This is a genomic window from Streptomyces sp. NPDC004284, from assembly GCF_042874035.1.
Taxonomy (GTDB): Bacteria; Actinomycetota; Actinomycetes; order Streptomycetales; family Streptomycetaceae; genus Streptomyces.
The window spans coordinates 1-115343 of record NZ_JBIAMJ010000013.1 but is presented as its reverse complement, the minus strand read 5'-3'; the positions used below and the strand labels follow the sequence as shown (position 1 = coordinate 115343).

Sequence of the window (115343 nt, the reverse complement as noted above, 5' to 3'; positions counted from 1 at the left end):
GTCCATCAGGGTCTCCCTTCACCGTTCTCCGCCGACCCACCGGGAGGGGGGCGTGATACGGCTTCGGTCTGAGGCGCTTCACCAAGCGGGATCGTGGGTGACAGGGTTGATGGGCAGGACCTCGTCAGCTGCTTCCTGCGATGAGGTCGAGGCCCGCTGGAAGTCTCGGATCGCCTGTCCGAGCAGTGACTCGCGGAAATCGTCGCTTTCCACGAGCCGAGCGATCAAGCCGTCGGGAGCATTGCGTGCAGCTTCCACGAGACGATCGGTGGCAGGCTCATGCGGTGCCATCTGGACCTCCGGTTCTACGGAAGAGGAGCGGCGAGTCGGCGGGCGCAATGCCTGCTGGGTAACGCGGACAGAGCACGGGTGTACCTGGCTCGTGTGCTGCCGTCCTGCGGCTAGCCCTGCTGTCTGCGCGATGCACTAGACCAGGCTGTGTTGCCTGGATGACGGCCTCGGAGGGCGCCATTACGTGCAAGCCTCGCCAGAACGGACACGAGACCATCGGACCCGCGGCTCCAGGACTGCTCCTGAACTGCACTTACACCGGTCATGATCGCGCTCACTGCCGTGGAGCGCCTGATTCTGGAGACCATTGGAGTGACAGATCGCGCTGACGGCAGGTGCATTCCGGGATCTGCCTAAGGGCTTGCAGGGAATCAAGGTGTGGCTCCCCTGCAAGCCCTTAGCGCTGGTCGCAGCCAGCCAGGGCGGGTCAGAAGTCGGGACAGAGGTGCATGTGGGATGCGTCGAGGATCTTCGCGGCGGTGGCGAGACCGTGGCCCTCCGGGTGGGTCGGGCTGGTCCACCGCTTGTTGGTCATGTCGATCTGCTTGGCCGTGTCGCCGGGGTAGCGCTTGTAGGTGGAGCAGGTGTCCTTACCCCGGCTGATGGCCTTGTCCTCCTTGCCGTGGACGATGTCGGGGTCGATCGTGTCGAGGAAGGCGAGGAACGCGCCGCGGCCTTCGGGAGAAGGCTCGGGCGGGATGCCGTTGGCGGCGCGGATGCTCTCTCTGGCCTCGGGGCTCAGGGGGGGTCTCGGCGGCGCCGGGCCTGCTCTCGGGCTTGCCCGCGGGCCGGTCGGGCTTGGGGGTGGTGCCGCAGGCGGTCAGTGCGAGCGCGAGGGTGGCGGCGGCGACGAGGCCGGTGGTCGTCGTTCGCATCGGGTCAGCAGCTCTCTTCGAACTTCACGGCGGTAAGGGTGACGGGCCGGCCGTCGAGCTCGGTGCCGGCGGCGGGTTCCTGGGTGCAGACCTGCCAGTTGGATTCGACGATGACCATACGGTCCCGGGGCGAGGCATCGGTGACGGTGAGACTGGTGGAACTGTCGAGCGATTCCCGGGCGACCTTGACGGATTTCCCGGTGAAGTCGGGCATGGTGGTGCTGACCTGGGGGTCGGCGCTGCCCTGGTCATCGTTCGGGCAGTCCTCTTCGAGCTTGACCGCCGCGAAGTCGATCTTGACATCGGTAGGGTGCTTGCCTGCGGCCGGGATCTGGCCACAGACCTTCCAGTTCCTGTCGAGGGCCTGCATGCGGCCACGGCCGAGGGCGTCGTGGGAGTGCAGGTCGTAGAAGCCGGCGGCCTGTGCCTGGTCCTGCGCGGACTGGAGGCCCTTGCCCGTCATGTCGGGCAAGGTTCCCGCCTCGGCATCGACCTCGGGGGCCTTGGTCGTGGCGGTCGCGGTCGGTTCGGTGGACCGGGCCGGGCGCGGTGTGTCCGAGCCGGTCTTGCTGCCCCCTTCGCAGGCGGTAAGGCTGAGGACGAGAGTGGCGCCCGCGATGAGGGTGGTGGTCTTGATGCGCATCGGGTCAGGCTGCCGGATTGTATACAACCTGCGTGGGGGCTTGATCAGGTTGTGATGATCCAACTGTCGCCCGGCACCGGGGAGAAACGATCAGGCACGGAGCGGCAGTCTCGGCGGGCGACGCGGGGACGCCACGTCTTTCACCGGGGCCTGACTACCGGGATCGCCGACACAGCAGTGACGGCCAGACCCCATCCGGGCCACCTCCGTTGCAGGACCCGGTGACGGTGCCGCCGAAGGAGCCGACGCGAGGGTTCGGGTCAGGCGAGTTCCTCGACCTGGGCGAAGCAACTGGTACACGGCGCACCGTGTCCGGTCCGTTCGCCGAGAGGGAGGTCGGTCCCCCCACAGGGCCTCGTTGTCGTTGTGGGGCGGCCGGCTGCGTTTTCTCGGCGTCGGCGTGGACCTCTGCCCTGAATGAGTTTCCCCTCCAGTAAACCGTGATCTCGATCATGTCGCTTTGCCTGTGAGCGTGGTGTGGTTCGGGCCGGGCGCGTACAACTCGCAACTCCGCAAGGAGGATTGAAGAAGTGAGCCGTTTTCATCCTGAATAGCCGCAGGTCAGCAGCGTGCGGACGGCTTGGACGATGGTGCCGATGCGGCGGGTGGAGCATCTGGCCCGCCGGAGGATTCGCCAGGACTTCAGCTGTGCGAAGGTCCGTTCGCCAGGCGCCCTCAGCCGGGCGTGGTCCCGGTTGAACTGCTCGTAGTGCTCGGGCTGTTCGCGGTGGTGGTGGTACGGGGTGCGGAAGGTGGCGCCGGCGCCCTGGTAGGCGCGGTCCGCGAGCACGAGGATCTGCCGGGTGAGGCATGCCTGGACGATGCCGTGGGCGCGGGCGGCGGTCAGGTCGTGGGTCCGGCCCGGTGTCGCCCGGGAGAACCAGAGCGGTGTGCCGTCGGGGTGTGTGATGACCTGCACGTTCACGCCATGCTGCCTGTGCTTTTGGGAGTAGTACGGTTCATCGGCGGCGATGCGGTCGGTGGGGATCAGGGTGCCGTCGACGATGACGAAGTCGCCCTCGCCCAGGCCGGTCAGGGCCTCATGAAGGCCCGGTGCCCAGGCCGCAAGGATGTCGAGAGCCTCGTCGACGTAGCGCCCGGCCGTGGCTGTCGAGATACCGAAGCCGGCCGCCAGGGCGGGCAGCGGCTCGTTCTTGCGCAGGTGCACCGGCGCGAGCAGGGCCTGCTGGAAGCAGCCCGGCTTCCGCCACCGCGAACGGCGTTCACACCTTCGTGCGTAGATGAGCCAGGAAACATGCTCGACCAGCTCATGCGGGACGTCGACCATGGCACGATACGGGGCCAAGCGAGGCTCCTCGGACAATGCGTGGTGCGTAGAGAACACCACCGCGACGACCAGGAGCCTCGTCTCGTTGCGCACCCCTGCTGACCTGCCATTTCACCCCGCAGAGACAGGATAGGAACGACTCAGGCACACGAAGCTCCTGGCGACTGCAGACGATCTTGGTTCAGAACCCGTCTGCCAGGAGCCTTACCGTTCCATAGATCCGTCCCACACGGGGGCCAGAACCGTCAGACCAGAAAAACCCAGTACAAGGGAGCGCGGGAATGGGCAGCATGCCGAGTATCGCGCGGGCGGAGATCCACCGACACGACTGGGCGGCAATCCGGTGCGGTTGCGACCTGCCCGCCTCCCACCTGCTCGACGGGCTGCTGGAGGACGTGCTGACCTGCGCCCCGGCCGCACTGCATGCCATGGACGGGCACGCGTTTGAGGGCTCGTTCCTGAGAGACCCGGCGCCGGCCGTGGCCTCGGTGACGCTGGGCATGCTCACCGACGGCTTGACACCGAGGCAGGCCGAGCACGTGCTGTGGCTGATGCTGCAACTGGCTGCCGGAGAGGGCGGGGACGAGAGCCCTGACTCCTCCAGCCTGTATGCCCGCACCTTCCGGGTGCTGCGGGGCGGGCTCACCCTGATCCACCGGGAGTTCCTCAACAATCCAGGGGGCCGACAGGAGGCTCGTGACCTGTTGGACATCCTGGAGGCCGAGCGGGGAAAGCCCGCCTTCTACGAGGAACTCCTCCGATCGGCCTGCCAACCGGAGGGTGGCGAGACAAAGAGCCTGCGGCGATGAGCGGACAAGACGCCTGACAGGGCTACGCAGGCCCGCTCTGAACAGATCGATCGCCGACGGGGGGACGAGCACGTGAGCCCCCGGCACCCGACGGGCCTTGGTCGTGGACCCGTCTACCAGGAGCTTCGTCGTTCCCCTCGCTCGCGATGTCCCGCCCACCCCGTCTCGCCACCAGGTTGGAAAAGGCTCAAGCACGTTCGCCGCAGGCGGCGTCCTACTCATCGCCGACAATATCGACGCTGCAAAGGAAGCCTGCATGCCGTCAGCCGCCGCCTGGGGAGCGGTCACCGCAACCGGCACCCGAACCGTACGGCGCCGCTGAGGCGGGCCACACAGAGCGCAGAGCGAGGGGCACAACCGGAACAGGCTGCGCCTCCTCGCAGCCCGAGCAGAGCCCCGGGCGTGTCCGACGGATCACACCGCTGGATCCTGGCGCGAGGCACCCACTCGGTCGCGCTTCGTCGCGGGTGAGCGGGTTGACGTCTTGCCGACCATGCGGCAGTCCCCGATGTGGGCGCTGCGCGGGGCGCGGCGCACCCGCGGGTACGGCAAGGACCCACCCCGGGCCCGGTCGCCGCCCCGGGCACAGGCCCGCCTCGCGGGTCCCGGCCACTGAAATGGCATGAGGCCAGGATTCCCAGGAACCGGGCCGCATGCGTACACCTACGCCTCAAGCCGTCTGTCCACTCGTCGTCCGGGGACCGGCCTGAGGAGGGCTGTTCACGACCAGCCCTGATCAGTGCGGACAGAGGCCGCCCGTAGATCGCTTCCCGTTTGCCGTGTGATCGTTTCCCAGTACCGGGTGAATGCTGTCGACCGCCTGTCCTACTGTGATCATCGTGCTTGGGAATCCGTGGTTCGAGATAGACGACCCTGACGATGAGTTCGGCTTCGATGCTGCCGAGCTCGCCTTCGCGACAGCTCTCCGCGAGCAGGCCGACTCGTGGAATGTCCCTTATGCCCATAACTGGGTGGGTCGTCCCGAGGACGATTCATCACTCCTGGCCTTCGTGGGGCTGAGCGATAAGCACCGCAGGGTGTCGCTGATCGATATCGGTGTGCACCTGGTTGGTTCCAGCGTCCGCGGCGACCGCCTCCACAATCAGCTCTACTTCCTCCCGGACCAGCCGACGAGCCTGGCGATGGAGGCGGTCGGGTCACCGCAGGAACTGGCTGAACGCACCGCGACATGGTTCGAGACCCTCTTGCGGAAGCCGATTGTCCGCCACGAGTGGGAACACAGCGGCCAGGTCTACGCGACCCGCTACCTGTTCGCGGACACCGAGGAGGGGCTGGTCCAGAGCTATAACCAGACGCTGGCTCCGTCGGGGCAGGCAAAGGACCTGATCGATGCCGGCCACGTACACGGTCGGGGTTGGATCCAGACCAGCGGGCTCGGCCGGCCCGACCGTATCGTCAGCATCAGAGGTGAAGCGACTGCCTAAGACCGACCGGCAAATGGTGGGTGGGGCAGCCCAGGCGGGCCCGAACGCAAGGCAGGCACGAGCCTGAGGGATCATGGAGTTCTTGACGCTCCGTGATCACCCGGAGGGCTCGTGTCTGCGGTCCCAGCATGCCTTTCGGAACCCCTGTGGGACCGCTTCGCCGCTCTGCTGCCGTGCGGAAGGGATACACCGAGAGCCATCCGCCGGGTTGCCACCGGCGACGGATTCCAGACCGGACCGTCCTCGAGCACATCGCGCTCGCGCTGGTCCACGGCTCCGGCTACGCGTCGTGGACTTCCCCCTCTGCCTCGCCGCCACTCTCGTCAGGCTCCGCATGCTCATCCGACGCTCGACGAGCCGCTACCGCTGGGGCGGCCGCCCCACCACCCGACGCCTCAAGTGATCCATCTGCCGGTCGGTCTCAGCCCCAGTCCTGCAGCTGCTGGAGCAGGTCGGCATCGCCCTCGATCCGCAGCGAGCCGGCCGGGATGCGCATGTACATGAGCAGGGCCATCTCGCTCGCCGTGCCGTAGATGGCGGCGGTGGGCTTGCTCTCGGCGGCCTCCGCCGAGGTGAGGCGGGTGAAGCGGGAACCGGCGGCGTCCACCGTCTGGCGCCAGGAGCCGGCCTCGGCCGCGTGGTAGTCCATGGTGGCGGGCTCGCCCGGCCACGGGACCGTGACGGTGCAGACGGTGGCGAGGAACTCCTCGACGGCGTCGACCGCCTCGGTCGTCGGCAGCTCCTGCGGGGTACCGGAGGCCAGGTGGGCGTCGTAGGTGTGGATCAGTGACTCCGGGACGCGGCGGCGGGCCACGGCCGCCACCGTGTGCGGCGAGGCCAGCGGCTCCCACCAGGCCCAGCAGCCCCGGTCCGGGCCGGCCTCGCGCAGAGCGGTGAGCAGTTGCTCCGTCGAGTCGGCCAGCCAGGTCATGAGGGCCTTGCGCTCCCTGGGCGCCGCCAGCCCGTCCTTGCTCGGCCGCTCGTCGCCCGGCGCGGTGTTCAACACGATGTAGGCCCAGAAGCGGTCCCCCTCACTGAGGTGGTTCGCCAGGTCGTACAGCGTCCAGCCCGGGCAGGACGGGACGTCTGCGTCGAGGCTGGGGGCCGCGGCGACGGCGGCGCGGAACGCGGCGGACCGCTCGTCAATCATCCGCAGCAGGGTGGGGAAGGAGAGATGCTCAGGCACGCAGACCTTGTACCACCCGGACCGGGACTCTCGCACTCGATTAAGACCGACCGGCACGCCTACTGCCGGGAGCTCCAACTGCTCGTTTCAGAATGATCGAGCCGTGGGTCTCGCGCTGGGCGATCTAGGTCGACAAGGTGTCCGGGGTGCGTACTGATCTTGTTCCGGATGACCTGTGGGAGCGGGTGGCCCCGCTGCTTCCGCCTGTGCCCGAGCGGCGCCACCGCTTTCCGGGTCGGCTGCGTGCTCCCGACCGGGCGGCCCTCGCTGGTGTGATGTACGTGCTGCGGACTGGCGTCGCCTGGCGCGACGTCCCCGCCGAGATAGTCGGTTGCTCCGGAGTGACGGCCTGGCGCCGACTGCGGGACTGGACTGAGGCCGGAGTCTGGTCACGTCTGCACGCCGCCTCGCTGACCGAGCTGCGCCGGGCCGACCTCTTGGATCTCGACGACTGCGCCGTGGACGGCTCGCATGTCCGGGCCCTGAAAGGGGGACCACGTCGGCCCTTCGCACGTCGATCGCGCCCGGCCCGGCTCGAAGCACCATCTGATCGTCGATCGGCACGGCACCCCGCTCGCCGTCACGCTCACTGGCGGGAATCGGCACGAGGTCACCCGGTTGTTGCCGTTGCTGGATGCGGTCCCGCCGATCCGGGGACTTCGGGGCGCCCCCGCCGCAGACCGCGGCACTTGTACACCGACCGGGGCTACGACTTCGACAAGTACCGCCGTCTGCTGCGGCAGCGCGGCATCAAGCAGTTGATCGCCCGACGCGGTGTCGCCCACGGCTCCGGCTTGGGCAAGGTGCGCTGGGCGGTCGAGCGCGCCTTCGCCTGGCTGCACCAGTTCAAGCGGCTCCGCACCCGCTACGAGCGGCGCGCCGACCTCCATCAGGGCCTGCTCGAACTGGCCTGCGGGCTCATATGCCTTCGCCGGCTGCGGCCCTCGCTCTGAACCGGACGGTGGGGCCGCCGCAGGGTGTCACCTGCGGCGGCCCCACCGGGTCGGCTGCGGGAAGTGGCCGCCGTGCGGCCTCGGACGGCTGTTCTCCCCCGGCGGCGTCCTGGTACGGGATCAGCCGAAGCGGATGATCCCGCCGCGGCGGCCAGCAGCGACGCCGCGCCGCAGACGACAAGGCCGCCCGCCGTGCGCGGGGTGCCTGCCGGTGGTCGAGGACATGGGTTCCGCCTTTCGGAAGAAACTGACCGGAATCCATTTCCCCAGTTCAACCGATGCTATTCACATTTTATTTAACTGTCCATCACATCCTCGACCTTGATCGGGAAAGCGCAGACCCGACCTGTCGCAATCGAATCGAATCGGTTCGCGGGGGCGTCACCGCGCCCTCCGGTCCGACTGGCCGGCTCGCCGGGGCGGACGTCGCAAGAGGGTCGTTTCGGCACGCACCGGATCTGGCCAAGTTCCTTGGAATGCAATGAAGTTGTGATTGTTCTGGATAGCTTTCGAGCGAACCGGAAGGCGCCGTTAGCCCACGGGCTGGGCGTTCCGACGCCCGGCTGCCTCTCCCTGACCTCCTTCGCAGACGGGAACTGTGATGACCACCCCGAGCACGGGAACACCTGCCACCACCCCGGCAACACCCCCGGCGGCCCCTGCCAGGCTGGACGGCGAGACACCCAAGGACCTGCTCCCGGCGACCGGCAACTACCCCACGGAGATCGTCCGCTACCGGTCGGTGGTGCTCACCGACATCCCCGGCGCCAAGCCGGCGCGCAAGCTCACCGGTGCGATCGATCTCGGCGAGGAGAACCTGCCGTTCTACGACCGCCCGGCCGAGGGCATGATCGTCACCACGGAGCAGAGCTGGAAGGCCGAGGGCGTCACGCTCGGCCGGCTGCTGCACAGCCTGGCGCTCGCTCCCGGCGAGAGCACCAGGGTCGCGGTCGTCGACTGGCAGCGCGGCACCAAGGCCACCGGCACCGAGAGCACCGCCGAGAACGACTCGCTCTCCAGCATCACCGACCAGAACCGCTCGATCAGCGAGGTCGCCAACGCGATCGCTCGCGAGGAGCAGTACGGCACCTCCCAGGCCTCCCAGGCAAGCAACTCCGCCAGCTCGGGCGGCACCTTCGGCACCTCGCTCGGCATCATCAGCGGCGGCGCGTCTTGGAGCAACTCGTCCAATTCGGGATTCACGACCGCGGTCTCGCGCTCCACCGGCGTGAAGTCGGTCGCCGCCGAGGCCGCGCAGCGCATCAGCGCGCGCACCCAGCAACTGGCCACCGCCGCCCGCAGCCGGAACATGACCGTGGTACGGGAGACGACGCAGTCGGAGAAGGAGAAGGTCCTCACCCGCGTCGTCACCAACTACAACCACATGCACGCGATGTCGGTGCAGTACTACGAGGTCGTACAGGTCTACAGCGTGACGACCAAGCCGACCAAGCTCGAACGCTGCCTGTTCATCCCGCTGCAGGAACTCACCTTCACCAACACCACCCTGCAGCGGTACAAGGAGGTCCTGGCGTCGGTGGCGCCCACCGAGTGGGCGAAGAAGATCCGGGAGGCCAACCCCTTCAACACCGCCGAGCGCAAGCTGGACGCGTGCACGGCGCCGGAGGCACCCCAGGTGGCGCACTTCGACGGGGTGGACCTCGCGGACATCGCCGCCTCCGCCGTGGGCGTGTACGGGGTGCGCAAGTCCGACGGCAGCCCGGTCCGCTTCGACCCGGTGGCCCGGCAGTGGAACCCGCTGCCCACCACCGGACTGGACAGCGGCCTGATCCGCATCGCCCCGGGCAAGGACACCCTCTGGGCGCTCAGGACCGACAACCTGCTCGTCCAGTTCGACGGCACGACCTGGCGGCGCGACGCACAGGGCTGGGCGGGACGCTCTCTGGCCTGCGGTCCGGACGGCACGCTCTACCTCGTCGGCATGGGCAACGCGATCCACTACCGCGACCCGAACGGCGTATCGCATGACACGAGCGTCCTGGCTGACGACGTCACCGCTGTCGGCCGGGACAGGGTCTGGTACTGCCGGCAGGGGCGGACCTACGAGCGTAGCGGCGGTGGCTGGCTGGAGCGGACCCCGGTGCCGAACGTGCAGCGCTTGTCCGCAGGTCCGGACGGCACGCTGTGGGGCATCACCGCCGAGGGCAAGGCCCTCGTGGTGGAACCGGGCGCGACGGCCTGGACCACTCCCAAGCTGCCCTTCGCGACGATCACCGGCATAGCCGAGATCGTCTCGTCCACCAACGGGGACCACTGGGTGCTCAAGACCGACGGCTCCCTCCTGCGGATCCTGATGGCACAACGGGAAGCGCCGCTGGCCTTCGACGCCCCGCCGAAGGCCGACTCCTCCTACGCCTCCAAGATCGACGTCTGGTACGACGAGGCCGGAATCCGCAGCATCCAGGTGGTCTTCCCCGGCCAGACCGTCCGCTTCGGCGACAGTGGCGGCTCCGGCGTCCTCCAGCGCGCCTCCTACACCTTCGGCCCCACCGACAAGCTGCTCTCCTACGACGCCTGGGTTGGCACCGGCGCCCGCGGCAGCCTCGCCGGACTGCGCCTGACGATGACCTCGGGCGTGGCCAACTTCGGCGTCGCCGAGACCACCACCGCGGCGCCCGACCTGAGCGAGGACGCCGGCGGAGCGGCCCTGTGCGGGCTGTTCGGTGCGACGGTGAAGTCCGGCACTCGCACCTACCTCTCCTCGCTCGGCTTCCACGTGCGTGGCGGAAGCGTGCCGCAAGCGGTGCTGGACCACCTCAACGACAACCGCCGCCACTACAGCCAGGCCGTGTGGGCCAACGCCGACGAACTGACCCTCAGCCGCATCCTCGCCAACTACTCCTACACCCCGGCCGGCTCGACCGCCGCCGCGGTCCCGCTCGGCATGCTGCTGGACCCCAAGCCCGTCGCCGCCACCGGCAACTACCTCGGCTTCCGGTGGAACTTCCCCACCGAACAGGACCGCGAGGCATGGGCCAAGGCCCGCCACCAGAGCGACACCTCGCTCGGCGCGTCGGTGACCAACACCATCGCCATCGCCACCGACGGCGTGTTCGCCGAGGCCGTCCTCGGCCGGGCCAACTCGGCCGAGAAGATCGACCTCACCCGGTTCTGGAACTGGAAGGACTCGCCCATCCAGATCACCGCCCCCGACATCGCACCGGTCGCCACCGGCACCCGCGCGCAGAACCTCGACCTCTCGGTGGCTGGCCTGGGCACCACCGCGGCGTCCTTCACGCCGCTGGTGGCCATGCCCGACCCGACCGGTCTCCAGGCCGCGCAGGCCATCACCACCGCGAACCTGTTCCGCGACATGAGCGGCCTCAACACCATGGGCCAGGTCCTCACCAAGGGCATCGAAGCCGCCGCCGCCGGCGACAAGGCCGCCGGCGAACGCGCCCAGGACGCCATGAAGACCGCCACCCAGCACCTGGAGAAGATGGCCGAACTCGTCATCCAGGCCACCAAGAAGACCACCCCGGCCGGGGCCGCCACCAACCCGACCGTCACCGGAGGTGAGATCAACCAAGCCGTCAAGGACGCAACAAAAGCCTGACCACCGCACCACGCGGGCCCGGACCACAACCTGGGCCCGCCCCCGCTCAATCACCAGCAGCGACTCCACACCCGCTACGAACGACGTGCCAGCCTCTGCCAAGTCCTGGTCGAACTTGCCATGGCGTCAACGCTTCCTTCAGTTCCAGCGGCATTCTGAAACGAGCAGTAAGAGTCAGATCCTGGCTCTGGCTTCACCCCGGCCCCGCGGATGAGCGCGGGGCCCTCGGCACGCAACTGCGAAGTACGGTACAAGAGTTGTCGGACACCGACACATGGGGGGCGTGTGCAGATCGCGGCGGAGGGTTCGGCGGCGGACACACTCGACTGGCTGGTCTGGGCGGTGCCGGTGGCGGTAGTGCTCGCCGCCGTCGGCCTGTTCCTGCTGACCGTGCGCCGGGTGCCGGAGGCACAGGCAGTGGTCGTCGAACGCAGCGGACGCTTCCGGAGGGTGCTCGGACCCGGGCTCCACGTGCTCTTCCCGCCGCTCGACCGCATCCGCAACCGTATCGACCTGCGCGAACAGGTGGTGCCGTTCCCACCTCAGCCGATCGTCACCCAGGACAACCTGGTCGTCGACATCGACACGGTCGTCTACTACCAGGTGACCGACGCCCGCGCCGCGACCTACGCGGTCGCCGGCTACATCCAGGCGATCGAGCAGCTCACCGTCACCACCCTGCGCAGCATCATCGGCGGCATGGGCCTGGAGCGGACCCCCACCTCCCGCAGCGAGATCAACGCCGCCCTGCTCGGAGTCCTCGACGAGGCCACCGGCAGGTGGGGCATCCGCGTCAACCGCGTCGAACTCAAGGCCATCGAGCCGCCGACCTCCATCCAGGACTCGATGGAGAAGCAGATGCGCGCCGAGCGCGACAAGCGCGCCGCGATCCTCACCGCCGAGGGGGCCCGCCAGGCCGCCATCCTGAAGGCCGAGGGTGAGCAGCGGGCGGCGGAACTGCGCGCCGAGAGCGAGCTGAAGATCGAGCGGATGCGCCGGGCCGCGGAGGCCGAGGACACCGCGGCGAGCCCCCGCGGGCCCGGTCGTTCGCGGGCGGTCCCACACCAGGCACCGCCGTCCCCAGCGACAGTCCGTCACAAGCCCCTGCGCCACGACGACCCCCGCGAGATCGGCCGGTACCGGCTCGTCGCGCGGCTCGGCGAGGGCGGCATGGGCACGGTGTACCTGGGGATGTCGCCGGGAGACCGAAGGGTGGCCGTCAAAGTGGTCCGGGCCGAGCTCGCCGCCGACCCCGCTTTCCGGCGGCGCTTCGCGCGGGAGGTGGAGGCCGTGCGCCGGGTCGGCGGCTTCCACACCGCGCCCGTGGTCGACGCCGGGCCCGACGCCGAACGGCCCTGGCTGGTCACCGAGTACATCCCGGGACCCTCGCTCGCCGACGTGCTGCGCACCCACGGGTCCCTGCCTGCCCGGACCGTCCGCTCCCTGGCCCTCGGTATCGCCGAGGCGCTCGAAGGCATCCACACCTGCGGGATCATCCACCGCGACCTCAAGCCCAGCAACATCGTCGTCGCCGAGAGCGGCCCGCGCGTCATCGACTTCGGCATCGCGCGGGCGGCCGATGGCACCGCGCTGACCCGCACCGACTTCGTCGTCGGCACCCAGGGTTTCCTGGCGCCGGAGCAGTTCAGCGGCGGTCCGCTGACAGCGGCGGTGGACGCGTACGCCTTCGGCATGGTGCTCTGCCATGCCTGCGGCGCGGCTCCGTTCCCGCAGGGTGACGTCCTCGACCGTGCGTCGCGGCTGCTCCCCGGCGACCTGGTCGAGCTGGTCCGGGACTGCCTGCGGTCGGATCCCGGCCGACGGCCCACCGCCGAGGAGATGCTGCGCCGGATCGGCGGCGACGACGAGAGCGGCGACGGCCCGGGCACGGCAGTCGAGGGCTGGCTGCCGCCCCCCGTCCGGACCTTGGTCGACCTGCATCAGGCGTCCACCGTGACCGCGCCGGAGCGGTGAGCGAGGCGAGCGGGACGTAATCGTCCCGTACGGGCCGTGGGTGCCGTCGCGTACAGGAAACCGATCGTCCGCGCGTCGGCGAGGGAGAGACTCACCCGTCCGGATGCCCCGGGTGCCTCGGCGAAGCGCTCCGTCCTGGTCGTCCAACGACGGCGGGGCCGGACAGGATTGCCCTGTCCGGCCCCGGTGGTTACTCCCACAGCCCCTTGATGACGCCTCCACAGGGTCTTGACCCAGTCGGGCGGGCCGGCCAGGAACTCTTCCGTCAGGTGGCCATGAGCGTTCGTGACGTGCCCTGGGCAGCGCCTTGGGCGGTGCCTCGGACTGTCCCGGCAGGCATGTCGGTGCCGACGGCCGCCTGTTGCACGGCGGGCGCGGGGCCCGCCGGCCGGACCGGTACGGCGGCAGATGGCTGGGCGGGGGCGGGAACGTTGTCCCGGGTCATGATGCGACTCCCTTGAGCGCGGCGAACGAGGACAGCGGACACCTGCGTGGTGTCGTCCGCGTGGGTAGGGGGGTGCCTCGCGGTAGGTGGTCCTTCGGCTCTCTGCGTGAGAGCGTCCTTGTGTGGCGTGAGCCCAGCCCAAGAGCGGCTGCTGCTGCGTTTCAGCGCAGCGCCGGTCGGCTCGTCTACTGCCCCGGGTGCCTGGTGGGTGGTCATGGGAATGTCCTCAAGGTGAGTCCGTTTGAGCGAGCGGGACAGTGACAGGTCTCGGGTGCTTACGTCTCGGCCTGGACGGGGAGGGGCCTCTTCACCCCCTGGAGTCGTCAAGCGGCCTCCAGCAACGGCCGGGAAGGATTTTCCCGAGAGGCATGAGGAAGGCCCGGACCACCCGGCCCGGGCCACACGTCTCTCGTAGACCTGTGAGACGGCCGAACGCCTTACCGGCACCCGACGGCGACCGATCGCCTGGCGGGAGAGGTTGCCAGGCAGGGGGCGTTCCCTGGCAACCTGGCTCCTGTGGGCGAGGACGGCCCTCCGCTTCTGATCGAGATGGCTGCCCACGTCGATCGCCGTGCTCCCCCTGCTCGTCCGGGACACTCAAGGTCGTTTTGCCGACCCGCTTCATGAGCGAGCTCGGCGCGCCGGCGCGCGAATGCGGGTGCGGGCCGCGTACAAAGCCAGGGCGGTCCCGCGGCCGGGTAGCGGTGTTCGAGGCCGGCGGCGTGGAAGGCGAGGACGGTCGCCTGGTGGGTGCGTACGTGACCGGGATGCCCGGTCAGCTGACCGTACGCGTCATGGGTGATCAGGGTCTGCGGGCGTACCGCCCTGATGTGGGCGACGATCGTTTCGACCAACTCGTCGATCGGGGTGTCGCGCAGCCGCGGCCGACCCGGGGCCGGCTCGGGGACGCGCGCATCGGCGTAGCCGAGCAGCCGCGGTTCCCCGGCGTCCGGAACGGTCAACGCATCGGTCAGCCGCCCGGGTGGCCCGGCAGGTGACAACATCCATCCCACGAAACGCCGTTGGGGGAGAGAAGGGCGCCCGGACGCCTACCGGACCGCGGCCCGGACCGCCACAATCCCGGTATGACGATCACGCCGGCCCCTCCGAGCGCATCGCCGACGCGCCGCACCCCCCTCGACCTCGCCCGCGGGATCCTCACGGGCGCGGTGATCGGGAGCTCGCTCGCCGCACTCGTCGTCGGCACTGTCCTCGAACACGTTCCCCTGCTGGTCGGCGGCCTGGCCGTCCCCATCGCCTACGGACTGCTGGTCCTCGCCGCTGGGGCGCCCCAGCGCGCACGCGAGGCGGCCATCGTCCCCCGTACCGCGCTCGCCATGATCGAGAGCCTGCGTGCCACCGGCGGGGAGAGCAGCGACGTGCCCGTCCGCTTCGACCTCACCGTCGCCCCGGACGGCGGACCGGCGTACCGCGTCGAGTCCACCCAGTCCGTCAATCTCGTCGACCTGCCCGACTACAAACCAGGCGGCATCGTCGTCGTCCAGTACCCACCGCACCAGCCGTGGGCGGTGAAGCTGGTGAAGCGCCCGACACCGGAATGGGAGGACCGCGCGACCGCGGCCCGCATCGATTCGGCGCCCGGCCCGGTCCTGGCCGACGAGCCGCCCCCGGGTGGCACCGTCGGCGGCTACCTCACGCTCCTCGCCCTGCTGCTGGGCGCGGCCGGCGTGGTCTTCTTCTTCCGGGCCGAACTCTTCGGCCCGGAAGACCCCATCGACCGGCCCCCCTCGGCCGCCGGGCCCGCCGCCCCCGGCACCTCGTCCACCACGATCGTCTCGGCCGCGTCCGGCACCGTCGCCCTCGGCCCCGGACAGTCCCTGTTCGACGAGGGCCGGCTGCGTCAGGCGGTCGACTCGCTCACCAAGGGCGACGGAAAAAAGCGGCAGGCCCTCACCGTCGTCGTGCAGGACCGCCTCCTCACCGTCGTCTTCACCCCCGCGGGCTCGCAGGCACCCGGCTTCGACCTGGACGCCCTGCCCTACCCGCGCGTCCCCGCCCTCGTCCGGGAGGCCAGGACCACTCTCGGCGTCCGCTCCCCGCGGACCTGGCAGCTCACCGCCGAGAGCCTGTCCGGCGCCCTCACCCTCAGGGTCGGGGTGACCGGCGCCGACGGCGCCGCCTCGTTGGAGGCGAACGGCGACGGCGAGATCGTGCGGCGCGTCCCGGCGCGCTGACGGGACGGGCGCCCGGACAGAGCGGGTGAGCCGGGCGGGGCAGGCGGTTTGGACCAGGAGGAGCACGGATGGGCTGGCACGGATATCTGGCGTTGTGGTGCGTCGTCCTCGGCGCCGTCGCGCTCGTCGGATACGGACGGTCGCTGGCCGGGGTGACCCGCGGCCAGCGGGCGGTCCGCGTCATGGGCCGGATCGAACGGGTCACGGAGCCCCGGCACGGGAGCTCGGGACGCGAGGGGATCGCCGTGGTCGTCACCTTCCGCGATCCCGCCACGGGGCAGGAGTTCACCGTCACCAACGACGGCGAGTGCGGCGACCGGATCAGCACGGCCTGGACGGGCCGGGAGATCGGCATCCGCTACCCTCCTGGCCGCCCGCACGCCTACCGCTTCACCACCGACCCGGACGCCGGACGGAGCGGGCTCGGCTGGCCCAACTTCGCGGTCTTCCTCATCTACGTCGGGCTGGTCGTCGTCGCCTCGATCGACCGGGGCTGGCCGTGGGCCCTCATCGGCTTCGGCGTGCCCTGGACGCTGCTGGGCGCGACCTACCTGCCCGGGGCCGTACGCGACACCCGCCTGCGCATCGAGGGCCTCGCCTCCGGCGGCCCGGTCCCGGGCCGCGTCATCGCCGTGCTGAAGGACGTCACGGTCGACGAGGACGGTGAGACCCTCACCAGCCACACCCCGGTCGTCGCCTTCACCACCCACGACGGCACCGCCGTCACCGCCTACCGCACCGAAGGGCTGCGCGATCCCGTCGGCTCGCGCGGCCGGGACCTCACGATCCACTACCGCCCCGACGACCCGGGCGTCTTCACCACGGACCTCGCCGCCGAACACCGCTCCCGCGTCGGCGAGATCGCGTTCGGCGTCGTGGCCCTCCTCGTGGGGGTGGCGGCGGCCGTGGCGGGAGGGATCCTGATCGCGGGCTGACGCCCACCGCCCCCTGACGAGCCGGCCCCGCGGCCGACACGACGTCAGGCGACAGCCGGCGCCGCCGAGTCGCCGCTCACTCCCTCGTCGTGCCGCAGCGTCAGCGGCGCGGCCCGGGCACCCGTCGAACGAGGCACGGCGCGGCTGAGGTCCTGGCAGATCTTCCGTAGATCCCGCTTCAGCCCCGACCGCATTGGCGATGACGCTCACTGCTGAGCCATGAGATCCACTGGCCTGCGACGGCCGTGGACGTCCACTCGCCCAAAAACGTCGTGACGCGCGGCAACACCAACGACTGCACCCGGTTCACCACCGTGATGGAAGCGATCCGGGTACCCCGGATCGGACCCGGGCGCCCCCGCATCCGACCCGATCACGTCCTGGGCGGCAAGGGCTACACCTCGAAAGCCATCCGTGCCCGGCTCCGCCGCCGGAGCATCCCGCACACGATTCCCGAGCGGGCCGACCGGGTCGGCAATCGCGCCCGGCGCGGCGGCCACAGAGGTCGGCCGCCGGCCTTCGACCGCGCGGGCGCTGGCCCGTCTCTTCGATGTGACGGCCACCAAGGACTGGGCGAACTGCACGGTGCGTGCGGACGTCACGGTCGACGGGCGCGTGCTCGTGGAGCGGGTCCCGGTGGCGCACCTGCTGTTCCTGGAGAGGCAGCTCACGGACATCAACGCCTTCGTCCGCAGGCTTCCGGTGCTCGACGCCGCCGAGTCGTGGCCGCAGGACCCCTCGACGGACGCGTGGAAGACCGAGGTCGTCCGCACGGTCCGTACGAAGAAGGTGCCGCGCAACCACGTCAAGGCCGAGGCGACGGACGGGCACCCGGCGCAGGTCGAGGTCTACTACGAGGACGTTCCGGTCGGGTACTGGACCGCGGTGAAGTCCTCGGGCGCGCTGCCGGCCCGGCGGGTGAACGAGCTTCTGGAGGGGGTGGAGAAGCTCCAGCAGGCGGTGAAGTTCGCCCGTGAGGAGGCGGACGGCGCCGAGGTCACCGACCAGCGGGTCGGCGACGCCGTCTTCGGCTGTCTCTTCGGGTAGCGGGGACACCATGGACTCCCCGGCCGCGGAGCGCGGCCGGGGTGCGCGAGGAGCGCAAAGCTGAAACTGAGCCTTGTCGTGGCATCCGCGGTTCCGGTGGAGGTTCGATTCCTCCTCCCGGCGCTTCCCGCCGGGAGGGCCCAAGCAGGCAGAGGCAGACCGCGGTCGATCTCAGACCATTGCTCCAGACTCAGCATGCGCCGCTCATCGCCGGATCGACCGGGCCCGGGCCCCGCGCGTCGAAATGCCAGTTCGAATCTGGTCCGCCGAACTCGATCGGTGGTGGTCCAAAGGCAGGACACGACGCAATGACGAATGCCCCGGGTCCTCAGGCGTGCCGGCGTGTGATGTGAGCGGAATCCACAGGGTCCGGGGGCAGGCTACGCCCCCGGACCCGTTCCTTTTCCCCTGGTCCGGCGGAGAACCGGGCGGTTTTTCCATGTGCGCCGGTCATTGCGCCGGGCGCACTTCTTCTCGGGTGTAAAACGTCGCACGCTCGCTGAATGAAGTGAATCGGGGTGGGTGCGTGTTGGTCTGTTTATGTCACCGGGCACCTTCCCCTCAGCGGTTCTCACCGTTGAGAGGGACACGCAATGACGAGCCACGCTACCGAAGTCGATTTGGAAGGCCTTCTCCGCGAGGCGCTGCACACCACGGATACGGGTGCGCGCTGGGCGGTCGAGGCGGACGAGATGTGGTGCCGGGTCGCGCCCCGGCCCGGGACGCGACGTGAGCAGGGGTGGAAGCTGCACCTGTCGGCCACGGCCGCGTCGGCGCCGACCGTCCTCGCCAAGGCCCTGGGCGTGCTGCTGCAGGGGAGGTCGGGGTTCAAGTTCGCCCGGTCGCTGGAGCAGGTCAGCGCGCTCAACTCCCGTGCGACGCCCCGGGGAAGCTCGGGCAAGTTCATCACGGTCTACCCGCGTTCCGACGCCGAGGCGGCCGAGCTCGCCCGGGAGCTGCACGCGGTCACGGCGGGTCTCGCCGGGCCTCGGATCCTGTCCGACCAGCCCTACGCCGTGGGCAGCCTGGTGCACTACCGCTACGGAGCGTTCGTCGGCCGGCGGCGCCTGTCGGACGACGGTCTGCTGGTGTGGTTCATCGAGGACCCGGACGGCAACCCCGTCGAGGACAAGCGCACCGGCCAGTACTCCCCGCCGCCTTGGGCCGTCTGTCCGTTCCCCGCCACGGTTCCGGTGACACCGCGTGGCGGGGATGCGAAGAGTCGTCCGGTGGTGCTCGGTGGCCGCTTCGCGGTGCGGGAGGCGATCCGGCAGACGAACAAGGGCGGTGTGTACCGGGGCAGCGACGTCCGTACGGGTGCGGGCGTGGTGATCAAGGAGGCGCGGCCGCACGTGGAGGGCGATGCCTCCGGCGGCGACGTCCGGGACTGGCTGCGGGCCGAGGCCAGGACGCTGGAGAAGCTCACGGGCACGGGGCTGGCACCGGAAGCGGTGGCGTTGTTCGAGCACGGCGGGCACCTGTTCCTGGCCCAGGACGAGGTGCCGGGCGTGACCTTGCGCACCTGGGTGGCCGAGCGTTTCCGTGATGTGGGAGGCGAGTGCTACCGCGCCGACGCGCTGGCGCAGGTCGCGCGCCTGGTGGACCTGGTGGCGGCGGCGCACGCCCGCGGCCTGGTCCTGCGGGACTTCACACCGGCCAATGTCATGGTCCAGCCGGACGGTGAGCTGCGCCTGATCGACCTGGAGCTCGCTGTCCTGGAGGACGAAGCCGCGCTGCCGACCCGCGTGGGGACGCCCGGTTTCAGCGCCCCCGAGCGTCTGGCCGACGCGCCTGTCCGTCCGACGGCCGACTACTACAGCCTCGGCGCCACCGCCTGCTTCGTGCTGGCCGGGAAGGTGCCGAACCTCCTGCCCGAGGAGCCTGCCGACAGGCCGACCGAGCAGCGGTTCGCCGCATGGCTCGCGGCCTGTACCGGGCCGCTCCGGCTCCCCGACGGCGTGGTGGCCATGATCCTCGGGCTGATGCGGGACGACCCCGCCGAGCGGTGGGACCCGCCCAGGGCCCGCGAGGCCCTGCGAACGGCTGTCCCGGAGGCACGGCCCCAGGGCGTGAGCGGGACCGTCGTACGGCCGGTGGCCCGCGTCGGTGACGACCCGGTGCGGGACGTCGGGGCGCTGGACGAGGTGGTGGCCGGGCTCGTGGACCACCTCATCGGCTCGGTCACACCGGCGGACGACCGACGGCTGTGGCCCGTGTCGACCCTCGCCGGGGAGAGCGATCCCTGCATGGTGCAGCAGGGCGCGGCCGGTGTGCTGGCCGTACTGTCGCGGTACTTCGAGGTCACCGGCGATCCGCGCCTGCCCGGGCTGATCTCCACCGCGGGGCACTGGATCGCGGACCGCACCGACCTCCGCTCCACACGCCCCGGCCTGCACTTCGGCGGCCGTGGGACCGCTTGGGCGCTGTACGACGCGGGGCGCGTGGTCGACGACCGCCGGCTCATCGACCACGCGCTGGCTCTGGCGCTGGCACCGCAGCAGGTCACGGCCCATCACGACATCACCCACGGCACCGCGGGCAGCGGGCTCGCCGCCCTCCATCTGTGGCAGCGCACCGGGGACACGCGCTTCGCCGAACTGACCGTCGACGCCGCCTCGCGGCTGACCGCCGCCGTCAGACGCGGGTCCGGCGGAGTCGGCTGGCCGGTCCCCGCCGAAGCGGACGCGGAGGACGGCGGCAAACGCTACCTGGGCTTCGCCCATGGGACGGCCGGCATCGGCTCCTTCCTCCTCGCCGCCTCGGATCTCTCGCGGCAGCCCGAGCACAGGGAACTGGCCCTGGAAGCCGGCGAGCACCTGCTGGCCTCCGCCGTACGCACCGGTGAGGCGGCCCAGTGGCCCTCCCAGGCCGGGGACGTGCCCACGGCACCGTACTGGTGCCACGGCTCGGCGGGCATCGGTACGTTCCTCGTCCGGCTGTGGCAGGCCACCGGGGACGACAGATGCGGCGACCTCGCCCGCCGCAGTACGCACGCCGTCACGGAACGCGCCTCGCGCGCCTCGCTCAGCCAGTGCCACGGGCTGGCGGGCAACGGCGACTTCCTCCTCGACGTGGCCGACGCCACAGGAGACCCCGTGTACCGGGCGATGGCCGAGGAGCTGGCCGGCCTCGTCCTGGCCGAACGGACCCACCGCCACGACCAGGTCGTCTTCCCCAACGAGTACGGGGACGTCTCGACCAGCTGGAGCGACGGGTCGGCCGGAATCCTCGCCTTCCTGCTCCGGATGCGTCACCCCGGCCCGCGGCACTGGATGGTCCAGCAGTCGGGTTGAGCGACGAGGAGTCCTGGGAAGCCCCCTCGGGCTTCCCCGCTCCTCCCCCGCTCCCCTTCCGCGGATCCGTCCCGCACCCCACAGACTCCCGGCACCGGCTGGTCCGGATACCGGGTCGAGCGGCAGAAGAGTGCTGCCGCCACCTCACAAAAAGGAGAGAACCATGGAGAACCAGGACCTCGAGCTGCTTGCCCGCCTCCACGCCCTCCCGGAGACCGACCCGGTCGGTGCCGACGGTGCGCCGTTCGCGGCGACGTGTGAGTGCGTCGGCCTGCTGACGCTCCTCAACACCGTCTGCATCGGCATCAGCTGCGCGTAGGACAGCCAGCACCATCCGGCCGGCGGCTGTCCCGGGCAGCCGCCGGCCGGATGGCGGACCCGTAGACGAGGACCAGACCACATGCAGCGACAGACCGGTGACGACGATCTCGCCACAGCGGCCCTCACGACGGCCGCGCCCGCGAGCCCGTACGTCACGCACCACCCTCCCGAGCCGGTGTACGCCATCAGTACGCGCGGTCTGGTCAAGAGCTACCCGGGGCCGGAGGGCAGCGTCACCCACGCCGTGCAAGGCCTGGATCTGGACGTGCACCGAGGCGAGACGTTCGCCTTCCTCGGCCCCAACGGCGCGGGGAAGTCCACCACGATCGCCATGCTGTGCTCCCTGGCCCGCCCCACCTCCGGTCACGCCGTGGTGGCCGGCGCGGACGTCCTCACCCAGCCCCACGAGGTACGCCGCCGGGTCGGCATGCTCTTCCAGCACAGCGCCGTGGACCCGGATCTGACAGCCGAACAGAACCTCCACATCCACGCCCGCCTCTACGGCCTCTCCCGCGCGCACGCCCGCCGGCGTACCGCCGAGGTGCTCGAGACGGCCGGGCTCACCGACCGGCGCCGCTCCCCCGTACGCACCCTGTCGGGGGGCATGCGGCGGCGCCTGGAGATCTCCCGCCAGCTGCTGCACGCGCCCGGCGTGCTGTTCCTGGACGAGCCGACCACCGGACTGGACCCCCACGCCCGAGCCCAGGTCTGGGAGCACCTGCGAGCCCTGCGGGAACTGCACGGCAGCACCCTCTTCGTCACCACCCACTACCTGGAGGAGGCGGAGAACTGCGACCGCCTCGCCATCATCGACCGTGGCCGGCTGGTCGCACAGGGCACGCCTGCGGAGCTGAAGGCCGCGATCGGGGACGACCGGGTCGTCCTGCGCACCGACGACGACACGGCGGCGCGGCGGGTCGTACGCCACATCGCGCCGCCCGACCGTGCCGTCACCGTCGACGCGGACGGGATCTGGCTGCGGGTGCCGGGCGGCAGCTCCTGGATCCCCCGTCTGTGCGCGGCCCTGGAGGCACACGGCATCGCGGTGCACTCCGCGTCCGCGACCCCGCCCACGCTCGACGACGTCTTCTTCCACCACACCGGCCGCAGCCTGGACGCCACACAGCCCCGCCGGGCGCCGGAAGCCGGTGCCGGCCGATGACCACCTACACCTGGAAGTCCTCGGAGACGTCCCACGGCGAGCGGGCCACCCGCCTGCGGCACGAACTGCGCGCCGTCCACGCGCTGGTCCACCGCGATCTGCTGCGTCTGTCCGGTCAGCGCACCCACACGGCGCTGATGCTGCTCCACCCCGTGCTCTACCTCTTCATCCTCGGGGGCGGACTGGCCGCTCTCATCCCCCAGTCCTCCCTGGGCGTCGGATACCAGACGTATCTGTTCCCCGGCATGCTGATGATGACGGTGCAGACCCCCGCCATCATGGTCGGCATCCGCCTGATCACCGACCGGGAGAGCGGCTACCTGCGCGAGCTCCTCATGGCGCCGGTCCACCGCTCCACCCTGCTCGTGGGCAGCTGCGTCGGCGGCACCCTGACCGCCACCGTCCAGGGTGCCGTCCTGCTCAGCCTGGTCGGCTTCGTCGGCCTGCCCTACGACCCGCTCCTCCTGATGCTGCTTCTCGCGGGGATGGTCCTGGCCTCGTTCACCATCACGTCCCTGGCCCTGGCCCTGGCGGTCGGCCTGCGCAGAGCCGAGACGTTCCACACCCTGCTCGGTCTGGTGATGATGCCGCTCCTGTTCCTCTCCGGCGGCTTCTTCCCCCTCACCGCCCTGCCCGGTTGGGCCCGCACCCTGTCCGACGTCAACCCCCTCGCCTACGCCGTGGACCTCCTCCGCCGCACCATCACCCTCCGGGTCCCGGACCAGGCGGCCGCCGCCGGCATCGAATGGGCCGGCCAACCACCCCCCCTCCCCCTCGAAGCCGCCGTCCTCCTGGTCAGCGGCGCACTCGCCCTGCTCTGGGCGGCACGTCGCTTCAACCGCCCGGAATGACGCCGGTACCACCGTCGAACTCGCCCGCCCGGCCACGAGACGGAGAAGTCGTGGTCAGCATGTTTCGCCGGACAGGCCCTGCGCGCCGGGCACGCATGCGGTCCGGGTCGCCGGCGGCCAGGGGGTCGGGTGCGATGCGCCCTCGGGGTCGGTGCGGGTTGGCCGGGAGTCGTTGCCGAGCCACCGCCGGAGCACGGCGTGGGTGGTGTCGTCCAGCGTGCACAGGGCCTCGACGGCGTCGCGGTCGCCCGGCAAGGGGGCGATGCCCGCAGCGGTGAGAGCGGCGTGGAGTTCCAGTCGACGACGGTCGGGCGGGGTGAGGGGCACGGGCGGGCGGCCAGAGGACCCGGGCGCCGGCAGCGCGTCGTCGTAGGGAGCCGTCGGCGGCTTCTCCCGGTGGTCGTCGATGCGTACGGCAGGGAAGCGGTAGGGGTCGAGGTCCACCAGTGCCGCCGGCGTCGTGGGGAGAGCCTGGAACGTGGTCATGAATGCCTCCTCAGTCATCGTGCAACCTGCACAGGACGACGGCATGACGGCCGGGGGCAGTTGCGGCATCGGGTGCGCATCCACCCGGATGCCCCCTATGCCATCTCGTCACAAGGCGGATGACCCGATAAATCGCCGTGAGACGGCAAGCATGGCGGGGGTCGGTGCGGCTCGGGACATGACACCCGGTCACCAGCGGGGTCATGGCCAGCGATTGGGGCATCAGTTCGATTGTCAGTGGTGGGTGAGACGGTAGGGGTACCGATTCGAAAGAGGGGGAAGCCGTCTTGTCCGGAACTCAGAACTACATCAATCACGTCGCCCTGGTGCTGGACGCCAGTTCGTCCATGTCCCATCTGAGCCGCAAGGTCGTCGAAGTCGCCGATCAGCAGATCGCGTATCTCGCTCGGCGGTCGAAGGAACTGGACCAGGAGACCCGTGTCACCGTGTACGTCTTCGCGGACAAGGTGGAATGCGTCGTCTACGACAAGGACGTGCTGCGAATGCCGTCGCTCAAGCAGCTGTACCGGCCGGGGGGAATGACGGCTCTGCTGGCGGCCGCGCTGAAGTCGCAGCGGGAACTGGCGCAGACCGCCCAGTTGTACGGTGACCACAGTTTCCTGACGTTCGTCCTGACCGACGGGCAGGAGAACGCGAGTCACCGCTGCCCGGACGCCCCGGACGGCACTCCGGGCGAACTGGTGCGGGCCGTGGCCGAGATGATCAGGTCGCAGGAGGACAACTGGACCCTCGCCGTTCTCGTGCCGGACCAGATGGGCAAGCGCGAGGCGATGAACTGTGGTTTCCCCAAGGAGAACGTCGCGATCTGGGATGCCACGAGCACACAGGGCCTGGAGGAGGCCGGTCAGGTCATTCGGGAGGCCACCGAGAAGTTCATGGTGGGCCGCACCCAGGGCATCAGGGGATCGCGTGCGGTGTTCTCCACGGGAGCGGAGGCGGTCAACAAGGACACCATCGAGGCGGCGGGGCTCACTCCGGTGAATCCGTCGGAGTATCAGCTGATCCCGGTTGCCCGTGACGTGGCGATCCGGGAATGGGTCGTCGAATCCGGGCACGCCTATCGGACGGGATGCGCCTTCTATCAGCTGACCAAGACGGAGAAGATTCAGGCGCGGAAGCAGATCGCCGTACTGGAGAAGAAGACGGACCGGGTGTACACGGGGCCCCAGGCGCGGGCGCTGCTCGGACTGCCGGGTGTGGAGACGCGCGTCAAGCCCGATCACAACGACGACTTCACCATCTTCGTGCAGAGCACCAGCGTCAATCGGAAACTCGTCTCCCACACGCGGCTTCTTCTCATGGTCTGATGATTCCGGCGTCGAGATGAGCCGCTATGCGTGCGATGGTCCGGGCGTTGTCCTCGAACAGGTGCGCCTGCATGCCTGCGGCTCGGGCCGCCTCGATGTTGGCTGCGGCGTCATCGATGAACAGACAGTTCTCCGGCCGCGCGCCCAAACCGGCGGATGCCGCCTCGAAGGCGCGGAGATCGGGTTTCTCGATGCCGATCTCGTGCGAGTAGACGATCTGCTCGACCAGTTCGTCGAAGTGGTAGAGCGTCGTCTCCCGTTCGCGGGCGCCGACGAAGCTGTTGCTCAGGATGCCCAGCCCGCATCTGCCGCGCAGTCCTCGTACGTAGTCGATGAGTTCGCTGTTCGGGGTTCCCAGGTACTCCTCCCAGAGATCGGCCATGAAGGCCTCGGTCCGGGGGCCGTCGAGGCCCAGTCGTGCCGCGGTCTGCGCGTGGACCTCTTGCTCATCGATGCTCCCGACGCTGCCGGCCCGCCACACGTCGCGCATGCGCGCGCTCACGGCGCCGGGCGGCAGTCGCAGGCGTTCTTCCCAGCGTCCCACCCACCCGGTCTCCGGCGTGATCTCCAGCACGCCGCCTATGTCGAGAATGACGCAGGTCCTCGTGGACACGTGGACTCCCCCTCTTCGTCCTGGCTCGAGCGGCGAGCGGCACATCGCAGCACCGGCTCACGTGGTCGACAGGGACACCTTCGTGTCTCCCTCCCGGGCGAGGTCAAGTGATCTTGGAAGGCTGTAGCGATCCCGTCGCAATCCGGCGCCCCCCTGCTCCCCCTCCTGGTGCGGTGCCGGGGGGGGCGGGGGGAACGCTCTCGCGGTTGCGGGGTGTGCGCTCGTCGGGACCGTGCGGAGTCGGGCGGCGTGGCGGCGGAAGCGGTCGGCCGGGGCTGTTCCGTACCCTGGCGTCATGCGTATGCGCCCCACTCTGAGCTGGACCCCCGACGAGGACCTGCCACCGGGTACGACGGATCTGGGGCCGGTCGCCGATGCGCTGGGGACCGGCGGTGTGCTGGTGCTCAGCGGCGCGGGCATCTCCACGGAGTCGGGCATCCCCGACTACCGGGGGCAGGGCGGAAGCCTGAGCCGGCACACCCCGATGACGTACCAGGACTTCACCGGAAGCGTCCAGGCCCGGCGCCGGTACTGGGCGCGCAGCCACCTCGGGTGGCGCACCTTCGGCCGCGCCCGGCCCAACGCCGGGCACCTGGCCGTGGCCGCCTTCGCGCGCCGGGGGCTGCTCTCGGGCGTGATCACCCAGAACGTCGACGGTCTCCACCAGGCCGCCGGCAGCGGAGGCGTCGTGGAGCTCCACGGCAGCCTGGCGCGGGTCGTGTGCCTCTCCTGCGGTGCGTACAGTCCGCGCCGCGAGCTCGCCGAGCGGCTCGAAGAGGCCAATGCGGGCTTCGAGCCGGTGGCGGCCGGGATCAACCCGGACGGTGACGCCGACCTGACCGACGAGCAGGTCGGCGATTTCCACGTGGTGCCCTGCGCGAACTGCGGCGGCGTCCTCAAGCCCGACGTGGTGTTCTTCGGCGAGGCCGTACCGCCGGCACGGGTCGAGCACTGCCGCGGGCTGGTCGGCGAGGCGGCCTCGCTGCTGGTCCTGGGCTCCTCACTCACCGTGATGTCGGGCCTCCGGTTCGTACGCCAGGCCGCCCAGGCCGGGACACCGGTGCTGATCATCAACCGGGACCCGACGCGCGGCGACCGGCACGCCCTCACCCGGATCGCCCTCCCGCTCGGGGCGGCCCTCACCGCCCTCGCCGACCGGCTGGGGATCCCCGCCGACGACCGGGCGGGGCCGGACTGAGAGCGTGCGTGTCCGTGGCGCACCGGGGGTTCACTCCTGAGGGGCTTCCCTCCGCATTCGCCGGACCCCCGCCTCGGCGGCGGTCTAGCGTACGGGCAACGCGGTCACCCGAGGAGGATCCTGTGTCTTCGCCCTGCGACCCCCAGTACGCTCCCGCCGGCGATGTGAGTGCGGCGCTGATGCTGGTCGACTCCCGGCTCAAGGCCATCTACGACGGCAGGACCGAGGTCGATCCCGAACGGCAGTTGCTGGACCGGCAGTTCACCGCCTCCTTGGGGCCCACGGGAGCCCAGGACCTCCTGGACGGCGTGTGCACGATCATCTTCATGTACATGAAGTGGCTGCGGACGGCCTGCGAGGACCACGACAAGAACGTGATCGAGTACGTCGTGCCCAACCTCGTGACCTCGATGAGCAGGATGCCCAGGAGCATCCGCCCCGAGGCCATCCCCACCATGGCCGGGCTGCTCATCGCGGCCGGCACCGGACTCAGCCCCAGTCTGTGGCGCCAGCAGTACGGGGACTGGACCCGGGAGGAGATGAACCCCCTGGAGGCCACCGCCTTCCTGCTGGCGGAGGTCATCAACCGGATCACCGACGACCAGGACTTCGCCACCCGCCTGATCACCGACGCACTGTCCAGCGCGGACGCGTACTGACCTGCCCGACCCGCGGTTTCGAGCGGCCGGCCCTCAGGTGCGGCCGGCCACGAAGGCCGTCAGGTCGCGCAGGACGCGGTCCGGGGCCTCCCAGTACGCGACGTGGCCCACGCCCTCGTAGACGAGGAGGCGGGAGTCGGGGACGGTGTCGAGGATCGTCTGCTGGTCCTCGCGGGTCAGGATCGGGTCCTGGTCGCCCCAGACGAGCAGGGTGGGGACGAGGATGCCCGTCAGGGTGGCCCGGAGGTCAGTCTCCAGCAGGCCGCGCAGGGTTTCGCGCCAGACGTGGGCCGGGGATTTGAGGGCTTCGTCGATGACGGTCTGCAGGAAGCCGCGTCCCATGGGGGTCGCCGTCATGCCGTCCATGAAGGCCGCCGGGAGCGCGGGGTCCACCGGGTCCGTCAACTCCCTTACGGTATTCCACAGTTCGGCGGCCTGCGGCTTGTCGGAGAGGGTGGCCGGGACTCCGAGCAGGACGAGGCCCGCCACGCGGTCCGGCCTGCGGCCCGCGACGATGCGGGCCTGCACCCCGCCGCTCGACCCGCCGGCCAGTACCGCCCGTTCCAGGCCCACGCTGTCCATGAACGCGATCAGGTCCGTGGCGAAGTCCTCCGGCAGATATCCGTCGGGCGGCTTGTCGGCGTCGCCGTGGCCTCGCTGGGTGGGGGCGTACGCGTGCAGCCCCGGGGGCATGCGGCGCAGCATCGGCTCGAACGTCCACCAGGAGTCCAGGTAGCCGTGCACCAGGACGAGCGGGGTGCCCCCTGGCCCGCCCGTCTCCGCGTACGGAAGTGTGGGGCGCCCCTCCCCCAGGACGGCGCTGTGCACGGCGACGGCGGCCATCGCGGCCCTCCTCACCTCTCCTGCCTCCAGCATAGGAAGGAGGGAGGTGGGGGACATCCGGGGCGTTCCCCGGGCTCAGCGGCTCAGCGGCTCAGCGGCTCAGCGGCTCAGCGGCTCAGCGGCTCAGGAGGGTCTCCCGTTCCAGGTGCGACAGCTTCTGCGGGTTGCGCACGGCGTAGAGGCCGGTGACGCGGCCGTCGGCGACGCGCACCGCGAGGACGGTGTCGATCTCTCCGCCCAGCCGGACGATCAGCGCCGGGTCGCCGTTGACCTGAGCCGGCTGGAGTGTCGTCGTGGCGGCGATCCGGCCCAGGAGCCCTGCCACCCGGCCGGCTCCCACGACGGGCTCCAGGGCCGCTCGTACGACTCCGCCGCCGTCGGTCAGCAGGACGACGTCGGGAGCGAGGACGTCGAGCAGGCGTTGCAGGTCGCCCGTCTCGACCGCCCGGCGGAACGCCTCGACCGTGCGGCGGGTCTCCGCGGCGGAAGCGGCCCCCCGCGGGCGGCGCGCGGCGACGTGGGCGCGCGCCCGGTGGGCGATCTGGCGGACCGCGGCGGGGGTCTTGCCGACGGCTTCGGCGATCTCGTCGTACGCCAGGTCGAACACCTCGCGCAGGACGAACACCGCCCGCTCGGTCGGGCCGAGGGTCTCCAGGACGAGGAGCATCGCCATCGAGACGCTGTCGGCCAGCTCGGCGTCCTCGGCCACGTCGGGCGCGGTCAGCAGCGGCTCGGGCAGCCAGGGACCGAGGTAGGACTCCTTGCGCCGGCCGAGCGTGCGGAGGTGGCTCAGGGCCTGGCGCGTGGTGATCCGGACCAGGTACGCACGCCGGTCCCGTACGGTGCCGGGATCGACGCCCGCCCACTTCAGCCAGGTCTCCTGGAGGACGTCCTCGGCGTCGGCGGCCGAGCCGAGCATCTCGTAGGCGACGGTGAAGAGCAGGTTGCGGTGGGCGACGAACGCCTCGGTGACGTCATTCATGCTCCCCAGACGCCGGCCGGCGCCGTTCTGTGACACCCGGGACCGGTGAATCACGCCACAACGCCGTCCCGTCACGGGGAGCGGGGCGGCGGCGTCTTGTGTTCGCCCGGTGCGACCGCACGGGGCACCACGAGTGAGGACGATGTCATGGAACCCCGTTTCCACATGTTCGACAGCCCGACCGCCGCGAAGGTCGCCAAGCGCTTCTACAGCACCTCGCTGGTCCTGGAGGAGTCGTCGCTGCCGAGGGCCCTGCGGGAGCTGGTGCAGCTCCGGGTCAGCCAGATCAACGGCTGCGGATTCTGCGTGGACGCGCACGCCAAGGAGGCGGCGGCCGCGGGGGAGACCGCGGTCCGGCTCAGCCTGGTCGCCACCTGGCGGCACAGCACCGTGTTCACCGAGGCGGAGCGGGCCGCGCTGGCGCTCGCCGAGGAGGGCACCCGGCTCGGCGACCACGGCGTGACCGACGCGACCTGGGCCGGGGTGCGCGAGCACTACGACGACGATCAGATCGGCGCCCTGGTCTGCCTCGTCTCCCTGATCAACGCCGCCACCCGGATGAACGTGATCGTGCACAACCCGGGCGGCGCGTACGAGCCCGGGCTGTTCGCCCGTATGACCGACTGACCGGCGGTCCGGCAGACCGGTTGTCCGACCGCCGGCGGCTTCAGGTGGCCTTTCCGTCGCGGACGTGGCGGCGAAGGCCTTCCAGGGACACGTCCTCCAGGCTGTCCGCGAAGATCCGGTCCGGGCCCGGGGGCACCGGGAGGAGGGAGGGGACGACCAGGACGGTGCAGCCCGCGGCGTCGGCCGAGGCGGCGCCGTCCGGCGAGTCCTCGACGGCCACGCACGCCGCCACCGGGACGCCGAGCCGTTCGGCGGCCGCGCGGTACGGATCGGGGTGCGGCTTGGTGCGTACGGTGTCGTCGGCGGAGAGCGTGAACGCGAAGGGCACGTGCGCGAGCGCGCCGCCGACCACCGAGTCGACCACTGAGCGCGGTGAGGCGCTGACCAGTGCGAACGGCAGCCCGGCCCGGGCCAGTTCGGCCAGCAGCCGGTCCGCTCCCGGGCGCATCGGGGCGCCCTCGTCGACGCGCTCCTGGAAGGCGGTGGTCAGTGCCGCCGCGACGCCGTCCGGGTCGGGCGCGCCGGTGGCCCGTACGAGGTGGGCGGCGGTGTCCTCGACGGCGCGTCCGACGACCTCGGGCGCGTCGGCGTCCGTGAGCCGGTGTCCGAGGCGGGCGGCGACCTCCTCCGTCGCCTGCCACCAGAGGACCTCGGTGTCGACGAGGGTGCCGTCCATGTCGAAGAGGACGGCGGCGAGTCCGCTCACCGCCTCCTCCTCGGTACGACGCGTCACCGCTCCGTCCTCGGCACGACGAGGACGGGGTGCGGGGCGAGGCCGACGGTGGCGCGGGTCCCCGGCGTCAGTTCGCCCGCGTCGCGCGACGGGAGGTCCGCCTTGACCGTCGTGCCGCGGTGGTCGAGGTGGACGCGGGTGACGGAGCCGAAGAAGGAGGTGGAGACGATGACGGCCTCGCCGTCGGCGTCGGCGGTCACCGTGACGTTCTCGGGGCGGACGAGGACCTCGACGTCGGGGGTGCCGGGGACGTCGCCGTCGACGGGGAGGCGGCTGCCGGCCGCTTCCACGAGGCCGGAGTCGGTGAGCCGGCCCGGGAGGCGGTTCATGGTGCCGACGAACTCGGCGACGAAGGCGGTCGCCGGCCGGCGGTACAGCTCGGCCGGGGCCGCGCACTGTTCCAGTTTCCCGGCGTTGAGGACGGCGACGCGGTCCGCCATGGACAGCGCCTCCTCCTGGTCGTGGGTGACGAAGACGGTGGTGATCCCGAGGGAGAGCTGGAGCCGGCGGATCTCCTCGCGCAGGCTGAGCCGTACCTTGGCGTCGAGCGCGGAGAGGGGTTCGTCCAGGAGCAGGACGCGGGGGCGCAGGGCGAGGGCGCGTGCCAGGGCGACGCGCTGCTGCTGGCCGCCGGACATCTGGTGCGGGTAGCGGTCGCCGTGCTCGGGCAGGCCGACGAGGTCGAGGAGTTCGGCGGCGCGGGCGTGGCGCTCGGCGGCCTTGCTCTTGCGGACGCGGAGGCCGAAGGCGACGTTGTCGCGGGCGGTGAGGTTGGGGAAGAGGCTGTACGACTGGAAGACCATGCCGGCGTCGCGGCGGTTGGCCGGGACGTGGGTGATGTCCTCGCCGTCCACGAGGACTTCGCCGGAGTCGGGGCGTTCGAAGCCGGCGAGGACGCGCAGCGCGGTGGTCTTGCCGCAGCCCGACGGGCCGAGGAGCGCGAGGAGTTCGCCCGGTTCGACGGTCAGGTCGAGGCCGTCGAGCGCGGTGGTGGTGCCGAACGCGCGGCGCAGGCCGCGGAATTCGACGCGGGCCCCGGTGGCGGCGGTGGACTCCGTCCGTTCCGCTGTGGCTGAGGTCATGGGTCAGGACTCCTTGCGGGAGGTGCGGGGGGCTCCGGGCGTGCCGGTCTGTGCCGTTCCGGCCCGGGACAGGACGAGGAGCAGCAGCCAGGTGATGACGAGGCTGAGGAGGGAGACGGCCACCGACATGCGGGCCTGGGCGCCGGAGATGGAGACGATCCACACGGCGAAGGGCCGGAAGCCGAGGATCGAGGCGATGGTGAACTCGCCGAGGACGAGTGCCAGGGTGAGGAAGGAGGCTCCGGCGAGCGAGGAGCGCAGGTTGGGCAGGATCACCCGGACCATGACGTACGGCCAGGAGGCCCCGCAGTTGCGGGCGGCCTCGACGAGGGTGGGGACGTCGACGGCGCGCAGTCCCGCGTCGAGGGAGCGGTACACGAACGGCAGGGCCATGACGGTGTACGCGAGGACCAGGACGAAGGGGAAGTCCTCGTTCTGGACGGCGAGGAACGTCTGGTAGAGCGGGGTCCGCGACAGGTGGTCGGGGCCCCAGCGCAGTACGGTGCTGATGCCGGTGACGAGCGCGATCGGCGGCACCACCAGCGGCAGCATGCACATCACCTCGACGACCGGCCGCAGGCGCGGTGCGCCGAGCCGGACCGCCACCAGGGCGGGCACGGCGAGCAGCAGGGACAGCGCGATGGTGGCGGCGGCGAGGCCGAGGGAGAGCAGCAGGCTCTGGGTGAATCCGTCGGCGGAGAGCAGCGCGGTGTACGCGTCGAAGGAGACGCCCTGGCCGGGGGTGTGCACGGTGAAGACGAACGAGGCGATCAGCGGGACGAGGAAGTACGCGCCGCCGAGACCGAGGACGAGGCCGCGCCACACGCGGGGGCGGCGCCGGGTCCGTGCGGGGGCGGTGGGCCGGGCCGCCGCCCGCGCCTCGGACTCCGGGGTGACGTCCGGGGCGGTGGGGGTCATCGCAGCCATCGGGCGCTCCTGCGCTGGAGGGGGAGGTAGACCGCCATGACCAGGCCGGCGATCAGGATCATGTCGAGGCCGAGGGCGAGGGCGACGTTCTCCTGGCCGACCATGACGTTGCCGGAGAGCGCGTCCGCGATCTTCAGGGTGACCAGGGGGACGGAGCCGCCGACGAGCGCCGCGGCGGTCGCGTGGGCGGCGAAGGCGCTGCCGAAGAGCAGGACGAATCCGCCGAGCAGCGAGGGCGCGAGGACCGGGATGCCGACGTGGCGCCAGTACTGCCATCCGCCGGCGCCCGCGTTCTGCGCGGCCTCCCGCCACTGGGGGCGCAGGCCGTCGAGGGCGGGCATCATCACCAGGACCATGAGGGGGATGAGGAAGTACAGGTAGACGACGGCGAGGCCGCCGAAGGAGTACAGGTTCCAGCCGAGGCTCGTGAGGTCGGCGAGCTGGGTGACCACGCCGGAGATGCCGACGGTCGCGATGAACGCGAACGCGAGGGGGACGCCGCCGAAGTTGGCGAGGACGCCGGAGGCGGTGAGGACGGCGCTGCGCAGGGCCTGGGACCGGGAGGTGACGACGGCCTGGGCGATGAGGACGCCGAGGACCGAGCCGATCAGGGCGGTGAGCGCGGAGAGTTGCAGGCTGCCGAGGAGGGAGCCGAGGTAGGGGCCCTGGAGCGAGCGGCCGAGGTGCTCGCCGGTGAGGGCGGTGGCGCCGGTGGCCGGGTCGGTGCGGGTGACGGCGCCGAACAGGAGGGCGCCGAGGGGCAGTCCGAAGGCCAGGGCGGTGAAGGCGATCAGGGGGAGGGCGGCGAGCCAGGTGCGGGGGCCGCGCCGCCGGCGGCTGGTGCCGCCGGCGGTTCCCGTGGTGGGGGTGGCTGAGGACATCAGGAGAGGGCCTTGTCCCACTTCTCGGCGAGGGTGGCCTTGGCCTTGTCGAGCTCGGCGGAGGCCGGGAAGGAGGGGGTGCCCTCGACCTTGGGGAGCTTGGCCAGGAGCGTCTTGTCGGCGGTGCCGTCGGTGGTCATGGCCGGCAGCAGGACGGGGCGGGCGTAGCCCTTGAGCCAGAGGTTCTGGCCCTCGGTGCTGTAGAGGAACTCCATCCACAGGCGGGCGGCGGCGGGGTGCGGGGCGTCCTTGCTGACGGCCTGGGAGTAGAACTGCGCGTACACGCCGTCGGTGGGGACGGAGACCTGCCAGTCGACGCCCTTGCCCTTGAACTGGTCGGCGTAGCCGGCGTTGAGGTAGTCCCAGTCGATGCTGATGGGCGTCTCGCCCTTCTCGACCGTGGCCGGGGTGGACTCGACGGGGATGAAGTTGCCGCTCTTCCTCAGCGTGCCGAAGAAGTCGATGCCGGGCTGGATGTCGGCGAAGGAGCCCTTGTTGGCGAGGGCGGCCGCGTACACGCCGCCGAAGGCGGAGCCGGACTTGGTCGGGTTGCCGTTGAGGGCGACCTTGCCCTTGTACTCGGGCTTGAGGAGGTCGGCGAAGGTCTTCGGGCAGTTCGGGATGCGCTTGGCGTCGCAGCCGATGGAGACGTAGCCGCCGTAGTCGTTGTACCAGCGGCCGTCGGTGTCCTTCTGGGCCGCGGGGATCTTGTCCCAGGCCTCGACCTCGTACGGGGCGAACAGGCCCTCCTCGGCGCCGCTGCGGGCGAAGGCGATGCCCAGGTCGAGGACGTCGGGGGCGCGCTTCTGGCCCTTGCGGGACTTGACGGCGGCGATCTCGTCGGCGCTGGAGGCGTCCGGGTTCTCGCTCTCGACCTTGATGCCGTACTTCGTCTCGAACGCCTTGATCAGCTCGCCGTAGTTGGCCCAGTCCGGCGGCAGCGCGATGACGTGCAGCGCGCCCTCCTGCTTCGCCGCCTTGACGAGGGCGTCCATCCCTCCGAAGTCCTTGGCCGACGCCGCCGTGGCCGACTTCGCGCCCTCGGCGCCGGCGGCGCCCTCGGGAGCGGCACCACAGGCGGTGACGGTGGTCAGGACGACGGCGCCGAGCAGGAATGCGGCGCCGCGGACGGGGGTTCTGCGCACGGGTTTCTCCCAGGAGCGAGTGGAGCTGCTGAAGCGAGTGACGGAACTTGTCTGAACAAGCCGCCCCTAGTTCGCCCGCGCCTCCTGTCCAAAAAGTGAACGGGACATGGCGCGTTCTACACGGTTCCCGGAAGAGCCGGTTGTGATGAACCACAGGTGGGGCCGGTGGACTTGAGAGGAACCGACGGAGCCGTCCGATGACCGGTCATCGGGTTAGGGTGGGCGGCGGGACGGCACACCAACTCACTGGATGTGCGCAGCCGTACGGGAGACGGGGGCATCGTGACGGCGCTGTACGTGGAGATCGCGGAGGAGCTCCGCCGCTCGATCCTCAGCGGCGAGTACCCCGTCGGCGCCCGCCTGCCGTCCGAGAGCGACCTCGCCGACCGCTGGTCCGCGTCACGGGGCACGGTGCGCCAGGCCGTCGCCCTGCTCACCTCGGAAGGGATCATCGGATCGCGTCAGGGCGCCCGCCGCATCGTGCTGCGCAGGGAGCGCCGGCACAGCTTCGCCGAACTCAACAGCTTCGCCCAGTGGGCGCGTGCCATGGGCTACCGGTCGGCCAGCCGCTTCCTCCATCGCGAGCGTCGCGCGGCCACGCCCGAGGAGGCGCGCCGGCTGGCCCTCCCGGAAGGGGCCGGGGTCCTCGACGTGCTGCGCCTGCGCTGCCTGGACGACGAACCGGTGATGCTGGAACGCACGGCGTACGCGGAGTGGGTCGCGCCCACCGTCGAGTCCCTGCCCGTCGACTGCCCCTCGATCATGGACAGCATGGCCGAGGACGCGGGGATCATCGCCCACTACGGCGAGCACCTCATCGACGCGGTGCCCGCCGGGAGCGACGACGCCCGGCTGCTCCGGGTCCGCCGGGGCAGTCCGCTCCTCCGGCAGCGGCACTTGACGAGCAATCAGGACGGCCGTCCCATCGAGTGGACCGAGGACCGCTACCGCGCGGGGAGCGTCACGTTCAACGTGAGCAATTCGGTGGGCACGGCCCCCTTGGTGCGGGATCCCGGCTCACTGCTGATGTGAGGATTTCCGGTTCGGCGTGACCTGCGTCACTTGTTAAGGGTTGTTTAAGAATCAACGTCGCGAAGGTGCCCTTTTCGCATGCCTTGGGTGCAGTTGACGCTTGCCTTGACCGCCAGTCAAATTCTCCTCGGCTTCGCCGCAACTTCCATGGCTTCACCACATCTGGAGCATCCATGCGCAACAGGACTGCCCTGACCCCAGCAGTCACGAACGGCGCCCCCGAGCCGGCATCGCATCCCGCGCAGGACGACCTCATCTTCGGGAAGGTCGCCGGACCCGGCGCCGGCGGGCCGGGGGCACGCGCGCAGGACGTCGAGCTGTTCGACGTGACGCAGACCCTGCCGCGCGTCCCCTCCGAGGCCGGGCCTCATGGACGCCATGGAGCGGGCAGGCCCCGGCACGTAAGGAAAGGGGCCCGGTCGCGGCGGGCCGCGCAGGCGCCCCGGCGCGAGAACCGGGGCGGCCTGTCGCTCCCGTTGCTGCTCACCGGCGCGCTCGCCGCGGGGATCGGACTCGCGGTCGGCCTCACGCCCGAGTCCGACCACACGCCCCCGGACGGCCTGTCCCTCGTGATGCCCGACCTGCCGGCGCCCCACGTGACCCCGGACGCCGAACCGACGGCCACCGGCCGGAGCGCGAAGCCGACGGCGACGCCGGCGGCCGTCCCGAAGACCTCCTCACCGCCACCGACCACACCCGCTCCCCCGCCGTCGACGCCGGCTCCCCCGCCCACGCGCACACACCGGCCGACGCCCCCGCCGACACCGACGCCGGCCCGCAGCTCCCCGCGTTCCGATCGGACCGACACGTCCACGCTGGCGCTCGGCAGCACCGGGCCGGACGTCGTGGACCTCCAACAACGCCTCCAGCAGCTGTACTTGTACCTCGGATCGGCCGACGGGGTCTTCAGCGAGTCCGTGGAAGCGGCGCTGAGCCGCTTCCAGACGGCCCGCGCCATCCCGGAGGAGCCCGGCGTCTACGGACCGATGACCCGCACCGCCCTGTACGCCGAGACCGACCGGCCCGGCCGGAGAGGCCGGGACGGCTCGGACGACAGAGACGGCTGGGGCGACTGGGACGGCTGACCGGGCCCCGTCATTCCTCCAGGTGGTCGAACCGCAGGCCCGAGGAGGACTCCCCCCGCCCCGGGCGGGCGCGGCGGGACGTCCAGAGGACGCCACGCCCGTCCCGGGTCCGCGCGTACTGGTGGGCCCGGGTCAGGGTGACGCCCTCGCGGGGCACCTCCTCGGAGAAGAGGTCGTAGGCGTTCGGCAGGCCGGGGGTGAGCAGCCGCCCCAGGGGGCGCAGCGGCTCGCCGTCGGGTCCGTCGAGATGACCGAGCCTCAGGACGTACGCGCCGGGGCGCGGCTCCCGGGGAAGCAGCGGGAACCAGTGCGCGGGCACCCCGGTCATCAGCCGGTAGACGGCGGTCCCGCCCGCCACCGCCGGAGCGGGGCGCGGCACGGGCGCCGTACGGGTGCGGTCCAGGGAGCCGCCCGCCGGCGTGGGTACGCGCCGCTCGACGGCCCAGGCCTGGTTGGCGCCCTCGTCGCGGGCGAGCAGCACCTCCTCGACGGGTTCGCCCTCCAGGCCGCCGACGGTGACGGGCGGCACGAACAGCCCGGTGCGCCGACCGCCGTCCTCGGTGCTCAGGCGGTGCACCGACCAGTGGGCGTCCCCCGCGCCCGTACCGGGCGCGGGCAGCAGCGTCGGGCCGCCGAGTTCGGAACTGAACGTGTCGCCGACGACCACCGAGGTGAGGGTGGCGAGGCTGCCGACGGGCACGTCGAGGGGCACCAGGTACCAGTCGTTGCCGTACACGGTGGCGAACTCGGCGACCAGCATCCGGGCCAGGTCCGAGGGCGCCGCCTCCACTCCCCCGAGGTCCACCCGGGCGTCCTCGAACTCCCAGTACCGGCGGGCCGGCATGCCCGGGAAGCGCACCGGCGCCGGGAAGGTCGTGGAGAGCAGCGCCTCCCGGCCGGCGGGGGCCTCCAGACCCGTGTCGCCGCCGGCCGTGAAGTCGGTCCAGTCCAGGGTGCCGCCCTGGTAGGCGGGGGCGGTGAGCGTCGTCTCCGTGCCGCCCTCGGACAGGCCGACGGAGAACCGGTGCTCCAGGCGCCGCGCGTCCCACGCGGGATCCCCCTCGACGGCGATGAGATGACGCTCGTCGTACCAGTCGAGCCAGGAGCGGAGCACGGCGTACGCGGCCGGGGGCAGCCCCCAGCCCGGCTCCTCCGGGGTCGGCGGGGAGGCGTGCAGGCCGAACGCGAGGGCGTGCCCGTCCGGCACCCGGCCCCGCAGCACCGACAGATAGCGCGTGGTGGCCGCGTCGACGGCGCCCTCCTCGCCGGTGAGTCCGAGCGGGAAGTCGTCCAGGAGCATCCCGACGGCCTCGGCGAGCGCGTCGGCCGGAAGCCCCGCCGAGCGGAGCAGCCGCAGCAGGTGCTGGCCCGCCTCGGCGCCCGACCGCAGATCGGCGGAGGTGGCGCGCGGGCCGCCGGGCTCGGCCTCCACCAGCGCTTCGAGGGGCGTGGCGCCGTCGTAGTCGGTGCCGGCGCCCGCCGGGCGGCCCGGCCGGTAGCGGGTGATCCGGTCGGCGTGGCCCCGCACCCGCACCCAGACGGGGGTTCCGGCGTCGTCGCCGAGGAACTCGCCCAGCTGCCACTGCCGGGCCAGCATCCAGGCGGGGTCGTGGACCTGGCCCTCCAGGGAGGGCCGCAGGTCGCCGGTGCGGGCGCGGGGTTCGAGCCGGGTCCAGCTGGTGATCGAAGTCATGGCGCCTACCTCGGGAGGCCGCGGGTGAAGTCGGTGGCGACCGCGTCCTCGTACCGGGTGTTCATGGCGAGGAGCGCGGCGGGGGCGAGCTGGCCGATGTCGGCCACTGCGGTCGGGCTGTCCGGGTGCAGGGCCTCGTAGTCCACGGCGCGCAGACGCGCCAGGTCGAGGGCCGCCTCGACGGTGGCGCCGAGCAGGTCCGGGGTCCAGGTGGGCGAGGCGTCCGGCGGTACGGCGAGCAGCACGGTCTGCGGCGGCGCGGCGTCCGGGGCGTCGATGTGCACGGCGACACCGGTCGTCTGCCGTTCGCGGGGGACGACCTCCGTCCACTCGTCCACGATCAGGCCGCGCAGCGCCCCGGAGAGCAGTTCCTCGGGGGCGGTGACGCCGTCCGGGACGTGCAGGACCAGGGAGAGGCGCGGGCCCGGGGTCTGTCCGGCGGCCGGGGGCAGGGCGGCCCAGCGTTCGGCGCGGGCCGGGTCGTCGGAGACGGTGTACGGGGACTGCGCGACGACCGCCGTGAGCGTGTCGCCGGTGTCCAGGGCCTCCGCGTAGCCGAGTGTCGTGACGAGCCGCTCGACCCCGCGCCGCACCCGGCCCAGGCGGGTGAGCCAGCCGGCGGGGGCGTGCGGGTCGCCCGCGAGCAGCGTGTCGGCGTGCGCCAGGGACGCGGTGAGCGGGCCGGGCGGCGGCGCGGCGAACCCGGGCAGCACGACGAGCTCGGTGCCGAGCAGCGCCGTCAGGACCTCGCGCGCCCATGCGCCGGCCGACAGCGAGCCCTGGGCCCGGGCCCTGTCGAGCGCGGGCAACAGGCCGAGCCTGCGGGCCGGTTCGGGAGCGACGGTCGCGGCGAGCGGGGCCAGGAGCTCGGCGTGCGCGGCGAGTTCCTCCGCGGTCGCGCCGGGGCGCGGCCGCAGCGGCGGGGCCGCGGCCGGGACGCCGACGAGGTTGGCCGCGAGCAGTCCTCGGTGCAGCCGCTCGACGCGGGTCGCGGCGGGCGTGTCGGCCGGCGCGGCGAGGTCGGCGACGGCACGCCGGACGACCTCGCGGACGGCGACGGCCCTCGGCTCCAGAGCCGGGTCGTCCGGCGCGGCGCCCTCGGGGGCCGCCTCGGGCAGGGCGAGGTCGCCTGGGCGCAACGGGCGTGCCGTGCGCAGGAGTTCACGGGCGGCGCGGACCGTCTCCAGGAGCAGCCCGAGCCCCTCGTCGTCGGCGGGCACGGCGGCGGGCCGGGGCGCTCCCGGCTCGGTCACGGCCAGCGCCCCGTCCGCGTGGAGCAGCAGGTGCCGCTCCAGGTCGGAACCGGGCAGCGCCTCCGGGTCCAGGCCGAGCGCCAGCCAGTCCAGCGGCGACAGCGGGATCCCGGCGAGCGGGACCGGGCGTGTCGTGCCGTCGGCGAGGCGGACGGTGTACGTGACGGTGGCCGGCGCGGGCAGCAGGCTGGTCAGCCAGGCGTCGAGCGCGGGCTCGGCGAGGGCGCGGGTCTGCGTGAGCGGGTCACGCGCCCAGCCGTCGGCACCGGAACCGCCGCCGGAGCCTGTGCCGGAGCCGCTCCCGGAGCCCGAGCCCGTACCGGAACCGCTCCCGGAACCCGTACCCGATCCCGTGCCGGACCCGTCGCCGGTTCCGTCCTCCGGGAGGCCCCCGCTTCCGGGAGGCCCTCCGGGGCCGTCGTCCGGCAGGGGGCCGTCGCCGCTGCCGTCGTCCGTCGGCGGCGGGACGACGATCGGCGGGGTGTCCCCCGCGCCGCCGTCGCCGGGGCCGGCGGCCGCGAGCGCGGTGCGGGCCGCCGGGGCGGCCGTGGACGGGGCGGCCGGGTCCGGCAGGAGGACGATCACGCGGTGGGTGATCGCGTCGCCCGCGCGCGGGGTGCGGAGGGACTCCAGTTCCGGGGGCGGGGCCTCGCCGTTGCCCATGGCGTCGATCGTGGCTCCGGCGCGCAGGGGGTTGCCCTGGGCCGCCTGGTGGACCCCCTCGACGAGCAGGGCGTCGGCGACCGCGTCCGCCGCGTCGTCGAGCGCGTCCAGCACCTCCTCGAGGGCGGCGAGTTCCTCCGCCGCGTCGGACGGCACGCCGACGTCGCGGACGAGGTCGAGCCGGCCGGCGGCACGGCGGCGGTGGAGGCGCAGGCCGTCGACGACGTCGTGGGCGGCGATGGTCTCGCTGACCGTGCCGTCGTGGTCGACGTGGGTCGCGGTGGTCGGGGCGAGTTCCCGGAAGCGGTCCGTCCAGGACGCGAGCGTCCGGATCGGGTGGTCCTGGAGCGCCCGCTCGAAGCGGTAGCCGAGGAGGGCGCCGAGCGGCTGCCCCTGCCGGACGCCGTCGAGGAGCCAGGCGGCGGTGCGGGCACGCGCGGACGGCAGGTCGATCGCGGTCGGCGCGTCGGGCAGGTCGCCGTGGGCGCGCTGCGCGGCGCGCAGCACGGCGGCGGTGGTGGCCTGGGCGAGCGAGGGCGTGTGGATCGGTCCGGCCATGTCTGCGGCCTCGAACAGCTTCCACGGCTTGGTCGTGCCGGGGGCCGCCAACGGGTCCGTCACCTCGCCCTGCGGGCGCCGCGCCGGGGGGACCTCCGTCGGCTGGGTCGTGCGGGGCACGACGTCGAGCAGCCAGCCGTAGCCGCCGAGGTGGCAGCCGTACCGGTACGAGGAGTCGGGCCGCCGCAGCCAGGCGAGCCGCTTGGTGGCGAGCGAGGTGATCCACGCGTCGAGGCGGTGCGAGGTCGTGTCGAGGTTCTGCGCGAGCAGTCGCTCCAGGTCCTCGGAGGGCAGCGGCGCCAGCGCCTTCAGGGCGGCCATGGTCTCGTGCAGGGGCTGGAGTTCGGTCCGGTTCCTGGCCTCCGGGCTCCACACGTACCACTCCGCCGTGGACGGGCCGGGGAGTCCGCCCGGCACGGGCCGCTTGGCGCGCTTCCAGATGGTCGCCGTCTTGGCGGCCTCGTCGACGTCGACGAGTTCGGGTTCGTTCCGCTCGGCCCGGCCGGTGCCGATCGCGTAGTCGACGGCGCGGGCGTACTCGGCGAGCAGGGAGTGCCGGGCGAGCCGGTAGAGCAGCGGTGTGGACAGGGCCTGGGCGGCCGGGTCGCCGCCGGCCGCGCCGAGGTCGTGCCACCAGCGGGGCCACGGCATGTTGTCGCGCTCACCGGTCAGCGGGACCAGCGCCCACTCGGGCGGGTCCATCGGCTCGGCGAGGGCGGCCAGGTACTGGGCGGGGGTGCCGCCGGGCGTGCCGGGCGGGGCCTCGATCCACGGATGGTCGAGCGGCCAGGCCTTGTCTGCGTACACGACGCGCCCGGGGCCGAACTCCCAGCCGGGCAGGCCGAGTCGGGTGGTCAGGTCGTGGACGTTGCCCGCGAGGCCCGTGCGCCACTCGTCGTTGAGCCCGAGCGGGCCGAACCGCCACAGCGCGGCCACGTACTCGGTGCCGACGGCGCTGCGGGCGTGCAGGCGGCGGGCGGTCGGGGCCATGCCGAGGATCTCGGCGACGGTGCTCTGCGAGGCCGCGCCGCGCGTGATCCTGGGCACGGCGTTCGGGTCGGCGGCCGAGGGCGCCCAGATGCGGTCGCGCAGGGTGCGCAGGAAGCCGGGGATCGCCGGGTCGAGGCGCAGCGCGCCCATCCCGGTGCCCTCCAGGTCCGTCCAGCGGTCCAGCGGCAGCACGGGCAGGATCCCGTACGGCTGGCTGCCGATCCGCAGGGCGGGCAGCGGGCCGCCGGGCCGCAGGTAGCGGCGGGCGTGGTCGCGGGCACCCATCACCTGCGTCTCGGAGAACCGGTCCTCCGCGAACTGACGCATGTAGTAGCCCCACGTGGCCTCCCACAGGGCGGTGGCCATGTCCCGGACGGCGGTCTCGTCGCGGCGGCCCGCGTCCCGGGCATGGGACAGCGGCACGGGGCCGCCCGCCTCGTTGCCCAGCGGCAGGCCGAACGCCTTGGTGAGCATGTACGCGTTGCTGTCGCGGTTGAACGGCACCATGTCGGTGTGCCGCACCTGGTACGCCTCGCGGTTCGCCGGGTCGCGGCGGCTGTAGCGGGAGGTGGTCGTGGCCGTGTTGTTCGACGGTGCGCCCGGCGGCACGTACCCGAGGCCGCGCGTGTAGTACTGCGCCTCGATGAGGGCGGACAGCTCGGCGGTGGCGGCGGTCGACTTGTCCTCCAGGACGCCGTACGCGAACAGCGCGGCGTAGCCGGTGCCGCGCGGCAGCCGCACGGCCATGCCGATCGCCTCGGCGGCGGCGAAGTCGACCAGCCAGCGAGTGGCCTCATCGGTGGGCGGGGCGGCCGGGTCGAGGTCCTCCAGATCGGCGGTGGGCGCCGGGCCGACGGGCAGCGGGCCGCCGACCGCGCCGCCGACCTTCGTGGTGATCCGGGTGACGGCGGGCGCGGCCGGGCCCTTGGGGTGGCCGACCACGTACCAGCGGCTCGGCAGGGCGCGGGCGACCGGCCGCCGCGTCCAGCTCGCCTCGCGGTGCTCGGCGAGCGAGGGGAACCGGGGCTGGGCGTCCGCCCCACCCGTGCGGGGCTGGTCGTCCGGATTGAGCGGCGTCATGACCCGGGCGATCCACGCGGCCCGCTCGTCGCCGAACCGGTCGGCGACCTCGCCCCACGCGGCCTTCTCCGCGGGCACGTCGCCGCGCGCGGCCCAGATGCCGCGCCAGTAGCGGCGCCCGTACTCCTCCTCGTCCGCGGTGAGGAGCCTCTCGTGGGTGTCGACGTGGATCTCGTCGGGATAGATCCGGACGAGCAGTTCGGTGGCGGTGAAGCGGGTCTCCAGGCGGACGGGCAGCAGCACCACGGGCAGCGTGGTGGGCAGGGTCCAGGCGGGAGGCGGTGGCGTGGTCATCGGCGTCCGTCCAGGTGGCGTGCGGAGGTGGGCGGCTGGGCCGCGAGGTACGGGTGGGGCTGCCGGCCCCGGCGGGCCTGGGCGGCCCCGGCGGGCGAATGGCCGGCCTCGGCGCACGGGTGCCGGACCCCGGCATGCGGGTGGCCGACCTCGGCGCGGGAGTGCCGGACTCCGGCACAGGAGTGGCCGGTCCCGGCGCACGGGTGACCGGCCCCGGCGCACGGGTGCCGGACCCCGGCATGCGGGTGGCCGACCTCGGCACGGGAGTGCCGGACTCCGGCACAGGAGTGGCCGGTCCCGGCGCACGGGTGGCCGGACTCGGCATGCGAGTGCCAGACCCTGGCATACGAGTGCCGGACCCCGGCATAGGGGGGGCCGGTCCCTGCGCACGGGCGGCCGGACTCGGCATGCGGGTGCCGGACGCCGGCGCGGTACGGCCCGGGGCCGGGGCGCCGGGCGGTCGCCCGCGTGGCGGGGACGGCCGCCGGGGCCGCGCAGCCCGCGTGGGTCGCGGCCGTCGGTGACGGTCGGCCGGGCGACGGGTGCGTCATGACGTCGTCCCCGGGGCCGGGGCCGGCTGCGGCGGGTACGCGACGGGGACCTCGTAGGCCTCCGGCGGGATCGTCGGCAGGTTGAGGAGGTTGTCGGCGGGGTCGTCGTTCGCGAGGGTGCGCAGGTGGCGGCCGTCCGGGGTGGAGGTCACCGGGACCCTGCTGCCCGGGGTGACTTCCACGTACAGCGCCTGGCGGGCGTCGAGCGCGGCGAGGGCCTCCGCGAGGGAGAGGCGCCACCAGCGGCCGTCGGGGTGGCGGCCGGCGAGTTCGCGGACGAAGACCTGGTCGCTTCCGGGCACGCGCTTGCGGACGTGGGTGATCCGCAGGCCCGGGCCGTGCAGCGGGAGGAGCGCCGAGGCGTGGTGGGCGACCCGCACCGGCCGCTGGAGCGTGATGTGGGCCAGGGAGGCGGCGTTGCGGCCGAAGGACAGCATCGGCGCCCCGGGGCCGGGGTGCAGCGGGCGCGGGTCCGCGCCGAACGCCGGGACGGTCCCGAGGTAGCGCATCGCGGCCAGTTCCTCGGCGCTGCGGACGGTCGCCGCCCAGTCGACGTCCCTCCAGGTGAAGGGCCTCGGCCCGTACACCGGGTTCTTCGAGGGCTCGTCCAGGCCGAACGCGGGCGCGGTGGGGTGCTCCTCGAAGACGAAGAACCAGCCCGGGTCGGTCTCCGAGCCGAGTGCCTGCGCGACGGTGAGCGGGAAGCCGACGAACAGCACGTCGGCGCCGATCTCCCCGGAGAACACCGGCTCGATCCGCTGTTCGCCGAGGCGGCGCGGCCCGCCGGGCACCGCCGGCGCGAGGGCGCGCCGGGCGTGCAGCCCGAGCGAGGGGAAGCGCCGTACGACCTCGCCGCGGACCAGGAGCACGACGGCGTCGTCGCCGCCCTCCGGCTTGCGCAGGTGCTCGCCGAGCGCGCTCTGGCGGCCCCAGTCGCGCATCGGCGGGACGTCGGGCTGTTCCTGCGCGGGTTCCACGGTGCCGCGCGCGTCCCAGAAGTACCGGAAGGCGGTGGCCCGGCGGTCCGTGGGGAACTCGCGCCACAGCAGCTCGCGGCCCAGTTCGTGGTTGGCCCCGGCGAGGAAGGACTCCACGAACCGGCTGTTGGCGCGCAGCAGCGTCACGGTGTCCGGCGGGACGTTGTGCACGCCGGGCAGGAGGTGGTCGCTGCCGAGCTCGGTGAGGAGTTCGGCCATGGGCTGGGCGAAGGACGGCGGTGCGAGCAGCGGCCCCAGCGGGTCGGGCAGCCCGGAGCCCGCGAGGTCGGCGCCGTCGATGCGGGCGGCGACCCGGGCGGTGACGGCCTTCTCCGGCTCGGTCGCCTCCCGTACGGCTCCGGCCAGCTGCCGCAGGGGAAGGGCGGGTTCCTTCTCCTGGAGTGCCCGGCCCTGGGCCGCGAGCAGTGCCCTCTGGTGCGTCTGGGCGGCGGTCCGGAAGGTCGCGGTGATCGTGCGGCGGCGTTCGGCGACGGTGCCGGGCAGGTCGGCGAAGGCCACGCCCGCGCCCTGGCTGGTCCAGCCGTACGAGGCGCCGGCGTCGGCCGGGATCGGGGCGGACCAGGCGCGCGGCGCGCCGGATCCGCCGTCGACGTCCCAGCCGATCCGGTACGAGGCCGAGTTGGCGCCCGGCCCGTCCTCCAGGACCAGGACGACGAGGTCCGGCTTCTCGGTGCCGCTGAAGTCGGCGACGGCGATGCCGGCGCCTGCGGCGGCCGGCACCGTGCCGGGCACCTGGACGACGGGGCCCCAGGCCGACCGGTCCACCACACCACGGGCGTTGATGTTCCAGCCGACCCGGTAGGAGCACGTCACCCCGGCCGCGGTCTTCTCCGCGAGCATCACGATCAGCTCGGGACGCAGGTCGTGGTTGAGGTCGGCGACGGCGATGTCGAGCCCGACGACGGCGGGCGCGGAATCGTCCGGCCGTCCCGGCCACGGCAGTTCGACCGAGTCGGACCAGCCGCCGCGCGCCAGACCCGTGTCCGGCGCGATGTTCCAGCCGATCCGCATGAAGAGCCGCTTGTTGCCGCTGAGGCCGCCCAGGTAGACGACGATCAGTTCCTGGTTGTCGTCGCCGTCGAGGTCGGCGAGGGTGCAGCTGCCCCCGAGCACGTTCACGGGCGTGCTCAGACCACCGCTGGCGGTCATGGCCGTCGACATGGGCGTCGGCATCGCCACGGGCCCGATCCACCGGGACGCGTTGGCGTCGGCGTCCAGGTCGCGGCCGATCATGTACCGGCCGAAGTTCCCGACGTGGCCGTTGTTGTTGTACTTCTCGATCCAGAAGACGACCGCGTCCGGACGGCCGTTGCCGTCGAGGTCGCCGGTGGCGATGCCGAAGCCCTGGGTGTCCTCGGCGCTCATCCGCCCCGTCATCCCCGGCTTGAGCTGCCATCCGCCGTCCACGGAGCCGTCGAAGTCCGTGCCCCGGCCCAGGCGCAGGTACGGGATGTTGGCGCCCGTCGGCGCGTCCACGTGGCCGACGAGCAGATTCGACAGGAACCCGAGCTGCGGGCGCCAGCGGATGTGGGCCGGGGGCATGGCCCCCGGGAGGCCCTTGCCGCCGAACTCCGGCCGCCCCAGCTGATGCCAGGCGTTGTCTCCCCCGTGGTCGACGACGATCAGCTGCCCGTCCGCGACCACATGGATCAGATTGCCGTACGTGGCGCCCTGGACGCCCTGGTCGGCGCCGCAGGGGACGCGGCCGCCGCCGGGTACGCCGCGGTTGGACATCATCGCCCCCACGACGGCCGTGGAGGTGGAGTAGACGGCGGAGCCGTCGCCGCCCAGACCGAGCATGCGGGACAGGGGCGGCATCTCGTTGACCGGAAGCCAGAAGAGGTACTGTCCCCCCATCCACCAGCTGATGTAGAGGCGGTTGTCGGCGGCCATGCCGAAGTACGTGCGGTCGGCCGTCCGCACGGGGATGCCGTACTGGGGGCTGAACCCCAGCCCCCCGGCCACCGGCTGCAAGCCGGTCATGTCCTCCGTGGTCCAGGCGGTGCCGTTGTGGAGGTAGCGCATCAGATTGCCGGAGGTGTTCACCAGGAACAGCTCCCAGGGGGCCTGGACGCGCACGCCCGCGATCCCCGTGCCGCCCGGCGCCCCGATCCTCTTCCAGCCCCACCGGTCCCCGCGCCCGGTGAGCTCCCACAGCTGGCCCCCGTCGTCCACGACGTACGCCGCCTGGCTGAGGTAGTCCACACTGCCGATCTCGTCCGGCGGCACGAAGCGTGCCACCGTCGCGAGCCGGCCCTCGCCGGTCAGCGCGGGCCTCGTGTAGCCGTCCTCGTGCGGCATCCCGTGGTGCAGCCACACCCACTGGTCGCCGTCCCAGCGCAGCTGGTACAGGTTCCCGTTGGCGCCGACCACGAAGACGTGCAGGTCGCGGACGGCCGAGGGCGGGGAGGCGCAGGTGGTGCCGGGCGGGAAGCCGTGGTCGACCCAGCCGGGCACGTTCTGCTGGGTGACCCGGGACATGAGCCGGCCGTCGTCGGTGACGACGAACACCCGGTTCGGCATCGCCGCGCCCACCCAGCGCACCACGGGCACCGCCGGTGCCACGTCCTCCTTCGGCTCGGTCGGGTCCTTCTCCCACCAGCGGGTCGTCAGCCGGTCGGCGCCCAGGGCCTCGAAACTCCGCTCGGTCCCGGCGAGGTTGTCGACGCCGGTCAGTCCGGCGGGTGTCGACAGCGGCGGGACGGCCGCCTCGGTGCGGCGGGCGAGGGAGGCGGCGAGACCGGTCGCGGCGGTGTCGCCCGCCGCGGGGCCGGTCCCGGAGGCCGCGGCCCGGCGCGCGACCGGGCCGCCGGGCCGGAGGAGACGGCGGAACGCCGGGTCCATCGCCGCGGTGGCCTCCTTGTTGCGGCCCAGCTCACCGGCGGCGGTCCCGTCGCCGTAGCCGACGGCGTCCCGTACGGCGGAGGTCATCTGGAGCATCCGCGCGTCCAGGCGGTCGTCGGCGGCGCCGGCGCCGGGCAGGCGGCGGTGCAGGCTCTCGGCGACCGTGCGGGCCAGCTGGCCCTGCCGCAGCACCTCGTTGGCGCGCCGCAGCTCCGCCGCCTGGTCCCAGGCGGCGGCGACCAGGTCCTCCTGGTTGCGGCGCACGACCTCCGCGCCGAGGGCTGCGGCCGCCCGGTACCGGGGGTCGAGGTTGAGCTCCCGCAGCCAGGTGGGGCCGGCCTGCGGCGACGGCAGCCGGCCGTCGGTGCCGGCCTGCGCGGAGGCGTAGACGGGCGCGGTCAGCTCGGTGTTCAGGGGGCCCGGGTCGAGCGCCGTCTTGTAGGCGGTACGGAACGCGGTGGCGGTCTCCGGGTGCCACGGGCGCGGCTCCGTGCCCGCGGACCGGAGCGCGCCCTCCAGGTCGAGGGTCCGTCCCGGGTGCCCGGCGGGCAGTTCGGGCAGCCCGCCGCCCGCCGCGCCGACGTCCATCGGGCGGGTGCCGACGTCGCCGGGCAGGGCGCGCGGCGTGAGGCCTCGGACGAGGGACTCGAAGTCGCCGTCGAGGCCGGTGCCGAACCGCCAGTGGTGGTAGACGGGCAGGAGGCATTCCGTCACCTCGGGCTGCTCGCCCGGCGCCGGCCATGCCGGACGGAGCTCCCCCTCGGGCACGGGCAGCCCGAGCCCGGCGAGCCGGCCGGCGTCGAAGGCGGGCACCACGGCGGCGAGGTAGCGGGTGCGGGGCCGCAGCCGGCGCGGGGAGAGCAGCCGGGACAGGGTGCGGTCGGGTTCCTCGGCGAGGATCCGGTCCACCTCGGCCTCGGCCGCGCCCTCGTCGGTGGCCACCTGGGCGTGGGCCCACGCCCAGGACTCGGCGAGGACGGGCAGCTCGGTCCGGGGGCAGCGCAGCCGGGGCAGTCCGCCGTCGGAGGGCAGCAGTTCGGCCTGCTGCTCCTCGACCACGACGAGCACCAGCCAGGGCCGCAGCCGGCCGGTCTCGGTGGCGGCGGCGGGGGTGAACAGCCAGGGCAGGTCCGGCCGGTCGAACTCGACCGCGGGGAACAGGTGCGGTTCCGCGTCGGCCGTCTCGGCCGCCGGGAACACCCGCAGGACCTGTCCGGCGTCGATCCCGGTGACGTCCCCGGGCCCGAGCAGCCTGGCCGGGACGGCGACGGGGTCGCGCCCGGTCAGCCGGGGCCGCAGCGTCACGTTCGTACGGGAGGCCATGGGTCCGGAGACGGGGTCGGCGACACCTCCGGCGGCGGCGAGGCCCTCACGGACCCAGGACAGGAAGGTCAGGCCGCTCAACGGGTCCCTCCGGTGGTGATGTGGTCGGTCGCGGGCAGGGGGCGGCCCGGGGTTCCGGGCAGGGCGGAGCCGCCCGGAGGCCGTCCGGGCGCGGGGGTGCGGGAGCTCACCGCTGGCCTCCCGCGGGGACGAGGCGCAGGCCTTCGGCGGCCAGGTCGCGGCGGTGTTCGGCGGCCTCCGTCCAGGTGGTCCCGGCCGGGGTGGCCGCGCGGCGCAGGCCGGGCTCCTCGGGGGCGCCCGCGACGGTCCAGCGGGTGTCCCGGACGCCCAGGTCGCGCGGGGCGGCGGTGAACCGCTGCCGGCCGGTGCGGCGGGTGGCAGCGCGGGCGGCGGGCCCGGCGGCGGTGCGCAGTCCCGCCGCCCCGAAGGCCGCCGGGGTCCCGGTGGTGTCGGTGACGCGGTGGGCGCCGTCCTGGACGATCTCCTCGTAGTCGACCGTGGAGGCGAACACCCCGGCCAGTTCCCGCGCCCGGCCCGTCGCGCCCTCGGCGGTGGCGCCGGCCGTGAGCAGGTCGAAGGAGGGCGCGGCGACCTTCTGCTCGTCCGTGAGGTCGAGGAACTGGGCGGGGGCGAAGTACTCCCGGGTCGGCGTCAGGCGTACGGTCACGGCCGCCGTCGTCGGGTCGGCGTCGTCGACCGTCAGCTCGGGCTCCAGGTCGAGCCGGTGCTGTCCTTCCACGGGCGAGGTGCCGTAGCGGGTCAGGGTGACGCCTAGCGGGGCGATCCGCTGGGTGAACGACAGGCCGCCCAGCGGGTGGACGATCAGCCTGCCTTCGGCGTCGGGGATTTCCCGGAGGGTGACGACGGTCCGGCCGGCGCCGGTGAGCTGCGCCGTCCAGTTGCGCGGGTCGGCGAGGGCCTCTTCCACCTTGGCGGCGACGTTCACGGCCGCCGGCAGGGCCGCCGGGGCGGTGTGCCCGCCGAAGGTGCGGTCGAAGCTGATCTCGCCGCTGAAGAAGAGCAGTTCGAAGCGGGCCCGGCCGCGCACGTGCCAGGGTGCCGGGCCGGAGAGCGCGATCTCGACGCCGACGCCCATCAGCGTGCGGCTGCCGCGCTTGAGCGAGACGTGTCCGGCGATGTCCACCTCGAAGCCGAACGGTTCGAAGCGCACCAGGGCGTCGAAGGCGAGCAGCCCCTCGACGCTGAAGCCGAGCGCCGCCGCGTACAGCTCCAGGCGGGCGCCGAACTGCACGGTGTTGGAGGTGAGGGCGAAGTACGCCTCCAGGCGGACGCGCGGGTTGTCGCCCTGGAGCAGCGACAGGTTGAGCCGCCGCAGCTCGGGGAAGCCCTCGGGGCGCTGGAAGCGGGGGTGGAAGCCGCCCGCCGACAGCGCGAACTGCGGCCGGCCCTTCCAGCGGGCCCGCATCGCCATGTCGCCGGTCAGGGCGAAGGCGGCGATCCGCGAGTCGTACAGGGTCGCGTCCACGGACGCCTCGCCGCGCTCGAAGTCGATGACGCCGAGCACGTCCATGTTGACGACGACGACGGCGGTCTCCTCGGTGGGCAGCGCCATCCGCAGCCTGCCGAGGAGCACGAGCCTTACCGGCGTGGGCAGTTCGAGGAGGAGACCGAGGTCGAGGGTGAGCAGGGTGGGTGTGCCCCAGCCGATCCGTGCCATCGGTCCGACGACGTGCCGGCCGGGGGTGGGCGGGAAGACGGCGCCGAGGGTGGCGACGATCTCGGGTGCCCGGGACAGCGGATCGCGGGGGAACAGCACCGAGTCGAGGGCCTTGTTGCGGATCCCGGCGCGCAGGGTGTCCACGGACACGGAGCGGTTGACGCCGATGAGGCCGCCGACGCCGGAGAGCGTGAACCCGAAGCCGAGCTGGATCGGGGTGAACTCGGCCGAGACCAGGATGAGGAGGGAGAAGCCCTCGCTGCCGTCGGGCATCTTCGTCGTGAGCAGGCCGACGGCCTTGAGGGCGATGCTCTCCAGCTGGAGCGCGAGGACGCCCGCGTACTGGCCCTTGTCCCGGTCGAAGAAGAGGTATCCGCCGCCGGTGACCGGTCCGGCGGAGACCTCCAGGGCGGCGCCCTTGGGCGGTGCGAAGCCGGCGCCGAGGCCGACCGGTCCGAGGTTGCCGTCGGCGGTGGCGAGTCCGGCCTCCAGGCCGATGCGCTCGACGGTGGCCCGTACGGGTCCCAGGTCGAGCCGGGCCGTGGCGGACACCGAGGCGTGCAGCTTTCCCTCGGTCGCGTCGGCGCCGAGGCCCAGGTGGACGGCTTGGAGCTCGATCGGACCGAGGCGGGCGTTGACGGGGAGGGTGGCGTCGAGTCCGGCGGAGCCGGTGAAGCTCAGGCCCTTGCGGCGGGACCACTGGAGTCCGAGCGCGAACTCGGTGCGGAGTCCTTCCGGGGGCAGCACCTTGGCGAGGAAGCCGTCGCCGTCGCCGCCCGCGACGACCACGGCGGCCTGGTCGGCGGCGATGCCGATCTCCAGGTCGTCGTGGCTCTCGGCGCCGTCCGGCACGTCCTCCAGGAGGGCCTTGGTCCAGGCCCGGAACCGGCCGACCTCCAGGCGGGTGCCGTCGGCGCTGCCGAGGAGCAGTGCGGGGGCGCCGTCCTCGGCGCCGGACTTGCTCACCTCCAGGCCGAGTCGGACGCGTCCGGCGGTGTCGGTGGTGAAGGACACCCCGCTCGGCCCGATGGCGACGGCCGGTCCGGCGCCGGACAGGTCGGCGCCCAGTGCCCAGCCGCTGCCCAGGAGTTGGTGGACGGAGGCCTGTCCGCGCGGGACGACGACCACGCCGAGGTCGCCGGAGGCCGGGGAGGAGATCGCCAGGGTGGCGCCGATCTCCCCGCTGACGCCGGGTGCGACGGCGACGGGGATGCTGAGGGTGAGCATGCGGCGGCCGAGTGCGAGGGAGGCCTCGTCGAGCCCGGTGCCCTCGGTCTCGCCCAGTCCGACGAGGACCCGGACGCCCAGTTCGTGGAGGAGTCCTCCGAGCCTGGGCAGCAGTTTCGCGGCCAGCGCGTCGGCCGAGGCCTCGTCGACGAGTCCGCCGGGGAGGTAGTCGGCGCGCAGTGCGGCGACCGGGTCGGTGACGAGGTCGACGAGGCGCTCGGGCCGCAGCCGGGCCCGGTCGACGTCGGTCCGTATCGGCGTGCCGTCCTCGTTGACGACGGGCGTCTGCGCTCCGGCCTCCTGGGGCAGGACGAGCACGCCGAGCAGCACCAGGACGTGGTAGAGCACGGAGTGGTGGCGCAGGAGCCAGTCGGTGACGAGGAAGTGGACGACGTCCTCGGCGAACGCCGCCGCGTCGATGTCGGCGAGCGCGGGCGGGACGTCCCGGGCGAGGTCCACGGCGGCGCCGACGACGTCGAGGAGCGTGCCGAGGCCCTCCAGGTCCTGAGGGGGGTTCTCGACGAGTTCCTGGAGGCCGCCGACCGCGCCGGCGGCGGTGGCCAGCCAGTCGGCGACATCGGCGGCGCCCTGCTCACCGGCGGCGTCCGGGTTCCAGCCGATCTGCGCGAGCAGCCGGGCGAGGAGCATCGGGTTGGCGACGGCGTCGGTCAGCGGCTGGATCAGCCGCAGGATCTCGGTGACGAGGGCGCTCTGACCGTCGACGGGGCCCCGGGCCGCGTCGGGGCCCTCGGGTTCGCCCTCGGTGGGCAGTTCGGTCATGACGGCAGTCCTTGGGTGTCGAGCACGAAGTCACGGGCGGTGCGCAGGGTGCGCTGGGCGGCGGGCAGGTCGCCGAGCGGCAGGGTGAAGTGGCGGAGGTTGGTGCCGCCGAACCAGTCCGGCCATTCGTTGACGACCTTGAGGGTGTGGCCGGGGTCCGAGTAGCCCTTGTGGCTGTCGTGGTTCGGGGGGCAGGCCTCATAGCCCGAGACGGCGGTGTTGGGGCACGGGTTGTTGGTGATGATCGCGGCGGCCAGGGCCACCTCGTGGGCCTCGGTCCAGGTGGCCGGGTTCGGGCCGAAGGTGAGCCCCGAGGAGGCCGCGGCGGTCGCCACCACCTCCTGCAGCCGCACGGAGGCCGTGACGTCCGTCTTGCCCCGCAGGAGGTACGCCGGTCCGTAGACGTGCCAGCGGTGCAGCAGGGCGACGGTCCGCTCGGAGCGGAAGACGTCCCCGATGGTGGTGCCCGCCTGGAGCGGGAACGGGTTGGAGCCGGTGGACCTGTTCCAGGGCGTGGCCCGCAGGTCGCGTATCCGCATCCGGGCCATGTCCCACATGTTGCGGCGGAAGCCGTCCAGGGTGCGGCCCGCCATCACGAAGCGGTAGAACCAGTGCCAGAGCCGGAAGTACTCGTGGTCGCCGTACTGGCCGTACTTCTGGGTGACGCCGGGCCCCGGCGCGGGGAAGCCGTGGAGCGGGGCGGTGCTGCCGTCCTGCCGGGTCAGGAGGCCCCGGGCGGCGTACTTGCGCTCTTCCGGGACCCAGGGCGACGGGGTGCCGCCCTGGCCGTTGCCGGTCCAGACCCGGTCCGGCTGCACCCCGAAGAAGCCGAGGACCTTCTGGAAGGTGGCCTCGTCCCGGCTGCGCAGATAGGCGAAGTAGGCCCACAGCTCGCCGTCCTTCACGTCCCAGAGGGGGCGGGCGGGCCTGCCGGCCTCGTCGAGGGGGTGCCAGACGCGGGTGCCGGCGGTCCAGTGGCACAGGCCGAGCGAGGCGAAGGCGTGGTCGTAGCAGTTGACGGCGTCGAAGTAGCCGAGCGCCTCGACCTCGGCGACGGCCCGGACCACCTTGAAGGTGGCCAGGGTGTCGGCGTCGAGGTCGCGCAGCGGGGTGCCGATGAGCGATTCGGGGGTGATCTCGGCCTCGGGCCCCCAGCACTGGCTCCGCGCCGGGTCGGCGACCGGGCCGGCCATCCACTTGAACGGGTCCGCGTTGGTGGCCCTGGGGTCGGCGTAGGGCGCGCGCTGTCCGATGGGCGTCCTGCGCTCGACCTCCCAGCTGTCGGCGGGGCGGCTCGCGGGCCGGGTCCAGTAGTCGGAGAAGTCCCGGGCGTACATCCGGGGCGAGGTCTTGTTGTCGTTGATGGGTTTTTCCCAGCGCCAGAGGTTGTCGGCGAGCCGGGCCGGGAGGCCGTCGGCGGCGGGGACGACCGGGATGACGTCGGGGTTGGCCGAGGAGGTGAGGTGCCAGGCCTCGACGACGACGGGGCAGCGCCAGCCGTTCGCCTTCCAGCGGGCGATGGCCTGGCGGGTGGCGGTGTCGACGACGCCGCTGACCGGTCCGGTGAACCGCTGCGCCGCGGGTACGGGGACGCTCTCCAGGGCGGAGGCCCAGCGGTGGTCGCGCAGCGCGGTGACGGCGTCGCCCGCCGGGTGCGCGGTGGCGCCGGTGCCGTCGGCGCCGCGGATGACCGTCCAGGTGGTGCCGGACACCGCGGCGACGGTGACGTTCTCGTCGCCGACGCGGGCCTTGAAGGGCAGCGCGGGCAGGGTGCCGGTGGCGGCTGCGGTCAGGGTCAGCGTGGTGCCGGCGGCGGTGAGCGGCTGGGCGAGGCGCACGACGGCGGTGGCCACCTTGGCGACCTGTCCCATCTTCGCGTACGACTGCAACTCGCGTACGGCCCAGCGCACATCGCGTCCGAAGACGCCGTCGCGGGTGGTGATCACGGCGAAGCCCAGTTCGAGCAGGTCGCGCTGGAGGTCGCTGACGTGGGTCACGCCGGCGGTGCCGCCGTTGGTGGAGGCGTCCGTGTCGCCCTCGCGCAGCGCCTTGCCGCCGTACAGGTCGGGCAGGGTCGAGGGGGGCGGGCCGGTGGTCTGGCCGACCTCCAGCGGGACCGTGAGCCGGGTGAGCGGGGCGCCGTTGGCGTTGCCGGGCAGGCGCCACCAGAGCGTCTGCGTCACCGACTTGGCGTCCTGGCCGTCCCAGGTGAACTGCACCTCGCCGATGTTGTTGCGGCCCACGATCTCCCGGCCGCTGCCGGTGATCCACATGTAGTCCACGTGGTTGTCGGCGGCCTGCACGTACTGGGCGAGCGCGGCCCGGCGGTCGCCGGTCGCGGGGAAGGAGACGGGCGCGGGCCCGCCGGGGCGCGGCGCGGTGCCGTCCGGGTCGGAGTGCCGGAAGTAGCTGAGCTCGTACTCCCACTCGGGCTGCGGGCCGTACACGACGGCGGTCTCGCTGAGTTCGAGGAGGGCCGGGGTCTCCCGGATCCAGGTGCGGCTGCCCGGCTCGCCGGCCGAGTTGTACATGCGGATGGCCAGGTCCTTGCCGGTGGGGTTGGCCCAGCCGGCCCGGCGGGCGTGCGGCAGGGTGACGCGGCTCTCGTTGAAGCCCAGGTGGTGGAGGAACAGCGTGCCCGTCGTCTCGTTCTTCAGCGAGCTGGACGTCAGCTGGGCGAGGACGGAGCGGACCTGGCCGGGAGCTCCGGTGTACGGGGCGGCGGCGCTGTAGGCCATCCGGGCGGCGAAGCCGTAGTGCACGTCGCCGCCGAGGGAGATCACGCGGCGACGGCGGACGCCGTCGGCGCCGGGCTTGGCGTGGCCGAGGACCCGGGCGATGAACTTCTCGAAGGCGCGCGGGTCGTGGCCCCAGGCCTCGTAGTCCTGGTCGAGCTGCCCGTCGTACCCCTGGATGCGGCGCACGGCGGGCTGGGCGAGCTCCTCGATGGCCGGGTCGCCGAGGACCGGGCACGGGGAGAGCAGCACGGTCACCTTGTCGAGGCCCTGGTCCTCGGCCGACTCCACCATCGAGGTGAAGGCCGCGTCGGAGTAGATCAGGGACGGCGGGTCCTCGAGGCCGCCGCGGAAGACGCGCTGGGTGCGGGTGTCCACGGCCACCAGCTGGTGGCCGGTCCAGGTGATGCTGTAGTGCCAGGTCAGCACGCCGTCCTGGCGGGTGATCCGGCCGGCGGAGTCGGTCCCGGAGGGGACGCCGGTGCGGCGGGCGATGACCGCCGCGGGGCCGGCCGCGGTGTGGTCGGGCGCGGCGAGCGCCGTGAGCAGCTCGCGGCCCGCCTCCCCGCGCGGCCCGTCGGCGAACTGCTCGGGGGTGTTGCCCCAGCCCTGGCAGACCGCGTACGCGGCCATGCCGTTGCCGAGGAACTGGCGCCCGTGGGCGGTGCCGCAGACCTCGTTCACCCACTTCTTGGAGATGAACCAGTCGTCGGTGATCTCGTGGTCGTCGAACATCATGTACGTGGCGGTGTTGGCGAGCGCCCGGCGCACCATGCCCAGGGTGGCGTGGAAGGTCTCCAGCTGGTCGCACTCGGCCACGTACGCCATGAGCGTCTTGTGCGCCTCGGTGTACTCCGGCTTGTTCCGCAGCCCGAAGAACTCCGTGTGGTCGGGGTTGCCGAGGGCGGCGGACTCCTCCGGGAACAGCTCGCCGAAGCACCCGACCGGTGACGCCACCGTCCACAGGGTCGGCGACCAGACGAAGAGGTACATGGCGAGGAACTCGGAGAAGCGCAGCAGATGGCTGCGCGCGGCGGTGCTCGTCATGTGGAACTCGTCGAGGATCATCTGCTGGCGCCTTCCGGGCCGCCACTTCCGGGGGCCCGGAGCGATCGTCGCGAAGGACTCGTCGCGGCCGAGCAGCGCCTTGCCGTACACGGTGCACATGTGCAGCAGGCCGTCGGCGACGTCGTCCGCGTAGATCTGGTCGCCCGTCAGGATCAGCTGCTGGGGCCGCCGTTCCGCCGATCCGGCGTCGGCCGCCAGGACCTCGTCGAGGATCGAAAGGGCGTCCGTTCCCTCGGCGTGCGGCTTGCGGCAGGAGGCGTGGAAGAGCCGCAGCCTGCCGGGCTGGTCGGGCGGGGTGACGAAGCTGGGCAGCGTGGGTGCTCCCGAAGTCCCCTGGTACAGCAGGGCCTTGCGGGCGGCGGTCTCGTCCGCGGCGATCACGCGGGGTGAGAAGAGTCCGTCCGCTCCGGCGGCCACCGGAGTGGCCGGCGAGGACAGGTCCTCGCCGAAGCGGAGCGCGTACCGGTAGATGGTCCCGGACTTGAGCGTGCCCCCGGAGGGGACGGTGGCGGTGACCGCGACCAGGTGCAGGTGTTCGCCGATCCGGGCGGTGACCCGGGTGCCGGTGAGGGTGGGCGTCGCGGGAAGCGCGCCCGAGGACCCCTCGTACACGTCGAGCGTCACCTTGCGCGGCGCCTTGAGCGCCAGCCATATCGTGACGGTGTTCCGGTCGACCCGCCGGACGATCGGCCCGGCCAGGACCAGCGGCAGTGCCGCGATGTCCAGCGCGGGAAGGGCGGACGCACCGGTCCCCGCGCTCGTTGCTGCTGCCCCCACATGTCCCCCTGTCAGTGCGATGGCGAGCGCGATCGTACATTCACAGGATCTCCATCCGGTAGACACATGACAGGCGTGTTGCGGGGAAGTTTCCTCCCGTTCAACCACCGCTCAAGTGCCGTCATATGACGGTGTGTCACGATGGGAGGGCACGTACACTCGCCGGCATGGCATCCCGCATCAGTGAGCTGGTCCTCGACTGCGCCGACCCCGAGCGGCTCGCCGCGTTCTGGAGCGAGGTCCTCGGCTACGTCGAGGTCGGCCGGGAGGACGACGGAAGCATCGAGATCGGGCCGCCCGGCGTCGGGTTCGGCGGCGCGCAGCCCACCCTGATCCTGAGCCCCGGCGGCGAGCCGCGCACCGGGAAGCTCCGTCTGCACATCGACGTCAACGCCACCGACCGCGACCAGGACGCCGAGCTGGAGCGGCTGCTCGCGCTCGGCGCCAGGCCCGTCGACGTCGGCCAGACCGGCGCCGAGAACTGGCACGTCCTGGCCGATCCCGAAGGCAACGAGTTCTGCCTCCTGCACCAGCGGCTCAAGCCCCTCTGACCGCACCCGACAGCCCCCGGACACACCCGCGGACCCGGACCGGCCCGCGGTGCCCCGCCCGAAACTCCCACCCGGCCGGCGGACACGCGGCCTGGGCCGAGTCACAGCCCGGAAAGTATGATCAAGCGATGTCTGACATGACTGAGACCACGCCCGGCTGGCTGTCCACGGACGAACTGGACACGGCCAGGGCCCGGATGCCGATCCTCTACGTCGAGGCCGTCCCCGTGCGCGTGGACGACAGCGGCGAAGTCACCAGCATCGGACTGCTCCTGCGGATCGGCTCCGAAGGAACGATCAGCCGCACCCTGGTGTCCGGCCGGGTCATGCACCACGAGCGCGTCCGTGACGCCCTGCTGCGCCACCTGGAGAAGGACCTCGGACCGGTGGCCCTGCCCCGCGTCCCCGCCTCCCTGCAGCCCTTCACCGTCGCCGAGTACTTCCCCACGGCCGGCATCACCCCCTTCCACGACCCGCGCCAGCACGCCGTGTCCCTCGCCTACGTGGTCCCGGTCACCGGCGACTGCCGGCCGCGGCAGGACGCGCTCGACCTGGTCTGGTTCAGCCCGCAGGAGGCCGCCTCCCCGGCCGTGCAGAACGAGATGCCCGGCGGTCAGGGAACGCTCCTCAGGCAGGCCCTCGCCCACGTCGGGCACGCCTACTGAACCCCGCGTCCCCCCGCGGGGCCGCCCGCACGCCTCCGGTTGACCTTGACACGGTGACAAGGTCTTCACTGTGGCCGAGGAGGTGGTCCCGATGACCATGACGGACGAGGACACGAAGGTGACGCGGGCGCTGCGGGGGCTCGCGAGCGACAGCTCGTCGACGCGGCTGCGGGCGGCGCTGGCGGTCGGCAGCGCACCGGACCCCCGGTGCGTCGACGAGCTCGTCGGACGCTGCGCGGTCGAGCCGGACTTCCAGGTGCGCGAGATGCTCACCTGGGCGCTCACCCGCCACCCGTCGGCGCTGACGCTCCCCCGGCTCCTCGGCGAGCTCCGCTCGGAGCGGGCCCAGGCGCGGAGCCAGGCCCTCCACACCCTGTCCAAGATCGGGGACGGGAGTGCCTGGCCCTCCGTCACGCGGGAGCTCATGACCGACGCCGACGACGAGGTGGCGCGCAGCGCCTGGCGGGCGGCGGTCGTCCTCGTGCCCGAGGGCGAGGAGCACGGGCTGGCCGCGGCGCTGGCGACCCAGCTCGGGCGGGGCGGGCGCGAGACCCGGCTGAGCCTCAGCCGGGCGCTGATCGCGCTCGGCGAGGCGATGGCACCGGCCCTGCGGGCCGCGATGTCGGATCCCCGCCCCCGCGTACGACAGCACGCGATCGCCACGGAGAGGCTGTCGCGCGACCCGGACGCGGGCTTCGACTTCGCGATCGAGGAGGCGAAGCGGATCGTGGCCCTCGGCACGACCGGACAGGAGGAGTGACAGTCCGTGTTGATCGGTGACGTGGCGCGGCACTCCGGGGTGAGCGCCCGCATGCTCAGGCATTACGAATCGCTCGGCCTGGTGCGGCCGACGGGCCGGACCGGCGCCGGCTACCGGGAGTACTCGGACGAGGACATCCGGCGCGTCTTCCACATCGAGAGCCTGCGGTCCCTGGGGCTCTCGCTGCGCGAGGTCGGGCGCGCGCTCGACGAGCCCGGCTTCGCGCCCTCGGAGCTCGTCGACGACCTCATCCGCCAGACGCGCGAACGCATCGCCGCCGAGACGGAGCTGCTCACCCGGCTGCGCCGGATCGGTTCCGCGGAGCCCGCCGGGTGGCAGGACGTCCTCCAGATCGTCGCCCTCCTCCAGGCCCTGGGCTCGAAGAGCCCGGGGACGCGCCAGCGCGCGGCCCTGTCCTCGGCCGAGGAAGCGCCCGTGCCGGTGGAAGCGCTGGTCGAGGCCGTACTGGGCGAGTCGGACCCGATCGTCGCGGGCGCCCTCCGCTGGGCGCTGGCGCGCTCGGGCGACAGCGGGCTGCCGCTGCTCGCGCGCGGCCTCGGCTCGCCGACGGCCGAGGTCCGCAGGCGCGCCGTCCGGTCCGTCGCCGAGATCCCGGGCGACGGGGCGAGCGAGCTGCTGGGCCGGGCCCTCGCGGACCCCGACCTCGCGGTGCGGAGGTGCGCCGCCGTGGAGCTGGGGGCGCGGGGCGCGGCCGAGGCGGTCCCCACGCTCGTCGACATGATCGTCGACGGCGCGAACGACGTCGACGCGGCCGAGGCGCTGAGCGCGCTGGCGGGCCGTCCCGGGCTCGCGGACCGGATCACCGGCCTGCTCGTCGACCGCCTGGCCCACGGGACGGCGCGGGCGTCCGCGCGCCGGCGTCTCGCGCAGGCCCTCGCGGACATCCCGGGAAGCGCGGCGTCACGCGCGCTCACGGAGCTGTCCCACGACGAGGACCGCGCCGTCGCGCTGACCGCCACGTACGTCCTCGGGATGCGGGAGACGCACTGACGGCCGACCCCGGACGGGGTCGGCCGGTGCGGGCAGGGCCGACCGACTACGGACGGGGTCGGTCGACCACGGACAGGACCGGCCGGCTACGGGCGCGTGTACCGGCGGATGCGGTAGCGCAGGCCGGTCGTGGAGTCCTGCCAGCCGGTGTCCTCCGAGACCTGCCAGTCGGCGTCGATGGACGGGGCGTACGTGTCGCCGTCGATCGCGGTGTCGACCTCCGTCACCGAGAGTGTCCGGGCGTGGGGCAGGGTGGCGCGGTAGATCTCGCCACCGCCCATGACCCAGGCGCCGGCGTCGGCGGCCGTCTCCGGCGACCCGGCGGCCAGCTCCAGGGCCGCTTCGACGGAGCCGGCGCGCTCCGCGCCCTCGGCCGTCCAGCGCTCGTCCCGGGTCACCACGATGTTGCGGCGGCCCGCCAGGGGGCGGAAGCGCGCGGGCAGCGAGTCCCAGGTCTTGCGGCCCATGATCACGGGGTGGCCGAGGGTGGTCGCCTTGAAGTGCGCCATGTCCTCGGGAAGCCGCCACGGGATCGTGTTGTCGGCGCCGATCACGCCGTCGGGGGTCTGTGCCCAGATGAGCCCGATGTTCACGTTCGCGCTCATACGGCGACCGGGGCCTTGATGGCCGGGTGGTGCCGGTAGCCCACGATCTCGATGTCGGAGTACGCGTAGTCGAACAGCGAGTCGGCCTTGCGGAGGCGCAGCTCGGGGAACTCGTACGCGGTGCGGGTGAGCTGTTCGGTCACCTGCTCCGTGTGGTTGTCGTAGATGTGGCAGTCGCCGCCGGTCCAGATGAAGTCGCCCGGCTCCAGGCCGACCTGCTGCGCCACCATGTGGGTGAGCAGGGCGTAGCTGGCGATGTTGAACGGGACGCCGAGGAACAGGTCCGCGCTGCGCTGGTACAGCTGGCAGGAGAGCTTGCCGTCGGCGACGTAGAACTGGAAGAAGGCGTGGCACGGGGCGAGCGCCATGCGGTCGAGGTCGGCGACGTTCCAGGCGGAGACGATCATCCGGCGGGAGTCCGGGTCGCGGCGCAGCGTGTCGAGGACCTGGCCGATCTGGTCGATGTGCCGGCCGTCGGGCGTGGGCCAGGAGCGCCACTGCACGCCGTAGACGGGGCCGAGCTCGCCCTTGTCGTCGGCCCACTCGTCCCAGATGGAGACGCCGTTCTCCTGGAGCCAGCCGACGTTCGAGTCGCCGCGCAGGAACCACAGCAGCTCGTACACGATCGACTTGAGGTGCACCTTCTTGGTGGTGACCAGCGGGAAGCCCTGCGCGAGGTCGTAGCGGAGCTGGTGCCCGAAGATGCTCCGGGTGCCTGTGCCCGTCCGGTCGGCCTTGGCCGTCCCCGAGGTGAGCACCGTCTTCAACAAGTCTTCGTACTGGGTATCCGCCACGGTCGCCGAGTCTACCGCCGGACGCGGCGCGGCCTCGACGCAGGTCACGCGGCCCGCCCGCGTGCGGCTGCCGGCCGTGACGCCGGGGGCCGGGCCCGCGCTCGGCACCGGCAGCGCGCGACAGGCACCGGGGCAGGCCTTTGAATGGAGACGTGAGCACCGTTCGATGGCTTGCGGCGGCAGGACTGGCCGCGCTGATCGCCGCCGCGGCCCCCGGGCCCACGCCGCCTCCGGCGCAGCCCCCGCCCCAGCTGGACGGCGCGGACGTGAACCGCGCCGTCGCCCGGCTCGACGGAGTCGTCGAGGACGCCATGAGGCGCACCGGGGTGCCGGGCGTGGCGGTCGCCGTCGTCCACGACGGGAAGGTGGTCCACCTGAAGGGGTACGGCGTGCGGAAGGCCGGCGAGAGCGCGCCCGTGGACGCCGACACCGTCTTCCAGCTGGCCTCCGTCTCGAAGCCGATCGCCTCCACCGTCGTCTCCGGAGCGGTGGGCACCGGGGGCTGGACGCTGCCGGTCGCCCCGAACGTGCCGGGCTTCGCCCTCAAGGACCCGTGGGTCACCTCCCACGTGACGGTCGCCGACCTGTTCTCGCACCGCAGCGGCCTCCCGGACCACGCGGGGGACCTGCTGGAGGACCTCGGCTACGACCGCGCGTACATCCTGTCCCACCTGCGCTACGAGCCCCTGGCGCCGTTCCGTGCCAGTTACGCGTACACGAACTTCGGTCTCACGGCCGCCGCGCAGGCGGTCGCCGACGAGAAGGGCGTGCCGTGGGAGAAGCTCGCCGCCGACACCCTCTACAAGCCGGCCGGCATGAACTCCACGAGCTCGCGCTTCGAGGACTTCGCGAAGGCGTCCGACCGGGCCTGGGGCCACGTCAAGGTCGACGGGGCCTGGAAGGCGGAGTTCGTACGGGACCCGGACGCCCAGTCCCCCGCCGGCGGCGTCAGTTCCAGCGCCCGTGACATGGCCACCTGGCTGAAGCTCCAGCTCGCCGACGGCAAGCTCGACGGCAGGCAGATCGTCGACGCCGACGCCCTGGAGCTCACCCACCGGCCCGAGTCGGTGGCGAACCCGCCGCACGCCCCGGCCGGCCGGACGGGTTTCTACGGCCTGGGCTGGAACGTGAGTTACGACGACGAGGGCCGGCTGCGGCTCTCGCACACGGGGGCGTTCGCCGAGGGCGCGCACACCAACGTGACGATGCTGCCCGGCGAGCGGCTCGGCATCGTCGTCCTGACCAACACCTCGCCGGTCGGCGTCGCCGACGCCGTCGCCCTCGACTTCTTCGACATCGCGCAGACCGGGAAGATCAGCCGCGACTGGATCCCGCTGGTGAACGCGCTGTACGAGCAGGAGGCGAACGCGGGCGTCTCGAAGACCGACTACGCCCACCCGCCGTCGGGTGCCGCGCCGGCGAAGGCCGCCGACACGTACGCGGGCACGTACGACAGCCCGTACTACGGGCGCGCGGAGGTCGTCGCCGGCGCGGACGGCGCCCTGACGCTCCGTCTGGGCCCGAAGCCCCGGTCGTACCCGCTCACGCACTACGCCGGCGACACGTTCAGCTTCCCGACGGCCGGGGAGAACGCCGTGGGGCTCACCGGGGTCGCCTTCACCCCGGACGGGAAGTCGTTCACCGTGGAGTACCTGAACGCCGAGGGCCTGGGCACGTTCACCCGGACCGGCTCGGGTCAGGGCTGAGCGGCCGTCCACGGCCAGGCGGCCTCGCGGCCCGCCTCGATGAGTCCGACCATGCGGAAGGCCGCGTCCGTGAGACCGCCGAAGGTGTGGCGGCGGGGGCCCTTCGGGCCGTGGGCGGGCCGGTAACCCGCCAGGTTCCACGTGTAGACCGGGATGTGGGCCGGGACCGATGCGGTCGGCCCGCCGGGGCCGTAGGCGGCGGCCTGTTCGTCGGTGACGATCAGGATCCGGTCGTGCTCCTGGTAGTGCTTCCGTATCGCCTTGTCCGTGTAGGTGCCGCCCATGCTGCGGAACCGTTTCAGTATGTCGAGCACCGGCTCCCCCGCCGCGAACGACACCTTCGCGCTGCCCCAGCCGAACTCCACGAGATCCGCCTGCTCGGCGCGCAGGGCGAGCGCGGTGCCGAACACGGCGGCCGCGTCCGCCCGGGTCAGCCTGGACCGCTCGGAGACCGTGTCCCAGAACATGGAGTCGGAGCGGTCCACCAGGATCAGGGTCCGGCCGGGCAGGGCCGGCACGTTCGCCAGGGAGTGCCCCAGGGCCCGTTCCAGCGGGGCCGCCCAGCGCGGCGACGGGGCGTGCTGGTGGGCGGCGAGGTAGCGGAAGGGGAACTGCCGGGACCGGGCGACCTCGGCGGGGTCCGAGAGGCGCTCGGCGACCCGGGCCGCGACCTCGTCCGAGACCCCCGCCTCGTCGAAGTTCCGCAGGTTCCTGAGGAGCGCCATCGTCCCCATCGTGGGGATCACGGCCTCCCAGACGGCGGCGTCCATCGGTCCGTGGAGCCAGCCCGCCAGGGCCTCCCACGTCAGGCCCGCCGCGGCCAGCCGCTCGGGTCCATCCGGCCCGGTGACCAGCGCCCGCCGCTCGTCCGGCGCCGACTCCATCAGCGCCCGGTGGGCGGTCAGGAGGTGGTCGGAGGCCGGCGGGACCGCCCTCTCGGGGTGGTGGCGGCGGTCCAGGGCGTACCGGAAGAGCGCGCCCTGCCAGGGCTTGTCGGGGTCCGGGGAGGCGTGCGTCAGGTTGAGCACGTCGCCGAAGCGGAAGCTCTTGGAGGCGGTGTCGTACTTGAGCAGGGACCGGGACGTGTACAGCCGGCGCACCCCGTCGGCGACGCCCCGCTTCACGGGCTGCGGCACGTTCCGCCCGTATGCCGTGATCCAGTGGGCGAGCAGTTCGCCGGGCTCGTCGGCGCGCCGGAGCACCGAGTCGATCACGGACCGGTTGGACGGGCCTCCGGTCGCCCCGGCCTTGAGCCGGGCCCGTACGTAGGCGGCGGCGCCGATCAGGGAGGCCGTGCGCGTGTTGCCCTCGTCGCGCAGCCAGCGCAGCAGGCCGGCCGTCCACTCGGGGTCCTGGACGGCGAGTTCGCCGACGAGCCGCGTGAAGCGGGCGTCGCGCTCCTCGCCGCTCTCGTAGAAGGTCTGCCCGCCGACGAAGTTGCCGACGGCGAGGAGGAAGAGCTCGTCGCGGGGCTCCCGGACGAAGGCCGGACCGGAGGCATAGGTGCGGAACTCCGGTCCGGCGGGTCTGCGATGGAGCCGTGGTGACGACGGGGGCATGGCGCGGGCGGCGGCCGAGACGTGCGGGGCCACCAACATCTCGGACCAGACCTTGGAGACGCGTGGGGTGTGACGAGGCAGTGAATCCCCCCGGATTCAAAGGATCGGACGGCCCCGGCCACGACGTCGGGCGGGGCGAGGCCCCGCGGGCGCCATGCCCGACGGGGCGAACACGCGCCCGCGCCTGCCGAGATCAGAAGTGGCGGCGGCGTCACTTGGTTTCGGAAGGAAGTAGCCGCAGCCGAGCGCATCGGAGGCGCGGTCGCGAAGCCAACGTACAAGGCACACCGGCCGTCGCACCAGCGATTATCGCCACGCCGCCGATCGCCTCGTCACGGCCGCCTGCCGTCGGCGCAGGGCGAGGCCGAGAAGCAGCGCCGCGTACGCGCCCAGGACGGCGACCCCTGCCCACCAGGGAAGGGGGAAGTAGCCGGCGGAGGGCGCGTAGTGGGCGGTCACCTGCGGGTATGCGACGAGGGTCTGCCGGATGGCGAAGCCGGCGGCCGGGGTGACGCGCAGAAGCCACTGTGAGAGGCCGTCGGGGAGCAGCGGGAACGAAGTCGCCACGTACGGGAGCAGGATCGTCAGGACTGCGACGGGGATCGCGATCCAGGCGCGTCGCAGCAGGGCGCCGAGCGCGAGGGCGAGGACGGCGGCGAGGGCGAGCGCGGCGGCCGTGCCCACGACGACGCGTGCTTCGGTGACTGCGGACACGGCGAGGACGGGGATGCCGTTCCCCTTCAGGATCGCCACGCCGACGGGTATCACGACGCCGAGGGCGAGGAGGCCGGTGACGAACGTGGCGGCTGCCAGGACGGTCGCCTTCGCCGCGAGTTCCGCGCGGGTGACCGGTGCGCCCCCGGTGGCTTCGCGGCGGTACGCGGAGGTGGCGAGGCGCACCGCGACCACGAGCACGACGAGCAGCGCGAGGGCCAGGCCGCCGAGGGTGCTCTCCGCCGGTCGGGCGCCGTCCTCGGCGCCCGACGGAGCGATGTCGCCGGATCCGGTGACGGTGATCGTGCCGTTCTTCTCCACCGCGCCGGCTGCCAGGTACTTCTTCTCCCAGTCGGTCGTGTTCGCCTCCCCGACGGTGTCGCTCCGCCAACTGGAGGCGGCATCCGTGCCCTTGAGGCCGACGTGGTCGAAGACGCCGCCGGCCTGGGTCCAGCGCACCTGTTCCGTGGCGCCGCCGAGGCCGACGGACCGCAGGGTCAGGTCGCCGGGAGAGGTGGCGAACAGACCGACCTGCACGGTCTCGGGCAGCCCCGGCAGCCGTGCCGTGCCGACCTTCGTCCAGCGCTCGCCGTCGGCGGACTCGTGGCCCGTGATGGTGTCGCCCGACCGGGTCAGCCGCAGCCAGCGCGGGGCCTGGACGGAGACTCCGCCGCCGCTGCCCGCGATGTCGTGGCGGTAGTCGTACTGCATGCGCACGCCGTGGCTGCCGGTGACCATCAGCGCCGTGTACGAGGATCCCTGGCGAACACCGTCCTTGATGATGATCCCGGCCTTCGCCCAGGGCACGAGGCCCGGGACGATCTGGTCGTGGTGCGGCGGCGGGTAGGTGATGGTGCCCGTCATGGACGTCAGCCGGACCGTGATGGCGCCGTTCTCGCCCAGGTCCCTGTGCATGAAGGAGAACTGGTCGTGGACGAGGTCGCCGTCCGGCCCGGTCGGAGGGGCGGCGCAGAGACCGTTGCAGGACGCGTGGTTGCCGAACGCGTACAGCAGGCCGAGGACGACGACGGCGAGGGCGGCGGTCGCCATGGCGATCAGCCGGCCGGGACGTCGGAAGGCGGTCCACTCCCGGCGGACCGCGTGGAGGATGTCGTTGGTCGATTGCATGACAACGGTTCTACGGAGGCCGGCATGACGCGGTCCGAACCGTGGCTGTCACCTCGCTGTTAGGTACGGCGGGGCATGCTGGTCGCGGCCACCTACGGGCGCGAAGAGGAGCACGGGCATGCTGCGGGGCGGAACGGTCGGACGGCGCTTCACGATCTTGTACGCCGCGGGGTTCCTCGGGTCGGGGATCGTGCTGCTCGCCCTGACGTACCTGATGTCCGGGGTCCGGTCGACCACGCCCGCGGAGCCTTCTCCCGGCGCGTCCGACCTCACGGCCGCCCGGGAGCAGATCCGCGCGCTGCAGTCGCAGCTCGCGGACGCGCACAGTCGGCAGGAGCACCGCTGGGTCCTCGCCTCGCTGATCGCCCTGGTGGTGATGGCGGGCCTCTCGCTCGTGCTCGGCCGCGTCCTGGCCGGCCGGGTCCTGCGCCCGCTGCGGGTCATCACGGCGGCGACGCGGCGGATCTCCGCGGAGAACCTGCACGAGCGGCTCGCCGTGACCGGGCCCGCCGACGAGGTGAAGGAGCTCGCCGACACGGTCGACGGGCTCCTCGAACGTCTGGAGGCCTCGTTCGTCGCGCAGCGCCGCTTCGTCGGCAACGCCTCGCACGAGCTGCGTACACCGCTGGCGACGATGCGGGCGTCCCTTGACGTGGCCGTCGCCAAACCCGATCCCGCCGCGCAGACCCTCGCGCTCGCCGGTCGTCTGCGGACCGAACTCGACCGCGTGGACCACCTGCTCGACGGCTTCCTCCTCCTCGCCCGTGCCGAGCACGGCGCCTTCACCGACCGGACCCTCGTGACGCTGGACGGGCTCGCGCGGGAGGCGCTGGACGCCCGCGCCCCCGACATCACCGCGAAGGGCCTCGCGGTCCACACCGAGGTACGGCCGGCGGTCCGGACGCGCGGCAGCACGACGCTGCTGTCCCAGATGGTGCAGAACCTCGTCGACAACGCGATCGCGCACAACGAGGAGAGCGGCTGGATCCGGGTCACCACCGGCGGCGACGGCGGCGCCGAGGCGCGGCTGGTCGTCGAGACCGGCGGGCGTGTGCTGGACCAGGGCGAAGTCGACCGGCTGGGAAGGCCGTTCGAGCGGCTCGGCGCCGCCCGTACCGGATCGGAGGCGAGTTCGGGCCTGGGCCTGTCGATCGTGGCCGCGATCGTCGCCGCACACGGCGGCCGCCTCGTACTCCTGGCACGTCCGGAGGGTGGCCTGCGCGTCACGGTGACGCTGCCGTCGGCCGCCCCCGGACATGAAACGGTGACGGCATGAGGATCCTGGTCGTGGAGGACGCACGGTCGCTCGCCGAGGTCGTCGCCGAGGGGCTGCGGGACCAGGGGATGGCCGTCGACCTCGCGCACGACGGCCTGACGGCCGCCGCCAAGCTCGATGTGAACGCGTACGACGTGGTGGTCCTGGACCGGGATCTGCCCGGCCTCCACGGTGACGTGCTCTGCCAGATGATCACCGGGCGGGACGACCGTCCGATGGTGCTGATGCTGACCGCGGCCGGGGCGCCCGACGACCGGGTCAGCGGCCTCACCCTCGGAGCCGACGACTACCTCGCCAAGCCGTTCCACTTCCCCGAACTGGTCCTGCGCATCCGCGCCCTGGCCCGCCGCAGGCCGGTCGCCCGGGCCCGTACGCTGCGCGCCGCCGGCATCGAACTCGACCCGGTGCGCCGCATCGCGCTCCGGGACGGACGCCCGCTCGCCCTGTCCGTCAAGGAGTTCGCCGTCCTGGAGGCGCTCCTGCACGCCAGCCCGGGGTTCCTGAGCGCCGAGGACCTCCTGGAGCAGGTCTGGGACGAGAACGCCGACCCGTTCACCAACACCGTGACGGTCACCGTCGGCCGTCTGCGCCGCAAGCTGGGCGGCCCGCCGGTCATCACGACGACGACCGGGGTGGGCTATCGCATCGCCGACGCTCCGGCCGGCTGAGCTCAGTCGCCGCCCGTCGGCAGCGTGAGGGCCAACCGCTCCAGGAGTCCCGCGAGTTGCTCCTGTTCGCCCTCGTCGAGCCCGGCGAGGAGGCGGCGCTGGTTGTCCAGGTGGACGGCGATGAGCTCGTCGGCGAGGGCGACGCCTTCGGCGGTGAGCGTGATGAGGCGGCCGCGCGAGTCGGTCTCGTCGACGGTCCGGGCGACCAGGCCCCGGGCTTCGAGGCGGTCGACGCGCTTGGTGATGGCGCCGGTGGTGACGAGGGCGGCACGGCTGAGCTCGCCCGCCGACAGGGTGTGGGGCTCGCCGGCCCGTCTCAGCGCGGCGAGCAGGTCGAAGTCTCCGCTTCCCAGGCCCGCCGCGGCGAAGGGCGGGCGCAGTCGCTGGTCGAGCGTGTGGGTGAGCCGGAAGAGCCGGCCGATGACGAGCATCGGCGACGCGTCCAGATCGGGGCGCTCTCGGTTCCACTGGTCGACGATGGTCACGATGGCGTCGGGCTCCATCTCTTCACTATATCTTCCACGGATGATAAATTATCTTCCGTGGAAGATACCCGCGCCCCCGAGGTCGCACGACAGGCCGAGCACCCCTCCGACGCCGGCACCCCCGCGCGCCGCCGCCTCATCGCCTCCAGCCTGGCCACCTCGATCGGCGACGGCATCTACGTACCACTGACCATGCTGTTCATCCATGGCCTCACCGGCCTGTCCCTCACCTCCATCGGCACGGGACTCACGGTCGCCGGGCTCACCGCCCTGGCCTTCATGCCCGCCGCGGGCATCCTCATCGACCGCTTCGGCGGCCGCCGCGTGCTCATCGCCGTGCTCGTCCTGCGCGCGATCGGCTTCGCCGCCTACCCCTTCGCCGACTCCTACCCCGCCTTCCTGACGATCGCCCTGATCGTGGCGGTGGGGATGTGGGCCTCCTCCCCGAGCCAGCAGTCGCTCATCGGCGACCTCGCCCAGGGCGCCGAGCGGGACCGGCTCCTGGCCTGGGACCGCAGCCTGCGCAACGCCGGGATGGGAGGCGGCAGCCTGGCCGCCGCGGGCATGCTGGCGTGGAACGGCACCACCGGCTTCATCGTCGCCGCCGAGACCCTGGCCGCCGTCTTCGCCCTCGCCGCGGTACTGGTCGCCCGGATACCCCAGGTCCGCGGCGTCACCAAGCGGCCGGACACCCGCGGCGGATACCGGCAGGTCCTCGCCGACCGCCCCTACCTGCTCGTCACGACGGCCAACTTCCTCATCGCCTTCGGCTACACCACCCAGGCCATGGCCCTCCCGGTCTTCCTCACCCGCGACGTCGACCTCCCCGACGCCCTGGCCGGAGCCGTCTTCGCCGTCAACACCGTCCTGGTCGCCGCCCTCGGCGTCCCCACCGCCCGCCTGACCGCACGCGGCAGACGCACCCGTACGGCCGCACTGGGCGCGGTCGCCTTCGCACTCTCCTTCGCCGCCTTCGCCCTCCTCCCCCACCTCGTCCACGGCGCGGACGCCCTCATCGCCGTCCTCGCGGTCGCCGTGCTGTACACCGCCGGCGAACTCGTCCACTCCGCCCCCTCCCAGAGCCTCTCCGTCCAGGCCGCCCCCGACCACCTCCGGGGCCGCTACCTCTCGGTCTACCAACTGTCCTGGTCGATCTGCCGCACCATCGCCCCCATGCTCCTCGGCTTCCTCCTCGACACCGGCCCGTTGCACCTCTGGACGGTCCTCGCCCTCCTGGTCCTGACCGGCGCGGCGATCCTCCTGTGCGCCGAACGCTCGCTCCCGGCACACGCGAACGCCCCCGGGGCCCGCACGCCGGCGACATGAGGTGGACTCACCGGCCGCCCGTGCTGTTCCCTCGGGTGGACCACGGGGAGGAACGTGTGCGAGACGCGCTGCTGGGGCTGGCCGAGAACCCGGCCCTCACGGACGACCTGTTCGCCCGGCTCGTGGCGAGCGGCGACGAGGACCTCCTGTACGCGCTGGCCGGGCGCGAGCACCTGACCACCTCTCAGACGGGAGCACTGCTCGCCGTCGGCGACCCGACGCTCACCCGCCATCTGGTACGAAGCGGGCTGGTGCCGTGGCCCGACCTGCCCGAAGACCACCCCGGGCGGGCACTGGACGCGGTGATCGGCGGGATCGCTCCGCCTGCCGTCTGGTGGGAGGTCGCCACCGATCCCGACCCGGAGGTACGGCAGGAGGTCGCCTACGCGCTCGACGCACCCCCCGAGATCGTCGCCGCACTCGCCCACGACACGAACCCGAAGGTCGTGGTGGGCGCCGCCGGAAACCCGCGCCTCCCGCCCGGACTGCTCCACGGTCTCGCCCGCCATCCCGACACCGTCGTACGCGAGGCCGTCGCCCAGAACGAGAACGCGCCCGCCGAGCTGCTCTCCGCCCTCCTCGCCGACGGCGGCCACCCGGCCCCGACCCGCTGCGGCGCCTGCCACCGGCGCGAGACGGCCTGCCCCGACCACACGCCCGGTGTCCGGCGCACCCGTCTGGCGGCAGCCTGCCACCCGGCCGTGCCGCCCGCGGGACTCGCCGCGTTCCTGGACGCCCCCGAGGTCGGGGCCGTCACGACGTTCGCGGCCCGCACCGACCTGCCGGCCGCCTTCCTCGACCGGCTCGCCGAACATCCCTCCGCCGACGTCCGCGCCGTGATCGCCGCCCATCCCGCCGCCCCCGAGGCCCTGCTGCGTACGCTCGCCACCGACGCCGATCCGGAAGTCCGCCGGGCCCTCGCCGAGAACCCGGCCGTCCCGCTCGACCTGCTCACCGCCGTCGCCGCACACGAACGGCTGCCCGGCGAGCCTGCGCCCCGCATCGAATCCGCCGCGGAGGCCGAACTCCGCGGCCTCGCCGCCAGTCGAACAGCCCAGGTCAGAGCACTTGTCGCCGACCGCGTCGAGCTGCCGGGCGACCTCGTCGCACAGCTCGCCGCCGACCCGGACCCCGGGGTGGCCCGGCGGATCGCGGCCCGCCCGGAACTGGGCCCCGACACGCTCATCACGCTGGTGGAGCGGCACGGGCCGGCCGTCTTCAGCGCCGTCGCCCGCCATCCGGGCTGTCCCACCGCCCTGCTGCACCGCATGGCGGCCGAGGCGACCACCGGCCGTCGCGTGCTGCGGGACATCGCCCGCCACCCCGCCTCCCGCCCCGAGACGCTGCTGCTCTGCCTGGCGGCCGAGGCCCCGGACGTACGGCGCTACGCGGCGGCCCACCCGGCTCTCCCGGTTCCGGTCCTGGAGTCGATGGTCGACGGCCCCGAAGGGGAACTCGCCCGCGCCGCCGCGGAGAACCCGGCTCTGCCGGAGGCGCTGATGGAACGGATCGTCACGCGGGCTCCGCGCGGAGCGAGCCACCCGCCCCGGTGTGCGCCCCGTCCCCCCTCCGGGTGAGCCGAAGCCCCGGTGGCACGCCGACCACGCACCCGTACGGATGAACCCGGCCCTGCCCTTTTCCCAGAGGGCGGACCCCGTCGTTACGATCGGCGCCGCTGAGGCCGATGCAGCGACGCCCGCCGTCATGCACAGACCTGACCTGCTGTTATGCCGCCATGCAGGCGCTGCGGAGGCCGGCTGTTCCGCACGTCGGCAGGGAGGGACAGGTACATGGAGCAGGGACGGGACGGCGGCCGGGACCGGCAGCAGGGCGCGGCGGAGGAGTTGGCGCGGCTGTTGCGCCGGTGGTGGGAGGAGGCCGGGGGTTCGACGGGGGGTACGCGGCCGACTCAGCAGGCGCTGGCCGCGCGGCTGGGCATCGATCAGACGACGTTGTCGCGGTATCTGAACCCGAAGCACCTGTCGACCGCTCCCTTGAGGGTGGTGGAGATGCTGCACGCCCAGTTGCGTGCGCCGGCGGCGGAACTCGACCGGGCGCGGGCGTTGTGCCGGGCGGCGCTGCGGGAGAACGGGCGCCAGCGGACCGTGGAGGGCGCCGAGGAGGACTCCGTACGGGCGGACGGTGGGGGGCATGGGTCTCCCGTGCCCGATGCCGATCGGGACGAGCGGTCGGCCGCGGACGGTGCCGACGGGTCCGGCCGGCGGCAGCGGGCCCGGTGGCTCCGGCCCGTTCTGCTCGCGGCGGCCTTGGTGCTGGCGTTCACCGCGGGAATGGTCGTCGACGGACGGCTCTCCGCGCGGGAGCACAGGGCCACGGCCGGGGGTGCGGCCGGTGCCGTCGCCGCGGGCAGGGCGCCGTACGAGTGGCCGTTGCTGCGCATGGGCGAGGAGGACCAGTTCGGCCGCGCTCGTGCCCTGCAGCACCTGCTGAACGCGCACGGGTACAAGGTGCGGACCGACGGCTTCTTCCGGGAGGACACCCGGGACGCCGTGATGGACTTCCAGCTGCGGAACGAGCTGCCGGTCGATGGCAAGGTGGGCGCGCTGACCTGGCCGGAGCTGGTGAAGGTCGTCGGGCACGAGTCCAAGGCCTCCGAGGTGCGCGCCGTGCAGGAACTCCTCAACAACGTGGGCCAGGGCGGTACGGCGGTGTCGGGGAGGTTCACCGCGGCCACCGCCCAGGACCTGAGGTTCTTCCAGAGCACGCACGGCCTCGCCGCGACCGGCCGGGTCACCGTCGACACCTGGCTGGCCCTGCTGGTGGAGCAGCTCCCGCCCGTCAAGGCGCCGGACTACCAGCGGAACCCGGGCCCGCTGCCCTCCGCTTCCGCGTGAGGAGGGCGGCGGGCCCGCCGCACCCGCTCTGCGCGCAACCCTCGCGCACCGGGCATAACCCGAGGTCAGAGCCCTGCCATACGGGCTGCATCGATGCACCTCGGCAAGCAGCCCCGATCGTCTTCCCGCACCCCGCCGGCCCGGTGATTCTGGTTCGGCGGCCGACGCTCCCGGACAGCCCGCCCCCTCGGTGGGGCGCCCCTCCGGGTGCCCGTTCCGGCCCGCCGCCCACCCGTGCACGGCCCGGAGGCACCGAGCCGTGCGGAAAGCACGAGGGAGACGCATGAACAGCAACGGACAGCACTGGCGCGGCACCATGATCGCCGGGGCCCTGGCGACCGCCCTGGCCCTGGCGCCGGCCACCGCCGCACGGGGGACCGCCCCGGTGGCGCCGCCGGCCGGACCGACGACCCTGGTCTTCGACAAGAACCCGAAGAAGCCCACCGACTCCCGTCTCCTGGTCTACAAGGGCAAGGGCAAGGAGCAGAAGCTGTGGTCCGTCTTCCGGGCCGGATCGGGCACCGGCGTCACGGACGACTGCTCGCACGCCCAGGGCTGGCTGCCGAACGGCACCTGGAAGATCAAGCTCAAGTCCCGCACGTACAACGGCAGGCTCGTCAAGGGCTACGCCGTCTACCTCGAGAACATGCCGTGCTCCAAGAACACCCTGACCCGTAAGGAGATGTTCATCCACTCCGAGATGAACCGCGACGGCACCCAGGGCAGCACCGAGGCCCGCCGCTGGGACGGCGTCCGCGACTACAAGTCCTACGGCTGCGTGAAGCTCAGCCCCAACGACATCAAGAAGATGTTCCGCCTCTTCGACCGCCGCGACTTCGGCTGGCCCACCCACCTGCGCGTGGTGTCCTGACCCCGGGCACACCGGTGCCGAAACCCTGACGGAACCCGGGCCGGAGCCTTCTCGGCTTCGGCCCGGCCCTTGCGCCGGCAGCCCGTCCGGCGAAAGGATCACCGGACACGTAGCGTCGGAGTCGTGCGAGGAGGCCGTCCGTGGCTGCCGTTCCCGACCGTCGGCTGGCTCTTCTCGGCGGCGGTTTCTCCACCGACGACGACGGTCTGCTGGACGACTGGGTGCTCGGCCAGGTGCCCGCCGCCCGGCCCAGGGTCTGCTTCGTCCCCACGGCCAGCGGCGACGCCCCCGGCTACATCGAGAAGTTCCTCGCCGCGTACCGGTCGCGCGCCTGTGAACCCGGTGTCCTCCCCCTGTTCCGGCGCGAGCTCGACGACGCCGCCCTGCGCGCGTTCGTCCTCTCCCAGGACGTCGTGTACGTGGGTGGGGGCAACACCGCGAACCTGCTGGCGGTGTGGCGGGCGCACGGTGTGGACCGTCTGCTGCGCGAGGCCTACGAGCGGGGGATCCTGTTGTGCGGGATCAGCGCCGGCGCCAACTGCTGGGCCGACGGTTCGCACACCGACTCCTTCGGGCCGCTCACGCATCTGGCCGACGGACTGGGCCTGCTGTCCGGTTCCGTCTGCCCCCACTACGACAGCGAGCCCGGGCGGCGCGCCTCCTATCGGGCGGCCGTGGCGACCGGTTCGCTTCCCGCCGGCTGGGCGGTGGAGGACGGTGTCGGTGCCCTCTTCACGGGCGGTCGGCCGACGGACGTCGTGAGCCGCCTCCCGCGGGCCCGGCTGTACCGGGTGGAGCCGGACGGGGACGGCGGGGCGAGCGAACGGGCCCTGTCCTGCCGTCTCCTGGGCGGAGCGCGGCGGACCGTTCCCCTCGTGTGAGCCGGTGACGCGTCGGACTCACTCGCAGCGGTACGTGAACGCGCCCTCGGCCGTGCGGGTGGTGGGGGCCGTGATCACGAGGCGCGCCACGGCGTGGTGGGTGCCGGAGCCCTGGAAGGTCCACAGGAGGTGGAGCCGGGCCTCCTTCCGGCCGCGGTCCAGGGTCTCGCGCAGGGGTGCGGAGCGGGTGCCGTCGCTGCGTTCCCAGTGGTACGTGAGGGAGCCGGGGCGGCCGTCGGTGCGTACGACGCCGACCACGTTCGCCGTGCCGTCGCAGCCGAGCGGCGCTTCGGGGACGGTGACCGCGATGTCCCGGACGGAGACGCGGGGGCCGTACGCGCGCCAGGCGAGGAGGGCCAGGACGGCGAGCAGGATCACGGCCGCGGGTGCGTACCGGAGCGGCCGCCGGGAGCGTGCCCTGCGGGGTGGCGGGGCGCCGGGCAGGGTGCCGTGCCAGATCTGGGCCGCCGTGGGGGTGTTCGCGGCGCGTCGTGCGGCGGCCGCGGTCACCCCCGGGCCGAAGCGCAGCACTTCGCCCTCCACGCGGTCGGGCGTCGGGTCGGGCGTCGGGCCCTCGAACCAGTGGCTGCCCAGTTCGGTGGCGCTGTAGGCGTCGTCGTTCATGTGATCACACACCGCCGGATGAAGATCTGCTGCAGGGAACCGCCGTTCGCGGCGGCCGGGTCCGTGGTCGCGCGCACTCCCCAGGAGCAGCCGGCGCCCCCGACCGCGTGCGGGAGCGTGAGGGTGTACCGGCCCGCTCCTTCGCGCCGCAGGGTCTCGGAGCCGTCCGGTGTGCCGGGCGAGCCCTTCTCGTCGCCGGTGAACCACTCGACGAGGAGTGTCAGCGGGCCCGTTCCGTCCGTCGTGATCTCGACGGTGGCCTCGGCGTCCGTCGGTCCGGTCTGGCGCAGGCCCGTGACGGAGACGTCCGTGACCACGACGGGCGGCGTCGTCGGGGGTGTGGTCGGTGGGGTGGTGGTGGGTGGAGTCGTGGGCGGCTCGGTCGTGGTGGTCGGTGGGGGTGGGGGTGTCGTCGTGGGCGCGGTCGTCAGGGGGGTCGTCGGTGGGGCTTCCGGGGTGTCCGACGAGGCGGAGGGTTCCGGGGACGTCGGGGGCGGAGTCGATGTCGGCGTGTGCGTCGGGGAAGGGCTCGGGGCCGGTGGGCCCTCGCTCGGTGACGTGTTCGTCGTCGCGAAGGCCCGGGCGACCTCGTCCCCGGCCGCCTCCTCTTCCCCGGCCTGGGCGGCGAGGGCGAGCAGCAGTGCCAGGGCGAGGGCGGCCGTGCCCGCCGGCAGCCCGCGGAGGAGCCTTCGCCAGGGGCTCGGCGGCGGTGCGGACAGGGTCGTCGTGGCGAGCGCGGTCGTGCCCGCGGCCGTACCGCCGGAGGAGGGGAAGAGGAGCGGCAGGAGTGCGGCGAGGGCCGCGAGGCGGCCACGGCCCCGCTCCTCCCAGTCCGGTCCGTACGCGGCCGCGGCGACCGACTCCAGTTCGCCGACGAACGCGTCGGCGTTCTCCGGCCGCTCGTGCGGGGCCTTGGCGAGGCCCCGGCGGATGAGCGGGCGCAGCGGCTCCGGCGCCTGTCCGTCGGGTACGGGGGCCTCCAGGTGCTGGAGGGCGAGCTCGGCGAAGTTGTCCCCGGCGAAGGGTTTGCGTCCGGTCAGGCACTCGAAGAACGTGGCGGTCGCCGCGTAGACGTCGGCCGCGGGTGAGGCGGGGGCGCCGTTCCACTGCTCGGGCGCCATGTAGGCGGGCGTCCCGGCGATGCCGGGGCTGCTGTCGCGTCCGGCCGCGATCCCGAAGTCGACGAGTTTGGAGGACCCGTCGGCGGCGACGAGGACGTTCTCGGGCTTGTAGTCGCGGTGGACGACGCCCGCCCGGTGAGCGGCGGCGAGGCCGAGGAGCGAGCCCTTGAGGACCGTGAGGGCGGCCTCGGGGCCGGTCGCGCCCTCCCGGGCGAGGAGGGCGCGCAGGGCGACGCCGTCCACGAGCTCCATGACGATGGCCGCTCCCCGCGGCGCCTCGACGTACTCGTGGAGCGCCACGACGTACGGGCTGTCGAGGGCGCCGAGGAGCCGGGCCTCGGAGCGGAATCCGCGGACGAATGACTCGTCCGCGCGGAGCCGCTCGCTCAGGTACTTCACGGCCACCGGCACGCCGGTCGCGTCGTGGACGGCCAGTGCCACGCGTCCGCTGCCGCCCGCGCCCAGCTCCCGGGACTCCGTGTATCCCGGGACCACCCATGCGCTCATCCCCGTCCCCCCTCGGAACCGGCCGTGGCACCCTTCCTCCACAGGGACAGATTCTCGCCACGGCCGGTTCCCCGCGATAGGGGGAAGCCGATGGTTTCCGACGCTTTGTACGGCGCGTTCCGGTCGTGCCCGACGCCCTCCGGGACCGGTGGGGAGTCAGTGACGCAGGCGGGTGTTGAGGCGGGCTGCCTGGCGGGTCAGGTGGTCCCGTTCGAGGGTGTCGGCGGCCTTCCTCGCCGCCTCGGCGTACAGCCGCGCCGCCGTCGCCGGATCGCCGTCGCGTTCGTGGAGGTACGCCGCCACCGCCGCGTACCGGGGCAGGGAGGCGTCCAGCCGCGCGAGCTCCGCCAGGCCGGCGCGTGGTCCGTCGGCCTCGCCGACGGCGACCGCGCGGTTGAGGCGGACGACCGGACTGTCGGTCAGGCGCGTGAGCTCGTCGTACCACTCGACGATCTGCACCCAGTCGGTCTCCCCGGCCGTGGGGGCGTCGGCGTGGAGCGCGGCGATGGCGGCCTGGGCCTGGAACTCGCCGAGGCGGTCGCGGGCGAGGGCCGCCTGGAGGATCTCGACGCCCTCGGCGATCGCCCCGGTGTCCCACCGGCCGCGGTCCTGCTCGGCGAGCGGCACCAGGCTGCCGTCGGGCGCGATCCGGGCGGCGCGCCGGGCGTGGTGGAGCAGCATGAGGGCGAGGAGCCCCGCGACCTCCGGGTGGTCGATGGCGGCCGCGAGCTGCCGGGTGAGCCGGATGGCCTCGGCGGCGAGGTCGACGTCGCCCGAGTAGCCCTCGTTGAAGACCAGGTAGAGGACGCGGAGCACGGTGGCGACGTCGCCCGGGCGGTCGAACCGTACGCGGGAGACGGTGCGCTTGGCCCGGCTGATGCGCTGCGCCATGGTCGCCTCGGGCACCAGGTAGGCCTGGGCGATCTGGCGGGTGGTGAGGCCGCCGACGGCGCGCAGGGTGAGCGCGACCGCGGACGACGGCGTCAGCGAGGGGTGGGCGCAGAGGAAGTACAGCCGGAGCGTGTCGTCCGCGGAGGACGCGGGGCCGGGCGCGGGCTCCTCCTCGACGAGGTCCTCGCGCCGGCGCCGGGCGGTGTCGGCGCGGGTCGCGTCCAGGAACTTGCGCCAGGCCACGGTGACCAGCCAGCCCTTGGGGTCCCGGGGAAGGTCGGCGGGCCAGACGCGGACCGCCTCCACCAGGGCGTCCTGGACGGCGTCCTCGGCCGCCGCGAAGTCGGCTCCGCGGCGGACGAGGACGGCGAGGACACCCGGTATGAGGCTGCGGAGCAGGGCCTCGTCCATGGGGACGGTCACTCCGTGATGGTGGGCGCCGCGCCGTAGAACGGGCGCAGCTCCAGCCACTCGTGGATGGGCTTCCCGCCGGCCCCGGGGGCGGCCGAGAGTTCCCCGGCGAGCTCGACGGCGCGCTCGTAGCTGTCGACGTCGATCACCATCCAGCCGGCGATGAGGTCCTTGGTCTCGGCGAAGGGGCCGTCGGTGACGGGCGGGCGGCCCTCGCCGTCGTACCGGACGAAGGTGCCCTCGGGGGCGAGCGCCTGGCCGTCGACGAACTCGCCCGTGCCTTCGAGGCGGGTCGCGAAGTCCCTCATGTACTGCATGTGGGCCGAGACCTCCTCCGGCGTCCACTGGTCCATGGGCACGTCGTTGACCGGGGCCGGAGCACCGCGGTAGTGCTTCAGCAGCAGGTACTTGGCCATGGTGTTCTCCTCGGTGCGGGGTGCGGCCCATTCTGGCCGCTCTCACACCGGGGACGGAGCCGGACACGGCTTCTCGACATCACCGCCCGGATTTCTTTCGGCTGTCCTTCGGCCCGCGTGGTCACCGCTGGACCAGGCTCGCCGTCGTCGGCGGGGTCTGCGCTCCGTCGCGGGGCACGGGGAGGTGCGGACGGCGGTGGGGCACCGGCGCGCCGGCCGTCGTCGCGGCGAGGTCCAGGGCCGCGAGGAGGAGGCGCAGGGCCCGGTGGGCCTGTGGCGCGTCGAGCCGGGCTTCGAGGTCGGCCAGAGCGCGGTGGGCCCGGTGCCGGGCGCGGCCGGCACGTCCGGCGCGGTGGTCGGCGAAGGCGCGGGCGTAGTGGGCCAGCGCCGCGGCCCAGGCGTCGTTCGCGCAGTCCGCCTGCGCGAGGGCCCGGCGGGCGGTGCGGGCCGCCTCCGCGGGGGCGTGGTGGGCCTGGACCACGGCCAGGGCGGCGAGGCTGACGGCGGGTGACGGGCCTCCGGGGGCGCCGCCGGGCGTGGTGTCCGCGGCCTGGCGGTAGTACGCGGCGGCCGCTTCGGGGTCCCGTCGCTGCCAGGCCAGGGTGCCGTGGACATGGGCGATCCGGCCGAGGAGGGCGGCGTCGCCGGCGAGGACGGCCACCGGCCAGGCGAGGGACAGCAGGTGGTGCGCCGTGCCGGGGTCCCAGGCCGTGCTGAGCCAGGCCGCGAGCCATCGGCCGTGCGCCATGAGCGGGCTGTCGGCGGGCAGCCGGGACAGCAGGACGCGGAGGTGGTCGCCGCCTTCTCGGGCGTGGTCGTGCGCCGCCCACCAGAACCAGAGGTGCAGCACGGTCTCCAGGGCCGTCTCGGCATGGCCGGTCCCGTCCCCGGCGCGGTGCACGAGCGCCATCAGGTCGTCGTGCTCGTCCTGGACGGTCTGGAGCGCCTGGCGCTGGAGGCCGGTGTCCCACAGGGTCTCGGCGACGGCCGCCACGCCGCGGAAGTGGGCGGCGTGCCGGTCCCGCGTCGCGGGGAGTTCGCCCGCCGCCGCGAGCCGTTCCGTACCGAAGTCGCGGGCGGCCCGGGCCATGCGGTAGCGCGGCGGGCACACCGCGCCCGCGTCCCCGGAGACGTGGAGCACGCCCGTGGCGCTCAGCGCCGCCAGGGCGGGAGGCACCTCGTGGGGCGCGAGGTCGGAGCCCGAGCACACGAACACCGCCGCGGCCTCCGTGAAGGGACCGGCGAAGACGCCGAGCCGGCGCCAGACCCTGCGCTGCGCCGGTTCGCACAGGGCGTGCACGGCCCCGATGGAGGTGCGCAGCGTGCGGTGCCGCAGCAGGAGCGGGGCCGGGTCGGCCAGTCGGCACTGGCCGGATTCGAGGTGGGCGGCCAGTTCCGTCATCGTCCACTCCCCCAGGCGGCCCGCGGCCAGTTCGAGGGCCAGGGGGACGCCTTCGAGGAGTCGGCACACCCGGGCCACGGCCGCCGGGTCGGCCTCCTCGCTCCACCCGCGCTCCCGTGCGCGGGAGACCAGGAGCTCCGCCGCGGGGGAGGGACCGGGGCGGCCCGGCGGCGCCTCCAGCGGCAGGGGGTCCAGTCTGATCGCCTTCTCGTCGCCGAGCCCGAGCGGCCGCCGCGCGGTCACCAGGACCCGTACCGTCGGCCGGGCGATCAGGAGGGTCTGGACCAGGCCGATGCATTCCGTGTGCACGGGGTCGACATCGTCCAGGAAGAGCAGCACCTCTCCGGCGGGGCGGGCGGGCGCGGCGGGGTCCGTACGGGCCGGGTCCCGGGTCAGGCCGGCGCCGTCGAGCGCCCGGTCGACCCGCGCCGTCAGCGCCCGGCGGCCCACGGGGACGGCGTCGTGCCACCGCACCCGGACCACCGTGTGCGAGGGGCCGTCGACGGGGGCCGTGACGGCGGCCAGGGCCAGCCTGCTCTTCCCCGTCCCGGCCGCCCCGGTCACGGTGACGAGCCGGTGCCCGGCGACGGCGTCCCGGAGCGCGGCGAGCTCCCGGTCGCGTCCGACCAGGGCGTGACCGTCCCGGAAGCGGTCCACGAACCGGGCTTCGTGCCCCTCGCCCCGATTCCACATCTCCGGCACCGCGCACCCTCCAGATCTTCGCTCTCGCCATCGCCCCGCCATGATCGGGAGTCGGCACAGAACCCGCAGGTCCCGGATGCAGAACCGTCACTGCACCGGGTGTCACGGCAACCCCAACGCGCGCCCCCGTCCACGGGTGGCGCGCACAGGGGCCGAACCACCCGCCGCAACGAACGATGGAACGCCTGACCGACACGAACGCGTGAACGGTATGCACCCGCGACCGACATGACGGAGCCGTGGCATCGACACGGCCGGCGGATATCAGTCAGCCGGACTCAAATCCGCCCGAAGCCTCCCGGCTCCAGCCGATCCGGATGCACTTCTTCCGTGGCCTGAAAGGAATCCCCTTGACCTACCCGGCAGTTGATGATCAATTCAAGTACTCTTCGATCGCGCCCGGGGCGTCACGGGATCTCCCGGGCTCAGAACCTGGGGGACCAATGTTCAACGCGATCACGCTCGACCTGCCGTTTCCGCCGCGCAGCAATCCGAACCAGGCATCCGTCGCGCAACTCCACCGGCACTGGCTCCTCCGCAACGAGGGACTCGCCGCCGCCATCACCCTGCCCGCGTACGACAAGTGGGACGTGCCCCGCCTCGCCGCGTTCACGAGCCCGGACTCCCCCGCCGAGGAACTCGCCCTCGCCGCGGACCTGCTCAGTTTCTACTTCCTCTTCGACGACGGCTTCGACTCGGAGCTCGGCCGGTCGCCGGCACAAGTGGCCGAGATATGCAGGCGCCTGACGGGCCTTCTGTACGGGGACGGCCCGGCGCCCGGCGCCCGTACGCCCGTCGAGCAGGCCTTCGTCGACCTCTGGGAACGCAGCGCGCGCGGCATGTCGGCCCGCTGGCGGGCCCGGTCCGCCTACAACTGGGAGTGGTACTTCGCGTGCCACCCGGCCGAGGCCGCCGGCCGGCTCTCCGGCCGGCTCCCCGACCGGGAGAGCTATCTGGCGCTCCGCCGGGGCACGGCCGCCATGGAGACCCTCTTCGACATGGTCGAGCGGCTCAACCGGTTCGAGCTCCCGCAGGAGGTCCTGCACCACCCGTCCTTCCGCCGGATGCGCCAACTCGCCGCCGACATACCCTCGTTCACCAACGACGTGCACTCGTACGCCCAGGAACTCGCCCGTGGCGACGTCGCCAACCTGGTGATGATCGTCCGCGAGGAGCGGGGCGGCACCCCCGAGGAGGCCGCGGTCCAGGTGATGCGCGAGGCCCAGACGATGGTCGACCGCTTCGTGGAGCTGTCGGACGAGGTCCCCGAGATCTGCGAGCTCCTCGGCCTCGCCCCGGCCGCCCGCGAGGCGGCCCACCGGTACGTCGACGGCCTCGCCGCCTGGATCGCCGGCTACCACCGCTGGGAGATCGACACCGGCCGCTACGACCGCTGAGCCGCGCGGCCCCGCCGCCTCCCCCCGCCCCAGGGGATGGGGACGGCCTTGCCGAGGCCGCCGCGGGACTCGACGAGCGCACGGGCGCGCGCCGCGTCGGCGAGCGGCATCTCGGCGGCGATACGGGGGCCGAGCCTCCGGTCGCGGTGGAGCTCCCCCAGCTCGTCGAGCCGGCGCGCGTACGCCTCGGGCTCGCCGCGGGCGACGACCGCCGCCTGGAAGCCGATCACCGACGCGCCCCGGACCAGCGGCTCGTGCGCGTCGATCGCGCCGCCGCCCGAACCTGGAGGCGACCAGACGGCCACCGGGCCGAGGGCCCGCCGCACGGCGGGTCCGAGGAGGTCCCCGCCGAGATGCCGCCCGCCGACGACGTCGACCGGATCGCCCCAGGACTCGTCCCCGTACAGCACGACCTCGCCGGCGCCGGGGGCCCGCACGAACTCCGCCCTGTCCGCGCCGCCGACGGCCGCGACGACGCGGGAGGCCCCGCCCGCCCCGGCGTACCGCGGGGCGAGGGGGCCGACCGCGCTCGCCGCCGAGCGGACCGGGCTCGGCGCCCCCGCGCACCTTCCGTACGCCGGGGAGCGTGACCCCGACCGCTTCGGCACGGACGAGCAGTCCCCCGGGCCGGGCGGTGCTCAGGTGTCCCCGAGCGCCAGCTTGAGGCCGAAGCCGACGAGTACCGTGCCGGTGAGCGCGTCGATGGCCCGCCGCACCGAGGCGCGGTTCAGCCACCGGCGGACGAGCTGGGTGCCGAAGATCAGGGCGCTGAACCAGACCAGCCCCTCCAGGTCGTGCACGGTCGCCAGGACGACGCCCATCAGCAGGTGTGGGGCGTCGCCGGGGATGAACTGGGGCAGCATGGCCATGTAGAAGACGCCGTTCTTCGGATTCAGCAGGCTGGTGCCGAGACCGCGCGCCCAGCACCGCGCCCAGGTCGCCTCCGGGGCCGCGGCTCCCACCCCGTCCGCCGTGTCCCCCGACGCGGGCCGGCCGCGCTCCTTGATCGTCCGGCGGATCATGCCGATCCCCAGCCACGCCAGATACCCGGCACCGGCCAGGCGCAGCACGTCGTACAGCAGCTGGGATGCCGTGAGCACCGCCGAGGCGCCGACCGCGGCGGCCATGCCCCACACGAGCACGCCGGAGAGGATCCCCAGCGCCGTCGCGAAGGCCCGGCTCCGGCCCAGGGTGATGGCGGAACGCAGCACCAGGGCGGTGTCCAGTCCCGGCATGATGGTCAGCATGCCCGCCACTACGGCGAAGGAGGCGATGGCAGAGGTAACGGTCATGCGGCCATCCTGGAGCCGGGGCCGCGATCACGTCCAACGCGGTCTGCTTCACCGCCCATCAGCAGGACTGATGCCGCCGGGAGACCCTCGCGCTCCTTCCGCCGCCCCGGGTCCGCGCTACGCGGGGCCGGTGTCGACGAGGTGTTCGGCGAGGGCGCGGGCCGCGGCGGTGTGCCCGGTGCCGGGGCGGGTCGCGCCGGCGGCGAGGAGGCCGTCGACGAGGATGAGCAGCTGGTCGGCGGCGAAGCCGGGCCGCTTGTGCCCGAGGGCGGTGAACTCGTCGGCGAACAGGCCGTGGAGGGTGCGCCGGTACTCCCTGGTGACCTCGTGGCCGGGGTGCTCCGGGTCCGTGAGCGCGAGGTCGGCGGCGAGGTAGCGGCATCCGTGGAAGTCGGGGTCGGCGGCGATGTCGCCGAGCCGGTCGACGACGGCGAGGAGCCGGTCGCGGGGGTCGCCCCCCGCGGCGTCCATGGTGGAGCGGTACCGCTCCACGTCCTCGACGGTGCTGCGGCGCAGCACTTCGGCGATGAGCCCGTCCTTGCCGCCGAAGTGCTCGTACAGCGAGCGGCGGGCGACGCCGGCCCCCTTCAGCAGGGCGTCCACGCCCACGCCGACGCCCTGGGTGTAGGTCAACTCCTGGGCGGCGAGCAGGAGTCGCTCGCGGGGGCCCGGCTTGGCGGAAGTGGTCATGACGCGATTCTGCCGCACTTGACACGGTAGATCAACCGGTCTATCTATATCCCTCGTAGACCGAACGGTCTATCTCTTCCGAGGAGGCGTCATGTCCGTACGCACCACCGCCGAAGTCATCGACCGTTTCAACCGCGCGTTCACCGACCGCGAGGCCGGCCTCCTGGCCGACCTGATCGCCGAGGACTGCGTCATGGAGAGCGTCCAGCCCGCGCCGCGCGGGGAGCGGGTCTCCGGGCGCGAGGCGTGTACGGAGTGGTGGACGGCCCTCGTCGACGACCTCACCGCGCAGTTCACCCCGCAGGAGGTGATCGTGTCGGGCGACCGCGCGACGATCGTGTGGACCTACCGCTTCGGGGACGGCCCCGGCCAGTGGGTGCAGGGCGTCAACGTCATGCGGGTGACGGACGGCCGGATCGTCGAGGCGCTCGGTTTCAGCAAGACCGCGGGAGAGGTCCCGTTGGCCGCCGAGTCCGACGACGCGTGATGTCCGGCGAGACGACCCGCTCCCTCCACCTCTTGCGAAAGGCACGACCGATGCGGAGTTACCACCTGTCGCACAGCGGGGCCGGGCTGTCCGGTCTCACCGTCCGCGAGCACGCGATCCCCGCGCCCGGCCCCGGCCAGGCCCTGGTGGCCGTGCGCGCGACGTCCCTGAGCTTCCGTGAACTCATGGTGCTCGACGGCAGTTACGTCCTTCCGGTGAAGCCGGACGTCGTGCCCGTCTCGGACGGGGCCGGCGAGGTGGTCGGGGTGGGACCGGGCGTCGACGCGGTACGGGTCGGGGACCGCGTCGCCGCCACGCTCTTCCCCTCCTGGCAGGACGGCCCGTTCGCCGTCGAGCACCTCGCGCAGCGCGGCGGCTCGCTGGACGGCATGCTCACCGAGTTCACCGTCGCCGACGCGGACTCGCTCGTGACCGTTCCCGCGCATCTGACGTACGCGGAGGCCGCCACCCTGCCCTGCGTGGCCGTCACGGCATGGAACGCGCTGACCGGCGACGGAACGGGGGTCCGCCCCGGCGACACCGTCGTCGTGCAGGGCTCCGGCGGCGTCTCCCTCTTCGCCCTCCAGTTCGCCGAGGCGCTCGGCGCACGCGTGATCGCCACCACCGGCAGCCCCGCCAGGGCCGCGCGCCTGCGCGACCTCGGTGCCGACGCCGTCGTCGACTACACGGCCACCCCCGACTGGGCCGGCGAGGTCCGCGCCCTCACCGGCGGCCGGGGCGCCGACCGCGTCGTCGACGTCGCCGGACTGCTCCACGAGTCCGTCCGCGCCATCGCCCTGGCCGGCACCATCGCGTGCGTCGGCTTCACGGGCAGGACCCCCCAGCCGCTCGATCCCCAGGCCCTCTTCGCCTCCGGCGCCACCGTCCGCAGCGTGGCGGTCGGCAGCCGCGCCCAGTTCACCGCCATGAACGCCTTCATCGAGAAGCACGGACTCCGGCCCGTCATCGACCGCGCCTTCCCCTTCGACGAGGCCGTCGACGCCTACCGCCACTACGCCACCGGCAGCCCCTTCGGCAAAGTGGTCGTCAGCCACCCCTGACCCGGCGGCACTCACTTCTCCCAGTACCGGGCGAGCGCTCCCTCCCGGTACGGGGCCGGGCTCACGCTCAGTTCGCCGGCGAAGGGGCGGTCGAGGACGAAGACCAGGAGCAGGCTGAAGCCGATGAGGGCGGCGACCGAGGCGACGAAGAGGAGCTGGATCCTGAGCTTGCGCATGCCGTAGAGGAAGGTGAGGGGCACGAGGACGATCGCGCCGCCGAACGCCAGGACCTGGAGCAGCGGCGGGAGTTCCTGCTGGGCCATGTTCAGGCGGGCCCGGCGCTGGGCGGCGACGTCGTTGAGGTGACCGACGGCCTGCTCGTAGAAGACCTCTTCGCGCGGGGACTTCGGGTCGTACGTCTGGAGGACGGTGAAGGCGGACCGCAGGTGCCCCTCCGTGGCCCCGTAGCTCGGCTGCCCGGCGCGCATGCGGGGCCACTGGTCCTCGACGACCGCGTGGACGTAGCCGCTGAGCGCCGTGTCGAGGTCGGCGCGGACCGCGGGCGGGAAGGCGGCGGCGTCGCGGGCGATGAGCGCGGCGTCGGTGGCCTCGCTGGCGACGATCGTCTGCGTGCTGTCCAGCTGGGTCCAGAGGGTGACGATGACGAAGGCGAGGATGATCCCGTAGATCGCGCCGAACATCCCCAGCGTCACCCCGACCATGTCGTTGTGCTCCCCCCGGGCCAGCGACGGGTACCTGCGGCGGAGCAGCACGCTGCCGGCGACGGCGAGGAGAACGGTCCCGCCGACGGTGACCACGGCCAGGGTGAAGGTGCTGAAGTGATTGAGGAGCCAGAGCGACATGTGCGGGGAGTCTAGGTGCGCCGCACGGCCGTTCTCGCCCCACGACGACGATCATGGCCAATGATCACTCGCCCGTGTCGGCGATGGAACACGTTGTCGCAAGACCGGGCCCGTGTCCTGGTGGCCAGGCTGCCCAACGGCCCGGCTCGCGAGGGCGTTTCCTTGTCCTTTCACCGTCCGTCTCGCCGCCCGTCCCGCTGTCCGTCGGGAGAGTGGACGGGGTCGTCGTAGAGGCGGAAGAGACGGAGACCGGCGGCGGAGGGGGTACGGAGAGCGGTCCAGCATTCCCGGGTGAGCCGGCGGGCGCGGCTGCCGGGCCAGGGCCGGGGCAGCAGCTCCGGGGGCAGGAGCGGATCGGGGGTCATGGCGCGGCTGAACTCGGCGGCGAGTTCCACGGCCGAGGTGAGCTTCTCGGCCCCGGACAGGTCCGCGCCACGGGCCAGTCGGCCGGCGACGGTCTCCGCGAAGGCGGCGAGCCGTTCGTGACGGGCGGCGATCTCGTCCAGGGGCCAGATGGCCGCGGCCAGCCGGAGGGGGTCGGACACCTCTCCGACGCGCAGGTCCGTACTGGTGAGGAAGGTGACGGTGTCGAGCACGCCGAGGTGGCGGGCCTGCCCCTCGACCAGGTCGGCGATGGGGTTGGCGGAGACGTACAGGCCTCCCTGGACGGGTGCGGCACCCAGGTGCAGGAGGGTTTCGCGCAGGGCGTCGCGGGCGGTGCGGCGTGCTTCCGGGACGGCGAAGGCGAACAGGTGCCAGGTGCCGTCCCAGGGCGCGAGTCCGAGGTCCTGCCGGTGGGCGTGGCGGACGTGGTCGGCGTCGGGGGCGAGGCCGCCGGTCGCGGGATCGGCGACGGCCCGCAGGACGGCCCTGCGTCCCCGGCCGTCCTGGACGAACCGGCCTTCGGCGACCAGCCGTTTGAGGCACAGCCGGACCTGCTGATCGGTCATGCCGAGGAGTCCGGCGACGGCGTAGAGCTCACCGGCGTCGACGGTCCCGTCCTCGCGGACCAGGGCGTGCACCAGCAGCCGGGTGGAAACCTCCGGGCGGCGCGCGCGGTCCGGCTCCGCGTGGTTCATCGGGGGCTTCCCCCGCCCAGGTCGCCGGGGGTGACGGGACGGTGCATGGTGGCGACGGCGCCGAATCCCATCGGTTTCCTCAGGAACGGGGTCCGCCGCGTGCGGACGGTGCGGAATCCGTGGCGTTCGTACAGGACCTTGGCACGCGGGTTCGTGTCGATGACGTCCAGCCGGATCCGGGAGCAGTCGTTCTCGGCGGCCACGGCGGCGATCTCCCGCAGCAGCAGGCCGCCGATGCCGGTGCCCCGTTGCGTCGCGTCGACGCAGATGCCGTCCATCACGAGCTCGCCCCCGGCGGGGTTCCGGGTGAACAGGGCGAGGAGGGCGAGACGGGGCAGCCCGCGCAGGGGCCCGTACGCGGACAGTACGTCGCGCGCCGAGCCACCGAACAGGGCGCGGCCCCCGAGGTCGTAGCCGGCGACGCCGACGACACGGCCCGCGCCGTCGAGCGCGGTGACCCCGCGGTCGTGGTGCAGATGGGAGGCGAGGAACGCCCGGCCCGTCCCGGGCGGGCCGAGCGCGCCGCCGATCTTGCGGCCGAAGGCCTCCCAGTACAGCGCGGCCGCCTGCTCCTCGGCCCCTTCGGGGACACCCCGGAGCAGGCGGAGGGCGCCACCCCCGTCCCGGGCCGTCGACTCGTGCGATCGGTTCACGATCCTCCCCCTCCCTTGTCGACGACCACCATACGCTCACTTCGAGAACGATCGTTTTATGTTCGATAGTTTTCCTCAGTGGCGGAGCGCGACGGCGGCGTGATGGCCGTCGGGGACGGTGACATCGGCCAGGAACCATCCGGGCGGCGCCGAGGGCAGCGGGCCGGCGCCCACGTACTCGGCGGACGGATCGGCGCCCAGGCCTATGCCGAGCCCCTTCAGGTAGGCCTCCTTCCTCGTCCATGCCCGGGCGAACGCGGCGGGGCGGAGGGCCGGGGCGAGGGCGGCGAGTTCCGCCGCCTCGGCCGGGTGGAGGACCTCCGACGCCTCCGTGACCGTGTGGGGCGCCGGCACCCGCTCGATGTCCACGCCGACGGGGGTGGACGCGACGGCGATCAGGCTCAGGCCCTCGCAGTGCGAGAGCGAGAAGTGCAGGCGCCCGTCGGGCAGTACGGGGCGTCCGTGCGGCTCGCCGCAGCAGGGGCACGGCGCCCGCGCCACCGACACGGTGCGGGGCGCGACGCCCAGGTGGGCGCCGAGCAGGCGGCGCAGTCCGACGTGCGCGCACAGGTAGGTGGCGCGGTCGCCCGAGCGGCGGAACTCCTCGGCACGGGCCAGTTCCTCGGTGGCCAGGACGAGGGGCGCGTACCGGGTGACGGTGTCCTGGTGGGCCTCGGTGGCCACCAGCCACAGCTGCGGCCGGACGGGGCGCAGTCCGGGCAGCCGGGGCAGGGCCGTCGTCAGGGGCGGGAGCGTCGAAGGGACCAGGGGGCCGGCCGGAGGAGCCGCCGGCGGTGGCGGGGAAACCAGCGGGATCATGTCTGCCTCACACGGAAGTTGCGGTGGGCTCCGGTGCGGTACGGGGACGGGCCTCGGCGCGCGGCGCGGCGGCGGCCGCCCCACCGCGCAGGGCGACGGCCGCGGCGACCGGGGAGAGGAGGGCGAGGCCCGCGCACAGCAGCCAGGTCCCGGTCACCCCGAGGTAGAGCGAGACGGGGCTGAACACGGCCAGGGACAGCGGTGCCGCGCCGATGCCGGAGAGCGCGAAGGTGGACATCGCGGCCCCCATCCGCCCCTCGGGGACGGCCTGCTGATAGGCGGTGACCAGGGCCGGCCCGTTCAGTCCGGAGAGCAGGCCGACGGCGCCGGCGGTGCCGGCCAGGACGACGGCCGAGGGGACGAGCGCCATGGCGGCCATGCCGGCGGCGAGGCCGACGCCGGTCACCACGAGCTTCGTGTGCGCCGGGATGCGGTGGGCGAGCGCCGCGCCCAGGGCGGCGGACGCCAGCGCTCCGGCGCCGAAGACGGAGAGCACCATGGCGACGGCGCCGACGCCCCAGCCCTGGTCGGCGGCCCGCAGGGGCAGGGCGACCTCGGCCGGCCACAGGAACGCCAGGTCCATGCAGAAGCAGGCGACGAACATCCACCGCAGTCGCGGGTGCGCGGCGAGGAGCCGGAAGCCGTCGCCGGAGCGGCGCAGCAAGGAGGGTCCCTGCGGGGCCCGTTCGGGCCGGGCCATGCCGTGGGTGACGTGGGTGGCGCAGGCCAGCCAGACCACGCAGCCGGCGGCCGCGGCCGTCATGGCCACGGGCAGGCCTCCGACGACGACCAGCCAGGCGCCGAGGGGGGACCCGGCGATGGGGGCGAGGCGCAGCACCATGGAGAACAGGGAGTTGGCGCGGCCGAGCTGGTCCTGGGGCGCGAGGCGGGGCAGCAGGACCCCGGAGGCGGGGCCGGTGAGGCCGAGCAGGACGCCGTCGACGAGGGCGACGGCGATCAGCGGCCACAGGGTCTCGGTGGTGGCGGTCACGGCGACGCCGGCGGCGAGGACGAGGACGCGGACGCTCGTCGCGCGGAGCAGGACGGCGCGGGGGCCGAGCGCGTCGGCGAGCGCTCCGCCGAAGAGGAGGAGCAGGGCGCGGGGCAGGGTGGCGGAGAGCGTGACGTACGTGACGGCTTCGCGGCCGCCGAGCTGGACCGCCGTCCAGCTCATGGCGATCAGGAGGGCGAAGCTGCCCGCCTGCACGGCGGCCTGGCCGATGACGAGACTGCTGACGCGGCGCCAGTCGACGGCGGGCTGTGCGCCTGCCGGTGCGCTGGTCGTGGGGGTCGTTCCCATGGGGTCGGCTTTCTGTGGTCGAGGGAGGACGGGGAGCCGTGGATCGCGGGGCGTGGTCGTGGTCAGAGGGGTGGACGGACGTGGACCCGGATGCCGGCGGCGTCGCCCCTGAGGGTGGCGGCGACGGCCAGGGCCACGGCGCGGTCGGCGGCCCGGCGCACGGCGCGTCGCCGGCGCGTGCCGAAGGCGCTGGGCCGGGTGGCGGCCTGGGCGGGGGGCCGGGGCGTGCGCAGTTCGACGCGGCCGCCGAGGTAGCCGCGGCCCGCCTCGGCGAGGGCCCGCTGCGCGGTGTGCCGGGCCGTGGTGACGAGGCCGTTCCCGTCGTGGGAGACCGTGACGGTGATGCCCGGGGCCTCCCGGACGGAGAAGCAGGCGTGGACGGCTCGGTCACGGCCGCGCCGCCGGTACGCGGTCACGGTGTCGCCCCCACCGGGTCGGTGGCGGCCGGAAGAGGCGCGTGGCCGTCGGGCCACCACAGGTCCTCGGGGTCCAGGGCGCCGACGGAGTACTTGCCCAACGCGCTGATCAGAAGCCGCAGTTCGAGGGCGATGCTGTCGGCGAGGCGCTCCAGACCGTGCTCGGGGTCCTCGTCGACGGCCACGAGCGCGGCGCGGCCCAGGCCGACGGCCGTGGCGCCGAGGGCGAGGGCGCGGACGGCGCGGCCGCCTTCCCACATGCCGCCGGCGGCGAGGAGGCAGCCGTCGGGGCGGCCGATGCGGCGCAGGCAGGCGGCGAGCGGCAGGCCGACGTGGTCGAGGAAGACGCCCGGGGCCCAGCCGGTGCCGCCTTCGGCGCCGTCGACGGTGACGGCGTCCGCTCCGGCGGACCAGGCGGTACGGGCGGCGTGGGCGATGTCGCGGCCGGGGTGGAACTTCACCCAGGTGCGGGCCTTGGGGAAGTTGTTCCGCATGAAGCGCAGCTGCTGGCGGAGGATCTCGTCGGTGAAGGTTCCGGGGGTGGCGCAGCGCAGCTGGCGCGCGCCGTCCGGGTCGAGGACCTTGCGGACGGTGAAGCGGCGGGCGAGCTGCTCGGCCTCGGCCCGGTCGACGACCGTCATGCCGCCGAGGCCGGGTTTCGCGCCCTGCCCGGTCTTCAGCTCGAAGGCGAGCCGGCCGGTCTCCAGGAGGGGGCGGAAGGCGGGGTCGCTGTAGAGGAGGTTCCAGACCTCGGAGTCGGCGTCCTCGGTGGACTGCTGGACGACGATGCCGCCGGCTCCGTCGGGTGCGGCGTCGAGGTAGGCCTCGACGCGGGCGAGGAGCGCGGAGCGGGTGGCGTCACCGGCGCGGCGGTAGCCGTGCACGGGGATCATGTTCTCCCCGATGACCATGGGGATGCCGAGGCGGGCGGCCTGCCGGCTCGCGTGGACGGCGAGGTCGCCGCTGCCGGCGCGGGTGGAGCCGAAGGCGGACAGGTAGAGGGGCAGCCGGGCGGTGAAGCCGCCGACGCGGGTGCCGAGGTCGACGTCGGTGAACTCCGGCTCGCGGGCGAGGTCGATGAGCTTCTCCAGGCGCTGGGGCATGAAGACGGGCGGGACGATGCGCGCCCGGTCGAGCTCGTCGGCGGCGGTCGCCGTACCCGGTCCGTACAGCTGTGTGCCGTACGTGGCGGGGTCGGGGAAGACCTCGGCGGTGCCGTTGCGGGCGCGGGCGCGGATCGCCCGCTCCGGGAAGCCGGGGGCGCTGAGGGCGGTCACGGGGCCACCACCCCGGGGAGCTTGGGGTAGGCGCTGACCTGCCAGAGGGCGTCGAGGCCGGTGAGGAAGCGGACGAGGCGCTGGAGGCCCATGCCGAATCCGGCGCTGGCCGGCATGCCGTCGCGGGCCTCCTGGAGGTACCAGGCGTACTTGGCGGGGTTCTCGCCGCTCTCCCGCATGCGGGTGACGATGGTGGCGTAGTCGGCCTCGCGCTCGCTCCCGGAGACGAGCTCGCCGTATCCGTGCGGGGCGATCAGGTCGAAGTTGCGCAGGACGCCGGGGCGTTCGGGGTCCTCCCGGTCGTAGAAGCCGCGGGAGCCCTTGGGGTAGTCGTTGACGAAGAAGGGGCGGTCGCTCTCCAGGGAGAGGATGCGCTCGCCGGCCCAGTCGATCTCGCCGTCGGGGTTCTGCGGATGCCCGGCGTCGAGGAGCCGGGCCACGGCGTCGTCGTGGGTGCGGACGTCGTACTTGCCGGCGCGGACGTCAGCGAAGTCGCCCTCGACACGGCCGAGTTCGGTCAGGATCTCGGGGACGGCGGTCCACACGTGCTCGGTGACGTGCGTCAGCAGGCCGGCGGCGATCTCCTGGGCGTCCTCGCGGGTGCCGTCGGCGATCTCCACGTCGATCTGGTGGAACTCGACGAGGTGCCGGCCGGTGCCGGCGGTCTCCTCGGGCTCGACGCGCACGTTGGGGGCGATGTAGAAGAGCCGGGGGAAGCCGCGCAGGGAGGCCTGCTTGTAGAGGATGGCGCTGGTCATCAGCTTGTACGGGTGGCCGTAGTAGTCGACGTCGAGGGCCTTGGCGCCGCGGCCGCCGGGGTCGGTGACGGGTCCGACGAGCGGGGGCAGCAGCTCGGTGAAGCCCTCGCCGCGCAGGAACGCGCGGGCGGCGTGGAGGGCCTCCTGCTGGACGAGCATGGCGGCGCGCAACTGCGGCGAGCGGAGGTGTTCGCCGAGCGGGGGCGGGCCGGCCGGGGTGCCGGTGAGGTCGGGACGGTCCATGGCGGGACTCCTGTTCGGGGCGGTCGGGGGTGCTCTGCTGACGGGCGGGGCGGTTCAGACGGTGACCGGGGTGGCCGGCGGCCGGTCGTGACCGTCGCCGCTGTCGTGGTGCCGGGGGCTGTCGTAGCGGTCGGCGACGTGGCGGAGGGCGGCGAGCAGGCCGGCCGAGGTGAGGGGTGCGGCGTCCGCCGCCGTGTCCGGGCGGATCGGCATGGCGCCGGTCCGGGCCCAGCGGAGGCGGCCCTCGGCGTCGACGCGGCCGAGGGAACGGCCGGCGTTGTCGGGGTGGAGGCAGAAGGGCACGTCGAGCAGCCCTCGTTCGAAGGCGGCCGGCAGGGCCCGGGACAGGTCGGGGTGGAGGCCGAGGACGGTCTCGATGAGGGTGCGGGCCTCCTCGTACACCTCGCCGTCCTCCTCGGCGGTACGGTCCGGGGCCGGGGGTCCGGCGAGCGCGGCGGCCGCGGCGGCGGTCTCCAGGGCGCGGACGTTCTCCTCGACGGTCGGGATGCGATGGGCCTCCGCCGTGGTCTTGACGATGAGGCGGCCTGCGCCGGAGCGCACGGCGAGCCGGGCGGAGGCCTCCAGGAGGCGGGTGGCGCCCCGTTCGGTGCGCGGGTAGACGCCCATGTAGGTGTAGAGGACGACGTGGTGGTCGACGCCGTCGGGCAGGAACTCGGCGGCGAGCCGGCGCAGGGCGCGCAGGGCCTCCTCGTCCTGGGCCGGGTCGGTCTGCTGGGCGTAGCTGAGCGAGACGCTGCGCAGCCCGTACTGGACGAAGAAGAGGCATTCCAGGACGCTCACGGCCACCAGGAGCCCGGGCGGGCAGAGCTGGCCGAGGAGGCAGCCACCGAAGCTCTCCAGGTGCGGTACGGCTCCGGGGCGCGTCCCGGCGGCGAGGACTTCGCAGGCGCGGGCCCAGGCGGTGACGGACTCCCGCAGCGGGGTGCGGCCGTAGGGCAGGCAGTAGGAGACGGGGCCGCCCTCGGTGGCGTCGAGGCCGGCCGCGGTGAGCGCCCGGACGATGGCCAAGGGGCGGGCGGAGCCGTGCCGGACCTGTACGGGGAAGTCGGCGTCGAACAGCCCGTCGAGGACGGCCCGGGTGGTGGCCCGGGAGTGCGCGGCGATCGGGTAGCCGTTGAGGCGGCTTCCCTCGGCCACGGCGGCGCGGGCGGCGTCGAGGTCGCCGACACGGGTGTAGCTGTCGACGGTCAGCGTGCCCGCGGTGTGGGCGGTGGCGGCCCGGGTCCGGGCGAGCCCGTCCCGCATGCGGCCGGGGTCGCCGAAGCCCATGCGGGGCTGGACGACGAGCCGGCCGGCGGCCGTGGACGCCGCGACGAAACCGCCGAAGTCGGAGGCCCGGGCGGTCAAGCCGGCACCTCCCTGCGGGTGCGCGCGGCGAGGAACTCGCGCAGCGCGTCCAGGTCCTCGCCGAGGACGGCGTCGCAGCCGGCCTCGGTCAGCCGTGCCACGTCCGCCTCCTGGCGGTGTCCGGCGACGCCGAGCTTGCCCCCGAGCACCACGGGGAGGCCGGCCAGGGCGGGTTCCGCGCGCAGCCGGCGGACGGCCGCGAGTCCGTCGCGGTAGCCGTGCCCGTTGACACTGCTGAGCACCACCGCGTCGGGCGCGTGCCGCAGACAGCCGGCGACCAGCAGCTCGGCGGGGGCGCAGGGCCCGAGCCCGACGACCTCGTGGCCCTGTTCCTCAAGGAGGAGACGGAGGTACACGAGATTCCAGGTATGGGAATCCGATGCGGTTCCGCTCAGAAGTATCTTCATGTGTCGAGGATAGATTTCTGGGGATTCCGGAAGGGGAAGTGTGACCGGCAGCAAGGACCGGCACTTTCGCTCCGCAATTACCGCACAGAAAAAGCGCCGTGCCCCGCATCGGCTGCGGGGCACGGCGCTTCGGTCGGGTGTGTCAGGCGTACTGGGCGACGAGGCTGCGCGGGCGGATGTCGGTCCAGTTGGCGGTGATGTACTCCAGGGCTTCGTCGCGGTCGCCGGCGCCCCAGACACTGGTCCAGCCCGCCGGGATGTCCGCGAAGGCGGGCCACAGGGAGTGCTGGCCCTCGTCGTTCACGACGACGTGGAAGGTGCCCTCGGCGTTGTCGAACGGGTTGACGGACTCGCTCATGACTGGCTCCTCGTTTCTTCCTTCTGAAGCGCGGAGAGTTTCTCCGCGACAATTCTTCCGATTGTTTCGAGAGGTTCCGGTTCGGTCATCTGAAGGTGGCCGCATTCGACCGTGTGATTGTCGATGACGCCTTCGGTGAAGGGAATCCAGGTGGCGGCGAGAGCGCCTTCGCGCTCCCCCGGCCGGCGGGCGGTGAAGAACAGCGTGTCGGTGTCGGCGACGCCCGGCACGTGCCGGGCCATGAGGGCGGCGTGGGTCTCGGAGGCGTGGAGCACGGCGTGGAGTTCCGCGTCGGAGAATCCGGCGAGGACGGGGTCCTCGCGGCGGATGTCCTCGATCGCCTCGGCGAGTTCCCGCGCTTTCTCGGCCCTCGCCTCGGGCGGGAGGACGGAGACGCTTCCGGGCCCGGTCTGGTGGACGTCCATCAGCGCGAGCAGTTCGACCCGCTCGCCGGCCTCGCGGAGCCGTACCGCCATGGTGTGGGCGACGAGACCGCCGTACGACCAGCCGAGCAGCCGGTAGGGGCCCCAGGGCTGGATCCGCCGGATCTGCTCCAGGTAGTCGTCGGCCATCGCCTCGACGCTGCGCGGCCGGTGGCCGGGTTCGCTCAGCGCGCGGGCCTGGAGCGCGTACAGCGGCTGGTCGTCGCCCAGGTGGCGGGCGAGGCCCGCGTAGGCCCAGCCGACACCGGTGCCGGGGTGGACGCAGAACAGCGGGCGACGGGTGCCGCGGGTGCTCAGCGGGAGCAGGACGCCCAGGGCGGCGGCCGTGCCGTCGTCGCTCTCGTCGTCCGGCGAGCCGAGCAGCCCGGCGGGGGTGGGCAGGCGGAACAGGTCGCGGACGGTGCGCTCGATGCCGAGGACGCCGCGGACGCGGTTGACCAGGCGGACGCCGAGCAGCGAATGGCCGCCCAGGGCGAAGAAGTTGTCGTCGATGCCGACCCGGGGCACGTCGAGGATCTCCGCGAACAGCGCGCACAGCACCTCCTCGCGGGCGTTGCGGGGCTGCCGACCGCCCTCGGCGGCGGTGGGGCGGTGCGGTGCGGGGAGCGCCGCGCGGTCGGGTTTGCCGTTGACGGTGAGCGGCAGGGCGTCGAGGACGACGACGGCGGAGGGCACGAGGTGCTCGGGGAGCGTGGCGCGCGCCCCGGCGAGCAGTTCGGCCTCGGTGACCGCCGTCTGCGCGCGGGGGACGACGTAGCCGACGAGGCTCTTCTCCCCGGGCCGGTCCTCGCGGACCACGACGAGCGCCTGGCCGACCGAGGGGTGCGCGGCGAGGGCGCGCTCGACCTCGCCGGGTTCGATCCGTACGCCGCGCAGCTTGATCTGGCCGTCCGCCCGTCCCAGGAACCGGAGTTCGCCGGCGGGGGTCCACAGCACGCGGTCGCCCGTGCGGTACATGCGGCTGCCGTCGCCCTCGAAGGGGTCGGGGACGAACCGCTCGGCGGTCAGTCCGGCCCGGCCGACGTAGCCGCGGGCCACGTGCGAGCCGGCGATGTACAGCTCTCCGGGGACGCCGGGCGGGACGGGGCGCAGGTGGTCGTCGAGGACGTGGCTGCGGGTGTTGTCCATGGGCCGGCCGAGGTGGAGTCCGGCGCCGCGCAGGGCGCGTTCGCCGGTGCCGAACCACTGGTTGTGGGAGGCGAAGGTGGTCTCGGTGGGGCCGTACGAGTGGACCAGGACGGTGTCCGGGCAGTGGCTGAGGACGCGTTGGACGGCGGCCGGGGCGGCGACGTCGCCGCCGGTCCACACCTCGCGCAGCGACCGCAGGGTGTCCAGGCCCTCTTCGGCCATGACGTGGAAGAGACCGACGGTGAAGTAGGCGGTGGTGACGCCGTGTTCGCGGACGGCGCGGGCGGTCTCCGCCAGGTCCGTGCCGTCGCCGTGCATGAGGACGAGGCTCCCGCCGTTGAGGAGCGGCACCCAGATCTCGAAGACGGAGGCGTCGAACCCGGTCGCCGAGTGGACCAGCATCCGGCGCGGTCCCCCGGTGCGGAGGTCGCGGTCTCCGGCGAGCTCCACGACGTTGCGGTGGGTGACGCCGACGCCCTTCGGCCGGCCCGTCGACCCGGAGGTGAACATCACGTACATCAGGTCGTCCCCGGTGGCGGGAACGTCCTCGGCGAGCGGCTCCCCGGCCTCGGGCGCGTCCACGAGCAGCAGCGTCGGGGCGGCCACCGCGGTGGCGTGCTCCGCGTCGGTCGCCACCACGCGCACCCCGGCGTCCTCCAGCATCAGCCGGATCCTCGCCTCGGGGAGCCGTGGGTCCAGCGGCAGATAGGCGGCGCCGCGCTTGAGGACCGCGAGGGCCGTCACCACCAGGGGCACGCCGCGTTCGAGGAGGACGCCGACGGTGTCGCCGCGGCGCACGCCGGCGGCCCCCAGGCGGGCGGCCAGCGCGTCGGCGCGGGCGTCGAGCGCTCCGTATCCGACGGTCTCCTCGTCGGTGATCAGCGCGGACGCGTCGGGGGTCAGCGCGGCCCGGCGGGCGATCAGCGCGTGGATCGTCTCCGGGGCGCCGGGGACCACGGTGGCGGTGTCGTTGTACTCACTGACCAGCCGGAACCGGTCGGCGGCGGTGAACAGGTCGACGTCCCCGATCCGTACGCCGGGGTCGGCCGCCGCCGCCCGCAGGGTCTGCTCCAGGTGCGCGGCGAGCAGCGCGGCGGTGGGCGCGTCGAACAGGTCCGTGGCGTACTCCAGGCCGCCGGCCAGTCCGGCGGGCCGGCCTTCCCCGTCCCGCCGCTCGTCCAGGGCGAAGGTCAGGTCGAACTTGGTGGAGACGGTGTCGAGGAGGGGTTCTCCCGCCGCGTGGAAGAGGCTCTTCGCGGCGGCGGCTCCGGGCGCGTCGCCCGTGTAGTCGTGGTGGAGCTGGACGACGACCTGGGCCAGCGGGTGGTGGGCGGTGGTGCGTACGGGGTTGAGGTGCTCGACGACCCGGTCGAAGGGGAGCTCCTGGTGCCCGTACGCGGCGAGGTCGGCGCGCCGGACCCGGTCGAGGAGTTCGGTGAAGGCGGGGTCGCCGGAGGTGTCGGTGCGCAGCACCAGGGTGTTGACGAAGAAGCCGACCAGGTCGCCGAGCGTCTCGTCGTCGCGTCCCGCGGTCATGGTGGCGAGCGGCAGGTCGGTGCCCGCGCCGTGCCGGGTGAGGACGGCGGCCAGGGCCGCCTGGAGGACCATGAACAGGGTGGCGCCACTGCGCCGGGCCAGGGTGTCGAGGGCCCGGTGGGTGGCGGCGTCGACGGTGACGGGGGCGCGTCCGCCGCGGTGGGTGGCCTCGGCGGGGCGGGGGCGGGCGGAGGGCAGTTCGAGCACGGCGGGGGCGCCCGCGAGGTTCCGCTCCCAGAACTCCAGGTGGGCTTCGGCGGCCGGGCCGTCGATCAGGTCGTTCTGCCAGAGGGTGTAGTCGGCGTACTGGACGGGCAGCGGCTCCCAGCCGGGGGCCCGGCCCTCGGCGCGGGCCCGGTAGGCGGTGCCGAGGTCGGCGAGGAGGGGGCCGGTGGACCAGCCGTCGGCGGCGATGTGGTGGACGAGCAGGACGAGGACCTGTCCGCCGCCGTCGTCGGGGGTGACGAGGGCGGCCCGCAGGGGTGTCTCCTCGGCCAGGTCGAAGACGTGTCCGGCGGCTTCGGCGACGGCGGCCCGGAGCCGCTCGGCGGGCACGGACCGCAGGTCGAGCGGGGGCCGGACGGCGGACAGGATCTCCTGGTGGGGCTCGCCGTCGACGGTCCGGTAGCGGGTGCGGAGCACCTCGTGCCGGTCGGAGAGGTCGGTGAGGGCCTCGGCGAGCGCGCCGGCGTCGAGGGGGTCCACCGGGCGCAGGACGAGGGGGATGTTGTAGGAGGCGCTGGGGCCTTCGAGGGTGTCGATGAACCACAGCCGGCGCTGGGCGTACGAGAGGGGGACGCGTGCGGGCCGGTCCGCGCGGGGGACGGGGCGGGGGCGGCCCGGCTCCGGGGTCTCCCGGGTGGTGGCCTGCGCGGCGATGCGGCGGGCGAGGGCGTCGGGGGTGGGCGCGAGGAGCAGGTCGCGGACCTGGACGTCGGCGCCGAGGCGGGCGCGGATCCGGTTGGCGAGGCGCACCCCGCTCATGGAGTGGCCGCCGATGGTGAAGAAGCCCTCGTGGGGGCCGACCTGGTCGAGGCCGAGGACCTCGGCGAACAGTTCCCGCAGGGTGTCGGTGTGCTCGGCCGGCGGCTCCGTGCCGGAAGGCGCGGTCGCCTCGGCGGCGCGGGCGGCGGTCCGGGCGCGTCGCTCGTCCAGGGCGTGCCGGGTCGCGGGGTCGACGAGGCCGGTGTCCGGGACCGGGGCCCCGGGCCGCTCGGCGGCGGCGCGCAGGGCGCGCTCCAGGGCGGTGAGCAGGATACGGGCGGTGTCCTCGTCGAGTACGTCGCGCGCGTACTCCAGGCCGATGCGGAGTCCGGCGGGTGCGTCGGCGGCGTCCCGGAGCTCCTCGAAGGCGGCGGTGAGGTCGAACTTGGTGGTGGCCGGTCCTTCGCCGGCGAAGCGGCCCTCGATGGCGCCGAGGTGGAAGGGGCCGCCGTCGGGGCCCGTGGTCCGCAGGGTCAGCATCACCTGGAAGAGCGGGTGGACGCCGGGCGTGCGGGGCGGGTTGAGGTGCTCCACGAGGAGGTCGAAGGGGAGCCGCTGGTGGGCGAAGGCGGCGAGGTCGGTGTCCCGGACCCGGTGCAGCAGGTCGGTGAAGGTGGGGTCCCCGGAGGTGTCCGTGGGCAGCACCAGCGTGTTGACGAAGAAGCCGACGAGCTCGTCGAGGGCCTCGTCGTCGCGTCCGGCGACGGGGGTGCCGAGGACGGTGCGCTCACCGGCACCGGCCGCGCGCAGGGCGAGCGCGAGCGCGGCCTGCACCACCATGAGCAGGCTGGCGTCGTGTTCCTCGGCGAGACGGGCGAGCCGTGCGTGGACGGCCGGTTCGACGGCGGCCGTCACCAGGCCGCCGTCGTGGGCGCGGACGGCGGGCCGGGGCCGGTCGAGCGGCAGATCGGTCGCGTCCGGCAGTCCCTCCAGGGCGGCGCTCCAGTGGGCGAGGCCCCCGGCCGCGACGGAGTCGGGGTCGTCGGCGTCGCCGAGGAGGTCGTTCTGCCAGAGGGTGTAGTCGGCGTACTGGACGGGCAGCGGCTCCCGTTCGGGCGCGCGGCCCTCGGCGCGGGCGGCGTAGGCGTGGGCGAGGTCGGTCATCAGCGGTTCGAGGGACCAGCCGTCGCCGGCGACGTGGTGGAGCAGCACGGCCAGGGTGGCGGCGGGGCCGTCGGCGGCGCCGGATCCGTCGGACGCACCGGACGCGCCGGCTCCGGCCTCCGGAAGGAACAGGGCGACGCGCAGCGGGAGTTCGCGGGACAGGTCGAAGGTCTCGGCGGTGAACCGGGCGACCCGCTCGGCGCGCTCCTCCGCCGGGCACTCGACGGTGCGCAGCCGTACGGCGCCGGGGGCGAGGACGTGCTGGTACGGCTCGTCCTCGGGGGCGAGGAACACGGTGCGCAGCACCTCGTGCCGTTCGGCGACGTCGGCCACCGCGGCGGCGAGCGCGGCCCGGTCGGGGACCGTCTCCAGGTCGAGGACGATCGGCATGTTGTAGGCCGCGGACGGTCCGTCGAGCTGGCCGACCAGCCACAGCCGGCGCTGGGCGTGGGAGAGCGGGATCCGGTCCTCGGCGGGCAGGGGTTCCTCGTCGACGACGGGCAGACGGGGGTCGGCCGTGCGCAGCGCCTTGCGGTTGATCTTGCCGGAGCTGGTGCGGGGCAGGGCGACGACGATCGAGACGGCGGGCACGGCGGCGGCGGGCATGCGCGCGCGTACCCAGTCGCGCAGCTCCTCCGCGCCCGTGCCGCCCTCGGTGACCACGAAGGCGACGAGGCGCTTGACGCCGTCGCCGTCCTGCTGGGCGACGACGGCGGCCTCCCGGACCTTCGGGTGGCCGGCGAGGACGGAGTCGACGGCGGCGGGGTCGATGCGCTGGCCGCCGATCTTCACCTCGTCGTCGAGACGGCCGTGGTAGAGGATCTGCCGGTCCTCGCCGATGGTGACGAGATCGCCGGTGCGGTAGGCGCGTTCGCCGTCGAGCTCGGTGAAGCGGCGGGCGTTCAGCTCGGGCCGGTGGAGGTAGCCGCGGGTCAGGCCGCCGCCGAGCAGCCACAGTTCGCCGTCGACGACGGCGGCGCGGACGCCGGGCAGCGGCCGGCCGATGGGGATGGGTCCGGCCTCGTGGCGGCTGAGGTCCGCCATGGTGGCGACGACGGTGGTCTCCGTGGGGCCGTAGCCGTTGAGGAGGCGGATCCGGTCGCCGACGAGGCCGCGCCACTGGGCGACGCGCTCGGGCAGGGCGGCCTCGCCGTAGATCATCACGGTGCGCAGACCGTCGGGGAGGCGGACGGAGCCGGTGGTGAGGACATAGACGAGCTCGTGCCAGTAGGCGGCGGGCAGGTCGAGGTAGGTGACGCCGTGCCGGGCACAGCCCGCGAGGAGTTCGGACACGTCGAGCATGTCGTCCGTGCGCAGGACGAGGGTGCCGCCGGCGCCGAGGGTCGTGAAGATCTCCTGGATGCTGGCGTCGAAGTGCAGCGGGCTGAACTGGAGGACCGCGTCCTCGGGCCCGATGCCGTACGCCGGGGTCGCCCCCGCGATGAAGTGGGCCAGGGAGTCGTGGGCGACGACCACGCCGTTGGGGGTGCCGGTGGAGCCGGAGGTGTAGATGACGTACGCGGCGCCCTCTTCGGCCCCGGGTCCTTCGAGGACGAGTTCGCCGTGGCGGGCGACCTCTGCGGGAGTGGGCGCCGACGCGCCGCAGGCGTCCTTGAGGATGGCCTCGTTGCGGGCGTCGGGGGCCTGGATGTCGAGGGGCAGGTACGCCGCGCCGGTGCTGAGGACCGCGAGCAGGCCGACGATCGCGTCGACGCCGCGCGGCCGGTGGAGCGCGACGAGCCTGCCGGGGCCCGCGCCCCGCTCGGCCAGTTCCCGGGCCCGGTCCCGTACGGCGGCGGCGAGCTCGCCGTAGGTCAGGCGGGCGTCCGCGTGGACCAGGGCGGGGGCGTCGGGGCGGGTACGCGTCTGATGGGCGATCAGGTCGAGCACGGGCGGCGCGGGGGCGGGAGAGGGTCCGCCGTCGAGCAGGTCTTCCGTTCTGCTGGGGGGCATGCTGAGTTCCTCCGGTAAAGGGCCGAGAGACCGGGGCGAACGGTTCCTCTCGCCTCCGTGCCTCCACGCTAGGCGCGCGGCCCCTGCTCCCGGGGCAGTCGCTCCGGCAGCTCGGCCCGCCCCGGCAGCTCGGATCGGCAGAAGCCGCGCCCCGGGAGCTGCCGGTGCCGGGATCTCGCCCTACGGCCGGCGCCCACCATGCGGTCCCGCGCCCAACGGGCCTGCGCTGCTTGCTGATTGGTCGACTCAGAGGGCTATAGTGCTAGGCAACTAGATAAATGGAGGAACCGGTGATTGAGTTCCACCTGAACGGCCGGTCCGGCCTGCCCCCGTACCAGCAACTGGTCCAGCAGGTCCGGCACGCACTGCGCCTGGGTCTGCTGAAGGAGGGGGACCGGCTGCCGACCGTCAAGGACGTGGCCAGGCAGATGGCGGTCAACCCGAACACGGTGCTCAAGGCGTACCGGGAACTGGAGCACGACGGCCTGGTGGCCGCCCGTCCCGGTGTCGGGACGTTCGTGACCCGGACGCTGGCCGACAACACGCTCGCCGCGCACGGACCGCTCCGCAAGGACCTGCAGCGCTGGCTGACCAAGGCCCGCCTGGCCGGACTCGACGACGAGAGCATCGAGGCGCTGTTCACGAACACGTTTCGTGACGCCGCCGGAGAGGACGTGGCATGAGCGCCGTCCTGCGGGCCCGGGGCCTGGGCAAGAGGTACAAGCAGCGCTGGGCGCTGCGGAACTGCGACCTGGACGTCCCGGCCGGCCGGGTGGTCGGCCTGGTCGGCCCGAACGGGGCCGGCAAGTCGACCTTGCTGAAGCTGGCCTGCGGCATGCTGACCCCGACGGTCGGCACCATCGAGGTGTGCGGCGGCCGACCCGCCGAGGGGGTGGATCAGCTGGCCAAGGTCGGCTTCGTCGCCCAGGACACCCCAGTCTACACGGCGCTGAGCGTCGCCGACCACCTCGCCCTCGGCAAGCGCCTCAACCCGAACTGGGACGACGCCGTGGCCCGCGACCGGATCCGTCGCCTCGGCCTGGACCCCGGGCAGCGGGCCGGCAAGCTGTCCGGCGGCCAGCGCGCGCAGCTCGCTCTCACCCTGGGCATCGCCAAGCGCCCGGAACTGCTCGTCCTGGACGAGCCGGTCGCCGCCCTCGACCCGCTCGCCCGGCGGGAGTTCATGCAGGACCTGATGGAAGCCGTCGCCGAGCACGAGCTGAGCGTCGTGCTCTCCTCCCACCTGGTCTCCGACGTGGAGCGGACCTGCGACTACGTCATCGTCCTGGTCGACTCCCGGGTGCAGGTGGCCGGCGACATCGACGACCTGGTCGCCCGCCACCACCGGCTCACCGGCCCACGACGCGACCCGGGCACACTCCCGGCCGGTCAGCACGTCATCACCGCCGGCCACACGGAACGGCAGACCACCCTCCTGGTGCGCGCCGACACCCCGGTCCACGATCCGTCCTGGACCGTCGGCCCGCTCGGGCTGGAGGACATCGTCCTGGCCTACATGACCCGGCCCGCCGATGCGGTACGCGACACCCGACCCACGCTGGAGGTGCTCCGATGATCTGGCTGACCTGGCGCCAGTTCCGTACCCAGGCCGCCGTGGTGTTCGCCGCGGTGGCCGCCCTCGCCGCCGCCCTCACGGTCACCGGCCCCGGGCTGGCCGACCTCTACCGGACGGCCGGCAGCGGCCTGGTGGAACAGGTCTCCAGCGCGGACCAGACCCTCTACTACACCGGACTGCTGGCCGTGCTCGCCGTGCCGGCGATCATCGGGATGTTCTGGGGCGCGCCGCTGATCTCCCGTGAACTGGAGACCGGCACCCACTACCTCGCGTGGAACCAGGGCGTCACCCGCACGCGCTGGCTGGCGACCAAACTGGGCCTCGGTGCGGCGGCCTCCATGACCGCCGCCGGACTGACCAGCCTCGCGGTGAGCTGGTGGAGCAGCCCCATCGACCGGGCCGTCGACGGCGGTGGCGCGACGGACACGTACTTCCCGCGGATCGACCCCGTGGCCTTCGCCGCACGGGGTGTCGTCCCCATGGCCCATGCCGCCTTCGCCTTCGTCCTGGGCGTCGCCCTCGGCCTGGTCATCCGCCGCACCCTGCCCGCGATGGCCACCGCGTTCGCCCTCTACGCCGGCGTCCAGATCGCCGTGCCGATGTGGATCCGGAGCCACCTGGCCGCCGCGGACCGGACCGTCGTGCCGATCCAGCCCGACGGCGCCCCCATCAGCATCCAGGACGGCGCCCGGCATATCGTCGCGCACCTCGAAGAAGTGCCCGGGGCCTGGGTCACCTCCCAGCAGACGCTGAACGCCGCCGGGCAGCCGGCCCCCGTGCCGGCGTCCTTCGCCGACTGCCTGCGCAGCGAGTCGGGCCCGCCCGCCCTGCAGCAGGTCGACCGCTGCGTCGCCGACCTCGGCGCCCTGGGCTACCAGCAGCAGGTGACGTACCAGCCCGCCGGGAACTTCTGGGCCCTCCAGTGGGCCGAGACCGGGCTCTACCTCGGCCTCGCCCTGGCCCTGACCGGGTTCTGCGTCTGGTGGATCCGCCGCCGAGTGACCTGACGGAGGCCAGTACCACTCCTCCGCGCCACCGTCTCCCGGCCGTGGGCAAAGCGCTGCCCACGACAGACGAGGTCTCAGTCGGAGCGGCGGGCTCCCGCGGTCGTCCGACGGCGCAGTGTCGGAGCCGCGGGCGGCCGGGCTGCCGCCGCGGCGGCGGGCGCGGTCGGGGCCGCGTCGGCCAGCCGGCGGGCGAGGGTCGCCGCCGTCGGGTTGCGGAAGACGTCCCTCAGGGTGAGGTCCTGGCCGAAGTCGGCGCGGATGCGGTTGAGGAGGCGCACCGCGAGCAGGGAGTGCCCGCCCGACTTGAAGAAGTTGTCGTTCCGGCCGACGGGGCGGCCCCCGAGGACGTCGCGGAAGATCCCGAGGAGTTGCCGCTCCCGGCCGTCCGGGCCCGGCGTCTCCCGCTCGGGGGCGGCGTCGGCATGGGTGCCGGGTGCGGGCAGCCGGGGCACGACGAGGACGCGGGCGGGGGCCAGGTACTCGGGGAGCCGCTCGGCGGCCCAGCCGCGCAGGATCGCCTCGTCGGCGTCGCCGGTGACGTAGGCGTACAGCCGGTCGTCGCGGACGGCCACGACCGCTCCCGTCACGTCCGGATGCCGGCCGAGCACGTCCTCGACGTGACCGGGTTCCACCGGGTAGCCGGCCGCGGTGAGGGTGGCCACGGGCCGCAGGGTCCCGTCGGCCGAGGCGAAGGCCCTTCGGCCGGTGGCGCGCAGGCCGCCGCCCGGGGTCCGTTCGTGGACCTCGCCGGGCACCCGTACCGGCGCGGGGCGTCCTCGCTCGTCCAGGACGACGTCCCGGCCGGCGGGGGCCGGCGGGCCGTACGGCGTCGCGGAGAGCGCGGTGCCGGGGTCGGCGGCCAGGGCGTCCAGCGTCTCGGTCAGACGGCGGGCCAGGAGCGCGGCGGTCTCCGCGTCGTAGAGCGCGGTCGCGTACTCCAGGGCGCCCCGCAGGCCGGCCGGTCCGCCGTCCGCGTCGGTCAGTTCGGTGAGGGCGAAGGTGAGGTCGGACTTGGCGCCGACCGCGCTGAAGGCGACCGGTTCGCCGTCGAGGACGGACCGGGTCCCGGTACCGGTGGCCGCCGCGTGGACCTGGAGCATCACCTGGACGAGGGGGGCGTGGGCGGCGGAGCGGTGCGGGCTGAGGTGTTCGACGAGCCGGTCGAAGGGGAGGTCCTGGTGGCTGTAGGCGGCGAGGCCGGACGCGCGGACCCTGCGCACCAGTTCGGTGAAGTCGGGGTCGCCGGAGGTGTCGGTGCGCAGGACCAGTGTGTTGACGAAGAAGCCGACGAGCGGGTGGAGGGCGTCGTCGGCGCGGCCGGCGACGGTGGTGCCGATCGCGAGGTCGGTGCCCGCGCCGTGCCGGGTGAGGAGGGCCGCGAGGGCGGCCTGCACGACCATGAAGAGGGTGGCGCCGTTGCCCCGGGCCACGCGCAGCAGGGCCCGGTGGGTGGCGGCGCCCACCTCGAAGGCCGTGAGGGCGCCGGCGCCGTCGGTCTCGGCGGGGCGCGGCCGGTCGGTGGGCAGGGCGAGGAGCGGCGGCAGCCCGTCGAGGGCCTCGCGCCAGTGGGCCAGCTGCTCGCCCGCGACGCCGTGTTCGCCGTCGAGGAGGTCGTGCTGCCAGAGGGTGTAGTCGGTGTACTGGACGGGCAGCGGCTCCCAGCCGGGGGCCCGGCCCTCGGCGCGGGCCCGGTAGGCGGTGTCCAGGTCGGCGAGCAGGCAGCCCGTCGACCAGCCGTCGCCGGCGATGTGGTGGACGAGGAGCACCAGGATCTGGCCGCCGTCGCCGTCCGTCACGAGCGAGGCCCGGAAGGGGATCTCGGCGGCCAGGTCGAAGACGTGCCCGGCGGCCGCGTCGACGGCCGCGCGCAGTGCGTCCGGGCCGTCGGCCCCGATCTCCTGGAGCACGGGCTTCGCGCCGGCGAGCACCTGCTGGTACGGCTCGCCGTCCGCCGTCCGGTAGACGGTGCGCAGCACCTCGTGCCGGTCGGCGACGTCCGCGAGGGCGGCGGCGAGCGTGGCCGGCTCGACGGGGCGGTGCAGCCGGGTCACCACGGGAATGTTGTAGGTGGCGCTGGGGCCTTCGAGGCGGCCCAGGAACCAGAGCCGGAGCTGTGCGGCGGACAGCGGGACGCGTGCGGGACGCAGCGCCCCGGGGACGGGCCGCAGCGGGGGGCGGGCGGGTCCGTCGCCCTGTTCGCCGAGGCGGCGGAGCAGGCCGCGGGGCGTGGGGGCGAGGAAGACGTCGCGGATCGCCGCCTGGAGGCCGAGGGCGCCGCGGATCCGGTTGGTGAGCTTGCCGGCGAGCAGGGAGTGTCCGCCGAGCTTGAAGAAGTTGTCGCCGGGCAGCACCTCGTCCCGGTCGAGGACTTCGGCGAACAGGCCGCGGAGGATCTCCTCGCGGGGGTCCGCCGCGGAAGGCGCGCCCGTCGCCCGGTCGTCGCGGGACGTGGCCTGCTTCCCCTGGGCCAGGGCGCGTGCGAGCGCGTCGTGTCGGCGGTCGAGGCCCCGGCGCTCCTCGACGGTGAGCAGGTCGACCTCGCTCAGCGGCGTGTCGCCGGCCCGCTCGGCGAGGGCGGTCAGGGCGCGCTGGAAGAGGGCCAGGAGGATCCGCGCGGTGTCCTCGTCGTACAGGTCGGTCGCGTACTGGAGTCCGAGCAGCACTCCCCCGGGCTCGCCGCCGGTGTCGTGCGTCTCGGCGCAGTGGAAGGCGAGGTCGAACTTGGCTCCGGCGAGGTCGGCTCCGTCGGCCGTGCCGGCGATGCCGCCGAGGGTGACGGCCGTGTCCTGCGCGGTCTGCGCGCTGACCATCACCTGGAAGAAGGGGTGCCTGCCGAGGGACCGTTCGGGGTTGAGGTCCTCGACCAGGAGGTCGAACGGCAGGTCGTCGTGGGCGAAGGCCGCCAGGTCCCCGTCCCGTACGCGCCGCACCAGCTCGGCGAGGGTGGGGTCGCCCGACATGTCGGTGCGCAGGGCCAGGGTGTTCACGAAGAACCCGACGAGCCCGTGCAGGTCCTCCTCGGGCCGGCCCGCCACCGCCGTGCCCATGACGACGTCCTCGCCCGCGCCCGCCGCCCGCAGGGCGAGGGAGAGCGCGGCCCGGACGACCATGAAGAACGTGGCCCGGCCGCCGCGGGCGACGCCGGCGAGCGCCTTGTGGACCGGGGCGTCCAGCTCGGCCGTGACCACCGCGCCCCGGTGGCTGGGCTCCGTGGGCCGGGGCCGGTCGGCGGGCAGCCGCGTCTCGGCCGGAATCCCGTCCAGGGCCTTGCGCCAGTGGACCAACTGGCCCTCGCGGATGCCGTGTTCGCCGTCGAGGAGCTCGCGCTGCCAGAGGGCGTAGTCGGTGTACTGGACGGGCAGCGGCTCCCAGCCGGGGGCCCGGCCCTCCGCGCGGGCCCGGTAGGCGGCGTCCAGGTCGGCGAGCAGGGATCCCACCGACCAGCCGTCCGTGGCGATGTGATGCACCGACAGGACGAGAACCGCCGTGCCGTCGCCCGGGACAGTGAACAGGCTTACTCGGAGGGGTAGTTCGCACGTCACGTCCAGCGGGATCCTGGCGAACCCGGTCGCCCGGGCCCGCGCGTCCTCGCGCGTGGCGCACTCCTCGACCTCGACCCGGGGCTCCGGAGCGTCCAGGACGCGCTGGTACGGCTCCCCGTCCCGCACCGGATACATCGTCCTCAGCGCCTCGTGACGGTGCATCACATCTCGTAGGGCCGCCTCCAGGACGGCCGTGTCGGGCCGCGCTTCGAGCTGGAGCACCATGGGCGCGTTGTACGCCGGGGAGGAGCCTTCGAGGCGATTGAGGAACCACAGCCGGCGCTGGGCGTACGAGAGGGGGACGGGGTCGGGCCGGTGCTCGTCCGGCACCGGCCGCAGGGCCGGGCGGCGGGGGCCTTCTCCCCGCCCGCCGAGGCGGCGGAGGAGCTGCCGGGGGGTCGGGGCGAGGAAGACGTCGCGAATCGCGGCCTGGAGGCCGAGGGCGCCCCGGATGCGGTTGGTGAGCTTGCCGGCGAGCAGGGAGTGCCCGCCGAGCTTGAAGAAGTTGTCACCGGGACGTACGTCGACCCGGTCCAGGATCTCCGCGAACAGGCCGTTCAGGATCTCCTCGCGGGGGTCCACGACGGAGCGGGCCCCGGCCTGCTCCCGCGTCCGCTCCCGCCGGTTCTCGGTGCGGGTCCGGGCGGCCTCGGCGAGGGCCCGGTGGCGGCGGTCGAGGGCGTCGCGCTCGTCGTCCGCGAGGAGCCGGATCCGGCTGAGGGGGGTGGTGTCCCGCTGTTCGGCGAAGGCGGTCAGGGCCCGCCGGAACAGTGCGAGCAGGAGCCGCGCGGTGTCCTCGTCGTACAGGTCGGTCGCGTACTGCAGCCCGAGGAGCACCCCGCCGGGCTCGCCGGCCGCGTCCGTCCTCTCCTGGCAGTGGAAGCTCAGGTCGAACTTGGCGGTGGCCAGGTCGGCGTCGTCGAGGACGGCGGGTACGGCCCCGAGACGGACGGTCTCGTCCTGCTGCCGGGTCTGCGCGCTCAGCATGACCTGGAAGAACGGGTGGCGGCCGAAGGAGCGTTCGGGGTTGAGGTCCTCGACCAGGAGGTCGAACGGCAGGTCCTCGTGGGCGAACGCGACGAGGTCCGTCTCCCGGACGCGGTCCACGAGCGCGCCGAGGCCGGGGTCCCCGGTGAGGTCCGTGCGCAGGGCCAGGGTGTTCACGAAGAACCCGACGAGCTCGTGCAGGTCCTCCTCGGGCCGGCCCGCCACCGGCGTGCCGATCACGACGTCCTCGCCCGCGCCCGCCGCCCGCAGGGCGAGCGCCAGGGCGGCGCGGGCCACCATGAAGAACGTGCCGCGCCGGGCGCGCGCGACGGTGGCGAGGGCCCGGTGGGTTCCGGCGTCGAGGTCCGCCGAGACCACCGCGCCCCGGTGGCCGGGCTCGGTGGGCCGGGGCCGGTCGGCGGGCAGCCGCGTCTCGGCGGGGATGCCGTCCAGGGCCTTCCGCCAGTGGGTGAGCTGCTCGTAGGCGGTGCTGTCGGGGTCCTCGGGGTCTCCGAGCATGTCCCGCTGCCACAGCGCGTAGTCCGCGTACTGCACGGGCAGCGGCTCCCAGCCGGGAGCGCGGCCCTCGGTGCGGGCGCGGTAGGCGGCGTCGAGGTCGGCGAGCAGGCAGCCCACCGACCAGCCGTCCGTGGCGATGTGGTGCACGAGGAGCACCAGGACGGCCGTGCCGTCCTCCACCGCGAACAGCCGCGTCCGGAGGGGCAGTTCGCGTGTGATGTCCACGGGGAGCCGGGCGAAGGCCGTCGCCCGGGCCTCCACGTCCCCGCCCGCCGCGCACTCCTCCACCTCGAAGCGCACGTCGGCGTCGTCGAGGATCTTCTGGTACGGCTCCTCGTCCCGGGCCGGGTACACGGTACGGAGCACCTCGTGGCGCTCCACCACGTCCCGTACCGCCGCTTCCAGCGCCACCGGGTCGGGCATCGATCCCAGCCGGAGCACCACGGGCGCGTTGTAGGCCGGGGAGGAACCCTCCAGCCGGTTCAGGAACCACAGTCGGCGCTGGGCGTAGGACAGGGGGATCACGGTTGCTGCTCCTCGTGTGTGGCGGGGGCGGGCGGGTGAGGCGGCGACGGGGACCGCGGTACCGGCGGGAGCCGGGGGGCCGGCGGGGAGCGCGGTCAGGCATCCCGCGCGGCCAGCAGCTCCTCGATGTGGGCGGCGAGGTCGCGCAGGCGCGGGTGGGCGTACACGGCCTTGACCGGGAGGGGCACGGACAGCTCGGCCCGTACGCGGGAGACGAGCTTGATGGCGAGCAGGGAGTGACCGCCGAGCTTGAAGAAGTTGTCGTCCGGGCCGATCGACGCGGCGCCGAGGACCTGGGCCCACACGCGGGCGATCAGCTCCTCCGCGCGGCCGTTCAGACCGCCGGTGCCGACTTCCGGGGACTCCGCGTCCGCCGCCGGGGTCTCCAGCCGGGTGGGCAGGGCGGACCGGTCGAGCTTGCCGCTGGGCGTCGTGGCGAACCGGTCCACCGCCACGTACGCGCTCGGCACCATGTAGGCGGGCAGGCCGTCCGACAGCGCGGCGCGCAGGGCGGTGGCGTCCCCGCCGCGGTGGTAGGCGATCAGGCAGGCGGTGCCGCCCGCGTCCTCGCCGAGGATCACGGCCGCCTCGGCGACGCCGTCCACCCGGGTGAGGGCGGCCTCGATCTCCGGGAGTTCGATGCGGTGTCCGCGCAGCTTGATCTGACCGTCGGCGCGGCCGAGGTAGACGAGCCGGCCGTCGGGAAGGAGCCGGCAGCGGTCGCCGGTGCGGTACATGCGCCCGCCGGAGGCATCACCGTCGATGTCCGCGACGAAGCGTTCCGCCGTCAGTGCGGGGCGGCGGCGGTAGCCGCGGCCCACGCGCGGGCCCGCGAGGTACAGCTCGCCGGACTCCCCCGGCCCGACCGGAACGAGCTTCTCGTCGAGCAGGCGCATCCGGAGCCCCGGCAGCACGGCGCCGATGTGCGGCTCCCCCGGCGCGTCGATCCGGCCGGCGGTGGCGTCGACGGTGCACTCGGTCGGCCCGTACACGTTGAGCGCGCGCAGCAGCCCGCTCCGGTGGGCGGCCGCGAGCCGGTCCCACAGCGCCGGGCTGATCGCCTCGCCGCCGACGAGGAGGGTCAGCGGGCGCGGGCCGCCGTCCTCGGTGAGCAGGTCGAGGAGCGGGTCGGCGTGCGAGGGGGTGATGTCCAGGTCGGTGAGGGCGTGCTCGTCGACGAAGGCGGCGAGCAGCGACGGGTCGCGGCGGGTCTCCTCGTCGATCATGACGAGGGTGTCGCCCCGGCAGAGCCGGGTCCACTGCTGCACGGAGGCGTCGAACGACGGCGAGGCGTTCCAGCCGACCCGGCGGCCCTCGCCGGTGGCGGCGCCCGCCTCCTCCAGTTCCCGGAGCAGCAGGGAGGCGGCGGCGCGGCCGATCTCCACGCCCTTGGGGCGGCCGGTGGAACCGGAGGTGTAGATGACGTACGCGAGCGTGTCCCCGGTGACCGGGACCGGCGTGTACGGGGACGGGGCCGGGTCGCCGCCCGGGGCGGCCGTCAGCTCGGCGGCGGTCACGGCGCGGGCGCCGGGGGCCGGGGAGCCTTCCGCACCGTCCACGACCACCAGGTCGGCACCGGAGTCCTCGACGAGGTAGCGGCGGCGGTCGGCGGGCAGCGCCGGGTCGACCGGCAGGTAGGCGGCGCCGGCGGTGAGGGTGCCGATGATCGCGGTGACCAGGGCGGCGCCCCGGGGCAGGCAGAGCGCCACGACGCTCTCCGGGCCGATGCCGAGGGCGCCGAGCCGGGCGGCGAACACACCGGCCTGGGCCCGCAGTTCGTCGAAGGTGAGGAGGTCGTCGCCGGCGACGACGGCGATGCGGCCGCCGGGGGCGGTCGCGAGCCGGGCGAGGAGGTCGGCCGCGCCGGTACCGGCGGCGGCGCGGGCGTCGGTGGCGGAGGCGGCCGGGGCGGCGGTGGAGCGCTCGGGGAGGACGGCGGTCATGGCGGGGCTCACCTTCCGTACAGGGTGGTGGAGGGGGCGCTGGTCGGGGAGCAGTCGGACAGCCGTACCGGCTCGCCCATGGCGACGACGATCTTCCGGTCGCCGGTGTACGACTCCCGGCCGTGCGCGCAGAGGATGTTGTCGACGAGCATCAGGTCGCCGACCTGCCAGCTCTCCCGCAGGGTGACCGCCTGGTAGACGTCGTTGACGGCGTCCACCTCGGCGTCGGTGAGGGCGGTGCCGTCACCCACGCGGGTGTCGAAGGGCAGGCCGTCCTCGCCGAACGTGTCGGTGAGGACCTCGCGGACGTCCTCGTCGAGGCTGCGGGCGTTCCAGAACGCGAAGTGGTTGAACCAGGACCGTTCGCCGGTCACCGGGTGCGTGATGATCGCGGAGCGGCGCTGGCGGGTGCGCAGCGTGTCCTCGTCGAGCCACTCGTAGCCGATCGCGTGAGCGTCGCAGTACTCCTCGGCGCCCGCGGGCTCGTCCGACGAGAAGGCCTTGCGCCAGGGCATGCCCGCCAGGTCGGAGTAGTTGCGCACGAGGAGCCAGCCGGCCTCGGCGAACCGGTCGACCAGGTCCTGCGGGAGCATCGCGAGGGCTTTGCGCATGTCGCCGACGGTGGTCGCGCCGCCGGTCTCGGGCGCGATGAGGCAGCCGAAGAGCAGCACGCCGGGGAAGTCGAGGGTGTAGCTGTTCTCGTTGTGCAGGCGGATCGCCTGGGCCGCCGGGAGGTCGGTGGAGGAGAAGACCCCTTCGCCGAAGTCGCTGCGGGGAGTGGCCTTCTCCTTGTACCCGGCGCGCTGGGCGATCAGCGCGTCCCGCGCCTCGGCGAACGTCTCCGTGTCCGTCACCGGAAGGCCGCGGAGCATGACCGCTCCGGAGCGGTGCAGTTCGGCCTGGATGGCGGGGAGCTGCGCGGACAGCCAGGCGGTGGCCTCCGCCATCGTGTCGAAGGCGGGCGTCCGGACGAGGGCCGGCTTGCCGGGCTCCCGGACGACGTCGATGCCGGCGGTGACCGGGCTCTGGGCGTACGTGGTCATGGCGGGTGGTCTCCTCGTATCAGGTGACAGGGGGGCTCAGGCGTTGCTGGGGGCGGAGGCGTGCAGGGTCTCCAGGACCGGGTTCAGATGGGCGAAGAAGCCGGGCAGGTCCTGCTGGAAGTAGAAGTGGTCACCGGTCAGCACCTGGGGCACGATCTGGTGTCCGGCCACCAGGGACCAGCCGTCGAGCAGGTCGACCGGGACGATCGGATCGGCGTCCCCGCCGAACACCGCGACCGGGCAGTCGAGTCGTACGGCAGGGGCGGTGCACTGATAGGCGTCGTCGATGGCGAAGTCGGCGCGGATGGACGGCAGGACGATCTCGCGGAGCTCCTCGTCGTCGAGGATGCCGTCGTCCGTGCCACCGCGCTCCTTGATGGCCGCGACCAGCTCGTCGTCGTCCAGCCGCTCCGGGTGCACCGGGCACTGGTTGGGCAGCACCGGCGCCCGGCAGGCGGAGGCGATCAGGCCCTGCGGGGTGCGGCCGACGGCCTGGAGGGCCCGGGTCACCTCGAAGGCCACCAGGGACCCCATGCTGTGCCCGAGCACCACCAGGGCACCCGTGTCCGCGGGAAGGGCGTCGACCACGGGCAGCGCCAGATCGTCGACGGACTCGGGCAGGTCCTCGCTGAAGCGGGCGCCTCGGCCCGGGTACTGCCCGATGAGCAGCCGCACATCGGCCGGAAGGTGCTCGCGCCAGGTGCTGTACGCATGCGCATTGCCTCCGGCGTGCGGCAGCACGAGCAGCGACAGGCGGTGCGGCAGGTCGCCGGGCAGGTCCCAGACGACGTCCTCGGGGGCGGGGGTCGGAGAGACGTTCATGAGCTGATCCGTTCTGTCGCGGTCGTGGTGGAGCCGGTGGTGGTGGAGATGGTGGAGATGGTGGTGGTGGAGATGGTGGTGCCGTGGTCGCGGGCTAGCTGCTGCGGCGGCGGAGGGCGGGACGGGCCTTCCTCGCCGGCGCGGCCTTCAGCGATTCGATGTGCTCGGCGAGCCGGGCGGGGGTGGGGTGCTGGAAGACATCGCGGATGGTGAGCCGGACGTCGAGAGCGGCGGCGATGTGATTCGTCAGCCGAGCGGCAAGCAGCGAGTGGCCGCCGTGGTGGAAGAAGTCGTCGTCGATGGTGAGGTCGGCGGGGGTGTCGAGGGTGCGGGCGAAGAGGGCGAGGAGGGTCTCCTCCAGGGGCGTGCGCGGGGCGCGGCCGAGGGAGGCGACGGGCGCCGGCTCGGGCAGAGCGCGCTTGTCGACCTTCCCGTTGGGAGTCAGCGGCA

Annotated in this window: 85 protein-coding genes and 6 pseudogenes (1 of these 91 running past the window's edge); 41 read left to right on the top strand and 50 right to left on the bottom strand. The window is 73.4% G+C overall.

The window, feature by feature from the left end; translation table 11 throughout:
- From ACFYUS_RS28320 to ACFYUS_RS28305, 4 genes are all read right to left on the bottom strand, one after another.
- On the bottom strand, positions 1 to 6 hold the 5' portion of the coding sequence (locus ACFYUS_RS28320; protein WP_388857938.1) for an HAD-IIB family hydrolase. The gene continues 2118 nt to the left of window position 1, outside the view; only the first 6 of its 2124 coding nucleotides appear in the window; it begins with the start codon at positions 4 to 6; its stop codon lies off the left edge, out of view.
- Between the two features lie 72 nt (positions 7 to 78).
- Positions 79 to 291: a hypothetical protein gene (locus tag ACFYUS_RS28315; protein ID WP_385656497.1), complete on the bottom strand. Its 213-nt coding sequence runs from the start codon at positions 289 to 291 to the stop codon at positions 79 to 81.
- An 879-nt stretch (positions 292 to 1170) separates the two neighbouring features.
- Positions 1171 to 1809 carry a hypothetical protein gene (locus ACFYUS_RS28310; protein WP_388857934.1) on the bottom strand — a complete coding sequence of 213 codons (639 nt, stop codon included), beginning with the start codon at positions 1807 to 1809 and terminating at the stop codon, positions 1171 to 1173.
- A 541-nt stretch (positions 1810 to 2350) separates the two neighbouring features.
- Positions 2351 to 3097, bottom strand: a complete 747-nt coding sequence (locus ACFYUS_RS28305; protein WP_388858246.1) for a transposase family protein — start codon at positions 3095 to 3097, stop codon at positions 2351 to 2353.
- Positions 3098 to 3378: 281 nt separating this feature from the next.
- Here ACFYUS_RS28305 and ACFYUS_RS28300 point away from each other — a divergent pair, with 281 nt between their 5' ends.
- From ACFYUS_RS28300 to ACFYUS_RS28285, 4 genes and pseudogenes are all read left to right on the top strand, one after another.
- Positions 3379 to 3906 (top strand): hypothetical protein, encoded by a 528-nt coding sequence (locus ACFYUS_RS28300; protein ID WP_388857931.1) that lies wholly within the window; start codon positions 3379 to 3381, stop codon positions 3904 to 3906.
- An 830-nt stretch (positions 3907 to 4736) separates the two neighbouring features.
- Complete coding sequence (locus ACFYUS_RS28295; RefSeq protein ID WP_388857928.1) at positions 4737 to 5351, top strand: hypothetical protein; 615 nt, start codon at positions 4737 to 4739, stop codon at positions 5349 to 5351.
- 111 nt (positions 5352 to 5462) lie between these two features.
- A pseudogene (locus ACFYUS_RS28290) lies at positions 5463 to 5635 on the top strand (IS5/IS1182 family transposase); the annotation flags it as partial.
- Positions 5629 to 5754 (top strand): annotated as a pseudogene (locus tag ACFYUS_RS28285) (IS5/IS1182 family transposase); the annotation flags it as partial. The pseudogenes ACFYUS_RS28290 and ACFYUS_RS28285, both read left to right, overlap by 7 nt.
- Before the next feature lie 18 nt (positions 5755 to 5772).
- On the opposite strand, the gene ACFYUS_RS28280 reads toward ACFYUS_RS28285, so the two are convergent.
- Positions 5773 to 6537, bottom strand: coding sequence for a maleylpyruvate isomerase family mycothiol-dependent enzyme (locus ACFYUS_RS28280; protein ID WP_388857925.1), 765 nt, complete (start codon positions 6535 to 6537; stop codon positions 5773 to 5775).
- 146 nt (positions 6538 to 6683) lie between these two features.
- On the opposite strand from ACFYUS_RS28280, the pseudogene ACFYUS_RS28275 reads away from it, so the two are divergent.
- From ACFYUS_RS28275 to ACFYUS_RS28260, 4 genes and pseudogenes are all read left to right on the top strand, one after another.
- A pseudogene (locus ACFYUS_RS28275) lies at positions 6684 to 7490 on the top strand (IS5 family transposase).
- 601 nt (positions 7491 to 8091) lie between these two features.
- Positions 8092 to 11067 carry a hypothetical protein gene (locus ACFYUS_RS28270; RefSeq protein ID WP_388857922.1) on the top strand — a complete coding sequence of 992 codons (2976 nt, stop codon included), beginning with the start codon at positions 8092 to 8094 and terminating at the stop codon, positions 11065 to 11067.
- 210 nt (positions 11068 to 11277) lie between these two features.
- Positions 11278 to 12081 (top strand): annotated as a pseudogene (locus ACFYUS_RS28265) (SPFH domain-containing protein); the annotation flags it as partial.
- Positions 12058 to 13041, top strand: a complete 984-nt coding sequence (locus ACFYUS_RS28260) for a serine/threonine-protein kinase (protein ID WP_388858243.1) — start codon at positions 12058 to 12060, stop codon at positions 13039 to 13041. The pseudogene ACFYUS_RS28265 and the gene ACFYUS_RS28260, both read left to right, overlap by 24 nt.
- Before the next feature lie 882 nt (positions 13042 to 13923).
- Here ACFYUS_RS28260 and ACFYUS_RS28255 read toward each other — a convergent pair.
- Positions 13924 to 14490: a PIG-L deacetylase family protein gene (locus ACFYUS_RS28255; RefSeq protein WP_388857919.1), complete on the bottom strand. Its 567-nt coding sequence runs from the start codon at positions 14488 to 14490 to the stop codon at positions 13924 to 13926.
- Between the two features lie 81 nt (positions 14491 to 14571).
- Between ACFYUS_RS28255 and ACFYUS_RS28250 the strand changes: the two genes are divergently transcribed.
- The 9 genes and pseudogenes from ACFYUS_RS28250 (at position 14572) to ACFYUS_RS28210 (ending at position 23290) form a co-directional block, all read left to right on the top strand.
- Positions 14572 to 15681 carry a hypothetical protein gene (locus ACFYUS_RS28250; protein WP_388857916.1) on the top strand — a complete coding sequence of 370 codons (1110 nt, stop codon included), beginning with the start codon at positions 14572 to 14574 and terminating at the stop codon, positions 15679 to 15681.
- A 68-nt stretch (positions 15682 to 15749) separates the two neighbouring features.
- Positions 15750 to 16616 carry a DUF3592 domain-containing protein gene (locus ACFYUS_RS28245; protein ID WP_388857913.1) on the top strand — a complete coding sequence of 289 codons (867 nt, stop codon included), beginning with the start codon at positions 15750 to 15752 and terminating at the stop codon, positions 16614 to 16616.
- A gap of 105 nt (positions 16617 to 16721) precedes the next feature.
- Positions 16722 to 16832 (top strand): annotated as a pseudogene (locus tag ACFYUS_RS28240) (IS5/IS1182 family transposase); the annotation flags it as partial.
- Between the two features lie 156 nt (positions 16833 to 16988).
- Positions 16989 to 17663 (top strand): hypothetical protein, encoded by a 675-nt coding sequence (locus ACFYUS_RS28235; protein WP_388858240.1) that lies wholly within the window; start codon positions 16989 to 16991, stop codon positions 17661 to 17663.
- A gap of 35 nt (positions 17664 to 17698) precedes the next feature.
- Positions 17699 to 17786 (top strand): annotated as a pseudogene (locus ACFYUS_RS28230).
- 470 nt (positions 17787 to 18256) lie between these two features.
- On the top strand, positions 18257 to 20956 hold the full coding sequence (lanL, locus tag ACFYUS_RS28225) for a class IV lanthionine synthetase LanL (protein ID WP_388857910.1): 2700 nt from the start codon (positions 18257 to 18259) through the stop codon (positions 20954 to 20956).
- A gap of 163 nt (positions 20957 to 21119) precedes the next feature.
- Entirely contained in the window at positions 21120 to 21275 is a 156-nt protein-coding gene (locus ACFYUS_RS28220) for a VenA family class IV lanthipeptide (protein ID WP_388857907.1), read from the top strand.
- 81 nt (positions 21276 to 21356) lie between these two features.
- Positions 21357 to 22439 (top strand): ATP-binding cassette domain-containing protein, encoded by a 1083-nt coding sequence (locus ACFYUS_RS28215; RefSeq protein WP_388857904.1) that lies wholly within the window; start codon positions 21357 to 21359, stop codon positions 22437 to 22439.
- A complete protein-coding gene (locus tag ACFYUS_RS28210) occupies positions 22436 to 23290 on the top strand; it encodes an ABC transporter permease (RefSeq protein ID WP_388857901.1) in 855 nt (284 codons plus the stop codon). Before ACFYUS_RS28215 ends, ACFYUS_RS28210 begins: the two co-directional genes overlap by 4 nt.
- 54 nt (positions 23291 to 23344) lie before the next feature.
- On the opposite strand, the gene ACFYUS_RS28205 is transcribed toward ACFYUS_RS28210, so the two are convergent.
- Positions 23345 to 23776, bottom strand: coding sequence for a hypothetical protein (locus ACFYUS_RS28205; RefSeq protein ID WP_388857898.1), 432 nt, complete (start codon positions 23774 to 23776; stop codon positions 23345 to 23347).
- Between the two features lie 287 nt (positions 23777 to 24063).
- Between ACFYUS_RS28205 and ACFYUS_RS28200 the strand changes: the two genes are divergently transcribed.
- A complete protein-coding gene (locus ACFYUS_RS28200; protein ID WP_388857895.1) occupies positions 24064 to 25104 on the top strand; it encodes a vWA domain-containing protein in 1041 nt (346 codons plus the stop codon).
- On the opposite strand, the gene ACFYUS_RS28195 is transcribed toward ACFYUS_RS28200, so the two are convergent.
- Entirely contained in the window at positions 25094 to 25717 is a 624-nt protein-coding gene (locus ACFYUS_RS28195) for an HAD-IA family hydrolase (protein WP_388857892.1), read from the bottom strand. The genes ACFYUS_RS28200 and ACFYUS_RS28195 overlap by 11 nt on opposite strands.
- A 295-nt stretch (positions 25718 to 26012) precedes the next feature.
- On the opposite strand from ACFYUS_RS28195, the gene ACFYUS_RS28190 reads away from it, so the two are divergent.
- On the top strand, positions 26013 to 26915 hold the full coding sequence (locus tag ACFYUS_RS28190; protein WP_388857889.1) for an NAD-dependent protein deacetylase: 903 nt from the start codon (positions 26013 to 26015) through the stop codon (positions 26913 to 26915).
- Positions 26916 to 27037: 122 nt separating this feature from the next.
- Positions 27038 to 27574, top strand: a complete 537-nt coding sequence (locus ACFYUS_RS28185; protein WP_388857886.1) for a hypothetical protein — start codon at positions 27038 to 27040, stop codon at positions 27572 to 27574.
- 33 nt (positions 27575 to 27607) lie between these two features.
- On the opposite strand, the gene ACFYUS_RS28180 is transcribed toward ACFYUS_RS28185, so the two are convergent.
- Together ACFYUS_RS28180 and ACFYUS_RS28175 are read right to left on the bottom strand one after the other, a co-directional pair.
- Positions 27608 to 28417: an alpha/beta fold hydrolase gene (locus ACFYUS_RS28180; RefSeq protein ID WP_388857883.1), complete on the bottom strand. Its 810-nt coding sequence runs from the start codon at positions 28415 to 28417 to the stop codon at positions 27608 to 27610.
- A gap of 115 nt (positions 28418 to 28532) precedes the next feature.
- Positions 28533 to 29399 carry an RNA polymerase sigma-70 factor gene (locus ACFYUS_RS28175; RefSeq protein ID WP_388857880.1) on the bottom strand — a complete coding sequence of 289 codons (867 nt, stop codon included), beginning with the start codon at positions 29397 to 29399 and terminating at the stop codon, positions 28533 to 28535.
- Between the two features lie 147 nt (positions 29400 to 29546).
- On the opposite strand from ACFYUS_RS28175, the gene ACFYUS_RS28170 reads away from it, so the two are divergent.
- A complete protein-coding gene (locus ACFYUS_RS28170; protein WP_388857877.1) occupies positions 29547 to 30026 on the top strand; it encodes a carboxymuconolactone decarboxylase family protein in 480 nt (159 codons plus the stop codon).
- A 40-nt stretch (positions 30027 to 30066) separates the two neighbouring features.
- On the opposite strand, the gene ACFYUS_RS28165 is transcribed toward ACFYUS_RS28170, so the two are convergent.
- From ACFYUS_RS28165 to ACFYUS_RS28145, 5 genes are read right to left on the bottom strand one after another with little or no spacing between them, the layout of a single operon-like run.
- Positions 30067 to 30759: an HAD family hydrolase gene (locus tag ACFYUS_RS28165; RefSeq protein WP_388857874.1), complete on the bottom strand. Its 693-nt coding sequence runs from the start codon at positions 30757 to 30759 to the stop codon at positions 30067 to 30069.
- Positions 30756 to 31841, bottom strand: a complete 1086-nt coding sequence (locus ACFYUS_RS28160; RefSeq protein WP_388857871.1) for an ABC transporter ATP-binding protein — start codon at positions 31839 to 31841, stop codon at positions 30756 to 30758. The genes ACFYUS_RS28165 and ACFYUS_RS28160 overlap by 4 nt, the downstream gene beginning before the upstream one ends.
- A gap of 3 nt (positions 31842 to 31844) precedes the next feature.
- A complete protein-coding gene (locus ACFYUS_RS28155) occupies positions 31845 to 32768 on the bottom strand; it encodes an ABC transporter permease (protein WP_388857868.1) in 924 nt (307 codons plus the stop codon).
- Positions 32756 to 33649 (bottom strand): ABC transporter permease, encoded by an 894-nt coding sequence (locus ACFYUS_RS28150; protein ID WP_388857865.1) that lies wholly within the window; start codon positions 33647 to 33649, stop codon positions 32756 to 32758. The genes ACFYUS_RS28155 and ACFYUS_RS28150 overlap by 13 nt, the downstream gene beginning before the upstream one ends.
- Positions 33649 to 34761 carry an ABC transporter substrate-binding protein gene (locus tag ACFYUS_RS28145; RefSeq protein ID WP_388858237.1) on the bottom strand — a complete coding sequence of 371 codons (1113 nt, stop codon included), beginning with the start codon at positions 34759 to 34761 and terminating at the stop codon, positions 33649 to 33651. The genes ACFYUS_RS28150 and ACFYUS_RS28145 overlap by 1 nt, the downstream gene beginning before the upstream one ends.
- Before the next feature lie 315 nt (positions 34762 to 35076).
- Between ACFYUS_RS28145 and ACFYUS_RS28140 the strand changes: the two genes are divergently transcribed.
- Positions 35077 to 35826 (top strand): GntR family transcriptional regulator, encoded by a 750-nt coding sequence (locus tag ACFYUS_RS28140; protein ID WP_388857862.1) that lies wholly within the window; start codon positions 35077 to 35079, stop codon positions 35824 to 35826.
- Between the two features lie 173 nt (positions 35827 to 35999).
- On the top strand, positions 36000 to 36911 hold the full coding sequence (locus ACFYUS_RS28135; RefSeq protein ID WP_388857859.1) for a peptidoglycan-binding protein: 912 nt from the start codon (positions 36000 to 36002) through the stop codon (positions 36909 to 36911).
- A gap of 10 nt (positions 36912 to 36921) precedes the next feature.
- Here the strand turns inward: ACFYUS_RS28135 and ACFYUS_RS28130 are convergent, their stop codons facing one another.
- From ACFYUS_RS28130 to ACFYUS_RS28110, 5 genes are all read right to left on the bottom strand, one after another.
- On the bottom strand, positions 36922 to 38604 hold the full coding sequence (locus tag ACFYUS_RS28130) for a hypothetical protein (protein WP_388857856.1): 1683 nt from the start codon (positions 38602 to 38604) through the stop codon (positions 36922 to 36924).
- A gap of 5 nt (positions 38605 to 38609) precedes the next feature.
- Positions 38610 to 43442, bottom strand: coding sequence for a hypothetical protein (locus ACFYUS_RS28125; protein WP_388857852.1), 4833 nt, complete (start codon positions 43440 to 43442; stop codon positions 38610 to 38612).
- Between the two features lie 547 nt (positions 43443 to 43989).
- Positions 43990 to 49239, bottom strand: coding sequence for a hypothetical protein (locus tag ACFYUS_RS28120; RefSeq protein WP_388857849.1), 5250 nt, complete (start codon positions 49237 to 49239; stop codon positions 43990 to 43992).
- 106 nt (positions 49240 to 49345) lie between these two features.
- Positions 49346 to 52864: a DUF6603 domain-containing protein gene (locus ACFYUS_RS28115; protein ID WP_388857846.1), complete on the bottom strand. Its 3519-nt coding sequence runs from the start codon at positions 52862 to 52864 to the stop codon at positions 49346 to 49348.
- Positions 52861 to 57444, bottom strand: a complete 4584-nt coding sequence (locus tag ACFYUS_RS28110) for a peptidoglycan-binding protein (RefSeq protein WP_388857843.1) — start codon at positions 57442 to 57444, stop codon at positions 52861 to 52863. Before ACFYUS_RS28110 ends, ACFYUS_RS28115 begins: the two co-directional genes overlap by 4 nt.
- A gap of 167 nt (positions 57445 to 57611) precedes the next feature.
- Between ACFYUS_RS28110 and ACFYUS_RS28105 the strand changes: the two genes are divergently transcribed.
- The 4 genes from ACFYUS_RS28105 to ACFYUS_RS28090 all read left to right on the top strand — a co-directional run bounded on the left by ACFYUS_RS28105 (position 57612) and on the right by ACFYUS_RS28090 (position 60431).
- Entirely contained in the window at positions 57612 to 57995 is a 384-nt protein-coding gene (locus ACFYUS_RS28105) for a VOC family protein (RefSeq protein WP_388857840.1), read from the top strand.
- Positions 57996 to 58132: 137 nt separating this feature from the next.
- Positions 58133 to 58660, top strand: coding sequence for an NUDIX hydrolase family protein (locus ACFYUS_RS28100; RefSeq protein WP_388858234.1), 528 nt, complete (start codon positions 58133 to 58135; stop codon positions 58658 to 58660).
- 91 nt (positions 58661 to 58751) lie between these two features.
- Positions 58752 to 59420: a HEAT repeat domain-containing protein gene (locus ACFYUS_RS28095; RefSeq protein ID WP_388857837.1), complete on the top strand. Its 669-nt coding sequence runs from the start codon at positions 58752 to 58754 to the stop codon at positions 59418 to 59420.
- 6 nt (positions 59421 to 59426) lie between these two features.
- The gene (locus tag ACFYUS_RS28090) at positions 59427 to 60431 is read left to right on the top strand and encodes a HEAT repeat domain-containing protein (protein ID WP_388857834.1); all 1005 of its coding nucleotides are present in this window, start codon (positions 59427 to 59429) and stop codon (positions 60429 to 60431) included.
- An 86-nt stretch (positions 60432 to 60517) separates the two neighbouring features.
- Here the strand turns inward: ACFYUS_RS28090 and ACFYUS_RS28085 are convergent, their stop codons facing one another.
- Positions 60518 to 61024, bottom strand: coding sequence for a dihydrofolate reductase (locus ACFYUS_RS28085; protein ID WP_388858231.1), 507 nt, complete (start codon positions 61022 to 61024; stop codon positions 60518 to 60520).
- A gap of 8 nt (positions 61025 to 61032) precedes the next feature.
- Positions 61033 to 61830 carry a thymidylate synthase gene (locus ACFYUS_RS28080; protein ID WP_388857830.1) on the bottom strand — a complete coding sequence of 266 codons (798 nt, stop codon included), beginning with the start codon at positions 61828 to 61830 and terminating at the stop codon, positions 61033 to 61035.
- A 152-nt stretch (positions 61831 to 61982) separates the two neighbouring features.
- Here ACFYUS_RS28080 and ACFYUS_RS28075 point away from each other — a divergent pair, with 152 nt between their 5' ends.
- Positions 61983 to 63536: a serine hydrolase gene (locus ACFYUS_RS28075; protein WP_388857827.1), complete on the top strand. Its 1554-nt coding sequence runs from the start codon at positions 61983 to 61985 to the stop codon at positions 63534 to 63536.
- Here the strand turns inward: ACFYUS_RS28075 and ACFYUS_RS28070 are convergent.
- Positions 63527 to 65134 (bottom strand): TROVE domain-containing protein, encoded by a 1608-nt coding sequence (locus tag ACFYUS_RS28070; protein WP_388857824.1) that lies wholly within the window; start codon positions 65132 to 65134, stop codon positions 63527 to 63529. The two genes, ACFYUS_RS28075 and ACFYUS_RS28070, sit on opposite strands and share 10 nt — an antisense overlap.
- 267 nt (positions 65135 to 65401) lie before the next feature.
- Complete coding sequence (locus tag ACFYUS_RS28065) at positions 65402 to 66937, bottom strand: hypothetical protein (protein ID WP_388857821.1); 1536 nt, start codon at positions 66935 to 66937, stop codon at positions 65402 to 65404.
- A gap of 118 nt (positions 66938 to 67055) precedes the next feature.
- Here ACFYUS_RS28065 and ACFYUS_RS28060 point away from each other — a divergent pair, with 118 nt between their 5' ends.
- Entirely contained in the window at positions 67056 to 68213 is a 1158-nt protein-coding gene (locus tag ACFYUS_RS28060; RefSeq protein ID WP_388857818.1) for a sensor histidine kinase, read from the top strand.
- A complete protein-coding gene (locus ACFYUS_RS28055; RefSeq protein WP_388857815.1) occupies positions 68210 to 68881 on the top strand; it encodes a response regulator transcription factor in 672 nt (223 codons plus the stop codon). The genes ACFYUS_RS28060 and ACFYUS_RS28055 overlap by 4 nt, the downstream gene beginning before the upstream one ends.
- A gap of 2 nt (positions 68882 to 68883) precedes the next feature.
- Here ACFYUS_RS28055 and ACFYUS_RS28050 read toward each other — a convergent pair whose 3' ends face one another.
- A complete protein-coding gene (locus ACFYUS_RS28050) occupies positions 68884 to 69384 on the bottom strand; it encodes a MarR family winged helix-turn-helix transcriptional regulator (RefSeq protein WP_388857812.1) in 501 nt (166 codons plus the stop codon).
- A gap of 39 nt (positions 69385 to 69423) precedes the next feature.
- Between ACFYUS_RS28050 and ACFYUS_RS28045 the strand changes: the two genes are divergently transcribed.
- The 5 genes from ACFYUS_RS28045 to ACFYUS_RS28025 all read left to right on the top strand — a co-directional run bounded on the left by ACFYUS_RS28045 (position 69424) and on the right by ACFYUS_RS28025 (position 75299).
- Complete coding sequence (locus ACFYUS_RS28045) at positions 69424 to 70692, top strand: MFS transporter (protein WP_388857809.1); 1269 nt, start codon at positions 69424 to 69426, stop codon at positions 70690 to 70692.
- A gap of 56 nt (positions 70693 to 70748) precedes the next feature.
- Positions 70749 to 72269 (top strand): hypothetical protein, encoded by a 1521-nt coding sequence (locus tag ACFYUS_RS28040; protein ID WP_388857806.1) that lies wholly within the window; start codon positions 70749 to 70751, stop codon positions 72267 to 72269.
- 213 nt (positions 72270 to 72482) lie between these two features.
- Positions 72483 to 73547, top strand: coding sequence for a peptidoglycan-binding protein (locus tag ACFYUS_RS28035; protein ID WP_388857803.1), 1065 nt, complete (start codon positions 72483 to 72485; stop codon positions 73545 to 73547).
- Positions 73548 to 73830: 283 nt separating this feature from the next.
- Positions 73831 to 74418 carry a L,D-transpeptidase family protein gene (locus ACFYUS_RS28030; protein ID WP_388857800.1) on the top strand — a complete coding sequence of 196 codons (588 nt, stop codon included), beginning with the start codon at positions 73831 to 73833 and terminating at the stop codon, positions 74416 to 74418.
- Positions 74419 to 74558: 140 nt separating this feature from the next.
- Positions 74559 to 75299, top strand: a complete 741-nt coding sequence (locus tag ACFYUS_RS28025) for a Type 1 glutamine amidotransferase-like domain-containing protein (protein ID WP_388857797.1) — start codon at positions 74559 to 74561, stop codon at positions 75297 to 75299.
- Between the two features lie 18 nt (positions 75300 to 75317).
- Here the strand turns inward: ACFYUS_RS28025 and ACFYUS_RS28020 are convergent, their stop codons facing one another.
- The 5 genes from ACFYUS_RS28020 to ACFYUS_RS28000 form a co-directional block, all read right to left on the bottom strand.
- Positions 75318 to 75923: a hypothetical protein gene (locus ACFYUS_RS28020; protein ID WP_388857794.1), complete on the bottom strand. Its 606-nt coding sequence runs from the start codon at positions 75921 to 75923 to the stop codon at positions 75318 to 75320.
- Positions 75920 to 77551 (bottom strand): protein kinase, encoded by a 1632-nt coding sequence (locus ACFYUS_RS28015; protein ID WP_388857791.1) that lies wholly within the window; start codon positions 77549 to 77551, stop codon positions 75920 to 75922. The genes ACFYUS_RS28020 and ACFYUS_RS28015 overlap by 4 nt, the downstream gene beginning before the upstream one ends.
- 156 nt (positions 77552 to 77707) lie before the next feature.
- Positions 77708 to 78853 carry an RNA polymerase sigma factor gene (locus tag ACFYUS_RS28010; protein WP_388858228.1) on the bottom strand — a complete coding sequence of 382 codons (1146 nt, stop codon included), beginning with the start codon at positions 78851 to 78853 and terminating at the stop codon, positions 77708 to 77710.
- 8 nt (positions 78854 to 78861) lie between these two features.
- Positions 78862 to 79269, bottom strand: coding sequence for a YciI family protein (locus ACFYUS_RS28005; protein ID WP_388857788.1), 408 nt, complete (start codon positions 79267 to 79269; stop codon positions 78862 to 78864).
- 121 nt (positions 79270 to 79390) lie between these two features.
- Positions 79391 to 81364: an ATP-binding protein gene (locus ACFYUS_RS28000; protein ID WP_388858225.1), complete on the bottom strand. Its 1974-nt coding sequence runs from the start codon at positions 81362 to 81364 to the stop codon at positions 79391 to 79393.
- Between the two features lie 452 nt (positions 81365 to 81816).
- Between ACFYUS_RS28000 and ACFYUS_RS27995 the strand changes: the two genes are divergently transcribed.
- Positions 81817 to 82770: a terpene cyclase gene (locus ACFYUS_RS27995; RefSeq protein WP_388857785.1), complete on the top strand. Its 954-nt coding sequence runs from the start codon at positions 81817 to 81819 to the stop codon at positions 82768 to 82770.
- Here ACFYUS_RS27995 and ACFYUS_RS27990 read toward each other — a convergent pair.
- The 3 genes from ACFYUS_RS27990 to ACFYUS_RS27980 all read right to left on the bottom strand — a co-directional run bounded on the left by ACFYUS_RS27990 (position 82758) and on the right by ACFYUS_RS27980 (position 84752).
- Positions 82758 to 83378, bottom strand: coding sequence for a hypothetical protein (locus ACFYUS_RS27990; RefSeq protein WP_388857782.1), 621 nt, complete (start codon positions 83376 to 83378; stop codon positions 82758 to 82760). The genes ACFYUS_RS27995 and ACFYUS_RS27990 overlap by 13 nt on opposite strands.
- A gap of 30 nt (positions 83379 to 83408) precedes the next feature.
- Entirely contained in the window at positions 83409 to 84062 is a 654-nt protein-coding gene (locus ACFYUS_RS27985) for a LysE family translocator (RefSeq protein WP_388857779.1), read from the bottom strand.
- Positions 84063 to 84179: 117 nt separating this feature from the next.
- Positions 84180 to 84752 carry a TetR/AcrR family transcriptional regulator gene (locus ACFYUS_RS27980; RefSeq protein WP_388857776.1) on the bottom strand — a complete coding sequence of 191 codons (573 nt, stop codon included), beginning with the start codon at positions 84750 to 84752 and terminating at the stop codon, positions 84180 to 84182.
- A gap of 91 nt (positions 84753 to 84843) precedes the next feature.
- On the opposite strand from ACFYUS_RS27980, the gene ACFYUS_RS27975 reads away from it, so the two are divergent.
- A complete protein-coding gene (locus ACFYUS_RS27975; protein ID WP_388857773.1) occupies positions 84844 to 85239 on the top strand; it encodes a nuclear transport factor 2 family protein in 396 nt (131 codons plus the stop codon).
- A 50-nt stretch (positions 85240 to 85289) separates the two neighbouring features.
- Entirely contained in the window at positions 85290 to 86300 is a 1011-nt protein-coding gene (locus tag ACFYUS_RS27970; RefSeq protein ID WP_388857770.1) for an NAD(P)-dependent alcohol dehydrogenase, read from the top strand.
- An 11-nt stretch (positions 86301 to 86311) separates the two neighbouring features.
- Here ACFYUS_RS27970 and ACFYUS_RS27965 read toward each other — a convergent pair whose 3' ends face one another.
- The 12 genes from ACFYUS_RS27965 to ACFYUS_RS27910 all read right to left on the bottom strand — a co-directional run bounded on the left by ACFYUS_RS27965 (position 86312) and on the right by ACFYUS_RS27910 (position 102929).
- Positions 86312 to 87103, bottom strand: a complete 792-nt coding sequence (locus tag ACFYUS_RS27965) for a hypothetical protein (RefSeq protein WP_388857767.1) — start codon at positions 87101 to 87103, stop codon at positions 86312 to 86314.
- Between the two features lie 170 nt (positions 87104 to 87273).
- Complete coding sequence (locus ACFYUS_RS27960; protein WP_388857764.1) at positions 87274 to 88182, bottom strand: PaaX family transcriptional regulator C-terminal domain-containing protein; 909 nt, start codon at positions 88180 to 88182, stop codon at positions 87274 to 87276.
- Entirely contained in the window at positions 88179 to 88835 is a 657-nt protein-coding gene (locus ACFYUS_RS27955) for a GNAT family N-acetyltransferase (RefSeq protein WP_388857761.1), read from the bottom strand. Before ACFYUS_RS27955 ends, ACFYUS_RS27960 begins: the two co-directional genes overlap by 4 nt.
- A 75-nt stretch (positions 88836 to 88910) precedes the next feature.
- Complete coding sequence (locus tag ACFYUS_RS27950; protein ID WP_388857758.1) at positions 88911 to 89654, bottom strand: 4'-phosphopantetheinyl transferase family protein; 744 nt, start codon at positions 89652 to 89654, stop codon at positions 88911 to 88913.
- Between the two features lie 7 nt (positions 89655 to 89661).
- Positions 89662 to 90954, bottom strand: coding sequence for an MFS transporter (locus ACFYUS_RS27945; protein ID WP_388857755.1), 1293 nt, complete (start codon positions 90952 to 90954; stop codon positions 89662 to 89664).
- Between the two features lie 62 nt (positions 90955 to 91016).
- Positions 91017 to 91370, bottom strand: coding sequence for a hypothetical protein (locus ACFYUS_RS27940; protein ID WP_388857752.1), 354 nt, complete (start codon positions 91368 to 91370; stop codon positions 91017 to 91019).
- Positions 91367 to 92647 carry a glutamate synthase-related protein gene (locus tag ACFYUS_RS27935; protein WP_388857749.1) on the bottom strand — a complete coding sequence of 427 codons (1281 nt, stop codon included), beginning with the start codon at positions 92645 to 92647 and terminating at the stop codon, positions 91367 to 91369. Before ACFYUS_RS27935 ends, ACFYUS_RS27940 begins: the two co-directional genes overlap by 4 nt.
- Positions 92644 to 93648, bottom strand: a complete 1005-nt coding sequence (locus ACFYUS_RS27930) for an asparagine synthetase A (RefSeq protein WP_388857745.1) — start codon at positions 93646 to 93648, stop codon at positions 92644 to 92646. Before ACFYUS_RS27930 ends, ACFYUS_RS27935 begins: the two co-directional genes overlap by 4 nt.
- A 54-nt stretch (positions 93649 to 93702) precedes the next feature.
- A complete protein-coding gene (locus ACFYUS_RS27925; RefSeq protein WP_388857742.1) occupies positions 93703 to 95016 on the bottom strand; it encodes a methylaspartate mutase in 1314 nt (437 codons plus the stop codon).
- Entirely contained in the window at positions 95013 to 95423 is a 411-nt protein-coding gene (locus ACFYUS_RS27920; protein ID WP_388857739.1) for a cobalamin B12-binding domain-containing protein, read from the bottom strand. The genes ACFYUS_RS27925 and ACFYUS_RS27920 overlap by 4 nt, the downstream gene beginning before the upstream one ends.
- Positions 95424 to 95565: 142 nt before the next feature.
- Positions 95566 to 95781, bottom strand: a complete 216-nt coding sequence (locus ACFYUS_RS27915; RefSeq protein ID WP_388857736.1) for an MbtH family protein — start codon at positions 95779 to 95781, stop codon at positions 95566 to 95568.
- On the bottom strand, positions 95778 to 102929 hold the full coding sequence (locus tag ACFYUS_RS27910; RefSeq protein ID WP_388857733.1) for an amino acid adenylation domain-containing protein: 7152 nt from the start codon (positions 102927 to 102929) through the stop codon (positions 95778 to 95780). Before ACFYUS_RS27910 ends, ACFYUS_RS27915 begins: the two co-directional genes overlap by 4 nt.
- 278 nt (positions 102930 to 103207) lie before the next feature.
- On the opposite strand from ACFYUS_RS27910, the gene ACFYUS_RS27905 reads away from it, so the two are divergent.
- The 3 genes from ACFYUS_RS27905 to ACFYUS_RS27895 are packed head-to-tail and all read left to right on the top strand — an operon-like array spanning position 103208 to position 105512.
- On the top strand, positions 103208 to 103612 hold the full coding sequence (locus ACFYUS_RS27905) for a GntR family transcriptional regulator (RefSeq protein WP_388857730.1): 405 nt from the start codon (positions 103208 to 103210) through the stop codon (positions 103610 to 103612).
- A complete protein-coding gene (locus ACFYUS_RS27900; RefSeq protein WP_388857727.1) occupies positions 103609 to 104505 on the top strand; it encodes an ABC transporter ATP-binding protein in 897 nt (298 codons plus the stop codon). The genes ACFYUS_RS27905 and ACFYUS_RS27900 overlap by 4 nt, the downstream gene beginning before the upstream one ends.
- Entirely contained in the window at positions 104502 to 105512 is a 1011-nt protein-coding gene (locus ACFYUS_RS27895) for a transporter (RefSeq protein ID WP_388857724.1), read from the top strand. Before ACFYUS_RS27900 ends, ACFYUS_RS27895 begins: the two co-directional genes overlap by 4 nt.
- Before the next feature lie 74 nt (positions 105513 to 105586).
- Here ACFYUS_RS27895 and ACFYUS_RS27890 read toward each other — a convergent pair whose 3' ends face one another.
- The 5 genes from ACFYUS_RS27890 to ACFYUS_RS27870 all read right to left on the bottom strand — a co-directional run.
- Positions 105587 to 111085, bottom strand: coding sequence for a condensation domain-containing protein (locus ACFYUS_RS27890; RefSeq protein ID WP_388857721.1), 5499 nt, complete (start codon positions 111083 to 111085; stop codon positions 105587 to 105589).
- Positions 111086 to 111180: 95 nt separating this feature from the next.
- Positions 111181 to 113028: an amino acid adenylation domain-containing protein gene (locus ACFYUS_RS27885; protein WP_388857718.1), complete on the bottom strand. Its 1848-nt coding sequence runs from the start codon at positions 113026 to 113028 to the stop codon at positions 111181 to 111183.
- Between the two features lie 8 nt (positions 113029 to 113036).
- Positions 113037 to 114071: a TauD/TfdA family dioxygenase gene (locus ACFYUS_RS27880; RefSeq protein WP_388857715.1), complete on the bottom strand. Its 1035-nt coding sequence runs from the start codon at positions 114069 to 114071 to the stop codon at positions 113037 to 113039.
- A gap of 36 nt (positions 114072 to 114107) precedes the next feature.
- Positions 114108 to 114893: a thioesterase II family protein gene (locus tag ACFYUS_RS27875; RefSeq protein WP_388857712.1), complete on the bottom strand. Its 786-nt coding sequence runs from the start codon at positions 114891 to 114893 to the stop codon at positions 114108 to 114110.
- Positions 114894 to 114987: 94 nt separating this feature from the next.
- The coding region (locus ACFYUS_RS27870; protein WP_388857709.1) for a phosphopantetheine-binding protein at positions 114988 to 115343 on the bottom strand (356 nt) is incomplete at its 5' end.

What these genes read in the sequence shown, in the direction of transcription:
- ACFYUS_RS28250 (WP_388857916.1), top strand. Translation starts at nt 14,572, where the DNA reads ATGACGATCACGCCGGCCCCTCCGAGCGCATCGCCGACGCGCCGCACC.
- ACFYUS_RS27980 (WP_388857776.1), bottom strand. Translation starts at nt 84,752, where the DNA reads ATGACCACTTCCGCCAAGCCGGGCCCCCGCGAGCGACTCCTGCTCGCC.
- ACFYUS_RS28105 (WP_388857840.1), top strand. Translation starts at nt 57,612, where the DNA reads ATGGCATCCCGCATCAGTGAGCTGGTCCTCGACTGCGCCGACCCCGAG.
- ACFYUS_RS28020 (WP_388857794.1), bottom strand. Translation starts at nt 75,923, where the DNA reads ATGAACGACGACGCCTACAGCGCCACCGAACTGGGCAGCCACTGGTTC.
- ACFYUS_RS28315 (WP_385656497.1), bottom strand. Translation starts at nt 291, where the DNA reads ATGGCACCGCATGAGCCTGCCACCGATCGTCTCGTGGAAGCTGCACGC.
- ACFYUS_RS28010 (WP_388858228.1), bottom strand. Translation starts at nt 78,853, where the DNA reads ATGGACGAGGCCCTGCTCCGCAGCCTCATACCGGGTGTCCTCGCCGTC.
- ACFYUS_RS28095 (WP_388857837.1), top strand. Translation starts at nt 58,752, where the DNA reads ATGACCATGACGGACGAGGACACGAAGGTGACGCGGGCGCTGCGGGGG.
- ACFYUS_RS27900 (WP_388857727.1), top strand. Translation starts at nt 103,609, where the DNA reads ATGAGCGCCGTCCTGCGGGCCCGGGGCCTGGGCAAGAGGTACAAGCAG.
- ACFYUS_RS27920 (WP_388857739.1), bottom strand. Translation starts at nt 95,423, where the DNA reads ATGAAGATACTTCTGAGCGGAACCGCATCGGATTCCCATACCTGGAAT.
- ACFYUS_RS27930 (WP_388857745.1), bottom strand. Translation starts at nt 93,648, where the DNA reads ATGGACCGTCCCGACCTCACCGGCACCCCGGCCGGCCCGCCCCCGCTC.
- ACFYUS_RS27975 (WP_388857773.1), top strand. Translation starts at nt 84,844, where the DNA reads ATGTCCGTACGCACCACCGCCGAAGTCATCGACCGTTTCAACCGCGCG.
- ACFYUS_RS28260 (WP_388858243.1), top strand. Translation starts at nt 12,058, where the DNA reads ATGCGCCGGGCCGCGGAGGCCGAGGACACCGCGGCGAGCCCCCGCGGG.
- ACFYUS_RS28000 (WP_388858225.1), bottom strand. Translation starts at nt 81,364, where the DNA reads ATGTGGAATCGGGGCGAGGGGCACGAAGCCCGGTTCGTGGACCGCTTC.
- ACFYUS_RS28255 (WP_388857919.1), bottom strand. Translation starts at nt 14,490, where the DNA reads ATGTTGTCACCTGCCGGGCCACCCGGGCGGCTGACCGATGCGTTGACC.
- ACFYUS_RS28205 (WP_388857898.1), bottom strand. Translation starts at nt 23,776, where the DNA reads ATGACCACGTTCCAGGCTCTCCCCACGACGCCGGCGGCACTGGTGGAC.
- ACFYUS_RS28210 (WP_388857901.1), top strand. Translation starts at nt 22,436, where the DNA reads ATGACCACCTACACCTGGAAGTCCTCGGAGACGTCCCACGGCGAGCGG.
- ACFYUS_RS28300 (WP_388857931.1), top strand. Translation starts at nt 3,379, where the DNA reads ATGGGCAGCATGCCGAGTATCGCGCGGGCGGAGATCCACCGACACGAC.
- ACFYUS_RS28245 (WP_388857913.1), top strand. Translation starts at nt 15,750, where the DNA reads ATGGGCTGGCACGGATATCTGGCGTTGTGGTGCGTCGTCCTCGGCGCC.
- ACFYUS_RS28070 (WP_388857824.1), bottom strand. Translation starts at nt 65,134, where the DNA reads ATGTTGGTGGCCCCGCACGTCTCGGCCGCCGCCCGCGCCATGCCCCCG.
- ACFYUS_RS27985 (WP_388857779.1), bottom strand. Translation starts at nt 84,062, where the DNA reads ATGACCGTTACCTCTGCCATCGCCTCCTTCGCCGTAGTGGCGGGCATG.
- ACFYUS_RS27950 (WP_388857758.1), bottom strand. Translation starts at nt 89,654, where the DNA reads ATGATCCCGCTGGTTTCCCCGCCACCGCCGGCGGCTCCTCCGGCCGGC.
- ACFYUS_RS28115 (WP_388857846.1), bottom strand. Translation starts at nt 52,864, where the DNA reads ATGACCGAACTGCCCACCGAGGGCGAACCCGAGGGCCCCGACGCGGCC.
- ACFYUS_RS28310 (WP_388857934.1), bottom strand. Translation starts at nt 1,809, where the DNA reads ATGCGCATCAAGACCACCACCCTCATCGCGGGCGCCACTCTCGTCCTC.
- ACFYUS_RS28155 (WP_388857868.1), bottom strand. Translation starts at nt 32,768, where the DNA reads ATGGCTGCGATGACCCCCACCGCCCCGGACGTCACCCCGGAGTCCGAG.
- ACFYUS_RS28035 (WP_388857803.1), top strand. Translation starts at nt 72,483, where the DNA reads ATGGAGCAGGGACGGGACGGCGGCCGGGACCGGCAGCAGGGCGCGGCG.
- ACFYUS_RS27910 (WP_388857733.1), bottom strand. Translation starts at nt 102,929, where the DNA reads ATGCCCCCCAGCAGAACGGAAGACCTGCTCGACGGCGGACCCTCTCCC.
- ACFYUS_RS27915 (WP_388857736.1), bottom strand. Translation starts at nt 95,781, where the DNA reads ATGAGCGAGTCCGTCAACCCGTTCGACAACGCCGAGGGCACCTTCCAC.
- ACFYUS_RS27945 (WP_388857755.1), bottom strand. Translation starts at nt 90,954, where the DNA reads ATGGGAACGACCCCCACGACCAGCGCACCGGCAGGCGCACAGCCCGCC.
- ACFYUS_RS28130 (WP_388857856.1), bottom strand. Translation starts at nt 38,604, where the DNA reads ATGACTTCGATCACCAGCTGGACCCGGCTCGAACCCCGCGCCCGCACC.
- ACFYUS_RS27960 (WP_388857764.1), bottom strand. Translation starts at nt 88,182, where the DNA reads ATGAACCACGCGGAGCCGGACCGCGCGCGCCGCCCGGAGGTTTCCACC.
- ACFYUS_RS27885 (WP_388857718.1), bottom strand. Translation starts at nt 113,028, where the DNA reads ATGACCGCCGTCCTCCCCGAGCGCTCCACCGCCGCCCCGGCCGCCTCC.
- ACFYUS_RS28215 (WP_388857904.1), top strand. Translation starts at nt 21,357, where the DNA reads ATGCAGCGACAGACCGGTGACGACGATCTCGCCACAGCGGCCCTCACG.
- ACFYUS_RS28065 (WP_388857821.1), bottom strand. Translation starts at nt 66,937, where the DNA reads ATGCAATCGACCAACGACATCCTCCACGCGGTCCGCCGGGAGTGGACC.
- ACFYUS_RS27905 (WP_388857730.1), top strand. Translation starts at nt 103,208, where the DNA reads ATGGAGGAACCGGTGATTGAGTTCCACCTGAACGGCCGGTCCGGCCTG.
- ACFYUS_RS28150 (WP_388857865.1), bottom strand. Translation starts at nt 33,649, where the DNA reads ATGTCCTCAGCCACCCCCACCACGGGAACCGCCGGCGGCACCAGCCGC.
- ACFYUS_RS28220 (WP_388857907.1), top strand. Translation starts at nt 21,120, where the DNA reads ATGGAGAACCAGGACCTCGAGCTGCTTGCCCGCCTCCACGCCCTCCCG.
- ACFYUS_RS28270 (WP_388857922.1), top strand. Translation starts at nt 8,092, where the DNA reads ATGACCACCCCGAGCACGGGAACACCTGCCACCACCCCGGCAACACCC.
- ACFYUS_RS27970 (WP_388857770.1), top strand. Translation starts at nt 85,290, where the DNA reads ATGCGGAGTTACCACCTGTCGCACAGCGGGGCCGGGCTGTCCGGTCTC.
- ACFYUS_RS28170 (WP_388857877.1), top strand. Translation starts at nt 29,547, where the DNA reads ATGGAACCCCGTTTCCACATGTTCGACAGCCCGACCGCCGCGAAGGTC.
- ACFYUS_RS28055 (WP_388857815.1), top strand. Translation starts at nt 68,210, where the DNA reads ATGAGGATCCTGGTCGTGGAGGACGCACGGTCGCTCGCCGAGGTCGTC.
- ACFYUS_RS27965 (WP_388857767.1), bottom strand. Translation starts at nt 87,103, where the DNA reads ATGTCGCTCTGGCTCCTCAATCACTTCAGCACCTTCACCCTGGCCGTG.
- lanL (WP_388857910.1), top strand. Translation starts at nt 18,257, where the DNA reads ATGACGAGCCACGCTACCGAAGTCGATTTGGAAGGCCTTCTCCGCGAG.
- ACFYUS_RS28175 (WP_388857880.1), bottom strand. Translation starts at nt 29,399, where the DNA reads ATGAATGACGTCACCGAGGCGTTCGTCGCCCACCGCAACCTGCTCTTC.
- ACFYUS_RS28050 (WP_388857812.1), bottom strand. Translation starts at nt 69,384, where the DNA reads ATGGAGCCCGACGCCATCGTGACCATCGTCGACCAGTGGAACCGAGAG.
- ACFYUS_RS28060 (WP_388857818.1), top strand. Translation starts at nt 67,056, where the DNA reads ATGCTGCGGGGCGGAACGGTCGGACGGCGCTTCACGATCTTGTACGCC.
- ACFYUS_RS28030 (WP_388857800.1), top strand. Translation starts at nt 73,831, where the DNA reads ATGAACAGCAACGGACAGCACTGGCGCGGCACCATGATCGCCGGGGCC.
- ACFYUS_RS28135 (WP_388857859.1), top strand. Translation starts at nt 36,000, where the DNA reads ATGCGCAACAGGACTGCCCTGACCCCAGCAGTCACGAACGGCGCCCCC.
- ACFYUS_RS28190 (WP_388857889.1), top strand. Translation starts at nt 26,013, where the DNA reads ATGCGTATGCGCCCCACTCTGAGCTGGACCCCCGACGAGGACCTGCCA.
- ACFYUS_RS28180 (WP_388857883.1), bottom strand. Translation starts at nt 28,417, where the DNA reads ATGGCCGCCGTCGCCGTGCACAGCGCCGTCCTGGGGGAGGGGCGCCCC.
- ACFYUS_RS27880 (WP_388857715.1), bottom strand. Translation starts at nt 114,071, where the DNA reads ATGACCACGTACGCCCAGAGCCCGGTCACCGCCGGCATCGACGTCGTC.
- ACFYUS_RS27875 (WP_388857712.1), bottom strand. Translation starts at nt 114,893, where the DNA reads ATGAACGTCTCTCCGACCCCCGCCCCCGAGGACGTCGTCTGGGACCTG.
- ACFYUS_RS28005 (WP_388857788.1), bottom strand. Translation starts at nt 79,269, where the DNA reads ATGGCCAAGTACCTGCTGCTGAAGCACTACCGCGGTGCTCCGGCCCCG.
- ACFYUS_RS28160 (WP_388857871.1), bottom strand. Translation starts at nt 31,841, where the DNA reads ATGACCTCAGCCACAGCGGAACGGACGGAGTCCACCGCCGCCACCGGG.
- ACFYUS_RS28125 (WP_388857852.1), bottom strand. Translation starts at nt 43,442, where the DNA reads ATGACCACGCCACCGCCTCCCGCCTGGACCCTGCCCACCACGCTGCCC.
- ACFYUS_RS28100 (WP_388858234.1), top strand. Translation starts at nt 58,133, where the DNA reads ATGACTGAGACCACGCCCGGCTGGCTGTCCACGGACGAACTGGACACG.
- ACFYUS_RS28305 (WP_388858246.1), bottom strand. Translation starts at nt 3,097, where the DNA reads ATGGTCGACGTCCCGCATGAGCTGGTCGAGCATGTTTCCTGGCTCATC.
- ACFYUS_RS27895 (WP_388857724.1), top strand. Translation starts at nt 104,502, where the DNA reads ATGATCTGGCTGACCTGGCGCCAGTTCCGTACCCAGGCCGCCGTGGTG.
- ACFYUS_RS27995 (WP_388857785.1), top strand. Translation starts at nt 81,817, where the DNA reads ATGTTCAACGCGATCACGCTCGACCTGCCGTTTCCGCCGCGCAGCAAT.
- ACFYUS_RS28015 (WP_388857791.1), bottom strand. Translation starts at nt 77,551, where the DNA reads ATGAGCGCATGGGTGGTCCCGGGATACACGGAGTCCCGGGAGCTGGGC.